This is a genomic window from Nocardia sp. NBC_00416, from assembly GCF_036032445.1.
Lineage (GTDB): Bacteria > Actinomycetota > Actinomycetes > Mycobacteriales > Mycobacteriaceae > Nocardia.
Genome location: NZ_CP107932.1, coordinates 4665586 through 4778733, shown reverse-complemented (window position 1 = coordinate 4778733; position 113148 = coordinate 4665586). Strand labels below are relative to the sequence as shown.

At 68.0% G+C, this 113148-nt stretch carries 109 protein-coding genes, 4 tRNA genes and 1 pseudogene (2 of these 114 cut by a window edge); 77 read left to right on the top strand and 37 right to left on the bottom strand.

Annotated elements, in window-relative coordinates; all coding sequences use genetic code 11:
* The 3 genes from OG804_RS20440 to OG804_RS20430 form a co-directional block, all read right to left on the bottom strand.
* A protein-coding gene (locus OG804_RS20440) for a class I SAM-dependent methyltransferase (protein WP_328388853.1) crosses the window boundary here: on the bottom strand, window positions 1-560 show its 5' portion. Its footprint begins 259 nt before the window's first position; 560 of the gene's 819 nt are visible here — the first part of the coding sequence; its start codon is at window positions 558-560; its stop codon lies beyond the left edge, outside the window.
* Complete coding sequence (locus OG804_RS20435; protein ID WP_328388851.1) at window positions 530-1045, bottom strand: DUF2505 domain-containing protein; 516 nt, start codon at window positions 1043-1045, stop codon at window positions 530-532. The genes OG804_RS20440 and OG804_RS20435 overlap by 31 nt, the downstream gene beginning before the upstream one ends.
* An 89-nt stretch (window positions 1046-1134) precedes the next feature.
* Window positions 1135-1623 (bottom strand): DUF2505 domain-containing protein, encoded by a 489-nt coding sequence (locus tag OG804_RS20430; RefSeq protein ID WP_328388849.1) that lies wholly within the window; start codon window positions 1621-1623, stop codon window positions 1135-1137.
* A 57-nt stretch (window positions 1624-1680) separates the two neighbouring features.
* On the opposite strand from OG804_RS20430, the gene OG804_RS20425 reads away from it, so the two are divergent.
* Window positions 1681-2754: a UDP-N-acetylmuramate dehydrogenase gene (locus OG804_RS20425; RefSeq protein WP_442941893.1), complete on the top strand. Its 1074-nt coding sequence runs from the start codon at window positions 1681-1683 to the stop codon at window positions 2752-2754.
* A gap of 106 nt (window positions 2755-2860) precedes the next feature.
* Here the strand turns inward: OG804_RS20425 and OG804_RS20420 are convergent, their stop codons facing one another.
* Window positions 2861-3595 (bottom strand): SDR family NAD(P)-dependent oxidoreductase, encoded by a 735-nt coding sequence (locus OG804_RS20420; RefSeq protein WP_328388847.1) that lies wholly within the window; start codon window positions 3593-3595, stop codon window positions 2861-2863.
* Between the two features lie 23 nt (window positions 3596-3618).
* Here OG804_RS20420 and OG804_RS20415 point away from each other — a divergent pair, with 23 nt between their 5' ends.
* The 3 genes from OG804_RS20415 to OG804_RS20405 all read left to right on the top strand — a co-directional run bounded on the left by OG804_RS20415 (window position 3619) and on the right by OG804_RS20405 (window position 6436).
* Complete coding sequence (locus OG804_RS20415) at window positions 3619-4452, top strand: alpha/beta fold hydrolase (protein ID WP_328388845.1); 834 nt, start codon at window positions 3619-3621, stop codon at window positions 4450-4452.
* Window positions 4453-4595: 143 nt separating this feature from the next.
* Window positions 4596-5936, top strand: coding sequence for a D-inositol-3-phosphate glycosyltransferase (gene mshA / locus OG804_RS20410; RefSeq protein ID WP_328388843.1), 1341 nt, complete (start codon window positions 4596-4598; stop codon window positions 5934-5936).
* Window positions 5933-6436: a YbjN domain-containing protein gene (locus OG804_RS20405; RefSeq protein ID WP_328388842.1), complete on the top strand. Its 504-nt coding sequence runs from the start codon at window positions 5933-5935 to the stop codon at window positions 6434-6436. Before mshA ends, OG804_RS20405 begins: the two co-directional genes overlap by 4 nt.
* Window positions 6437-6454: 18 nt before the next feature.
* Here OG804_RS20405 and OG804_RS20400 read toward each other — a convergent pair whose 3' ends face one another.
* Window positions 6455-6814, bottom strand: a complete 360-nt coding sequence (locus tag OG804_RS20400; protein WP_328388841.1) for a MerR family transcriptional regulator — start codon at window positions 6812-6814, stop codon at window positions 6455-6457.
* A gap of 126 nt (window positions 6815-6940) precedes the next feature.
* Between OG804_RS20400 and OG804_RS20395 the strand changes: the two genes are divergently transcribed.
* From OG804_RS20395 to OG804_RS20370, 6 genes are all read left to right on the top strand, one after another.
* Window positions 6941-7822, top strand: coding sequence for an aldo/keto reductase (locus OG804_RS20395; RefSeq protein ID WP_328388839.1), 882 nt, complete (start codon window positions 6941-6943; stop codon window positions 7820-7822).
* Window positions 7823-7919: 97 nt separating this feature from the next.
* Window positions 7920-8816 carry an ROK family protein gene (locus tag OG804_RS20390; protein ID WP_328388836.1) on the top strand — a complete coding sequence of 299 codons (897 nt, stop codon included), beginning with the start codon at window positions 7920-7922 and terminating at the stop codon, window positions 8814-8816.
* 90 nt (window positions 8817-8906) lie between these two features.
* On the top strand, window positions 8907-9644 hold the full coding sequence (locus OG804_RS20385) for a phosphoglyceromutase (protein WP_328388834.1): 738 nt from the start codon (window positions 8907-8909) through the stop codon (window positions 9642-9644).
* 260 nt (window positions 9645-9904) lie between these two features.
* Window positions 9905-11956 (top strand): CocE/NonD family hydrolase, encoded by a 2052-nt coding sequence (locus OG804_RS20380; RefSeq protein ID WP_328388832.1) that lies wholly within the window; start codon window positions 9905-9907, stop codon window positions 11954-11956.
* A gap of 224 nt (window positions 11957-12180) precedes the next feature.
* A complete protein-coding gene (locus OG804_RS20375) occupies window positions 12181-13416 on the top strand; it encodes a sensor histidine kinase (RefSeq protein WP_328388829.1) in 1236 nt (411 codons plus the stop codon).
* A complete protein-coding gene (locus tag OG804_RS20370) occupies window positions 13413-14102 on the top strand; it encodes a response regulator transcription factor (protein ID WP_039826973.1) in 690 nt (229 codons plus the stop codon). Before OG804_RS20375 ends, OG804_RS20370 begins: the two co-directional genes overlap by 4 nt.
* Before the next feature lie 9 nt (window positions 14103-14111).
* On the opposite strand, the gene OG804_RS20365 is transcribed toward OG804_RS20370, so the two are convergent.
* Window positions 14112-14462: a hypothetical protein gene (locus OG804_RS20365; protein ID WP_328388825.1), complete on the bottom strand. Its 351-nt coding sequence runs from the start codon at window positions 14460-14462 to the stop codon at window positions 14112-14114.
* Between the two features lie 13 nt (window positions 14463-14475).
* Entirely contained in the window at window positions 14476-15333 is an 858-nt protein-coding gene (locus OG804_RS20360; RefSeq protein WP_328388823.1) for a hypothetical protein, read from the bottom strand.
* A 128-nt stretch (window positions 15334-15461) separates the two neighbouring features.
* On the opposite strand from OG804_RS20360, the gene OG804_RS20355 reads away from it, so the two are divergent.
* From OG804_RS20355 to OG804_RS20315, 9 genes are all read left to right on the top strand, one after another.
* Entirely contained in the window at window positions 15462-16490 is a 1029-nt protein-coding gene (locus OG804_RS20355; protein ID WP_328388821.1) for a Ppx/GppA phosphatase family protein, read from the top strand.
* Window positions 16487-18214 carry a hypothetical protein gene (locus OG804_RS20350; protein WP_328388819.1) on the top strand — a complete coding sequence of 576 codons (1728 nt, stop codon included), beginning with the start codon at window positions 16487-16489 and terminating at the stop codon, window positions 18212-18214. The genes OG804_RS20355 and OG804_RS20350 overlap by 4 nt, the downstream gene beginning before the upstream one ends.
* Window positions 18215-18225: 11 nt before the next feature.
* Entirely contained in the window at window positions 18226-19152 is a 927-nt protein-coding gene (locus OG804_RS20345; protein ID WP_328388817.1) for a sugar phosphate isomerase/epimerase family protein, read from the top strand.
* A 346-nt stretch (window positions 19153-19498) separates the two neighbouring features.
* Window positions 19499-20401 (top strand): thioesterase family protein, encoded by a 903-nt coding sequence (locus tag OG804_RS20340; protein WP_328388815.1) that lies wholly within the window; start codon window positions 19499-19501, stop codon window positions 20399-20401.
* A gap of 51 nt (window positions 20402-20452) precedes the next feature.
* Entirely contained in the window at window positions 20453-21271 is an 819-nt protein-coding gene (gene proC / locus OG804_RS20335) for a pyrroline-5-carboxylate reductase (RefSeq protein ID WP_328388813.1), read from the top strand.
* Window positions 21272-21416: 145 nt separating this feature from the next.
* Window positions 21417-21665: a helix-turn-helix domain-containing protein gene (locus tag OG804_RS20330; RefSeq protein WP_396965653.1), complete on the top strand. Its 249-nt coding sequence runs from the start codon at window positions 21417-21419 to the stop codon at window positions 21663-21665.
* Between the two features lie 202 nt (window positions 21666-21867).
* Window positions 21868-21969: a 30S ribosomal protein bS22 gene (locus tag OG804_RS20325; RefSeq protein WP_003402602.1), complete on the top strand. Its 102-nt coding sequence runs from the start codon at window positions 21868-21870 to the stop codon at window positions 21967-21969.
* Window positions 21970-22156: 187 nt separating this feature from the next.
* On the top strand, window positions 22157-23230 hold the full coding sequence (locus tag OG804_RS20320; protein ID WP_328388809.1) for an NAD-dependent epimerase/dehydratase family protein: 1074 nt from the start codon (window positions 22157-22159) through the stop codon (window positions 23228-23230).
* Window positions 23227-24240 (top strand): lysophospholipid acyltransferase family protein, encoded by a 1014-nt coding sequence (locus tag OG804_RS20315; protein WP_328388807.1) that lies wholly within the window; start codon window positions 23227-23229, stop codon window positions 24238-24240. Before OG804_RS20320 ends, OG804_RS20315 begins: the two co-directional genes overlap by 4 nt.
* A gap of 67 nt (window positions 24241-24307) precedes the next feature.
* On the opposite strand, the gene OG804_RS20310 is transcribed toward OG804_RS20315, so the two are convergent.
* Window positions 24308-25336, bottom strand: coding sequence for an HAD family hydrolase (locus OG804_RS20310; RefSeq protein WP_442941586.1), 1029 nt, complete (start codon window positions 25334-25336; stop codon window positions 24308-24310).
* 175 nt (window positions 25337-25511) lie between these two features.
* Here OG804_RS20310 and OG804_RS20305 point away from each other — a divergent pair, with 175 nt between their 5' ends.
* The 9 genes from OG804_RS20305 to OG804_RS20265 all read left to right on the top strand — a co-directional run bounded on the left by OG804_RS20305 (window position 25512) and on the right by OG804_RS20265 (window position 33915).
* Window positions 25512-25775, top strand: a complete 264-nt coding sequence (locus OG804_RS20305) for a glutaredoxin family protein (protein ID WP_328388805.1) — start codon at window positions 25512-25514, stop codon at window positions 25773-25775.
* Window positions 25776-26025: 250 nt separating this feature from the next.
* On the top strand, window positions 26026-27009 hold the full coding sequence (locus OG804_RS20300) for a redox-sensing transcriptional repressor Rex (RefSeq protein WP_328388804.1): 984 nt from the start codon (window positions 26026-26028) through the stop codon (window positions 27007-27009).
* Window positions 27006-28433, top strand: coding sequence for a glutamyl-tRNA reductase (locus OG804_RS20295; protein ID WP_328388802.1), 1428 nt, complete (start codon window positions 27006-27008; stop codon window positions 28431-28433). The genes OG804_RS20300 and OG804_RS20295 overlap by 4 nt, the downstream gene beginning before the upstream one ends.
* Window positions 28430-29575 (top strand): hydroxymethylbilane synthase, encoded by a 1146-nt coding sequence (gene hemC / locus OG804_RS20290; protein ID WP_328388800.1) that lies wholly within the window; start codon window positions 28430-28432, stop codon window positions 29573-29575. The genes OG804_RS20295 and hemC overlap by 4 nt, the downstream gene beginning before the upstream one ends.
* Window positions 29572-31134, top strand: coding sequence for a bifunctional uroporphyrinogen-III C-methyltransferase/uroporphyrinogen-III synthase (locus OG804_RS20285; RefSeq protein WP_328388797.1), 1563 nt, complete (start codon window positions 29572-29574; stop codon window positions 31132-31134). The genes hemC and OG804_RS20285 overlap by 4 nt, the downstream gene beginning before the upstream one ends.
* Before the next feature lie 161 nt (window positions 31135-31295).
* A complete protein-coding gene (gene hemB / locus OG804_RS20280) occupies window positions 31296-32273 on the top strand; it encodes a porphobilinogen synthase (protein ID WP_328388795.1) in 978 nt (325 codons plus the stop codon).
* Window positions 32274-32332: 59 nt separating this feature from the next.
* Window positions 32333-32767, top strand: a complete 435-nt coding sequence (locus OG804_RS20275) for a hypothetical protein (RefSeq protein ID WP_328388793.1) — start codon at window positions 32333-32335, stop codon at window positions 32765-32767.
* A 325-nt stretch (window positions 32768-33092) separates the two neighbouring features.
* Entirely contained in the window at window positions 33093-33602 is a 510-nt protein-coding gene (locus OG804_RS20270) for a hypothetical protein (protein ID WP_328388791.1), read from the top strand.
* Between the two features lie 64 nt (window positions 33603-33666).
* A complete protein-coding gene (locus OG804_RS20265; RefSeq protein WP_328388789.1) occupies window positions 33667-33915 on the top strand; it encodes a hypothetical protein in 249 nt (82 codons plus the stop codon).
* A gap of 15 nt (window positions 33916-33930) precedes the next feature.
* Here OG804_RS20265 and OG804_RS20260 read toward each other — a convergent pair whose 3' ends face one another.
* Window positions 33931-34305: a hypothetical protein gene (locus tag OG804_RS20260; protein WP_328388787.1), complete on the bottom strand. Its 375-nt coding sequence runs from the start codon at window positions 34303-34305 to the stop codon at window positions 33931-33933.
* A gap of 184 nt (window positions 34306-34489) precedes the next feature.
* On the opposite strand from OG804_RS20260, the gene hemL reads away from it, so the two are divergent.
* The 8 genes from hemL (at window position 34490) to OG804_RS20220 (ending at window position 41419) form a co-directional block, all read left to right on the top strand.
* A complete protein-coding gene (hemL, locus tag OG804_RS20255; protein WP_442941585.1) occupies window positions 34490-35824 on the top strand; it encodes a glutamate-1-semialdehyde 2,1-aminomutase in 1335 nt (444 codons plus the stop codon).
* 113 nt (window positions 35825-35937) lie between these two features.
* Window positions 35938-36591, top strand: a complete 654-nt coding sequence (locus OG804_RS20250; RefSeq protein ID WP_328398555.1) for a histidine phosphatase family protein — start codon at window positions 35938-35940, stop codon at window positions 36589-36591.
* Window positions 36588-37211 (top strand): TlpA disulfide reductase family protein, encoded by a 624-nt coding sequence (locus OG804_RS20245; RefSeq protein WP_328388785.1) that lies wholly within the window; start codon window positions 36588-36590, stop codon window positions 37209-37211. Before OG804_RS20250 ends, OG804_RS20245 begins: the two co-directional genes overlap by 4 nt.
* Complete coding sequence (locus tag OG804_RS20240; RefSeq protein ID WP_328388783.1) at window positions 37208-37462, top strand: hypothetical protein; 255 nt, start codon at window positions 37208-37210, stop codon at window positions 37460-37462. Before OG804_RS20245 ends, OG804_RS20240 begins: the two co-directional genes overlap by 4 nt.
* Window positions 37459-38340: a cytochrome c biogenesis CcdA family protein gene (locus tag OG804_RS20235; RefSeq protein WP_328388781.1), complete on the top strand. Its 882-nt coding sequence runs from the start codon at window positions 37459-37461 to the stop codon at window positions 38338-38340. Before OG804_RS20240 ends, OG804_RS20235 begins: the two co-directional genes overlap by 4 nt.
* On the top strand, window positions 38337-39956 hold the full coding sequence (gene resB, locus OG804_RS20230; RefSeq protein ID WP_328388779.1) for a cytochrome c biogenesis protein ResB: 1620 nt from the start codon (window positions 38337-38339) through the stop codon (window positions 39954-39956). Before OG804_RS20235 ends, resB begins: the two co-directional genes overlap by 4 nt.
* An 84-nt stretch (window positions 39957-40040) precedes the next feature.
* Window positions 40041-41009, top strand: coding sequence for a c-type cytochrome biogenesis protein CcsB (ccsB, locus tag OG804_RS20225; protein ID WP_328388777.1), 969 nt, complete (start codon window positions 40041-40043; stop codon window positions 41007-41009).
* 185 nt (window positions 41010-41194) lie between these two features.
* Window positions 41195-41419: a hypothetical protein gene (locus tag OG804_RS20220; protein WP_328388775.1), complete on the top strand. Its 225-nt coding sequence runs from the start codon at window positions 41195-41197 to the stop codon at window positions 41417-41419.
* 56 nt (window positions 41420-41475) lie between these two features.
* Here the strand turns inward: OG804_RS20220 and OG804_RS20215 are convergent, their stop codons facing one another.
* Together OG804_RS20215 and OG804_RS20210 are read right to left on the bottom strand one after the other, a co-directional pair.
* A complete protein-coding gene (locus tag OG804_RS20215; RefSeq protein ID WP_328398553.1) occupies window positions 41476-41676 on the bottom strand; it encodes a hypothetical protein in 201 nt (66 codons plus the stop codon).
* Between the two features lie 159 nt (window positions 41677-41835).
* Window positions 41836-42051 (bottom strand): BldC family transcriptional regulator, encoded by a 216-nt coding sequence (locus OG804_RS20210; protein WP_328388773.1) that lies wholly within the window; start codon window positions 42049-42051, stop codon window positions 41836-41838.
* Between the two features lie 225 nt (window positions 42052-42276).
* Between OG804_RS20210 and OG804_RS20205 the strand changes: the two genes are divergently transcribed.
* Genes OG804_RS20205 through OG804_RS20195 form a run of 3 tightly spaced genes read left to right on the top strand, consistent with a single transcriptional unit; the run spans window position 42277 to window position 47180 of the window.
* Window positions 42277-42627 carry a DUF4229 domain-containing protein gene (locus tag OG804_RS20205; RefSeq protein ID WP_442941892.1) on the top strand — a complete coding sequence of 117 codons (351 nt, stop codon included), beginning with the start codon at window positions 42277-42279 and terminating at the stop codon, window positions 42625-42627.
* The gene (locus OG804_RS20200) at window positions 42624-43709 is read left to right on the top strand and encodes a PLP-dependent cysteine synthase family protein (protein ID WP_328388769.1); all 1086 of its coding nucleotides are present in this window, start codon (window positions 42624-42626) and stop codon (window positions 43707-43709) included. Before OG804_RS20205 ends, OG804_RS20200 begins: the two co-directional genes overlap by 4 nt.
* Before the next feature lie 60 nt (window positions 43710-43769).
* The gene (locus OG804_RS20195; RefSeq protein ID WP_328388767.1) at window positions 43770-47180 is read left to right on the top strand and encodes a BTAD domain-containing putative transcriptional regulator; all 3411 of its coding nucleotides are present in this window, start codon (window positions 43770-43772) and stop codon (window positions 47178-47180) included.
* Between the two features lie 39 nt (window positions 47181-47219).
* Here OG804_RS20195 and OG804_RS20190 read toward each other — a convergent pair whose 3' ends face one another.
* On the bottom strand, window positions 47220-48044 hold the full coding sequence (locus OG804_RS20190; RefSeq protein ID WP_328388765.1) for an ABC transporter permease: 825 nt from the start codon (window positions 48042-48044) through the stop codon (window positions 47220-47222).
* Window positions 48041-49036 carry an ATP-binding cassette domain-containing protein gene (locus tag OG804_RS20185; RefSeq protein WP_328388763.1) on the bottom strand — a complete coding sequence of 332 codons (996 nt, stop codon included), beginning with the start codon at window positions 49034-49036 and terminating at the stop codon, window positions 48041-48043. The genes OG804_RS20190 and OG804_RS20185 overlap by 4 nt, the downstream gene beginning before the upstream one ends.
* A gap of 108 nt (window positions 49037-49144) precedes the next feature.
* Here OG804_RS20185 and OG804_RS20180 point away from each other — a divergent pair, with 108 nt between their 5' ends.
* The 3 genes from OG804_RS20180 to OG804_RS20170 all read left to right on the top strand — a co-directional run bounded on the left by OG804_RS20180 (window position 49145) and on the right by OG804_RS20170 (window position 50462).
* Window positions 49145-49366, top strand: a complete 222-nt coding sequence (locus OG804_RS20180; RefSeq protein ID WP_328388761.1) for a helix-turn-helix domain-containing protein — start codon at window positions 49145-49147, stop codon at window positions 49364-49366.
* A gap of 30 nt (window positions 49367-49396) precedes the next feature.
* On the top strand, window positions 49397-49951 hold the full coding sequence (locus OG804_RS20175; RefSeq protein ID WP_328388759.1) for a Clp protease N-terminal domain-containing protein: 555 nt from the start codon (window positions 49397-49399) through the stop codon (window positions 49949-49951).
* Between the two features lie 127 nt (window positions 49952-50078).
* Entirely contained in the window at window positions 50079-50462 is a 384-nt protein-coding gene (locus tag OG804_RS20170) for a phage holin family protein (RefSeq protein WP_328388757.1), read from the top strand.
* A gap of 13 nt (window positions 50463-50475) precedes the next feature.
* Here OG804_RS20170 and OG804_RS20165 read toward each other — a convergent pair whose 3' ends face one another.
* The gene (locus OG804_RS20165) at window positions 50476-51348 is read right to left on the bottom strand and encodes a 1,4-dihydroxy-2-naphthoate polyprenyltransferase (protein ID WP_328388755.1); all 873 of its coding nucleotides are present in this window, start codon (window positions 51346-51348) and stop codon (window positions 50476-50478) included.
* A gap of 253 nt (window positions 51349-51601) precedes the next feature.
* Between OG804_RS20165 and OG804_RS20160 the strand changes: the two genes are divergently transcribed.
* Entirely contained in the window at window positions 51602-51889 is a 288-nt protein-coding gene (locus OG804_RS20160) for a hypothetical protein (protein WP_328388753.1), read from the top strand.
* Window positions 51890-51946: 57 nt separating this feature from the next.
* Here the strand turns inward: OG804_RS20160 and menE are convergent, their stop codons facing one another.
* From menE to OG804_RS20145, 3 genes are all read right to left on the bottom strand, one after another.
* A complete protein-coding gene (menE, locus tag OG804_RS20155; protein ID WP_328388751.1) occupies window positions 51947-53113 on the bottom strand; it encodes an o-succinylbenzoate--CoA ligase in 1167 nt (388 codons plus the stop codon).
* Between the two features lie 288 nt (window positions 53114-53401).
* On the bottom strand, window positions 53402-53785 hold the full coding sequence (locus OG804_RS20150; RefSeq protein ID WP_328388749.1) for a VOC family protein: 384 nt from the start codon (window positions 53783-53785) through the stop codon (window positions 53402-53404).
* A gap of 76 nt (window positions 53786-53861) precedes the next feature.
* On the bottom strand, window positions 53862-54755 hold the full coding sequence (locus OG804_RS20145; RefSeq protein ID WP_328388747.1) for a 1,4-dihydroxy-2-naphthoyl-CoA synthase: 894 nt from the start codon (window positions 54753-54755) through the stop codon (window positions 53862-53864).
* Between the two features lie 106 nt (window positions 54756-54861).
* Between OG804_RS20145 and OG804_RS20140 the strand changes: the two genes are divergently transcribed.
* The 4 genes from OG804_RS20140 (at window position 54862) to OG804_RS20125 (ending at window position 58831) form a co-directional block, all read left to right on the top strand.
* Window positions 54862-55518: a PaaI family thioesterase gene (locus OG804_RS20140; protein WP_328388745.1), complete on the top strand. Its 657-nt coding sequence runs from the start codon at window positions 54862-54864 to the stop codon at window positions 55516-55518.
* 261 nt (window positions 55519-55779) lie between these two features.
* The gene (locus OG804_RS20135; protein ID WP_328388743.1) at window positions 55780-56226 is read left to right on the top strand and encodes a DUF6918 family protein; all 447 of its coding nucleotides are present in this window, start codon (window positions 55780-55782) and stop codon (window positions 56224-56226) included.
* A gap of 223 nt (window positions 56227-56449) precedes the next feature.
* The gene (gene menD / locus OG804_RS20130; protein ID WP_328388741.1) at window positions 56450-58081 is read left to right on the top strand and encodes a 2-succinyl-5-enolpyruvyl-6-hydroxy-3-cyclohexene-1-carboxylic-acid synthase; all 1632 of its coding nucleotides are present in this window, start codon (window positions 56450-56452) and stop codon (window positions 58079-58081) included.
* A 165-nt stretch (window positions 58082-58246) separates the two neighbouring features.
* Entirely contained in the window at window positions 58247-58831 is a 585-nt protein-coding gene (locus tag OG804_RS20125) for a TIGR03086 family metal-binding protein (RefSeq protein ID WP_328388739.1), read from the top strand.
* Window positions 58832-58849: 18 nt separating this feature from the next.
* Here the strand turns inward: OG804_RS20125 and OG804_RS20120 are convergent, their stop codons facing one another.
* Complete coding sequence (locus OG804_RS20120; protein ID WP_328388737.1) at window positions 58850-59479, bottom strand: TetR/AcrR family transcriptional regulator; 630 nt, start codon at window positions 59477-59479, stop codon at window positions 58850-58852.
* An 82-nt stretch (window positions 59480-59561) separates the two neighbouring features.
* Here OG804_RS20120 and OG804_RS20115 point away from each other — a divergent pair, with 82 nt between their 5' ends.
* Window positions 59562-60596: an aldo/keto reductase gene (locus OG804_RS20115; RefSeq protein WP_328388735.1), complete on the top strand. Its 1035-nt coding sequence runs from the start codon at window positions 59562-59564 to the stop codon at window positions 60594-60596.
* A gap of 9 nt (window positions 60597-60605) precedes the next feature.
* Here OG804_RS20115 and OG804_RS20110 read toward each other — a convergent pair whose 3' ends face one another.
* The 4 genes from OG804_RS20110 to OG804_RS20095 all read right to left on the bottom strand — a co-directional run bounded on the left by OG804_RS20110 (window position 60606) and on the right by OG804_RS20095 (window position 67406).
* On the bottom strand, window positions 60606-64829 hold the full coding sequence (locus OG804_RS20110; RefSeq protein WP_328388733.1) for a bifunctional nitrate reductase/sulfite reductase flavoprotein subunit alpha: 4224 nt from the start codon (window positions 64827-64829) through the stop codon (window positions 60606-60608).
* Between the two features lie 124 nt (window positions 64830-64953).
* Window positions 64954-65661, bottom strand: coding sequence for a demethylmenaquinone methyltransferase (locus OG804_RS20105; protein ID WP_442941583.1), 708 nt, complete (start codon window positions 65659-65661; stop codon window positions 64954-64956).
* A gap of 94 nt (window positions 65662-65755) precedes the next feature.
* The gene (locus OG804_RS20100) at window positions 65756-66898 is read right to left on the bottom strand and encodes a glycosyltransferase family 4 protein (RefSeq protein WP_328388731.1); all 1143 of its coding nucleotides are present in this window, start codon (window positions 66896-66898) and stop codon (window positions 65756-65758) included.
* A gap of 16 nt (window positions 66899-66914) precedes the next feature.
* Window positions 66915-67406 (bottom strand): DUF3592 domain-containing protein, encoded by a 492-nt coding sequence (locus OG804_RS20095; protein WP_328398549.1) that lies wholly within the window; start codon window positions 67404-67406, stop codon window positions 66915-66917.
* Between the two features lie 235 nt (window positions 67407-67641).
* Between OG804_RS20095 and OG804_RS20090 the strand changes: the two genes are divergently transcribed.
* On the top strand, window positions 67642-68148 hold the full coding sequence (locus tag OG804_RS20090; RefSeq protein WP_328388729.1) for a DUF2505 domain-containing protein: 507 nt from the start codon (window positions 67642-67644) through the stop codon (window positions 68146-68148).
* 148 nt (window positions 68149-68296) lie between these two features.
* Here the strand turns inward: OG804_RS20090 and OG804_RS20085 are convergent, their stop codons facing one another.
* On the bottom strand, window positions 68297-69568 hold the full coding sequence (locus OG804_RS20085; RefSeq protein ID WP_328388727.1) for a geranylgeranyl reductase family protein: 1272 nt from the start codon (window positions 69566-69568) through the stop codon (window positions 68297-68299).
* A gap of 133 nt (window positions 69569-69701) precedes the next feature.
* Here OG804_RS20085 and OG804_RS20080 point away from each other — a divergent pair, with 133 nt between their 5' ends.
* The gene (locus OG804_RS20080) at window positions 69702-70724 is read left to right on the top strand and encodes a polyprenyl synthetase family protein (protein WP_328388725.1); all 1023 of its coding nucleotides are present in this window, start codon (window positions 69702-69704) and stop codon (window positions 70722-70724) included.
* 105 nt (window positions 70725-70829) lie between these two features.
* On the opposite strand, the pseudogene OG804_RS20075 reads toward OG804_RS20080, so the two are convergent.
* Window positions 70830-71141: pseudogene (locus OG804_RS20075) on the bottom strand (integrase core domain-containing protein); the annotation flags it as partial.
* 510 nt (window positions 71142-71651) lie between these two features.
* Here OG804_RS20075 and htpX point away from each other — a divergent pair.
* Complete coding sequence (htpX, locus tag OG804_RS20070) at window positions 71652-72521, top strand: zinc metalloprotease HtpX (protein WP_328388723.1); 870 nt, start codon at window positions 71652-71654, stop codon at window positions 72519-72521.
* A 40-nt stretch (window positions 72522-72561) separates the two neighbouring features.
* Here the strand turns inward: htpX and OG804_RS20065 are convergent, their stop codons facing one another.
* Entirely contained in the window at window positions 72562-73053 is a 492-nt protein-coding gene (locus tag OG804_RS20065) for a YajQ family cyclic di-GMP-binding protein (RefSeq protein WP_328388721.1), read from the bottom strand.
* Between the two features lie 195 nt (window positions 73054-73248).
* Between OG804_RS20065 and OG804_RS20060 the strand changes: the two genes are divergently transcribed.
* The 19 genes from OG804_RS20060 (at window position 73249) to cynS (ending at window position 94335) form a co-directional block, all read left to right on the top strand.
* Window positions 73249-73334 (top strand) — tRNA-Tyr (locus tag OG804_RS20060).
* Between the two features lie 186 nt (window positions 73335-73520).
* Window positions 73521-73593: transfer RNA gene (locus OG804_RS20055), tRNA-Thr, on the top strand.
* A 70-nt stretch (window positions 73594-73663) separates the two neighbouring features.
* Window positions 73664-73736, top strand: a tRNA-Met gene (locus OG804_RS20050).
* A 44-nt stretch (window positions 73737-73780) separates the two neighbouring features.
* Window positions 73781-73951, top strand: coding sequence for a 50S ribosomal protein L33 (gene rpmG / locus OG804_RS20045; RefSeq protein ID WP_011211653.1), 171 nt, complete (start codon window positions 73781-73783; stop codon window positions 73949-73951).
* Window positions 73952-74274: 323 nt separating this feature from the next.
* The gene (locus OG804_RS20040; protein WP_328398547.1) at window positions 74275-75327 is read left to right on the top strand and encodes a fused (3R)-hydroxyacyl-ACP dehydratase subunits HadA/HadB; all 1053 of its coding nucleotides are present in this window, start codon (window positions 74275-74277) and stop codon (window positions 75325-75327) included.
* Between the two features lie 281 nt (window positions 75328-75608).
* A tRNA-Trp gene (locus tag OG804_RS20035) sits at window positions 75609-75681 on the top strand.
* 31 nt (window positions 75682-75712) lie between these two features.
* Entirely contained in the window at window positions 75713-76117 is a 405-nt protein-coding gene (secE, locus tag OG804_RS20030; RefSeq protein WP_328388719.1) for a preprotein translocase subunit SecE, read from the top strand.
* Between the two features lie 117 nt (window positions 76118-76234).
* The gene (gene nusG, locus OG804_RS20025; protein WP_328388717.1) at window positions 76235-77029 is read left to right on the top strand and encodes a transcription termination/antitermination protein NusG; all 795 of its coding nucleotides are present in this window, start codon (window positions 76235-76237) and stop codon (window positions 77027-77029) included.
* 84 nt (window positions 77030-77113) lie between these two features.
* Window positions 77114-77548: a 50S ribosomal protein L11 gene (gene rplK, locus OG804_RS20020; RefSeq protein ID WP_328388715.1), complete on the top strand. Its 435-nt coding sequence runs from the start codon at window positions 77114-77116 to the stop codon at window positions 77546-77548.
* 196 nt (window positions 77549-77744) lie between these two features.
* Window positions 77745-78458 (top strand): 50S ribosomal protein L1, encoded by a 714-nt coding sequence (gene rplA / locus OG804_RS20015; RefSeq protein ID WP_328388713.1) that lies wholly within the window; start codon window positions 77745-77747, stop codon window positions 78456-78458.
* 359 nt (window positions 78459-78817) lie between these two features.
* Entirely contained in the window at window positions 78818-79360 is a 543-nt protein-coding gene (locus tag OG804_RS20010) for an NADPH-dependent FMN reductase (RefSeq protein WP_328388711.1), read from the top strand.
* A gap of 316 nt (window positions 79361-79676) precedes the next feature.
* Complete coding sequence (gene rplJ, locus OG804_RS20005; RefSeq protein WP_328388709.1) at window positions 79677-80216, top strand: 50S ribosomal protein L10; 540 nt, start codon at window positions 79677-79679, stop codon at window positions 80214-80216.
* 75 nt (window positions 80217-80291) lie between these two features.
* On the top strand, window positions 80292-80672 hold the full coding sequence (rplL, locus tag OG804_RS20000) for a 50S ribosomal protein L7/L12 (protein ID WP_058855021.1): 381 nt from the start codon (window positions 80292-80294) through the stop codon (window positions 80670-80672).
* 241 nt (window positions 80673-80913) lie between these two features.
* Window positions 80914-82002, top strand: a complete 1089-nt coding sequence (locus OG804_RS19995; RefSeq protein ID WP_328388707.1) for an ABC transporter ATP-binding protein — start codon at window positions 80914-80916, stop codon at window positions 82000-82002.
* 571 nt (window positions 82003-82573) lie between these two features.
* Window positions 82574-86098 carry a DNA-directed RNA polymerase subunit beta gene (gene rpoB / locus OG804_RS19990; protein ID WP_442941582.1) on the top strand — a complete coding sequence of 1175 codons (3525 nt, stop codon included), beginning with the start codon at window positions 82574-82576 and terminating at the stop codon, window positions 86096-86098.
* Between the two features lie 111 nt (window positions 86099-86209).
* On the top strand, window positions 86210-90163 hold the full coding sequence (locus tag OG804_RS19985; RefSeq protein WP_328388705.1) for a DNA-directed RNA polymerase subunit beta': 3954 nt from the start codon (window positions 86210-86212) through the stop codon (window positions 90161-90163).
* 54 nt (window positions 90164-90217) lie between these two features.
* A complete protein-coding gene (locus OG804_RS19980) occupies window positions 90218-91087 on the top strand; it encodes a hypothetical protein (RefSeq protein WP_328388703.1) in 870 nt (289 codons plus the stop codon).
* Window positions 91088-91578: 491 nt separating this feature from the next.
* Window positions 91579-93687 carry a hypothetical protein gene (locus tag OG804_RS19975; RefSeq protein WP_328388701.1) on the top strand — a complete coding sequence of 703 codons (2109 nt, stop codon included), beginning with the start codon at window positions 91579-91581 and terminating at the stop codon, window positions 93685-93687.
* 198 nt (window positions 93688-93885) lie between these two features.
* Window positions 93886-94335: a cyanase gene (gene cynS, locus OG804_RS19970; protein ID WP_328388699.1), complete on the top strand. Its 450-nt coding sequence runs from the start codon at window positions 93886-93888 to the stop codon at window positions 94333-94335.
* A gap of 55 nt (window positions 94336-94390) precedes the next feature.
* Here the strand turns inward: cynS and OG804_RS19965 are convergent, their stop codons facing one another.
* A complete protein-coding gene (locus OG804_RS19965) occupies window positions 94391-94852 on the bottom strand; it encodes a MarR family winged helix-turn-helix transcriptional regulator (protein WP_328388697.1) in 462 nt (153 codons plus the stop codon).
* Between the two features lie 83 nt (window positions 94853-94935).
* Here OG804_RS19965 and OG804_RS19960 point away from each other — a divergent pair, with 83 nt between their 5' ends.
* The 3 genes from OG804_RS19960 to OG804_RS19950 are packed head-to-tail and all read left to right on the top strand — an operon-like array spanning window position 94936 to window position 96181.
* Window positions 94936-95346: a VOC family protein gene (locus OG804_RS19960; protein WP_328388695.1), complete on the top strand. Its 411-nt coding sequence runs from the start codon at window positions 94936-94938 to the stop codon at window positions 95344-95346.
* A 32-nt stretch (window positions 95347-95378) separates the two neighbouring features.
* The gene (locus tag OG804_RS19955; RefSeq protein ID WP_328388693.1) at window positions 95379-95711 is read left to right on the top strand and encodes an ArsR/SmtB family transcription factor; all 333 of its coding nucleotides are present in this window, start codon (window positions 95379-95381) and stop codon (window positions 95709-95711) included.
* A complete protein-coding gene (locus OG804_RS19950) occupies window positions 95708-96181 on the top strand; it encodes an SRPBCC family protein (RefSeq protein ID WP_328388692.1) in 474 nt (157 codons plus the stop codon). Before OG804_RS19955 ends, OG804_RS19950 begins: the two co-directional genes overlap by 4 nt.
* Before the next feature lie 175 nt (window positions 96182-96356).
* Here the strand turns inward: OG804_RS19950 and OG804_RS19945 are convergent, their stop codons facing one another.
* Window positions 96357-97238 (bottom strand): alpha/beta fold hydrolase, encoded by an 882-nt coding sequence (locus OG804_RS19945; protein ID WP_328388690.1) that lies wholly within the window; start codon window positions 97236-97238, stop codon window positions 96357-96359.
* A gap of 107 nt (window positions 97239-97345) precedes the next feature.
* Here OG804_RS19945 and OG804_RS19940 point away from each other — a divergent pair, with 107 nt between their 5' ends.
* Window positions 97346-97978 (top strand): TetR/AcrR family transcriptional regulator, encoded by a 633-nt coding sequence (locus OG804_RS19940; RefSeq protein ID WP_328388689.1) that lies wholly within the window; start codon window positions 97346-97348, stop codon window positions 97976-97978.
* 218 nt (window positions 97979-98196) lie between these two features.
* Here OG804_RS19940 and OG804_RS19935 read toward each other — a convergent pair whose 3' ends face one another.
* The gene (locus tag OG804_RS19935) at window positions 98197-99207 is read right to left on the bottom strand and encodes an aldo/keto reductase (protein WP_328388688.1); all 1011 of its coding nucleotides are present in this window, start codon (window positions 99205-99207) and stop codon (window positions 98197-98199) included.
* Between the two features lie 101 nt (window positions 99208-99308).
* On the opposite strand from OG804_RS19935, the gene OG804_RS19930 reads away from it, so the two are divergent.
* Window positions 99309-100199 carry a helix-turn-helix transcriptional regulator gene (locus tag OG804_RS19930; protein ID WP_328388687.1) on the top strand — a complete coding sequence of 297 codons (891 nt, stop codon included), beginning with the start codon at window positions 99309-99311 and terminating at the stop codon, window positions 100197-100199.
* On the opposite strand, the gene OG804_RS19925 is transcribed toward OG804_RS19930, so the two are convergent.
* From OG804_RS19925 to OG804_RS19910, 4 genes are all read right to left on the bottom strand, one after another.
* Window positions 100160-101176 (bottom strand): aldo/keto reductase, encoded by a 1017-nt coding sequence (locus OG804_RS19925; protein ID WP_328388685.1) that lies wholly within the window; start codon window positions 101174-101176, stop codon window positions 100160-100162. The two genes, OG804_RS19930 and OG804_RS19925, sit on opposite strands and share 40 nt — an antisense overlap.
* Window positions 101177-101192: 16 nt before the next feature.
* Window positions 101193-101639, bottom strand: a complete 447-nt coding sequence (locus tag OG804_RS19920) for a MerR family transcriptional regulator (protein WP_328388683.1) — start codon at window positions 101637-101639, stop codon at window positions 101193-101195.
* Between the two features lie 130 nt (window positions 101640-101769).
* A complete protein-coding gene (locus OG804_RS19915) occupies window positions 101770-102750 on the bottom strand; it encodes a pirin family protein (RefSeq protein WP_328388681.1) in 981 nt (326 codons plus the stop codon).
* Entirely contained in the window at window positions 102743-103048 is a 306-nt protein-coding gene (locus tag OG804_RS19910; RefSeq protein ID WP_328388678.1) for a GNAT family N-acetyltransferase, read from the bottom strand. Before OG804_RS19910 ends, OG804_RS19915 begins: the two co-directional genes overlap by 8 nt.
* A gap of 186 nt (window positions 103049-103234) precedes the next feature.
* Here OG804_RS19910 and OG804_RS19905 point away from each other — a divergent pair, with 186 nt between their 5' ends.
* Window positions 103235-103435 carry a hypothetical protein gene (locus OG804_RS19905; RefSeq protein WP_328388676.1) on the top strand — a complete coding sequence of 67 codons (201 nt, stop codon included), beginning with the start codon at window positions 103235-103237 and terminating at the stop codon, window positions 103433-103435.
* Window positions 103436-103449: 14 nt separating this feature from the next.
* Here the strand turns inward: OG804_RS19905 and OG804_RS19900 are convergent, their stop codons facing one another.
* On the bottom strand, window positions 103450-103941 hold the full coding sequence (locus tag OG804_RS19900; RefSeq protein WP_328388674.1) for a SixA phosphatase family protein: 492 nt from the start codon (window positions 103939-103941) through the stop codon (window positions 103450-103452).
* Between the two features lie 176 nt (window positions 103942-104117).
* Here OG804_RS19900 and OG804_RS19895 point away from each other — a divergent pair, with 176 nt between their 5' ends.
* The gene (locus tag OG804_RS19895) at window positions 104118-105794 is read left to right on the top strand and encodes a 4Fe-4S binding protein (RefSeq protein WP_328388672.1); all 1677 of its coding nucleotides are present in this window, start codon (window positions 104118-104120) and stop codon (window positions 105792-105794) included.
* 102 nt (window positions 105795-105896) lie between these two features.
* On the opposite strand, the gene OG804_RS19890 is transcribed toward OG804_RS19895, so the two are convergent.
* From OG804_RS19890 to OG804_RS19875, 4 genes are all read right to left on the bottom strand, one after another.
* Window positions 105897-110603 (bottom strand): HEAT repeat domain-containing protein, encoded by a 4707-nt coding sequence (locus OG804_RS19890; protein ID WP_328388670.1) that lies wholly within the window; start codon window positions 110601-110603, stop codon window positions 105897-105899.
* Between the two features lie 246 nt (window positions 110604-110849).
* Window positions 110850-111620 carry an acyl-[acyl-carrier-protein] thioesterase gene (locus OG804_RS19885; protein WP_328388668.1) on the bottom strand — a complete coding sequence of 257 codons (771 nt, stop codon included), beginning with the start codon at window positions 111618-111620 and terminating at the stop codon, window positions 110850-110852.
* Between the two features lie 128 nt (window positions 111621-111748).
* Window positions 111749-112882 (bottom strand): transglycosylase SLT domain-containing protein, encoded by a 1134-nt coding sequence (locus OG804_RS19880; protein ID WP_328388666.1) that lies wholly within the window; start codon window positions 112880-112882, stop codon window positions 111749-111751.
* On the bottom strand, window positions 112879-113148 hold the 3' portion of the coding sequence (locus tag OG804_RS19875; RefSeq protein ID WP_328388664.1) for an ESX-1 secretion-associated protein. It continues 54 nt past the right edge of the window; only the last 270 of its 324 coding nucleotides appear in the window; its start codon lies beyond the right edge, outside the window — the gene reads right to left on this strand; the stop codon is at window positions 112879-112881. The genes OG804_RS19880 and OG804_RS19875 overlap by 4 nt, the downstream gene beginning before the upstream one ends.

Sequence of the window (113148 nt, the reverse complement as noted above, 5' to 3'; positions counted from 1 at the left end):
TCCGCGAGGTCCGAGGGACGCTCGACGGTGAACGGATCCCACGCCAGGGTCAGCGTGCGCGGGCCGGCGCGATTCAGCACTACCCAGGCGCACCGCCGGCCCAGCTCGTCGCAGGTGCCCTCGACCAGCAGGCCGCCCGGCGCCAGCCCGGCCAGGACGGTCGCCCACGCGTCGGCGACCGCCGGCTCCGGATACTGGCGCAGAACATTGAACGCGCGAACCAGGATCGGCCGCAGCCCCGCCAATTCGAAACCGCCACGGGCGAAATGGACGCCGTCGCGGGCCGGGACGAGCCGGGTGGGATCGATCTCCAGTCCGACCACCCGGACGTCCGGACGGATCGTGCGCAAGCGGGCGGCCAGCTCCAATGTCGTCCAGGGTTGCGCGCCGTAACCGAGATCCACGACCAGCGGGTCGGCGGCCCGGCGCAGCACCTCGGAGATCCGCGGATCTCCGATCAGCTGGCGATCACTACGACGCAGTCGATTCTTGCCGGTGGTGCCCCGGGTGACGGTTCCGAGCGGAACGGTCAGCTGGTGGTTTTTTGCTCGTCCAGCCACTGCTGGGTCACTTCGGCCTCGGCGCGGAAAAGATCCACCAGATTCACCAGCATGAGCTGCTCGAGCCGCGGACCGGCCATCGGGATGAACACCTTGGCCTCCGAGGACATCCGCATCGTGCAACCGGTCTCGGTGGGGAAAAGCCGCGTGGTGCCGTTGAGGCTGCCGGGTCCGGCGGGGATGGACGCCGAATACTTGCCCTCGACCTCCGGGCCGAACGGCCCGTAGCTCTCCTTGCGGGTGATGACCATATCCTTGCGCATCACCGCCTGGGCCACCTCCGGCAGCATCTCGCGCGGCAAGATGTGGTGCAGGACCACCTCGATGCCGTCCTCGCTCGTCTCGAGGCTGATCACCTCGTTGGGCGAATACTTCCGCATCTCGACCATCCGGGCCTCCCAGTAATCCCGGTTGGTCAGCGCCGCGTACAGCTCTTTGGTGGTGTGCAGCGGGTAGCGGGCGGAGTAGTCCAGTCGGCGAGCCATGCGCGGTAGGTTACCGCCCGAGGGGGTGGGAGCCGTCCGGAGGCCGAACGGCCGCGCCGCCCCGGACCCGCTGGTCCGGAGTCGCGTGCTTACTGCTGTTCGGCGATCCAGCTGTTGGTGAACTCGGTCTCCTCGGCCAGCAGTTCGGTGAGGCGCTCGCCGATGGCTTCCTCGATCTTGCGGCCGAACAGCGGCACCTTCACCTCGATCGTGCCGGAGATCTCGGCCACGGCGCCGTCCGGTTCGTCGGTGACGGTGATCGTGCCCCTGACCTCGGCGGGCGCGCCTTCGACGCGCGCTTCGAAACTGCCGGCGATTCCCGTCCACACCTCGGTACGCGGAATGATCAGGTCACCCGGGCGCACGGCCGTGATGGCCGGCGGTAGCAGATCCGCGGGGATGGACTGCACGACCTCGATGCGTACCTGTTCGCCGTCCACATCCAGCGAGACGAATTGGGCGCTCGGCCCGCCCACGGCGGCGATACGGTCCTTCCAGTACTGCTCGGTACAGAACGCTGCGCGCACCTCGGCGACCGGATGAGAGTAATGAGCCGTATACGCCAGCGCTGTAGCCATGACCGAACACGCTACCGTCTGGTCGTGCGAACTTCTCGGGCTGTCCCCGCGGACGAACTGCGGCAGATACTGGCCGGAACGGGCGCGGTTGTGCGGTCCGCTGTCCCCCTGGCCGAGCTGACCACCTTGCGGGTCGGCGGCCGGGCGACCGTCGCGGATTGCGGTACCACCGAGGCCCTGGTGGCGACCGTGCGCGCGCTGGACGCCGCCGCCGTACCGGTGCTGCTGCTCGCCGGTGGCTCCAATCTGCTGGTATCCGACGACGATGTGCCCGCTGTGGTGGTCCGGGTCGGCACTTCGGGGATCGAATTCGGCACCGATACCGTCATCGCGGAGGCGGGCGCGAACTGGGACGGGGTGGTCGCCGAAACCGTGCGGTCCGGGTTCGGTGGGCTGGAATGCCTGTCCGGGATTCCCGGGTCGGCGGGGGCCACTCCCGTACAGAATGTGGGCGCCTATGGAGTGGAGGTAGCCGAACTGCTGCGCCGGGTGCGGCTGCTGGATCGGGCCACCGGGGAGATCCACTGGGTGTCCCCGGACGATCTGGTGTTCGGCTATCGCACCAGCCGGCTCAAACATCGCGACGACGCGGTGGTGCTGGCGGTGGAGTTCGCGCTGAACCCCGACGGCGCGAGTGCGCCGCTGCGCTACAAGGAACTAGCGCAACGTCTCGACGCCGCGGAGGGTGAGACCCGCCCGGCCGCCGCCGTCCGCGATATGGTGCTCGGCCTGCGGGCGGGCAAGGCGATGGTGCTCGACCCCGCCGATCACGACACCTGGAGCGCCGGTTCGTTCTTCACCAACCCGGTCGTTGCCTCGGATCAGGTGGACAGGGTCCGCGCCGCCATCCGCGAGCGGCTCGGCGACGGGCCGATTCCCACCTACCCGGCGGTCGACGGGGTGAAATTCTCGGCGGGCTGGTTGATCGAACGCGCCGGCTTCGGCAAGGGGTTTCCGGGCCCGGACGCGGCCGCGCGGCTGTCCACCAAACACACCCTGGCCCTCACCAACCGAGGCGCCGCGACGGCCGCCGATATCGTCGCGCTGGCGCGCACGGTGCGTGACGGTGTCGCGGAACGGTTCGGGATCCAGCTGGTGCCGGAACCCGTCACGGTGGGGGTGGAGTTGTAGCGCCGGAGATCGACCGGCCGGGTGGTCAGGCGAACAGATCGTCCGCCGACTCGGCGACGACCGCCCGATCGAGCCGGCGCTGGAGTGTCGGCCAGCGCTCGAGTCGTCAGGTGCGGCGGGCGAAGCGGCCCGGGCCGGCCTGGTCGCGGGGTTTGACGATGATCTGGTCCAGGTTGACGTGTGCAGGCCGACTCGCGGCGAAGGCGACGATTTCGGCGATGTCCTGGGCGACGAGCGGGTCGATCCCCCGGTAGACCGCGTCGGCGCGGTCGGCGTCGCCGTCGAATCGGACCAGGGAGAATTCGGTCTCCACCGCGCCGGGCGCGATCTCGGTGAGCCGGACCGGCTGCCCCAGGAGTTCGCCGCGCAGCGTGCGGTGCAGGATCGCCTGGGCGTGTTTGGCCGAGGTGTAGCCGGAGCCGTTGTCGTAGGCGTGGAACGCGGCGACCGAGGTGATGGTGACGATCAGGCCGTCGCCGGAGGCGATCAATTTCGGGAGCAGCGCCTTGGTCATCCGCAGCGTGCCCAGGACGTTGGTCTCCCACATCCAGCGCCAGTCGTCGAGGTCGGCCTCGGCGACCGTGGCCAAGCCCTTGGCGCCGCCGGCATTGTTGACCAGGATGTTCGCGCTCTCGATCGCGTCGGCGAACGACTCGACCGACTCGTCGGAGGTGACATCGAGCTCGAGCGCGGTGCCGCCGATCTCGGCGGCCAGCGTGCGCAGCCGGTCCATCCGGCGGGCGCCCACGTACACGTGGTACCCCTGTTTCGCGAGTTCCCGGGCGGTGGCTTCGCCGATACCCGAGCTGGCCCCGGTGACAACAGCGGTGCGTGTGCTCATGGGACCGATCCTATGATGCGGCCATGGCTATACGGGAAGCGCACAGTGCGGATGGGACCGGCATCGTCTACCGGACGGGCGGACCGGCCGATGGGCGGCCTTTGGTGCTGGTGCACGGATGGTCCGCGGATCTGCGCTGCTGGGGGCGGGTGTTCGACGATCTCGCCGCCGACTTCCGGGTGGTGGCCCTGGACCTGCGCGGGCACGGCTATTCGGACGCGCCGGATTCCGGTTACGACGATTCGAAGAAGTGGGCCGCCGATATCGCCGCCGTGCTGGCGGCCGAGTCGATCGACGCCGATGCGCTGTTGCTGGGGTGGTCCTATGGCGGGATCGTGATCAGTGATTACCTCGCCGAGTACGGGACCGGTTCGGTCGCCGGTGTCGTCTATACCGGGGCGATGGCCAATATCGGCCGCGGTGTGCCGGGGGCAGCGGTGGGCGAGTCGATGCAGCAGGCGATCCCCGGGGTGTTCGACGAGAGCGCCGGGCGGGCGGTGCGCGGTTTCTCCGCGTTCGGTAACGCCAACACCGGGCCGGGCCGGGACAAGGGCCCGGATGCGCAACGTTTGTTCGGCGCGAGCCTGGCCACGCCGCCGTTCGTGCGGAAGGCGCTGTTCTACCGGTCGGTGGACAACACCGAGACCCTGCGCGGGCTCGATGTCCCGGTGCTCGTCCTGCACGGTTCGGCGGATCCGGTGGTGCCGGTCGCCGACGGGCGGTACATCGCCGAGACCGCGCCGCTGGGCCGGGCGTCCATCTGGGAAGGGGCGCAGCACGGTCTGTTCATCGAAGATCCGGCGCGCTTCGTGGGTGAGGTCCGGGACTTCGCGGCGGAGTGCGGCGAGAAGTCCTGATTGTCCGTGACGAGCGCTTTTCCCGGTCTGTCCGGCTCTGCCGCCCGCACGCCGGTGAGAAAAATTCACGCAGAATCGAATAGGTGTGATGACTTTCACCCCGAGGGAAGGAGGGACCGGGCCCCTGCGTTGCACCGTGCAATATGGACATCGTGAGTCAACGCCCGGACCGACGGCCCGACCGAATCGCCGTACTGACGGTGCACACCTCACCACTGGCACAGCCCGGTACGGGGGATGCGGGTGGGATGAACGTCTATGTCCTGCAAACGGCCGTTCAGCTGGCCCAACGGGGGACCGAGGTCGAGATCTTCACCCGGGCCACGTCGTCGAACCTGCCGCCGGTGCAGGAAGCCGCGCCCGGGGTGCTGGTGCGCAATGTGGTGGCGGGACCGTTCGAGGGCCTGGACAAATACGATCTGCCCACCCAGCTGTGCCCGTTCACCGCGGAGGTGCTGCGACAGGAAGCCCGGCAGCTGCCCGGGTACTACGACCTGGTGCATTCGCATTACTGGCTGTCCGGTCAGGTGGGCTGGCTGGCGCGTGACCGCTGGCGAGTGCCGCTGGTGCACACCGCGCACACATTGGCCGCGGTGAAGAACGCCGCGCTGGCGGAGGGGGATTCCCCCGAACCGGTGACCCGCGAGATCGGCGAGAAACAGGTGATCGCCGAAGCGGACCGGCTCACCGCCAACACCGCGCAGGAAGCCAGGCAACTGGAGGAGCTGTACGGCGCGGTGCCCGACCGGATAGATATCGTGCCGCCGGGCGCGGATCTGACCCGCTACCGCCCGGGCGATCGGGCGGCGGCCCGCACCGAACTGGGATTGTCGCCCGATGAGGAGGTCGTGGCCTTCGTCGGCCGGATCCAGCCGCTCAAGGCGCCCGATGTGCTGGTGCGCGCGGTCGCCGAGGCGCTGCGCCGCCGGCCCGGCCGCAAACTGCGCGCGCTGATCGTCGGCGGACCGTCGGGTACGGGCCTGGAGCGCCCGGACGCGCTGATCGAACTGGCCGCCGAACTCGGGATCGCGGACCAGGTGACCTTCCTGCCGCCGCAACCGCCCGACCGGTTGGTGCTGGTGTACCGGTCGGCTGATCTGGTGGCGGTGCCCAGCTACAACGAATCGTTCGGGCTGGTCGCGCTGGAAGCGCAGGCCAGCGGTACGCCGGTGCTGGCGGCCGCGGTGGGCGGACTGGGCACCGCGGTCCGGCACGGACACAGCGGGCTGCTGGTGGCCGGTCATCGCGCCCCCGATTGGGCGGGTGCTCTCGAGTATCTGCTCGACGATCCGCAACGGCTGCGCCTGATGGGCGACCAGGCCGTGGCGCACGCGGCGGATTTCTCCTGGGCGCACACCGCCGAGAAACTGATGGCCAGCTACACCGCCGCGCTGGGTGGTTTCGGTCGCGTTCCCACTATCCTCGGCGACAGCCAGGCCAGATCGCGGGCGCTGTGGCGGCGCCGGACGGGAGTGCGCACATGAGCGAGGCATCGGCCACCGCGCGGGTCGTCGAGGACACGCTGCGCGATCGTGAGATCGAATACACCCACCCCAGCGATGACGTGTTCGTCGCGGTGCTGCCCGGTGAGCGGAAACTGAAGACCACTGTGATGCTCACGCTGGGCGCGCACGGAGTGCGGTTCGAATCGTTCGTCTGCCGCAAGCCCGACGAGAATTTCGAAGGCGTCTACAAGTACCTGCTGCGCCGCAACCGCCGTCTCTACGGCGTCGCCTACACCCTGGACAAGTTGGGTGACATCTATCTGGTCGGCCGGGCCGCCACGCATTCGGTGACCGTCGAGGAACTGGACCGGATCTTCGGCCAGATCCTCGAGGCGGTGGACGGAGATTTCAACACCCTGCTCGAACTCGGGTTCGCCGAGTCCATTCGTAAGGAATGGAAGTGGCGGGTGTCGCGCGGAGAATCGCTGCAGAACCTGCGCGCGTTCGAGCATCTGGTGGAATCCGCCGATTCGAACTGAGGGCGTGTCCGCGACGGCTCAGCGGCGCGGACTCGGCTCCGCGACGCGTTCGATGAGGTCGAGCAATTCGGCGCGACGGTGGCCGAGGTCGTCGAGCTTGCTGTCCAGCGAGGTCAATTCGGCGCGAAGGCGGGGTTCCATGCACGGCTCCACCTCGTCGGTCCCGCCGCAGGCGCAATCGAGCACCTCGGTGATCACCCGCAGCGGTAGTCCGGCGGCGAGCAGGCGGCGGATACGGATGACATCGCGGACCGCTGTCTCGGGGTAGCGGCGGTATCCGTTGGTGGTTCGCTCGGGGGTCAGCAGCCCGCGCTCTTCGTAGTAGCGCAACAGGCGCTGACTGATACCGGTTGCCGTCGCCAACTCGCCGATGCGCATGGTGGTTCCCTTCGTCGTGTGAAGAAAGCACCGACCGGTCTGGAAAATTCCCGCGCCCGGCCCGCACCTGATGTGAAATTCCCCGCACTTGACCCTCACGCGGTGTGAATGTGGATGGTGGAACTCATGCGAACTGACTTTGTTTTCGACGACGGCCAGCGGGTCCAGCGGATCGGCCTGGGCACCATGCGGATGGCCGATCGGCCCGACCAGCGCAGTGGCCCTACTGCCCCGATCTGGAATCCGCCTACCGACCGGGACGAGCTGATCGGTTTTCTGCGCGGGGCCGCCGAAGCCGGGGTGAACATGTTCGACACCGCGGACGCCTACGCGCTCGGCGCCGGTGAGGAACTGCTGGCCGAGGCACTCGCCCCGATCCGGTCGGAGGTGGTGATCGCGACGAAGATCGGCAACACCCGTCCGACACCGGAGGAGTGGGTGCCGCTGGGGCGGCCGGAGTACCTGCGTCAGCAACTCGAGCTGAGTCTGCGCCGGCTGCGCACCGACCGGATAGATCTGCTCTACCTGCACCGGATCGATCCGTCGGTACCGCTCGCCGACCAGCTCGGGGTGCTCGAGGAGGCGCGGCAGCAGGGCAAGATCCGGACGATCGGGATCTCCGGGGTCGACGCCGCCCAACTCGCGCAGGCACGTGAGGTGGCCCCGATCGGTGCGGTGCAGAACAACTACAGCATCGGCGACCGGACCCACGACGATATCGTCGAGATCACCGGCGCGGCAGGTATCGCCTTCGTCGCCTTCTTCCCGTTGACACTCGGCACGGCCGCAGACGATCCACGATTCGCCGAAATCGCCGCCGCTCACGGTGTCGCACCCACGCGCCTCGCGCTGTCCTGGTTGCTGCACCGCGGCGACCACATCCTCGCCATCCCCGGCACCACCAACCCCACCCACCTGCGGAACAACCTCGCGGCCGCCGATCTCCTGCTCACCCCGGACGAACTGTCGGCGCTCGACGCCGCCGTGATCGAGAAGAGCACCCGCTGACCGTTCACCCCGCGCACCGCGGCGGTCGTGCCGGACGAATCGCCACCGCGGCGCGGGCACGCCGATAATCACGACATCGGATCATCGGGAGGTACGGGTGGCGGTTCTCGCATTGGATATCGGGGCGACGAAATTCGCCGCGGGTCGGGTCGGCGCCGACGGCCGGGTGAGCGCGGTGCGCCGGGCGCCGGTACCGGCCGACGGTGTGTGGGAGGCGTGTCGGGCGCTGCTGCTCGAGGTCGCGGACGGCGCTCCGGTGGCAGCGGTCGGAATCGGATCGGCGGGGCCGGTGGATGTTCCGGCCGGGGTCACCGGCCCGCTCAATATTCCGCAGTGGCGTGCCGGGTTCCCGATCGTCGCCGCGGTCGATGAGCTGTTCCCCGACGCCGCGGTGCGGTTCGCGATCGACGGCGCGTGCCTGGCGCTGGCGGAACAGTATTCGGGTGCGTTGCGGGGGCTGCGGAACGGTCTGGCGATGACCGTGTCGTCGGGGATCGGGGGCGGCATCCTCGTCGACGGCCGAGTCGTGCTGGGGCGCAGCGGGAACGCCGGCCATATCGGCCATATCGTGGTGCCGGAGTGGGATGTGCCCTGCGCGTGCGGAGGTGTGGGTTGCGTCGAGGCGGTGGCGAGCGGAATATCGTCGGCGCGCTGGGCACGAGAACAAGGGTGGCGGGGTGGGACCGGGGCCGAGCTCGCCCGCGACGCCCGCGCCGGTGATCAGATCGCGCTGGCCGCACTGGAGCGCGCCGGTACCGCGCTCGGCCGGGCGATCAGTTCCGCCGCCGCGCTGCTCGATGTGGATACGGTCGTCGTCGGCGGTGGTTTCGCGGATTCGGGTGAACCGTTGTGGGCTCCGATGCGGGCGGCGCTGGCCCGGCACGCGGGGCTGAACTTCCTGCGCGGACTGCGGGTGGAACAGTCGCGGCTCGCGGAGGGAGCGACCCTGCGCGGCGCGGCGATACTCGCGGCCGGTCTGCCCCTCCCCGAGTAGCAGGCCCGGGGCGGACGGGTGCGTGCGGCCCGGTCACGCGGCCCCGAGGGGTACGCACAGCCGGGATCGGGTCATGGCAGGATGGCCCGCATGACGAACACCCTCGTTTTGCTGCGCCACGGCGAGAGCGAATGGAACGCCCTGAACCTGTTCACCGGCTGGGTGGACGTACATCTCACCGACAAGGGCGTCGCCGAGGGCAAACGGGCCGGCGAATTGCTGGCCGAGCACGGCATTCTGCCCGATATCGTCTACACCTCGCTGCTGCGTCGCGCGATCATGACGGCGAATATCGCACTGGACGCCGCCGATCGGCACTGGATCCCCGTCGTGCGGGATCGGCGTCTCAACGAACGGCACTACGGAGCGCTGCAGGGGAAGAACAAGGCGCAGATCCGTGACGAGTACGGCGAGGACCAGTTCATGCTGTGGCGGCGCAGTTACGACACCCCGCCGCCTCCGATCGATCGAGCCGACGAATACAGCCAGGACGGCGACCCGCGATACGCGGGAATCGAGGTTCCGGCTACGGAATGCCTGCTCGATGTGGTGAACCGGATGGTCCCCTACTGGGAATCGACGATCTCCCAGGAACTGCGCGGCGGAAAGACGGTGCTGGTGGCCGCGCACGGGAATTCGCTGCGGGCGCTGGTCAAACACCTGGATCGGATATCCGACGACGATATCGCCGGATTGAATATCCCCACCGGCATTCCGCTGCGCTACGAACTGGACGACGATCTGCGTCCGGTTCGTCCCCGCGAGTATCTGGATCCGGAAGCCGCGGCGGCCGGTGCGGCCGCGGTGGCGAGTCAGGGCGGCCGGTAGGTTCCGCCGGGAGCGCCGCGATCCGGAACGGGTTGCGGCGCTTTTTCATCCGGGCGACAGGCGCGCGAGCGGGCGCGGATGTGCACGCCGCGACTTTGTGAAATGCCACCCGGAAAAGCGATTCCATTTGTGGGATGAGACGAAAACTCGTCACCGGAATCGGATATGCGCGGATTCCGCGCGACAAATTCTCGTTACCCGCCGGTAACGCTGTGTAAGCTCTCGAACGTCCGACCAGTCCGAGAGATGGATCACGACCGATGAAGTTTGTGATGCGAGCCACCGTAGCAATGGCCGCTACGGTTCTGCTGGCGCCGCTGCTGGGGGGCAGCGCCGGCGCGGCACCGGTGGCCGCCGGCCCCGACGGGGGGCCGGCCGGGGCGCAGTGGGCCGCCACCCATGACGGGCCGCAGCAGTATCCCGATATCAACATCACCTGGGACGTGCCGATCACCATGAGCGACGGCACGGTGCTGAAGGCGAATGTATACCGGCCCGCCGACGCCGCCTCGCGGCCGATCGACACCCGCACGCCGGTGCTGGTCAATATGACGCCCTATACGAAGCTGGCGTCCAACCTCGTGGACCATATGGGCTCGGTTCCCGGCCTCTCCGACACCGTCTCGCAGCTCGCCCGGGACATCGATATGACGGGTACCCCGCTGTCCGGGCTCACCGATCTCACCAAGGCGCTCGGCGGTGGCGCGCTGCGGAACTTCGCGGTCGACCGGCAGCTGGTGAAGAGCGGCTACGTCCAGGTGGTGGTGGATGTCCGCGGAACCGGTTTCTCGCAGGGCGTCTGGGATATGTTGCGCCGGCGCGAACAACTCGACACGGTCGAGGTGATCGACTGGGCGGCACGGCAGTCCTGGTCCGACGGTCAGGTCGGGATGACCGGGATGTCGTATTCGGGGATCAATCAACTGCAGGCCGCCGAACAGCATCCGCCCGCGCTGAAGGCCCTATTCCCGGTGGTGCCCGGTAGCGATCTGGCCCAGGACGTGCTCATGCCCGGCGGTGGTTTCGGCTTCAACTTCATACCGCTGTGGATGTCGCTGATCAACGCGACCAAATGGATGCCGGACGTGCAATCGATGGTGACCGGCACCTTCGACCAGCGGTGGCTGCACGATCGATTGTCCTCGCCGTTCACCTACCTGGACGTGTTCCTGAACGCGTACACCACCCCGCGCATCGAGGATCTGGATCCGCGATTGCAGGAGATGATCCGCGGGGACAGCCCGGATCGGCAGGCCTGGCTCGGCGACCCCGCGAAAGTCGACGTGCCGACCTTCGTGACCGGCGGCTGGCACGATCTGTTCACCTACTCCGAGTCCCAGATCTACAACGAGATGCCGCTGCCGCCCGGGCAGAAACAGCTGCTGATGGGCGATACATATCACATCAACTCCGGCAGCGAATCGGGCAAACCGGGACTGCCGCCGCGGTTGGACGTGCTGCAGCGCGCCTGGTTCGACAAATGGCTCAAGGGCATCGACAACGGCATCGACCAGTACGGCCCGGTGACGCTGCGACAGCAGGGTGGGGGCTGGGTCACCCGGGACGGCTTCGGTGCGAGCGCGCCGCCCGGCCAGCAGGCCGATTATCGGCGGATGTACCTGTCGGCGGCGCCCAGCGGAACGGGCGGCCACAGTGTGCACGACGGTTCGCTCGGAAGCCTTGCCGACAGTTCCGCGCGGCTGACCGTCGCTCCGGGACTCACCGGGTTGTGCTCCAATGACGCCGGCCAGGCGACTGCGGGGGTGTTCGCGGTCATCAACGCGTGCGGCGCGGATTCCCGAATCCAGGAATCGAACGGGCTGACCTTCACCAGCGCCCCGGCCGCCGAGGCCGTCGAGATCTCCGGTCCGATGGCCGTACACCTGCGGACCGTGCAGGACGCGGCGGACGGTTATTGGTCGGTGACGGTCAACGATGTGGCGCCCGACGGGCAGTCCCGGGTGTTGTCGTCGGGACAGCTGACGGCCTCACTGCGCCAGATCGACGACTCCCTGAGCAGTCGATCGGCCAACGGCGACTACACCGATCCGCGTCCGTTCACCACGATCGAGAATCGGCAGCCGACGGTGCCCGGCGAGGTCACCACACTCGATATCGCGGTTCCCGCGATCGAGGCGAGGCTGGAGCCGGGGCACCGGTTGCGTGTGGACGTCTACGCCGGTAATCCCCCGAAGGGTGTGCCGCCGCTGCCGATGCTTCTCGATACCGGATTCAAGCCGCAGCATGTGCAGCTCGACCCGAATCAGCCGAGCTTCGCGAACATCCCGGTACGCGGCAACCCCGGTTGGTGAAGCCGCCCTCGGCAGTGCGCGCCGACGCGAACCCCGTTGTGTCCCAGACACAATGGGGTTCGTCGGCGTTTCGGCCCGGGGAACACGCCCGGAGCGATCGAAACCCGTTCGCTGCCGAACAATGCGTAAACGCCCGGCGAACGCCGTCGTAATCGCCCGTGACCTGCACGAAACTTCGCCGACCCCGGGTTTGTTCACCGGTCGTCGACCGTACGATTCTTGATGTGAGCGTTCCCCAGGCCGTACTGCTGGCAGTCCTGGCGGCTGTTGTCGGACTGGCCGTCGGTGGACTGGTCATCCCCTATGTGAATGCCCGGCAGGCGCAGCGCCGACAAGCCGACTCGGGTCTGACCATGTCACAGGTGCTCGACCTGATCGTGCTGGCCTCGGAGAGCGGTATCGCCGTGGTGGACGAATACCGCGATGTCGTGCTGGTCAACCCGCGTGCCGAGGAACTCGGCCTGGTCCGCAACCGCCTGCTCGAGGAACGCGCGTGGGCGGCCGTGGAGAAGGTCCTGGCGACCGGCGAATCGGCGGAGTTCGACCTCACCGCCGATAAGCCGACCCCCGGCCGGGGCCGGATCGCGGTCCGCGGCCTGGCCCGGCCTCTCTCCCCGGAGGAGACGAGCTTCACCGTCCTGTTCGCCGACGACGATTCCGAGCAGGCCCGGATGGAGGCGACCCGCCGCGATTTCGTCGCCAATGTGAGCCATGAGCTGAAGACCCCGGTGGGGGCGATGAGCCTGCTGGCCGAAGCACTGCTGGAGACGGCGGACGACCCTGAGGCGGTCCGACATTTCGGTAAGCGCGTCCTGGCCGAATCCAGCCGCCTCGGGAAGATGGTCACCGAACTGATCGCGTTGTCCCGGTTGCAGGGCGCGGAGAAACTGCCCGAACTCGAGGTGGTGGATGTGGACACCGTGGTCAATCACGCCGTGGACCGGTCCAGGACTGCGGCGGAGGCGGCCGGGATCACGGTCAGCACCGACCGTCCGAGCGGGCTGGAGGTGCTCGGTGACGAAACCCTGCTGATCACCGCGCTGTCGAATCTGGTCGAGAACGCCATCGCCTACTCGCCGCGCGGCTCCCATGTCTCGGTGAGCCGGTCGGTCCGCGGCTCCTATGTGGCGATGGCCGTCACCGATCGGGGAATCGGCATCGCCAAGGACGACCAGGAACGAGTCTTCGAACGTTTCTTCCGCTCCGACAAGGCGCGCTCCCGTGCCACGGGCGGTACCGGTCTCGGACTGGCTATCGTCAAACACGTGGCCGCCAACCACAACGGTGAGATCACCCTGTGGAGCAAGCTCGGCACCGGTTCGACATTCACCCTGCGCATACCCGCGCACCAGGAGACCGACGGCACCGTCGCCGCAGGTCCGCCCGTGCTGACCAAAAGAGAAACCAGTCCGCGCCCCTCGGGCCCGGGCCGAACGAATGGTGTGGAGGCACGCAGATGACGAGTGTGTTGATCGTCGAGGATGAGGAATCGCTGGCCGACCCGCTCGCTTTCCTGCTGCGAAAGGAAGGTTTCGAGGTCACCGTCGTGGGCGACGGCCCGTCGGCGCTCGCCGAGTTCGACCGGTCCGGCGCCGATATCGTCCTGCTCGACCTCATGCTGCCCGGAATGAGCGGCACCGACGTCTGCAAGCAGCTGCGCACCCGTAGCGGCGTACCGGTCATCATGGTGACCGCGCGGGACAGCGAGATCGACAAAGTGGTGGGGTTGGAACTCGGCGCCGACGATTACGTCACCAAACCGTATTCGGCGCGCGAGCTCATCGCCCGGATCCGGGCCGTGCTGCGCCGCGGCGCCGGCGACGAGCTGGACTCCGGCAGCGAGAACGGTGTGCTGGAGGCAGGCCCGGTGCGGATGGACGTGGATCGGCACACGGTACTGGTGAACGGGAAACCGGTGACGCTGCCGCTGAAAGAGTTCGATCTGCTCGAATACCTGCTCCGCAACTCCGGGCGGGTGCTCACCCGCGGTCAGCTGATCGACCGCGTGTGGGGCGCGGACTATGTCGGCGACACCAAAACCCTCGATGTGCATGTGAAGCGGCTGCGGTCGAAGATCGAGGCCGACCCGGCGCGGCCCGAACATCTGGTGACCGTGCGCGGCCTCGGGTACAAGCTCGAGGCCTGATCGGGCGGGTCAGGGAAAGTAGATCCAGACGTCACCCATCGGCGTGTCGGTGCGGTGCAGGGGGGCCCAGCCGAGCCCGTCCTCCTGGGCGCAGTCGTAGGGCGCCGTCCGGGTATCTCCACGGCAGACGATGCTGCGCCCGGTCCCGTGTGGGCTGAGCACCAGATGTTTCCCGGCATCGCGGGCCGCCAGGGCGTCCGGATGGCCGAGCGGGACGAACTCGGCGGTCCGGTCGGAGAACTGGTTCGGGTCGGCCGCGGGCTCGGCGCTCACCGCGCCCGCCGTTACGGCGCCCGAGAGGCCGATACCGATCAGTGCCGCCGAAACGGCCGGTCGTTGCCTCCAGGGGCCCCGCGTCATGCTCCGCTCCCGTTTATCGCAGGTCGAGTCCGATGATCTTGGCGGGCCGCTCCGGCCGCCCGTTCTCCTTTGCCCGAGCTTTGCGTAGCGCCCGGGTGGTGGCGGGGTGCTCCGCGCCGACCCCGTTACCTGCTCGGCTCTGCAACTGCCGTTCGAGCTCTTTGTAGGCGGGTTCACCCAGCAGTTCGATCAGTTCGGCGCGGTAGGACTGCCAGACGGGCCGCTCCCCGATATGTGCGTCGGGTGACCCGGAGCAGTACCAGTCCAGGTCGATACCGCCCGGACCCCAGCCGCGCCGATCGTATTCGGTGATCACGGTCCGCAGGATCCGAACGCCGTCGGGGCGGTCTATCCACTCCTGGGTGCGGCGGATCGGTAGCTGCCAGCATACGTCGGGTTTGACCGTGAGCGGTTCGACCCCCCGGTGCACGGCCATGATGTGCAGCGCGCAGCCCGCGCCGCCCGGAAAATCCGGCCGGTTCAGGAATATGCACGCACCGTCGACCCGCCGGGTGCGTTCCGCGGGTTCGCTGTCGAGCTCGTCGGTCTCCAGGTAGGTCTTGCGGGTGATATTGCCCTTCTTGTCGCGCGCCCGGTCCATCAACTGCCATTCCTGGGGGGTGAGCAACTTCACTGCCTTGCGCAGGCGTTTGCGATCGTCGTCATCGGAGAGGAACGCGCCGTGTGTGCAGCACCCGGCATCCGGTTCGTCGGCCAGGATGCCCTGGCAGGCGGGAGTGCCGAAAACACAGGTCCAATGGGAGGTCAGCCAGGTCAGATCCGCGGCGATCAGATGTTCGTCATCGGCCGGGTCCACGAACTCCAGCCACTCTCGAGGGAAGTCGAGCGGCACCTCCCGACTCGGCCGCATCTTCGGCATCGGAAGGTCGGTCGGAGCGGGGACGGAGTCGTTCGCGGCTGCGCCAGACGTCACAACCCTCAACGCTAACACCACAACCGGGTCGCCTGGTGTTCAGGTTCACCAAGTAACGTGTCCGTGTGCGTCTAGGTGTCCTCGATGTCGGCAGTAACACCGTTCACCTGCTGGTGGTGGACGCACATCGCGGTGGCCACCCCATGCCGATGAGCTCCACGAAGGAATCGTTGCGGCTGTCGGAGAACCTGGACGACGCCGGTCGGATCACCGCGGTAGGGGAGCGCAAACTCCTGGATACGGTCGCCGACCTCGCGAGCCTGGCGACCACCTCGGGATGCTCGGAGCTGATGGCCTTCGCGACCTCGGCCGTGCGCGAGGCGACCAACTCCGACGAGGTGCTGGGCCGGGTGCGCGCCGAGACCGGCGTAGATCTGCGGGTGCTGTCCGGGGCGGATGAGGCGCGGCTGACTTTCTTGGCGGTGCGCCGCTGGTACGGCTGGAGTGCGGGCCGGATCGTCAATCTCGATATCGGCGGGGGCTCCCTGGAGGTGAGCAGCGGCGTCGACGAGGAACCCGAGGTCGCGCTGTCGCTGCAATTGGGGGCGGGCCGCTTGACCCGTAAATGGTTACCGGAGGACCCGCCGAGCAAGCGGCGGGTCGGAATCCTGCGGGACTGGCTCACCGCCGAATTGGTCGACCCGGCCAAACAGCTGGCCGAAGCCGGTAAACCGGACCTGGCGGTGGGCACGTCCAAGACCTTCCGGTCGCTGGCCCGCTTGACCGGCGCGGCGCCGTCGGGAGCGGGGCCCCGCGTCCGCCGGACCCTGACGATTTCGGGACTTCGTCAGCTGATCGCGTTCATCTCCCGGATGACCGCCGCGGATCGAGCCGAACTGGAGGGCGTCAGCGCCGACCGATCCCAGCAATTGGTCGCGGGAGCGTTGGTGGCCGAGGCGGCGATGCGCGCGTTTTCCCTGGATACGTTGGAAATTTGTCCATGGGCGCTGCGCGAAGGGCTGATCCTGCGCAAACTGGATACCGATATGGATGGTGGACCACTGACAACGAACGCACCGAACGCGGCGACCGGTAACGGTTCGACGCCCGGCGGCCGTACGTCGGCGGGCCCGATCGAAACGGTGCCTTCATGAGCAGGAACTCCAATCAGCTGTCGGTGGCCGAACTTCTGGCCCGCAACGGACAGCAACCGGCCTCGGGCAGCGGCGGGCGTCGGCGGCGCGGGGGCCGCGGGCTCTCGGTCGACGACCTGTCCGGTGACCTGCCGGCAGTCGAATCCGGCGGCTCCGCCCACGCGGCGCCCGACGCCGAGGACACGGAGTACCCGGCCGATGCGCCGCCGGAGTATTCCGCTGGAGCGGACGGCGGAGGCGAAACCGGATACGCGGCGGAAGGGTATCCGGGCGGGCCGGTTTCGTATGCCGCACCGGATCCGAACAACTCGCCGATGTCCGGTCCGATCACCGTCTACAACCCGCTCGAGCCGTATCGAACCGACTCGGCTGTAGACGGCGCACCCGCCCGCTTGGGCGATCCGGCGGCCTTCGGATCCGGTCAGGACCAGTTCCCGCCCGCGGAGGACGCGCCGCGCGCGGGTCGCCGCCGACGGGCGGATGCGGACGACGAATTCGCGGGCGACGGCTACTTCGCGAACGATCCGGGCCCCGCGGCCCCGGCGAATCAACCCAGCGACAGCGGCCCGCCGACTCCGGGCGGGGGCCGCGCCGCCCGCCGCCGCGCGGCGGAAGCGGCCGCCGCGGTGGAGTTCGCGCCCGCCGCCCCGGAGCCGGAGCCTTCCCCGCACTACGGCTGGCCGCCGGAACCGGGGGATTTCGGGGGTCCGCCGGCATCGACCGCACGGCCGGAATTCGGCGGACCGGATGCGGGCCCGTCGTGGCCGACTGCGGGATTCGACGGCGGGCCGCCGCGACTGGGTCCGCCCGGCGCCGCCCCGCCGACGGAGGCGTGGCAGGCGCCCAGCGATGCGCCGCCCGATGATTCGCGGCCGAAACTGGAGCGCCGCCGCCGTGGTGCGCGCCCCCTGCCCGAACCGGAGTCCTGGCCGGAACCGCCGAACACGCCCGATCCGGCGATCCCGAACGGTGATCAGACCACCGTCGTCTGGTCACCGGGCGATCAGGGCATGCGGCTACGTGCCGGGCTCCAGGGTCTGGAGACGCCGCCGCACGACGGCCCGGGCCGGGGCGAGTTCCGCGGCCCGGGCCCGCGGAACGGCCGGGCAGCGGGTCCCGGTCCCGTACCGCCGGATCTCGGCGCGCCGGCTCCGGGTTTCGGTCCGGACCCGGACTTCGGCCGCAACGACATCTACGCCACCGATATTCACGGACCCATGCGGCCGCTCCCGGACCCCGGGCTGCGCGACGAGTCGTTCGAGACCGGGGACTTCGAGCCGGAATACGATCCGGACTACGACGATTACGACGATCCGGACGACGCGGACCGTCCCGAAACCCGGGCCGATCGTGCGCGCGCGGCGCTGACCGGGAAACTCGGTGCGGCCGGAGGCAAGTTCGCCGCGACCAGATCCAAGTTCGCGGCCGGTGCGCGCCGGCCCGACACCGAGACGATCGACGATCCGCGCAAGCAGTGGATGATCCTCGGCGCGCAGAGTGTCGGTGCGGCGATCGCGGGCATGCTCGCCTTCAAGGGCTTCGAACTGTTGTGGGAGGCACAGCCCTTGGCCGCCCTCGCGCTGGCTGTGGTGGTGATCCTCGGGCTCGTCGCGCTGGTGCGGATCCTGCGGCGCGGCGACGATATGTTCAGTACCGTGATCGCAGTGGTCGTCGGTGTGTTCGTCACACTGGGACCGTTGGCATTTCTACTCAGTACGGGCTGAGCGAGGCAGCGATGGCAGGCATACCTCCCGCGGCCGAACCGCGGGACGAGGGACGGCGCCGCCGGGTCAAGGTGGGGTTGTCGACTGCCTCGGTCTATCCGCAGAACACCGAGGCGGCCTTCCGATACGCCGCCGAACTCGGTTACGACGGTGTCGAATTGATGGTCTGGGCCGAGCCGGCCAGCCAGAGCGTCACCACCGTGCGCGGTTATGTGCGCAAATACGCGGTGCCGGTGCTCGCGGTGCACGCGCCGTGCCTGCTCATCTCGCAGCGGGTGTGGGGCGCCGATCCGGTGGCGAAACTCGAACGCAGTGTGCGGACCGCGGAAGCGCTGGGCGCCGATACGGTGGTCGTGCATCCGCCGTTCCGCTGGCAGCGCCGCTACGCGGAGGGTTTCGCCGAACAGGTCGCGGATCTCGAACAGAGCAGCTCCGTGGCCGTCGCGGTGGAGAACATGTTCCCGATGCGCGCCGACAAATTGTTCGCCCGCCGGGCCCGCGATATCCAGCGGCTGGAACGCCGTGGCGGACCGGGTCTTTCGCTGACCGCTTTCAGTCCCACCTACGATCCCACCGATACCGGTTTCCGGCACTACACCCTCGACCTGTCGCATACCGCCACCGCGGGTACCGATCCGCTCGCGCTGGCCGCGCGGATGGGCGCCGGGCTGGTGCATCTGCATCTGGCCGACGGCCGCGGCGCGGCGCACGACGAGCATCTGGTCCCCGGTGAGGGCACCCAACCGTGCGCGCAGGTGTGTGCCGCGCTGGTCGGCAATGATTTCGCCGGCCACGCGGTGGCCGAGATCAACACCCAGGACGCGCGCAACACCGCGGCCCGGGCGCAGATGCTGGACCGGACGCTCACGTTCGCCCGGACCCATCTGAATCCGGCGGTCACTTCGCGACCCGACCCCAGCCCGATCGAATCCCGTTGAGAGGTGTCGACGGGGTGTCGGCGCGCCCGGGGCTGCGGCTCCCGGGCGTCACCGCCGCGCCCTCGGGGCTCGCTCTGACGACGTTTTCGTTCAGAGGGCTGAACGGCGACGCGGCTCCAACCCTTCGGGTGCCTCACAGGACTCGGCAGTACGGTGGGGCGGTCGCATGTGCCGCTGCGCTACCCGCGGATGCCCAGCATCTGTGGACCGGGGCCCGAACCCGCGCGCCAGCGCGCGATCAGCACAGCTACCAGGTCCGCCCGCACCCGCGCGGCACCGCTGTACCAAAATTGACCGGCAGCGTGCACCCGCGGTACGGATACCGGGCCGAGGAAAAGGAGTATCGATGACGACGGAGACGGAACTGGGCGCCGATATCGACCTGGCGTCCACGAACGCGCCGTTCAGTCGAGTATGCGCCCTGACCGAACTCGCCGCCGACGAGCCGGGTGCCGGCCGCTATCGCGGCGTCATCGACGATATCTGGACGGTCGGGCCGAAGCTGCACGGCGGCACCATGGTGGCCGGTTCGGCGGCGGCCGCGAGCCGCTGGCTGCGCACGGTGGAACCGGACCGCGCGAGCATGGCGCCGCTCTCGGGCAGCACCGACTTCCTCGGCGCTCCGGAACCCGGCGAGGTGCTCTACGAGGTGACCATCCGCAAGGTGGGCAGGCAGATCTGCCTGGTGGACGTGACGCTGGTGCAGCGCGGCCGGCCGCTGGTGCGCACCGCCTTCACCTTCGGCCACCTCGACGGCCCGGACCGGCCCCCGCTGTACTCCCCTGTCCATACCGATCTCCCGGTCGAACCGGCCGCGGACGCCATCGGGTACGAGCCGGGCTCGTCGATGGGCCGGATCGTGCACGTGGCCCGCGGCATGGAGGCCTTCCTGGACCGCGAGTGGGCTCCTTTCATCGACAATGCCCACGGCGAGCCCCGGCTGCGGATGTGGCTGCGCCCGCGACCGGGCGACCAGGCAGACCCCGAGATCGCGACCTATATCGCCATGATGGCCGCCGATATGTGCCCGCCGGTACCGACCAACCTCGGCTATTTCGGCTGGTCCCCGACCATCCAGATGACGACCTACCTGCGTCGCCGGCCCGCACCGGGCTGGTTGCGCATCATCGCCACCACGCATGAGGTGGGCGGCGGAATGTTCGATTCGGACCAGATCGTGGTCGACTCCACGGGGGCCCTGGTGGCCCAGAGCCGCCAGCTCGCCTTGCTTCCGTCCCCGAAGCGCTGAACACGCACCCCGAACCCCGCCTGCGTCGGCCCGCCAAGAACAATGGCGCTCATGACACGAATTGCGGTGATCGGCGGCGGCCGGATCGGTGAGGCTCTCATTGCCGGCCTGCTGGAGGCCGGACGGGCCGTCAAGGACTTGGTGGTGGTGGAGACGCATACCGACCGGGCCGAGTTGCTCGCGGACCGGTTCGGGGTGCGGGTGACCGATGCGGTCGATGATGCCGCGGTCGGCGCCGATCTGCTGGTGGTCGCGGTGAAACCGGCCGATGTCGACGCCGTGCTCACCGAACTGGGCAAGGCCGATCTGGGTGGTGATCGGGACCAGATCCTCGTCTCGCTGGCGGCCGGAGTGCCGACTGCCCGGCTGGAGGGCAAACTTCCCGCGGGGTTCCCCGTGGTGCGGGTCATGCCGAATACTCCGATGCTGGTCGGCGAGGGAATGAGCGTGCTGGCCGCGGGCCGCTATGCCAAACCCGAGCAGCTGGAACTGGTCACCGAGCTGCTGCGCTCGGTCGGCCAGGTGTGCGTGGTCGCCGAGTCCCAGATGGATGCGGTGACCGCGGTATCGGGGTCCGGTCCGGCGTACTTCTTCCTGGTCGTCGAGGCGATGGTCGAGGCCGGTGTGGGGCTGGGACTGACTCGCGACGTCGCCGCGCAGCTGGTCACCCAGACGATGCTCGGTTCGGCGGCCATGCTCGCGGAGTCGGGGCAGAGCGCGGTCGATCTGCGGGCGGCGGTCACCTCTCCGGCCGGTACGACCGCCGCGGCCCTGCGCGAACTCGAGCGGGCGGGTCTGCGGTCGGCGTTCCTGGAGGCGCTGCACGCGGCCAAACAGCGTTCGGCCGAACAGGGCGCGACCACGGAATGACCGGCTGACTCCCAGCGTATGAACCTGATTTCTCACTCCCGTCGCAGTAATCCCACTGGTCCCGCTAAGCTTCAAGGAGCACGTGCGTGTCTGTTCCGCCGGTGGGGAAGCCGGTGGCGCGGACGTGCCGGAGGTCAGTGGTGCGATGATGTCTTCGAACAAGATGTCCGCTAGTAGCGGCGGTGGTTCGTCGCCAGGACAATCCATACTCGGTGGTGGTACGCAATTTCTTACCGTCGCCGAGGTAGCGAATTTGATGAGAGTTTCCAAGATGACCGTGTACCGGCTGGTGCACTCGGGAGAGCTGCCGGCGGTACGCGTCGGGAGATCTTTCCGAGTGCACGCGAAGGCCGTGCACGATTACTTGGAAACGTCCTACTTCGACGCCGGGTGAAGGCGGTTACCGGTACCGCGGAGCGGGCCGGTAACATCAACGCTCGCTGTGTTGGATCGGCGGCGCGCTGCCTGCCTTTTGTGGCCGCGCGGGGCCGCCGCCTCCAGGGCTGAGGTTCAGCCGCGAGCAACCGGGCGTACGACCGGACAGTTGACGTAAGCGAGCGCGTGACGCGCCGAGGAGAGAACGCGAGGACAACCCTATGGGTTCTGTGATCAAGAAGCGCCGCAAGCGCATGTCGAAGAAGAAGCACCGCAAGCTGCTTCGTCGTACCCGCGTGCAGCGGCGCAAACTCGGCAAGTAAGCGCAACCGCGCATCGTCACCAGCGCAACCCGCTACCATTCGGTGGCGGGTTTCGTTGCGTTTCGGTCGGCTGAAGTTGGGGTTAGGTCCCCGTTAAGGATGCCGGGGGTTACAGGTTCGGCCGTTAGGCTGGTACTCGGAACTATTGAGCGGGGGTCGATGCTCGAGGTGGGACGGTCCGGTGCAGATGGACGCTGATGCGAACGGCCGATACAGGCCCAAGGTGGTGCTGGTTACCGGCGCCAGCCGATACTTCGGCGGCAATGTCGTCTGCCGGTTGGCGGCCGATCCCGATATCGAGCGTGTTGTCGCAGTCGATGTACTCACCCCCGCCCCACCGTTGCGCCGCCGAATGGGACGGGCCGAATTCGTCCGGGCAGATATCCGGAACCCTTTGATCCGCAAAGTAATCGAGCGTTACCAGGTCGACACGGTGGTGCACACCGCGGTGTTGTCACAACCGCCATCGGGCGGCGGACGGGCCGCGATGAAGGATATGAACGTCCTCGGCGCGATGCAGCTGTTCGCCGTCTGCCAGAAATCGCCGACCGTCCATCGCGTTGTGTCACGATCGAGTTCCGGGGTATACGGCGGAAGTGCCAAGGATCCCGCGAAATTCACCGAAGAAATGAGCGCCCGCAGGCCACCGGGCGGATGGTTCGCCCGAGACATGATCGAAATCGAGGGCTTCGCGCGCGGGCTCGCCCGCCGCCGCCCCGATATCACTGTCGTAACGCTGCGCCTGGCGCCGATAGTCGGACCCGGCCTGGGCGGCCGGGCCGCGCAACTGCTGCGTTCGCCGGTCACCCCGACCGTGCTCGGCCGGGATGCGCGGATGCAGTTCCTGCATGAGGAGGACGCCGTCGCCGCCCTGGTCCATGCCGTCGGATCGGGCCCGGGCGGTACCTACAATGTGGCCGGTGACGGCGCGCTCGCACTTTCCCAAGCCGTTCGTCGTTCCGGCCGGGTCGCGATGCCGGTACCCTGGTCTGTGTTCCGCACCGTCGGCCGGACTCTCATGGGCCCGGTCATGCGTGACTTCAGTTCCGAACAGCTCGACTATTTCCTTTTCGGTTGTGGTCTGGACACGACGCGTATGCGCGCCGAGCTCGGGTTCGAGCCGCGCTGGACGACGGTACAGGCGTTCGACGACTTCACCGGGGGCGCAGCGTTGCGGCCCGTAGTCGATCCAGCGTGGATCGACGCCGCAGAAAACAAACTGCTCGGCCTTCTCGGGGCCGGTACGGGAGCACATACATGAACGACGTCGCCAAAGTCATCAGACTTCAGGACCTCGCCACCGTGCCGCGGCCACGGCCCGCGACACGGAACTGGACCGGTCCCGCGGACCGGTCGGTGACCTCGCTGACCGACCGTCTCACCCCGCCCATGCCGTCGGAACCGCGCTCGGTCACCGACCTCGTCCGCGATGCTCTCGGCAGACAGATCGGACGAACCGCGGAATTCGCCCGTCGCCGTCTCACCGGCGACTACCAGGTCGACGAATTCGGCTTCGACGAACATCTGCTCGAATCGGTGCTGCTGCCCGCCCTGCGGCCGCTCGCGGACAACTGGTTCCGGGTCCAGACCACCGGTATGGAGAACGTCCCCGAAGTCGGCGGCGCGCTCATCGTGGCCAACCACGCCGGCACCGTCCCGCTCGACGGGCTCATGCTCCAACTGGCGGTGCACGACCACCATGCCAAGCAGCGCGCGCTGCGGCTGCTGGCGGCCGATCTGGTCTTCGAAATGCCGATGCTCGGCACGCTCGCCCGCAAAGCGGGGCATACGCTGGCCTGCCGACCCGACGCCGAACGCCTGCTCAGTTCCGGTGAACTCACCGGTGTCTTCCCGGAAGGCTTCAAAGGTGTCGGCAAGAAATACGCCGACCGGTACAAACTCCAGCGGTTCGGGCGTGGCGGGTTCGTCGCCGCGGCGGTTCGCGCGGGGGTGCCGATCATTCCCTGCTCCATCGTCGGATCCGAGGAGATCTACCCGAAGCTCGCCGATATCAAGCCGCTGGCTCGGCTGCTCGGCCTGCCCTACTTCCCGGTGACCCCCACGTTCCCGCACCTGGGTCCGTTGGGCGCGGTACCGCTGCCGTCGAAGTGGTACATCGAGTTCGGCACCCCGATCAGCACCGCGGACTACCAGGCCGAAGACGCGGACGACCCGATGCTGATGTTCGAGGTCACCGACCAGGTCAGGGAAACGATCCAGCAGACGCTCTACAAGCTGCTGATCAAACGCCGCAACACCTTCATGGGCTGAGATCGAATCGACAAGCCCCGGCCCGGTAGGGCCGGGGCTTGTCCTCGATGGGGCCCCGGTCTTGCTCTCAGTGGGCGCTGCGGCGGCGGGTGACCGCGGCCGCCACTGCTCCGCCCGCCGCACCCAGGGCCAATGCGGTGGGGACGCCGATCTTCGCCGCTTTGCGTCCGGTGCGGAAGTCCCGGATCTCCCAGCCGCGGGCCTTGGCGACTTCGCGGAGGTCGGAGTCGGGGTTGATCGCGACAGCGGTACCGGTGAGCGACAGCATCGGTACGTCGTTGTGGCTGTCGGAGTAGGCGGTGCAGCGTTTGAGGTTGAGACCTTCGCGGATGGCCAGGGCGCGGACCGCATGGGCCTTTCCGAGGCCGTGCAGGATATCGCCGACCAGGCGGCCGGTGAACTGTCCGTCGACGCTTTCGGCGACAGTGCCCAGCGCGCCGGTCAGACCGAGTCGTTTGGCGATCACCTGAGCCAATTCGACCGGGGTCGCGGTCACGAGCCAGACCTGCTGACCGGCGTCGAGATGCATCTGCGCCAGCGCGCGGGTACCCGGCCAGATCTTGTCGGCGATGATCTCGTCGTAGATTTCCTCACCCAATGCGGCGAGTTCGGCGGTGGACCGTCCGGCGATGAATTCCAGCGCTTTCTCTTTGCCGGTCGCCATATCGGTGCTGCTCTCTTTGCCGGTGATCCGGAACTTCACCTGCTTCCATGCGATATCGACCAGATCGGCGCTACGGAAGTATTTGCGCGCGGCCAGTCCCCGGGCGAAATGCACGATCGATGCGCCCTGCACCATCGTGTTGTCCACGTCGAAGAAAGCCGCCGCCGTGAGATCTCGCGGCGCCTCTGGTCGCAGTGCACCTACGCCGCCGGCGCGCTCCGCGTCCTGCAGGGCCAGCGCGGCATCGGCGCTGGCCTCACCGGCGACATTGGCGCGGACCTCTTCCTCGCTGGGTCCGAACGGGCTGCGCGAAATACGCGCCAGCTGCTCGGACAGGCCCTGCCCGAGCGGGCCCAGATTCCATCGGACCGGAAGTTCCCCGAACCGGCCCGCGATGAACCCGGATTTCCCCACCTTCGATCGTTCCGGCACCAGTACCTCCGCCTGTTCGCGCGAATCACGTCCACACTAATGGGTACTACGGGGCGGAGCCCATCGACTGCCCGCGCACGGCCGGAGCGAATGCGGAGATACGCCTGAGCGGATGCGAGCCCGGGACGCACTGCGGCCGCCGCCTCCGGACCGGCGGACGGGTTGAATAGCGGTCATGAGCAATCCCACGACACATGAGGTGACCCTGCTGACCCGCGCCGGTTGCGGTATGTGTGAGCGGGCACTGGAGCAGTTGCGGGCGATCTGCGCGGAATTCGGTATCGAGGTCGGCAGTATCGACGTGGACGCGGTGGCGGGGACCGATCCCGGTCTGCGCGCGGAATACGGTGACCGGCTCCCGGTGGTGCTGCTCGACGGCCGTGAACACAGCTATTTCGATGTCGACGAGACACGACTGCGGGCCGACCTGAATCGTTGACGGTGTCCGAATTCCGGCCGGGGATCGTACAAGGTGAGGTCGCGACACAAAATGAGGCGAATTTCACCGACTTTGTGCATGGGTTCACAAGCAGTTACGGTGGTGGCACGCGAACCGCAGGCCGGGGCGAGTATCCGGCCGCCGGTAGCAGGTGAATCAACCCGATATCCGACCCCGCCATCGACGCATGGACCGCGGCGGAGGTCGCCGAGCAGCCGGGCCGTATCGGCCCGTACGAGGAGCCGAGGACGTGACAGAGCACCATGAGACGCGCGACGTCTCCGGCGATGCTCCCAACGTCACCACTCGCACACTGCAGAAGGACATTCCCCAGGCTACGGTGGCGCGACTCGCCACCTATCTCCGGGTGCTCGCCCTGCTGACCGATGACGGTGTGGCCATCGTATCCAGTGAGGAACTCGCTGTCGCGGCGGGTGTCAATTCGGCCAAACTGCGCAAGGACCTATCTTTCCTGGGCCCGAACGGAGTTCGCGGCGTGGGCTACGACGTGGCCCGGCTGCGGGCCCGGATCGAAGACGTACTCGGGCTGTCCGGCGGGCATCGGGTGGTACTGGTCGGCGCCGGGAATCTGGGGCGCGCGCTGGTCGGGTATCGCGGGTTCCGCAGGCGGGGCTTCGCGGTGGTCGGCGTGTTCGACACCGACCCCGAGGTGATCGGCCGGGACGTCGAGGGTCTACTGGTCGGCGATGCCGCCGGGCTCACCGACGGGATCGCGCTGCTGCGTCCGACCATCGCGGTGATCGCGGTGCCCGACGACGCCGCCCAACGGGTGTGTGACGAACTGGTCGCGGCCGGAGTGCAGTCGATACTCAGTTTCGCGCTGTGCCCGCTGACCGCGCCGCCGGGTGTCGAACTGCGGCGAGTGGACCTCGCGGTGGAAATGCAGATGCTCTCGTTCGAACGGGTCCGCAACGCCGACCCGGATGAGGCCGCCGCCGGGGCAGCCGATAGCTCCGGCGACGCCGTGAACACCGAAAATGTGGCGGAGAACGCCACCGAACCGGCGAATGATTCCCCCACGGGCGGCGTTGGAAGCAGTAGTGCCGTGCCCTCCGCCCGTTCGCTGAACGGCTCCGGCCGGATCGCCCGCCGGAGCCCCGCGCATCCGACGCCGAGCACCGCCGGACTTTCGCACTGCGCGGCGCAGGCCACGCAGCAGACCTCGCATACGGCAACGGAGCCAACCAGCAAGGGATCGGTGGTCACACCATGAGCGTTCTTCTCGTCGGGATCTCGCATCGCAGCGCGCCGGTTGCGATGTTGGAGAAAGTGGCGATCACCGATACCGATCGGCCCAAGCTGATCGACCGCATGCTGGCCTCGAGCCATATCTCCGAAGCGATGATCGTCTCCACCTGCAATCGGGTCGAGATCTACGCGGTGGTCGACGCGTTCCACGGCGGGCTGGCCGATGTCGGCCAGCTGCTGACCGAGCATTCCGGTCTGCCGATGCCCGAACTGACCCGGCACGCCTATGTCCGGTACAGCGAGGCCGCCGCCGAGCATCTTTTCGCGGTGGCCAGTGGCCTGGATTCGATGGTGGTCGGCGAGCAGCAGGTGCTCAGCCAGATCCGCAGCGCCTACACCACCGCCGACGCCCAGCAGGCTGTCGGCCGGACCCTGCACGAGCTGTCCCAGCAGGCGTTGCGCGTCGGCAAGCGGGTGCATACGGAAACCGGGATCGACCGGGCCGGGGCCTCCGTGGTGTCGGTGGCGCTGGACCGGGCGACCACGATTCTGGGGCCGCTGGCCGGCCGGACCGCCGCGGTCATCGGAGCCGGTGCGATGGGCGGGCTGTCGGTCGCGCATCTGGCCCGCGCCGGAATAGGGCGGATCCTGGTGGTCAACCGCACCATCGAGCGTGCCGAACGCTTGGCCGCGACGGCCGAAACGCACGGGGTCGCCGCGCAGGCCTACGAACTCTCCCGGCTCACCGAGGCCCTGTCCGCCGCCGATGTGGTGATCACCTGTACCGGCGCGGTCGGTTCGGTGGTCACCCTGGCCGACGCGCACAACGCGCTGTCGGACCGGGAACGCCGCGCGGGGCAGCCGATGGTGTTCTGCGATCTGGGCCTACCCCGCGACGTCGACCACGCGGTGGCGGGGCTGCCCGGTGTCACCGTGATCGACATCGAGACCCTCCAGCGCGACCCGGCCGCCGGTGCGGCCGCCGGCGATACCGCCGCCGCGCGCACCATCGTCGCCGACGAACTGGCCAAATATCTGGCCGGGCAGCGGATGGCCGAGGTCACTCCGACGGTCGCCGCGCTCCGTCAGCGCGCCGCGGAAGTGGTGGAGGCCGAACTGTTGCGGCTGGATTCCCGGCTGCCCCGGCTGGCCGACCCCGAACGCGACGAGGTGGCGCGCACGGTGCGGCGGGTCGTGGACAAACTGCTGCACGCGCCGACAGTGCGGGTCAAACAGCTGGCCACCACACCGGGTGGGGACAGCTATGCCGAGGCGCTGCGCGAGTTGTTCGAACTGAAACCCGGATCGGCCCAGGCGGTCGCGGCGCCCATGGAGATCAGCCGCGCCGAGCACAACGGCGCGGGCTGGATGGGCCTGGACGGCGAGGTCGCGCTGGCCGACGACTTCACTCCCGGTGGCCACGACGACGAACAGGAGCAGTCGACATGACAATCCTGCAGGGCTCGGACGCGGCTGCGGTCGCGGGCGCCGCGGGCCCCGGGGCCGCCGGCCGACGGGCATGGCGGATAGGTACCCGCGGCAGTCTGCTGGCGCGAACTCAGGCCGGTGATGTGCGTGACGCGCTCATCGCGGCCGGACAGCCGGCCGAACTGGTGGTGATCGAAACGCCGGGAGATCTGTCGGCCGAACCGGTCGAGGATATCGGCGTAGGAGTCTTCACCAGCGCGTTGCGCGCCGAACTCGCCGCCTCCACGATCGATATCGCGGTTCATTCGTACAAAGATCTCCCCACCGCCGGTGACGACCGATTCGTGCTCGCCGCGGTACCCCTGCGTCAGGATCCACGGGACGCGCTGGTCGCCCGCGACGGACTGGTGCTCGGTGAACTTCCCCCGGGCGCCGTGGTCGGCACCTCTGCCCCGCGCCGGGTCGCGCAACTGCGCGCGCTGGGGCTCGGTCTGGAGATCCAGCCGTTGCGCGGCAATCTCGACACCCGACTGCGTCAGGTCGCCGAAGGGAAACTCGACGCCGTCGTGGTCGCCCGCGCCGGTCTGGCCCGGATCGGCCGGTTGGACGCCGTGACCGAGGCGCTGGAACCGGTGCAGATGCTGCCCGCGCCCGCGCAGGGCGCGCTCGCCGTCGAATGCCGCTCCGACGAGACAGACTTGATCGAGTTGCTCGCCGTCCTCGACGACGCCGCCACCAGAACGGCTGTCACCGCGGAACGGGCGCTGCTCGCCGAACTCGAGGCGGGCTGCACCGCGCCCGTCGGAGCGATCGCCGAAATCGTCGAGTCATTGGACGACGACGGACGCATCGTCGAGGAACTCTCGTTGCGCGGCTGTGCCGCCGCGCTCGACGGTTCCGATGTGATACGGGCCTCGTCGGTGGGTGCACCGGCCGAGGCCGCCGAACTCGGCCGCGCACTGGCCCGCGAACTGCTGGAGTTGGGTGCGCGCGAGCTGATCGCCGCCGAACCCGGCCCCGCGGAACCGGATCTCGCGAGAGCCGGGAACAACACCACCCCGGTGGGAACGAGCACCGTCGCAGCGGATTCGAGCGCCGCTGCCACGGGAACGAGCACCGCCACGGACTTCACCGAACCCAGTCCCATGGAGAACAACCGATGAGTCGAGCCAGCAAGAAGCATCCGGGGCGGATCCTGTTCGTCGGGTCGGGCCCGGGGGACCCGGCGTTGCTGACCACCCGATCCCGCGAAGTGCTGTGCCGGGCAACCCTCGCGTTCACCGATCCCGATGTGGACGCCGGAGTGCTCGCCCTGATCGGCGCCGATGTGGAACCGGAGCCGGACGGAGAGCGTCCGGTGGACGTCCGGCCCGCACTCGGCGACCCCGCCGAGGTCGCCAAAACCCTGATCGCCGAGGCCAAAGCAGGCCAGGACGTGGTCCGGGTGGTCTCCGGTGATCCACTCACCTCCGACGCGGTGATCGCGGAGGTCACCGCGGTCACTCGCTCCCATATCGTCTTCGAGGTGCTGCCCGGACTGCCCGCGGGCTCCGCGGTGCCCAGCTACGCCGGTATCGCACTCGGCTCCGGACACACCGAAGCCGATGTGCGTGGTGAGGTGGACTGGCCGGCGCTGGCCGCCGCGCCCGGGCCGCTGGTACTGCACGCGACCTCCGGCCACCTGGCCGAAACCGCGAGTGCGCTGGTCGAACACGGAATGGCGCCGCAGACACCGGTCGCGGTGACCGTTCGCGGCACCACCCGTCAGCAGCGCACCATCGAAGCCACCCTGGCCACCTTGAACAGCGCGGCGTCCGAACTGGTCGGCCCGCTCGTGGTGACCATCGGCAAAGCGGTCGCGCAGCGGTCCAAGATGTCGTGGTGGGAGTCGCGCGCGCTGTACGGCTGGACGGTGCTGGTGCCGCGCACCAAGGACCAGGCCGGTGAGATGAGCGAACGCCTGGTCACCCACGGCGCCATCCCGAAGGAAGTCCCCACCATCGCGGTCGAGCCGCCGCGCAGCCCCGCGCAGATGGAGCGCGCGGTCAAAGGCCTGGTGGACGGCCGTTACCAGTGGGTGGTGTTCACCTCGACCAACGCGGTCCGCGCGGTCTGGGAGAAGTTCGCCGAATTCGGCCTGGACGCGCGTGCGTTCTCCGGTGTGAAGATCGCCTGCGTCGGCGAGGCCACCGCCGAGCGGGTGCGGTCCTTCGGCATCAACCCGGAACTGCTGCCCAGCGGGGAACAGTCCTCCCTCGGGCTGCTCGCCGACTTCCCGCCCTACGACGACGTTTTCGACCCGGTGAACCGGGTCCTGTTGCCGCGCGCCGATATCGCCACCGAAACGCTGGCCGAAGGCTTGCGTGAACGCGGCTGGGAAATCGACGATGTCACCGCCTACCGCACGGTGCGCGCCTCGCCGCCGCCCGCCGAAACCCGCGAAATGATCAAGACCGGCGGCTTCGACGCGGTCCTGTTCACGTCGAGCTCCACCGTCCGCAACCTGGTCGGTATCGCGGGTAAGCCGCACGCCCGCACGATCGTCGCCTGCATCGGCCCGAAGACGGCGGAAACCGCGGTCGAGTTCGGACTGCGGGTCGATGTCCAGCCGGAGACCGCTCAGGTGGGCCCGCTGGTGGAGGCCTTGGCCGAGCACGCGGCCCGGTTGCGGGCGGAAGGCCTGCTGCCGCCGCCGCGGAAGAAGAGCCGCCGGAGTCGCTGAGCCCGCGAGGGCAGTAGCCGAGGTCCTGACGACAGAGGTCGTCAGGACCTCGGCTACTGGTGCGACACGGTAACCCCGTGCCCGAGCAGTCGCCCTCCGCGAACCGGCCCCACCGAACCCGCGCCCGTCGCCCGCCGTGTTCACGACCTAGACTGCACCCCATGAGCGGTATCGAGCGTCCGCGGCGATTGCGGCGTACGCCGGCGTTGCGGCGGCTGGTGGCGGAGACCAGCCTGGAGCCCCGGCATCTGGTGTTGCCGATGTTCGTCGCGGACGGGTTGTCCGAGCCCCGGGAGATCAGTTCGATGCCGGGGGTGTTCCAGCATTCGCTGGATTCACTGCGTAAGGCCGCGGTGGAGGCTGTGGCGGCCGGTGCCGGCGGGTTGATGTTGTTCGGGGTGCCCAGGCCGGAGGACAAGGATCCGGTGGGCAGTGGCGCCACCGATCCGGCGGGCATCCTCAATCGTGGATTGCGGGCCCTGGCCGAGGAGGTCGGGGATTCGACCGTGGTGATGGCCGATACCTGTTTGGACGAGTTCACCGATCACGGCCATTGCGGCGTGCTGGATCCCGCGGGTGCGGTGGACAACGACGCGACGCTGGTCCGCTATGTCGAGATGGCCTTGGCGCAGGCCGAAGCGGGCGCCGATCTGCTCGGCACGAGCGGGATGATGGACGGCCAGGTGGGGGCGATCCGGGACGCGCTGGACGAGGCGGGCCGGACCGATACCGCGATTCTGGCGTACGCGGCCAAATACGCCTCGGCGTTCTACGGCCCGTTCCGTGAGGCGGTGGCCTCGTCGTTGCAGGGCGACCGGCGCACCTATCAGCAGGACGCGGCCAATCGCCGCGAGTCCATCCGGGAATTGGAGCTGGATCTGGAGCAGGGCGCCGATATCGTCATGGTCAAACCGGCCATGTCGTATCTGGATATTCTGCGCGACGTAGCGGATCGATCGCCGGTTCCTGTTGCGGCTTACCAGATCTCGGGGGAGTACTCGATGATCACCGCGGCGGCCGAGCGTGGTTGGATCGATCGTCGCGGCGCCGTACTCGAATCACTGACCGGCATCCGCCGCGCGGGCGCGGACATCGTGCTCACCTATTGGGCGACGGAGGCAGCGCGCTGGCTAGCATGAGTCCGCCGGCCGATATTGTCACTGCACGGCAATTATGGTGGGGCGTAATAGGTTTGGGTGTGGGCCGGTTGGTCGTGTCGCTGGTCGACACGCTCGCCGACCGGGAGCGGTTCAGCGCCGAGTTCCGGGATCGCATGATGTCCGCGGATACGCAGCTGACGCCGGCGACCATCGACCTATTGGTGACGATGGGCGCGGTGCTGGGATTGGTGTTGGGCCTGGCCGTCGCCGCGCTGGGGGTGTTGGTCGTGCATCAGCTCGGCAAGGGAAAGCTGTGGGCGCGGACCCTGCTGACCTTCGTCGGTGTCTGGCTGGTGATCACCGGGGTCGCCGCGCTGTTCTCCATCGGAGTGGTGGAGGGAGTCGGGCCGTTGATCTCCGGGGCGGGGTCGATCGTTCAGGCGGTGCTGGCGGCCGGTGCGATCTTCCTGTGCCAGCGGCCGGAGTCGGTGAAGTGGTTCCTGCCGCGCGGTCGCGGCCCCGGAAAGTCGTGAAAGCGTGAACCCGGCTTCCTGACCTGGGGATTGACAACGTAACGAACGCGGAGTTTGTTCCCGGTATTCCGCCATGTATGGTGAGGGCTGTCACAGAGGACATGCCAACGGGCAGCCTCGGGTACCCGGCCAGTAGGGCGGAATCCGAATCGCCCGGGGATCGGAGGCAACGATGCGAGTGGTGATCCAGCAGCCACAGAGTATTCGGCGGGATATGCTCGTACTCACTCTTATGGTCCTGTTCGGTGTTCTCACCGTTGCGGTTCTGCTGATCCCCGGCGTCATCGGCTGATCCGAGTGGTTCTCGTCACCGGTCCGGCCGTCCATGCCTGACCGCGTCGATACCACTGCGGAAGCCGGAGAGCTTCTGTTCGCCGAGCCCGGTGCACGCTGGCGAGCGGTCGCGTACGGCCCCCTGATCTGTGTACTGCTCCTGGTCCTGGAAATCGTCGCGGGTGCTACCCCGCATTGGTTCGCGCTGCTCTTCTGCGGTGCGTTGATCAGTGCGTTCGCGGTCGTGCAGGTGCACGCGGCACGTACCCATGTCAGTGTCGAACTCACCCGGGGTTTCCTGCGCAACGGTGCGGAGACGACCCCTGTACGGTCACTCGCCGCCGTGTTGCCGGTGGATTCCGACGAGCCCTGGCAGGACGGCCGGGCGCTCGGAGAATTGAGTGGGGTGCCCCGGCGGCGTACCGCGATCGGGCTGCGCCGTACCGACGGCGAACTGATCCGCACCTGGGCGAAGGATCACCGGGCGCTGCGTTCGGCGTTGAACGACGCGGTTGCTCCGCCGGTCGCTGATCTCGCGCCGGACACCGGTCGCGACGATTGATTATCCGGTCCCGCGCGGGCAGCATCAGGTGATCGCATCGCCTGCCGTCGACCAGAGGAGACCTGTGAACCGTCCGCTCGTGGTGCCTGCTGCCGATATCGCGCTGGCCGTGCTCGGGATCGCGCTGGCCGCGCTCTGCTGGAACCTGGGGGTGCAGAACACCGATTTCCCGGCGACCGGTGATGTTCCGGCGTACACCGGGACCCGCTATGTGGGGCCATGGCTGTTCTTGGCCGCTCTGCTGGTGGCCGGCGCCGGTACGGCTGTTATCGACGCCGTGACGCGGATCGTCCGTCCGTCCCGGCAGGCCTGATCGCCGCCGCGCGGCCTACCACTGCTGATAGATGTCGAACACTCGGGGCGCGCCCGGTACGTGGAAGAAAACGATGACCGAACCGCCGTTATCGGCGGCCTCCAGGATCACCTGACGCAGCGACGCGTGGACTGCCCCGTTCTCGTCGCGGTAGAGGCGGGTGTCGCTCTGCAGTCCCGCGCCGATCCGCGAGGGCGGTACGACATGGTCGACCAGGGCCGGGACCGGGCCCTCGGCCAGCGCCGCCGTTTCCGGGTTGTTCAACCGAACTCCGGCGCGGGCGTTGTCGGGGTCGACGACGGGCTCGGCCGCGGCGGCCGCGCCCCCACCCAGGCCGGTCGCCAGGACTCCGAAGGCGACCGACACCAGAGACAGAGCCGCACCACTCATGGCAATACGCAAAACGACCTCCCCGGCCGGTGATTCACACTGTTGATCCGATGCAGACAGACACTACGCACTCGGGTCGGGACCCCGCCGTATTTGGGTTCGCCAGTGTCGTCGTCGCGGCGCACATCACTTATGTCGCACCCTGTCGTCGACGCCGCCGGGGCAGGCTGCCAAACTGGAGGCCGTGAGTTCTCTGCGCGTGGCCGGTACGGCGGTGCCGGCCTCCAGTCAGCTTTTCCAGCGAGCCGAAGCGGTTGTTCCCGGAGGGGTCAATTCCCCGGTGCGGGCCTTCGGTTCGGTGGGCGGCACGCCGAGGTTCATCGCCTCCGCTCGGGGCTGTCATCTCACCGACGCCGACGGTAACGATTATGTGGACCTGGTGTGCTCGTGGGGGCCGATGATTCTCGGTCACGCCCATCCGGCGGCGGTCGAGGCGGTCCGGGAGGCCGCGTCGGCGGGGTTGTCCTTCGGTGCGCCGACGGCGGCCGAGGTGGAACTGGCCGAACTCATCGTCGAGCGGGTCGCTCCGGTGCAGAAGGTGCGGCTGGTGAATTCCGGTACCGAGGCGACGATGAGCGCCGTCCGGCTGGCCCGCGGTTACACCGGGCGCGCCAAGATCATCAAATTCGCCGGCTGTTATCACGGTCATGTCGACGCCTTGCTCGCCGAAGCCGGTTCGGGGGTCGCGACCTTCGGGCTGCCGACCTCCCCCGGGGTCACCGGCGCGCAGGCCGCCGACACCATCGTGGTGCCCTACAACGACCTGGACGCCGTGCGCGCGGCGTTCGAGGCGCATCCGGGTGAGATCGCCGCGGTGATCACCGAGGCCGCCGCCGGGAACATGGGCGCCGTCGCGCCGCTGCCCGATTTCAACGCCGGGCTGCGCCGGATCACCTCCGACCACGGCGCGCTGTTCATCATGGACGAGGTGATGACCGGTTTCCGGGTGAGCAGTGCGGGCTGGTACGGCCTGGATCCGGTGGCCGCCGACCTCTACACCTACGGGAAGGTGATGAGCGGCGGGCTGCCCGCGGCCGCGTTCGGCGGCCGTGCCGAGGTGATGGACCGGCTCGCTCCACTCGGTCCGGTATATCAAGCGGGCACGCTGTCCGGTAATCCGGTGGCCGTCGCCGCCGGGCTCGCCACGTTGCGCGCCGCGGACGCGTCGGTGTACGCCGCGCTGGACCGGCACAGTGAACAACTCGGGATTCTGCTCACCGAGGCCCTCACCGGCGCGGGGGTACCGCACCGGGTGCAGTTCGCGGGCAATATGGTGAGCGTGTTCTTCGCCGATGATCCGGTACTCGATTACGCTGCCGCCAAGGCGAGCCAGACGTGGCGTTATCCGGCCTTCTTCCACGCGCTGCTCGACGGCGGGGTCTACGCGCCGCCCAGCGCGTTCGAGAGCTGGTTCGTCTCGGCGGCGCTCGACGACGCCGCATTCGACCGTATCGCCGCAGCCCTGCCCGCCGCCGCAGCAGCGGCCGCGAGCGCCACACCCGAAGGAACTCGCGCGTGAGCAAGACCGATCCCGAGCGCGTCTCCGCCGACCCGGTCGGCCGGGTCGATCCCGCCGCGCCCCCGCAGACGGCCGCCCTCGAGCCCACGGGTGCGGTCGCCTCGTCACCGCCGGTGCCGGGCGCGGACGGTGACGAATCGGTCGAAACCATCGTGCACGTGCTGCGGCACGGTGAGGTGCACAACCCGCGCGGCATCCTGTACGGCCGGCTGCCGGGATTCGGGCTGTCGGTGGCGGGCCGGGCCCAGGCCGGCGCGGTCGCGCGGTCGTTGGCCGATCACGATATCGCTCTGGTCATCGCGTCGCCGCTACAGCGCGCGCAGGAGACCGCCGAACCGATCGCGGGCCGGCACGGTTTGAGCGTGCGCACCGACGAGAACCTCATCGAAGCCGGTAACACGTTCGAGGGTTTGCGGGTTTCGGTCGGCGACGGCGCATTGCGCAAACCCCGGCACTGGTGGAAGCTGCGTGATCCGTTCACCCCGTCCTGGGGTGAGCCGTACCTGCAGATCGCACACCGTATGCTGGCCGCGGTGAACAAGGCGCGGGTGGAATCGGCCGGCCGCGAAGTGGTGCTGGTCTCCCATCAGCTCCCGGTGTGGACGTTGCGCCGGTTCCTGCAGGGGCAGCGCCTCTGGCATGATCCGCGCAGCCGGCAATGTGGTCTGGCCTCGCTCACCTCACTGGTGTACCGGGGCGATACGCTCGTCGATATCGTCTACTCCGAGCCCGCGGGCGGTTCGGACCCGACGGTGCACGGCGCATGAGACGAAGTGCCGCGGTGTTCGGGCTCCGGCTGGTGCCGGCGCTCGCCGCACTGCTCTGCTTGACCGGGGTGCCCGCCTGCTCGACCGGTACCGACGCGGTGGCCACGGGTGGCACCTTCGAATTCGTCTCGCCGGGCGGGCAGACCGATATCTTCTACAACCCGCCGTCCGCGCGGGGAACCATCGGCGAACTCTCGGGTCCGGATTTGAAGTCCGACGACGGCAGAACCGTCTCGGTGGACGATTTTCCGGGCCAGGTGGTAGTCGTCAATTTATGGGGGCAGTGGTGCGGACCCTGCCGCGGCGAAGCCCCCGCGCTCGAACAGGTCTACGAACAGACCAAGGATCTCGGGGTCGCTTTCCTCGGGATCAATGTCCGCGATTTCCAGCAGGACAAAGCACGCGATTTCGTTATCGATAACAACGTGGGTTATCCGTCGATCTACGACCCGTCGATGCGCACGCTGCTCGCGCTCGGTGGAAATTTCCCGACCAGCGTCATTCCGACCACTCTGGTGCTGGATCGGGACCACCGGGTCGCCGCGGTTTTCCTGCGCGCCCTACTCGCTGAAGATCTTTTACCGGTGGTGCGGAGCATCGCCGCGGAGGGAGCAAAATGAGAAGCCTTCGATCACGAGGCGTACGCCGCTACGGGGCTACCCGCCCACCGCGCGGGGTACGTGCCGAGGTCCTGGTGAAATCCTCGCTCGGTTCCTGGGAGCTACAGCCCGCGACCCAGCAGCCCGGCGGCAGCGATCGGCGGGTGTCGAGTTCGCGTCCGTCGGGCGGCCGGGGATCGACCGCGCCGGGCAGCCGCGGTGACGAACGGCGGGCGAGCACCGAAACCGAATCGGAGCGTAATTCGCGTTGACGGTGCTGGCAGGAGTGGGGGAGTCATTTCAGCAGACAGCGGCCTCGGGGCCGCTGTTGCTGGCCCTCGGCGCCTGCCTGCTGGCCGGTCTGGTGTCGTTCGCTTCGCCGTGCGTGGTGCCGCTGGTGCCGGGGTATCTGTCCTACCTGGCCGGTCTGGTGGGTGCGCAGGCGCCGCCGGCGACGGTGGACCAGGCCCGGCGCGACCGGGCCGCGGCGGCGGCCGGTGGTTCGGCGACGGCGGTACTCACCGAGACCGCCGATGCCGGACCGGTTCGTCCGCCCGATTCCGGACGCCTGCGAGTCGCGGGTGCGGCCGGGCTGTTCGTCACGGGGTTCACGGTGGTGTTCGTGCTGGCCACCGCGACTGTTTTCGGAATCGTGCAGACCCTCAACGTCAACCGGGAGTTGCTGCAGCGGCTGGGCGGCGTGGTCACCATCGTGATGGGTCTGGCTTTCCTGGGGCTGATCCCGGCCCTGCAGCGTGATACCCGGATGGAGCCCCGGCGACTCGCCGGAATCGCGGGAGCCCCGCTGCTCGGAGCGGTGTTCGCACTCGGTTGGACGCCGTGTCTGGGCCCGACGCTGTCCGGTGTGATGGCGGTGGCCGCCGGTACCGAGGGCACCACGGCGGTGCGCGGTGTGGCGTTGATCGTCGCCTACTGCCTCGGGCTCGGGCTGCCCTTCGTGATCCTGGCCTTCGGGTCGGCGAGCGCGTTGCGGGGCGTCGGATGGTTGCGGCGTAACTCCCGCAATATCCAGGTGATCGGCGGCATTCTGCTGGTCGCGGTGGGCGTGGCCCTGGTGACCGGCGGCTGGGATCAGTTCGTCGGCTGGGTGCGCGACGGTTTCGTCTCCGGGGTGACGCTGCCGATATGACCGTGACAGACCACCCCGAGGCGCCCCCGGTTCATCCGCCCCGGCAGACCCTGCTGGGCCGTGCCCGGGCGCTGCTGCGCAACGGCTGGCGCGGGCTCACCAATATGCGCACCGCGCTCGTACTGCTGTTCCTGCTGGCGCTGGCCGCCATCCCCGGCGCCCTGCTGCCGCAGCGCAGCCTGAACGAACAGAAGGTCGCGACCTATATCGCCGACCGTCCGGTGCTCGGTGCGTGGATGGACCGGTTCGAGCTGTTCGACGTGTTCTCCAGTTTCTGGTTCACGGCGATCTATGTGCTGCTGTTCATCTCGCTGGTGGGCTGCATTCTGCCGCGCACGGTGGATCACTACCGTGCCCTGCGCACCCCGCCGGTGCGGGTGCCCCGCAATCTGACCCGGTTGCCGCACCACCATCGGGTGGTGCTGGACGGCGCCCCGGACGAGATCGTCGATCGGGCGCGTACCCGGTTGCGGGGCTGGCGGACCGAAGTCCGGCCGGGGGAGCGCGACGGTGAGGTCACGCTGTCGGCGGAGAAGGGGTACACCCGCGAGCTGGGCAATCTGGTGTTCCATCTGGCACTGGTCGGGTTGCTGGTGGCGATCGCGGTCGGAAAGTTGTTCGGCTACGAGGGCAATGTGATCGTCATCGCGAACAACGGGCCCGGATTCTGTACCACTTCGCCGGCGGTGTTCGACTCGTTCCGCGCCGGGAATGTGAACGACGGCACCGGGATGACCCCGATGTGCGTGAAGGTGAAGAATTTCCGGGCCGATTATCTCGACAACGGCCAGGCCGAGATGTTCACCTCCGATATCGCCTACCAGCAGGGCGCGGATCTGGCGACGGGCACCTGGCGGGATACGACCATCAAGGTGAATCATCCGCTGCGGGTGGCCGGGGATCGCGTCTATCTGCAGGGGCACGGCTACGCGCCGAAGTTCACCGTGACCTTCCCGAACGGCGAGACACGGACCGAAACGGTGCAGTGGCAGCCGAACGATATGCAGACCTTCCTCTCCAGCGGGGTGTTGCGCATCGATCCGCCGGGCGGCATGTACTCCACCGAGGCCGAGCGCCGGCAGAACCAGATCGCGATCGAGGGTCTGTTCGCGCCGACCGCGAGTTTCCACGGTTCGCTGCTCACTTCGGTGTATCCGGAACTCACCGATCCGGCGGTGGCGGTGGACGTGTATCGCGGCGACACCGGTCTGGACACCGGCCGGCCGCAGTCGATTTTCGCGCTGGACCAGGAGATGGTGCGGCAGGGCCGGCTCAGCAAGGAGGCCCGGGTCAATCTGCGACCGGGCGAGTCGACGACGTTGCCCAACGGCACCGAGGTGCGATTCGACGGCGCGGAGGAGTTCGTGAACCTGCAGGTTTCGCACGATCCCGCACAGCAGTGGGTGCTGGTGACCGCGCTGGTGATGATGGGCGGGCTGTTGGTCTCGCTGCTGGTTTCGCGGAGGCGGGTCTGGTTGCGGGTGACCCCGGAGGGTACCGTGGACCAACGACGCGTCGTAGTAGAGATGGGCGGGCTGGCCCGCACCGACCAGGCCGGCTGGGGCGGGGAGTTCGATCGCTTGCGGCAACGCCTGCTGGACGCGTCCGGCGACTGAGCGCCCGCTCCCGGAATACGGCGTGGGTCACCACGCAAGGGCAGTGCGACTGCCCATCGAGCACGCGGTACGAGGAGATGAACAATGCCGATCGACGACACTCTCGCCGGCTACAGCGATCTCGCCTTCAAAACGGCGATCGTCGTGTACGCGCTGGTGTTGGTGCTACTGATCGTGCAGTACGCCTCGGCGCGCGTCCGGCAGGTGACCGATCGGGAATTGGTGTCGGCCGGTGGTGTCGCCGCGGGCGGCGATATCCCGGGAAAGATCAGCGAAACGCCCACCGTGCCGCTGTCGGAACGCCTCGGCAATATCGCGTTCTCGGTGCTGTTCGTGGCGGTGGCGCTGCATATCGGTTCCATCGTGCTACGTGGTTTCTCGACCGGCCGCTTCCCGCTCGGGAACATGTACGAGTTCGTGACCATGGCGACCGCGGCCGCCGCGGTGGTCGGCCTGGTGTTCATGCGCGACGCACGCTTCCGCGGCATGTGGGTGTTCCTACTGGTGCCCATGCTGATCCTGATGTTCCTCGGGGGCACCGTGCTCTACACCGACGCGGCTCCGGTGGTGCCGGCGCTGCGTTCGTACTGGCTGCCGCTGCACGTCACGATCGTGAGCCTGGGCAGCGGGGTTTTCCTGGTGTCGGGTGTGGCGAGTCTGTTGTTCCTGTACCGGCTGCGTCAGCCGGAGGGCTCGGAATCGGCGAATATCCTGGGCGTGATCGCCCGCCGGCTCCCCGACGCCCGAACGCTGGACCGGCTCGCCTACCGCACCACGATCATCGGGTTCCCGCTCTTCGGTGCGGGCGTCATCCTCGGCGCGATCTGGGCCGAGGCCGCGTGGGGGCGGTTCTGGGGCTGGGACCCGAAGGAGACCTGTTCGTTCATCGCCTGGGTGCTCTACGCGGCATATCTGCACGCGCGCGCGACTTCGGGCTGGCGTGACACGAAAGCCGCGTGGATCAATGTGGCGGGATTCGTGGCCATGCTGTTCAACCTGTTCATCATCAATATGGTCGTTTCGGGGCTGCACAGCTACTCCGGTCTGAGCTGATCCGGCGCGTATTTCTCGCGCCGTAATGATCGTTACTCCGCCGCAATGCTCAGTTGCTATTGTTCGGTCGAGTTATTTGCTGAACTGTATGCGTCCCGATGGTTCCTGTGATTTTTATCGGGTGTGAACGGTCATTTCCCCTCCATAGCGCGGTAACGCCGCGGCGAGCAGTGAGGAGAGCGGCAGTGGATTCGGAGAATTTCAGTTCGGATAACGGCGGCGATACCGATTACCGTGCGTCGGTGGCCGCGAACAACGCGCTCATCTGTGGCCTGGAGCCCGACTCTCTGCTCAGATTGGTGCGCACCTCGGTGGGACTGCCGCCCGAGGCGTTGGAACGGCTGGCTGTGGTCGCGGATAAATTACGGGCCGTGGAGGGCCTGCCGCAGCTGGACAGCACTGCTGATTAGGCATGCCGCCGCGCGCCGCGGGAAAACCCGCGGCCGGGCGTTATCAGCCGAGGCGATCAGTGCTCGGCTGAGCCCGGATCGCCGTCCCGATGTTTCTGCTGACGCGAGATGCGCCAGAGGAATTCGGGATCGTCATCCGGGCCGAGAACACGTTTACGGGTCGGTCCCGGAGCGGACGGGGGATGCCCGGGGCCGAATGCCTTCCAGCACAGCACCGCGATCGTCACGATCGCAATGAGTGCCAACAGGTACATCACGTGGCTCACCTCCTTCAACGAGGTTAGCTCTCGGAGCGGCCGGTGGGTATGTGCGGCCGATATGCCATCGCTGTGGTGATCGGCGCCGATCCCGTTCCGGCCCGGGCCGAGCTCAGCCGTTCGGCCGAGCTGCCCTGTGCCGAGGTCGGTGGTCCGGCCTCAGCTGCCGCGTACGGTCGCCTCGGTGGTGAGCGATTCGAGCAACCGCAGCACCTCGGATTCGCGGAACCGGCGATGACCACCCGGAGTGCGCAGGGAACCGAGCCGTCCCGCATGCGCCCAGCGGGTGACGGTCTTGGGGTCTACGTGGAACAGGGCGGCAACCTGGCCCGGGGTCAACAGGTTCTCCTGTGCCCCGACGGCGATCGCGGTCATGGCAAACCTTTCTGTTTCGTCACGTTTTCTCATCGGATTCCGACATAGTGGCACCGAGACCCCCGGGTGTTCGAACCACCTACTGTTGGTAAAGCGGAGGTAATGGACAAAACGGATACGGCGCGCGAGGGCACTCGGCGGTTCGCTTACGCTGGTCAGGTGAGTGACGCGAACCTATCCGAGGAACCGACCGCCCCCCGGCCCGGTACGTCGCCGGGCCGCCGGCTGGCGCGCAATCTGGGGCTCTACACCCTGGCCCGGCTGGTGCTGGTCGCGGTGCTCACGGTGGTGATCATGGTCGGCGCGGCGGTGGTCACGGTGGAAATACCGCTGGTCGTGGCCATCCTCTTCGCGATCGTTATCGCTTTGCCGCTCTCGCTCGCGCTGTTCAAGGGCCTGCGCGGCCGGGTGAACGCCGATATCGCGGCCGTCGACGAACGCCGGCGCCGGGACAAGGCCCAACTGCGGGCGCGGCTGCGCGGTGAGCCCGGGTCCGCCGAATCCGAGGCGGCCCCGAGCGCGCCGGAGCGGGATGAGGACCGGGGTGAATCGGGCAGCTCCGGCGGCTCGGCGTGAAATCGTGCGCGCGCGGCAATCCGCGGGGCTGGGCCGATGAAGCGGTACGGCTCATCGACGCCGACGCGCAGCGCAGCGCCGATACCCATCTGCTGCGTTATCCGCTGCCCGCGGATTGGAACGTGCAGCTCTACCTCAAAGACGAATCCACCCATATCACCGGCAGTCTGAAACACCGGCTCGCGCGGTCGCTGTTCCTCTACGGGCTGTGCAACGGGTGGATCACCGAGGGAACCACGATCGTGGAGGCGTCCTCGGGATCGACCGCGGTGAGCGAGGCGTATTTCGCGCAACTGCTCGGCTTGGATTTCGTAGCGGTGGTTCCGGCCCGGACCTCGCCGCAGAAGATCGCCCTGATCGAGGCGCAGGGCGGGCGGTGCCACTACGTCCAGCGCGCACCCGATATGTACGCCGAGGCGGCCCGGCTGGCCGCCGAATGCGGTGGGCACTATCTGGACCAGTTCACCAATGCCGAACGCGCTACGGACTGGCGCGGGAACAACAATATCGCCGAATCCATCTTCGACCAGTTGACGCTGGAGACCCATCCGGTACCGGACTGGATCGTCGTCGGCGCCGGTACCGGCGGCACCAGCGCGACCATCGGACGGTATCTGCGCTATCGGCGGCATCCGACCCGGCTGGCGGTGGTGGACCCGGACAATTCCGCGTTCTTCGGCGCCTACGAGACCGGAAAGCGCGACTATACGACCGGGATGCCGTCACGGATCGAGGGAATCGGCCGCCCGCGGATGGAACCTTCGTTCGTACCGGAGGTGGTGGATCGGATGATCCACGTCCCCGACCCCGCCTCGATCGCCGCGGCGCGGTTCGCGAGCCGGGGGCTGGGCCGCCGAGTGGGCGGGTCCACCGGCACCAACTTCTGGGGCGCGTGCGGGCTCATCGCGCAGATGCTGGCGGCCGGGCGCAGCGGAAGTGTGGTCACCCTGCTCTGCGACGGCGGCGAACGCTACGCCGGAACCTATTACAGCGACGAGTGGATCGCGGAGCAGGCCTGGGATCTGATCTCGCCCACGACGGTCCTGGAGGAATTCGTGGCCACGGGCCGCTGGACCGCGTGAGCGCCACTCGGAGTCGACGACGCGCTCGCCGGTCGGCGCAGCGCATACGATGACTTCGGTATGGTTCTCGATCCGGGCCGCTCCCACGGCCGCCTTCCCGTGATATCGACGTCAGCGGACGAGTCGCTCATAGTGACCCTGCTGGGTCGTATCGCGCTGCGCCGTGACGCCGAACTGGTGGTGCTGCCGGGTACCCGGGCCCGCCTGCTGCTGGTGGCGCTGGCGCTGCGCCCGGGGCGCAGCCGGGGCGCGGCCGCGCTGATCGAAGAGGTCTGGGGCGACGACCCGCCGCGTTCGCCGACGAACGCCCTGCACACGCAGATCTCCCGGTTGCGCGGTGCATTGCCCGACGGTGTGCTGGAGGCAGGTCCGGCCGGTTATCGGCTCGCGCTGCGCCCGGAACAGGTGGATCTGACGGCGGCGCAACAGTTGGCGCAGCAGGCCGCGGCGGCACTGGCGGCCGGTGATCCGGCGAACGCGCTGGCCACCGTGGACCGGGCGCGTGCGTTGTGGAGCGGGGAACCAGGAGCGGATCTGCCGGCGAGCGGCCTGGCCGGTGAACTCGCCGCCGTGGCCGCGCTGCACGCCGCGACGTTGGACGATATCGAACTGGCGGGCAGGGAGGCGACCGGCGATCTCGACGGCGCCGTCGCCGTCGCCCGGGCGCAACTGCGGAACCGGCCCGGGGACGAGGCATCGGCCCGCACCCTGATGCGGTTGCTCGCGACCGCGGGTCGCGATAACGAGGCGCTCGACGTATTCGCCGCCCTGCGTACGAGACTGGCCACCGAACTCGGCACGGACCCGGGTGCGGCGATCACCGAAATGAACACCGCGATCCTGCGCGGCCGGTTCGTGCCACGGGCGGAACCGGTACCGGCCGAACCGGAACCTCCTACTCTGCGGGCGGTCGGAGTTCGGGCCGCGCCCAACGCGCTGCTCGGGCGCGCGGACGACCTCGCCGCGTTGACCCGGCTGCTCCAGATCTCGCGGGTCACCACTGTGCTCGGCCCGGGCGGCGCCGGAAAGACCCGGGTGGCCAACGAACTCGCCGCGCGGTACGCCGGTACCCAGCCGGTGTTGCTGGTGGAGTTGGCGTCGGTGCGGCCGGACGGTTCGAGCAGCGACGCGGCGGTGGATATCGAGACGGCGATCGCCGCGGCGGTGGGGCTCGGCGAGATCCGTCGGGAACGGGGGTTGCCGCAGGTCCTGCCTGCGACTGATGCCCGGAGCCGGTTACGGGACGCGCTCTCGGCCCGGCCGATGCTGTTGGTGCTGGACAATTGTGAACACCTGATCGAGGGCGCGGCTCTGCTGGTAGCCGATCTGGTGGGCAGCTGTCCGCAGCTGACCGTGCTCACCACCAGCCGGTCGCCGCTGGCGATCACCGCCGAAACCGTGTATCCGCTGGCGCCGTTGGCGATCGATCCCGGCGGGTCACCGGCGACCGAGCTGTTCGCCGCCCGGGCCCGGGCGGTGCGACCCTCGGTGCGGCTGGATATGGCGGTCGTGGCCCGGCTCTGCCACACCCTGGACGGGTTGCCGCTGGCCATCGAACTTGCTGCCGCCCGGGTGCGGACCATGAGCGTGGAGGACATCGAGCGCCGCCTCGATCAGCGTTTCGCGTTGTTGCGCAGCGGCGACCGCACCTCGCCGGAACGCCATCGCACCTTGCACGCGGTGATCGCCTGGAGTTGGAATCTGCTGGAAACGTCCCAGCAGATCGCCTTGCGCCGGATGTGCCGGTTCCCCGCGGGATTCACCCTGGCCGCGGCGGAGGCGGTGGCCGGGGGACCCGAGGTCGGCGATATCGCGGCGGCGGTGGACGGGCTGGTCGGGCAATCGCTGCTGACCGTGGTGGAAGACGAAGGCGACGCCGCCGATACCGCGCTGGGTGTGCGCTACCGGATGCTGGAGACGGTCCGCGAATTCGGCGACCAGCAGCTGGCCGTGGCCGGTGACGGGAACCGATCCGAGATCGAGCTGGTCGAGACCCGGATGGCCGACTGGGCGCGGGAATTCGTGGTGGCGGTCGCGCACCGGTACCTCGGCGGCGATCAGCTGGGACCCGCTCTGCTCATGGTGGCGGAGCTGGACAACCTGGTGGCCGTATTGCGGTGGGCCGAGGCGTGCGGAGACCGGGATACCGCCAACATGGTGTTCCCGGCCATCGGCATGCGCTGGGTGGCGCAGGGCGCGCATCTGGAACTCATGGGCTGGATTCCGCGGATGCTGGCGCTGCCGCCCCCCGCGGGCGCTTCCGGGGTCCAGGCGGAACTGCATATGCTCGGTCACGCATTGGCTGCCCTGCACATCGCTTTCATGAGCCAGGGCGGCCGGGAACTGGCCGTGGTGCGGATCCGGGTTCGGGCGCTGCTGCGCACGGCCACCGGAATGGGCGAGACCTTCCGCTTCCTCGGACAGCTGCTGATCTGTCCGCCCGATGCCATGCGGCTGGCCCGGTTGCTGGCGTACGGGGCTCGCTCGGCCGACCGGCAGACGCGCGTGGTGGCATTGGTGGCCAGGGCGAACGTCTGGGAGAACATGGGCCGGATCCACGGTTCCACCCGGGACGCACTGGCCTCGCAGGCTCTGCTCACCGACGCGGAGGTGTGGAACCGGGCGATGGTCGTGCAGCATCTGGCCGCGTTGGCCGGTCAGACTGCGCGGTACGGCGAATCGGTCGGTCATTACGCGGAAGCGGCCGAATTGCTGCTCCGGATCCGCGCTTACGACGAGAGTCTGGAAGTGCGCTCGTTCCTGGCGGTCTCGCTGGCGGGTATCGGCGATACCGAGCGGGCGCGGCGGGAACTCGCCGCCGCACTGGGAATTTCCAGTTCCGGTTCGGGTGGCCTCGAACTGGTCGACGACCCGAGTATCCACCGCAACCACCGATTGTCGACGATCGCCGCGGGCCTTGCCGAGATCGAGCTCGCCGAAGGAGACACCGAGGCCGGCCTGCGACATTTCCGCCGGGCGCTGGATCTGCTGGGCTGGCCGGGAGGCGAGTTCACCCCGGGACCCGGTGCGTTGCTGATGTGTTCGACGACGGTGGCCGCGCATGTGCTCGCCGGCCGCATCTCGTTGGTCGGGCCGCTGGTGGCCGAACTCGCCGAAATCGCGCACGAAAGGTTGGGGTCCGTCCCGGATCTGCCGCAGATCGGTGCGGTGGCGTGTGCGCTCGGGTCGGCGCTGCTGGCGCTGGACCAGCACGTCGAGGCGGGGATCGAGCTGCTGGCGCTGGCCCCGATGGCGTCGGCACGGCAGGACTATCCGGCCATGCGGTTGGCGCGGCATCACGAGCTGTGGCGGGAACGGCTCGGCCCGGGTGGACCGGCCACGGCGGACCGGGTCGTCCGCAGAGTGGGCAGAGTGGCCGCCGCCGCGCGGATCCTGGAGGTCATGCGTACGGTCTGCGAGGGTCCGGGCATACGAATACCGGGCCCGCTCGACCGACCTGTGGTCGATTGAGCGGACCCGGTGCGGATCGTCTCAGGCCCGGCGCGTATCTCAGGCCCGGCGCATATAGGCCCGGACGGTCAGCGGCGCGAAGACCGCGATGATCGCCGCGGCGCCCACCAGGGACCAGAGCACATGGATTCCGACGTGTCCGGTGTTCATCAGGTCGCGGCAGGCCCACACCAGATGGGAGACCGGGTTGACGTCGATGAACGCCTGCAACCAGCCCGGCATCGTCTCTTTGGGGACGAACGCCGGGGAGGCGAAGGTCAGCGGGAACATGACCAGCATCGAATAGCCCTGTACCGCGGAGGCTTTGTTGGCGATGACGCCGAAGAAAGCCCAGATCCAGCTGGTGGCGAACGAGCAGACGACGACCAGCACAACCGCGAGCAGCACCCCGGCCGCCTCCGGTCGATAGCCCATGATCAGGCCCATCACCACGGTGAGCACCGAGGCGATGCCGTAGCGGACCATATCGGCGGTGAGCGCGCCCGACAGTGCCGAGATACGGGCTATGGGCAGGGATTTGAAGCGGTCGAAGACGCCCTTCTCCATATCCTCTTTGAGCTGCACCCCGGTGACCACCGAGGTCATCACGACGGTCTGCACCAGGATGCCCGGAATGATGACCGGCAGATAGCTCTTCACGTCACCGGAGATGGCGCCGCCGAAGATGTAGGTGAACATCAGGGTGAAGATCACCGGCTGGATCACCACATCGAAGAGCTGCTCGGGATTGTGCTTGATCTTGAGCAGGCCGCGATAGGCCATGGTCATGGTGTTGTCGAAGGTTTTCCGAAGGCCGATGCGGGCGGTCGGTTCGGGTACCCGCGGCACCGCGACGGGTGCGGGTTTCGCCAGGGTTGTCGTCATGCTGCGGTCCGTTCGGTATCGGTATCGGTATCGGATTCGGCCGGGCGGCCGGTGAGCGTGAGGAAGACCTCGTCGAGGCTGGGCTTGGTCACGCTGATCTCGTCCACCGCGATATCGCATTCGCGCAGCCGGATCAGGAGATCGGTGGTGCCGTTCGGATCGGGCAGCGCGGCGGTGAGCCGGCCGACCTCCGGGGTGGTCTGTGCCTCGGTGCGCAGCACCTCGCCGATGACCCGGCGGGCCGCCTCGAGCTGGGAGCGGTCGGCCAGGGTCAGATGCAGCGAGGAACCGCCTACCGACGCTTTGAGTTCGTCGGCGGTGCCGTCGGCGATCACCCGGCCGTGGTCGATCACCGCGATCCGGTCGGCCAGCTGATCGGCCTCGTCCAGATATTGAGTGGTGAGGAGCACGGTGGCGCCGTTGCGCACCAGTTTGCGGATGGTCTCCCACATCTGTGCCCGGGTCCGTGGATCGAGGCCGGTGGTCGGCTCGTCGAGGAACAGCAGGGGCGGTGTGGCGATGAGCCCGGCAGCCAGGTCCAGTCGGCGGCGCATACCGCCGGAGAAGTTCTTCAGTGCCTTGTCCGCGGCGTCGGAGAGTTCGAACTCCTCGAGTAGTTCCGCGGTGCGGTGTCTGGCCGCGGACCGGCTCAGGCCGAGCAGGCGGGAGAAGACCATCAGATTCTCGGTGGCGGTCAGATCCTCGTCGACCGAGGCGTACTGGCCCGTGACTCCGATGAGGGATCGCACCGCGCCCGGTTCCGCGACCACATCGCGTCCGAAGACGCGGGCGCTGCCCGAATCGGGCCGGAGCAGGGTGGCCAGCATGCGGATGGTGGTGGTCTTTCCGGCCCCGTTCGGTCCGAGCACGCCGTACACCGACCCCTGCGGCACGGTCAGGCTCACCCCGTCGACGGCACGCTGGGTGCCGAAGACTTTGACCAGATCGTTCGCCTCGATGGCGAGCGTGGCCGCTGATGCGTGATTCGTCATATCGCCTACAGTCCTCTGTCCGTCTTGCACGACTCTTGCGCCGCGATTGCGTCCGCCTTTCGTCAATTTTTATTGACATCGAGCGGGAATGTCAATAAAAATTGACGTATGACAGAAGCAACCACGCTGGCCGCGGCCGCGGGCAGCCCGGACCCCGCCGTGGGTCTACGGGCGGTGCTGGCGCTGCGCAGACTCCTCGAACGGCTGGAGGCGATCCAGGTGAGCAATGCGCGAAACCAGGGCTGGTCCTGGCAGGCCATCGCCGACGCGCTCGAGGTCAGCAAACAAGCGGTCCATCAGAAGCACACGCGCAGAGACAGGGGACGATAGATGTTCGAGAGATTTGCCAGGAACGCCCGCATGGCGGTCGCCGCGGCGCACGAGCAGGCGCGCGAACTGCGGTCGCCGGAGATCCGGGTCGAGCATCTGCTGCTCGGATTGCTGGAACAGGGTGAGCCGCAGTTGCTGACCGTGTTGGAGAAGAACGGTGTCACCCGGGAGCGTGCGTTCGGCGCCCTCGCCACCGCGAGCGCGGACGAGCCGCTGGGCCCCGGCGACGCCGAGGCGCTGCGCTCGATCGGCATCGACCTGGACGCGGTACGGGAAAGCCTGGAGGCGAACTTCGGAGCCGACGCGCTGGACCGTGCGGCGCCCCCGGACGACTCCCGCGGCCCGCGCGGCCGCCGCCGCGGTGGCCGGTTCGGGCATATCCCGTTCACCGCCGATGCCAAGAAGGTGATCCAACTGTCGCTGCGCGAGGCACTGGCGCGCAAGGACCGGACCATCGAATCCGGGCATGTGCTGCTCGCCATCCTGCGGGCGCCGGGCCCGGTCGCCACCGAACTGCTCGGCGGCCCCGCGGGGCTGAACAGACTGCGTGGCGAGGTGCACACCTTCCTCGACAAGGCTGCCTGAGGCCGATTCCGGCTCGCCCGCATCCGTCTCGAACCGGCTACGCCCGGCGCTACGGAACGAATTCCACGGGCGAGCCGGAATCGGCTGTATCCGGCGTACGGCGCTCCGGTGTGCTTAGCATGGCGATATGCAGCTTGTGCTCCGGTTGATCGGTACCGCCTTCGCCATCTGGCTGGCCGCGCTTTGGGTCGGCAAAATCGAGATCATTTCCCCTCCCGATCAGGGCAACGGCGCGAAAATCGTGGTCCTGCTCGCGATAGCGGTGGTGTTCACGGTGGTGAACGCCTTCGTCAAACCGTTCGTGAAATTACTGTCGCTGCCGCTGGTCATCTTGACCCTCGGCCTGTTCCTGCTGGTGATCAACGCCTTGATGCTGTGGCTCACGGCCTGGATCACCGAGGCCACCGATTACGGTCTGCGGATCGACGGCTTCTGGGCGGCATTCCTGGGCGCCATCATCATCACGATCGTGAACTGGGCCATCGGGATTCTGGTACCGGATAACGACTGAATACCCGGCGCTGTCAGGCGCCCAGCCAGAGGGCTACCGCGGTGAGTGCCGACCAGGCCAGCATGGCGAGGCCCGTATCGCGCAGCGCGGGGATCAGTTCCAGTCCGCCCCGGTCCGCCCGGACCGGGGCGTTCGCGCGTACGGCCAGTGGTACGGCCAGCAATCCCGCCAGCGCCCAGGGGGTGCGAGCCAGTAGTACCAGCGTCATCACGAACGGGACGGCCAGCAGCACCAGGTGCAGCGTGCGAGTGCGGGTATCGCCCAGTTTCACGGCCAGTGTGGTCTTACCGGTCTCGGTATCGGTGGGGATATCGCGCAGATTGTTGGCGACCAGCACCGCGCTGGAGAACGCGCCCACCCCGATCGCCAGCGCCACCCCCACCCAGTCGATCCGCCGGGCCTGCACGAACTCCGTGCCCAGTACCGCCACCAGACCGAAGAACACGAAGACGGCGATCTCGCCGAAACCGCTGTAGCCGTAGGGTTTGCTACCGCCGGTGTAGAACCAGGCGCCGGCCAGGCACACCGCGCCGATCAGCACCAACCACCAGGCTGTCAGCACCGCCAGCACCAGACCGAGTACCGCGCCGACGGCCAGGCTCGCGATCGCCGCGCCACGCACCGCGGCGGGGGAGGCGAGTCCGGAACCGACCAGGCGCAGCGGACCGACTCGTTCGTCGTCGGTACCGCGGATCCCATCGGAATAGTCGTTGGCGTAGTTGACGCCGATGATGAGCGCCATCGAAACACCCAGCGCCAGGAGCGCTTTCCACCAGACCGCGCCGTCGACGGCCGCCGCCGCGCCGGTACCGGCCAGCACGGGGGCGATCGCGTTCGGCAGAGTTCTGGGCCGGGCGCCCTCGAGCCATTGTGCTGCGGTTGCCATTCCCGCAGCCTAACGGGCGAAGCCGGGAGCGGACCATCCGAAGACCGTGCACAGCCGAAGCCGAATACGGAGGTACGCGCGGCGGGCGCCGGACCCGGTCGGGTGTGGGTCGCGGTGACGCACCGTGCACTGCGACGTGGAAAACGTTACTTGCCTGATCGGTCCGCCGGGGGCATCCTCGACAGCGTTGGACTGATCTTCCACTCGGCGGGTAGTTCGCCCGGCGAGGCGTATCCGGAGGAGAGGAGCCACGATGGCCCAGCGCAATGAACCATCCCGGACGGTCGAACCCGGGGTCTTCGACGCGGTACCCGAAGCCGATCGCGCCGAACAGGCCGCACCCGCATATCCCGACGATGCCCCGTACACCGATATCGATCCCCGGTCGGTTCCCGACGATATGCCGGTGCCCGAGGAGCCTGCCCCGATTTCCGGTACCGGAGGCGAATGGCACGCCGATCCGGTCGATATCGCCGAACAGGCCATCCCGGTCCCGATGGGCGACGACTACGACGGCGCGGACGCGGACGAAGGGCCCTGACCCGCTGTGATCGTCGTCCGGCCCGGTCCACGGCACTCGCGGCCGCGGACCGCTCGGTCAGGAGGAGGTCGTCCCGGCGGGCAGCTGCCGGCGCAGCGCGCTGCGGTCCGGTTTGCCCGGGCCGAGCAGCGGGATCTCGTCGACGAGGGTGAGTTCGCGCGGCGCGGCGACCGCGTCGAGTTCGGCCAGCACATGATCGCGTAGTTCGTCGAGGGTGGGCGCGGTACCGGGTACGGGCACCACCGCGACCGCCACCCGCTGACCCAGCCGGTCGTCGGGCAGTCCGAGCACCACGCATTCCGATACGGCCGGATGCGTCGCGAGTACCGCTTCGACCACCTGCGGGATGACCAGGAGACCGCCGGTGCTGATCGCCTCGTCCAACCGGCCCAGGACACGCAGGACGCCGTCCCGGACGACACCCGCGTCATCGGTGCGGAACCAGCCGGGTTCGGCGAAGGCCGGATGGTCGGGCATATTGCGGTACCCCGCGGCCAGCATATCGCCGCCGAGCAGGATCCGATCGTTCTCTATCCGGACCTGTGCCCCGGTAAGCGGAGCGCCGTCGTAGACACAGCCCCCGCAGGTTTCGCTCATTCCGTAGGTGCGCACCACATTGATTCCGGCCTCCCGCGCCCGCTCGTACACGGGGAGCGGAATCGCGGCCCCGCCGATCAGCACCGCGTCCAGTTCGGCCAGTGCGGCCGCCGCGGCGGGAGCCTCCAGCACCTTGATCAACTGCGTCGGGACCAGCGAGGTGTACCGGCGTTCGCCGCGCATACTCGCGACGGCTCCGGCCAGGGCTTCGGGCAGGAATCCGCCCGAGACATCCACCACGGTCGGCTCGGTGCCCGCCAGCAGGGATCGCAACAGCACCTGGAGTCCGGCGATGTGATGGGTCGGCAGTGCGAGCAGCCAGCTGCCCGGACCGCCGAGCCGTTCGTGGGTGGCGTCGCCGCTGGCCCGCAGGGCTGCCGCGGTGAGCATGGCGCCCTTGGGGACCCCGGTCGTGCCGGATGTGGTGACCACCAGCGCGATATCGTCGGCGATCGGATCTCCCGGGGCCAGCGCGTCGCCCAGTCGACGGGCTTCGCGCCGATCGCTGGTCGGTACCGGCAGCCATGCGGCCGAACCGCTGCCGTCCAGCACCTGCCGCAGATGCGGCAGCACATCACTGACTCCGCTGCCGGTGGGAATGGGCAGAGTACGCAAGGTTTTGGTCACGGCCACGCCTTGTCTCCGGCAAACCGGAAGGCCGTGGTTCGCTCGCTCACGGCAGCGATGGTGTCATGTCCGCCCGCGAACGGACAGCAGGGGTCAGCGCTGCCGGGACAAGGCACCGGCGCCGGCTGATCGGATTGGGCTGGGCCAGGCATGGGACTGCGATTCACTCGTCGGACGGTACGAAAGCGGTCGCACCGGGCGTCGGTGATCGGGCGGCCATCCGATCGTATCGTCGCCCGGGGGACCCGGGGTTGGCAACCCGGCAGAAAACGCGGACCCGCACCGGGCTCAGCGGGTATCCCGCCGGATCGGGTGATCATCCGGTACCTCGACCAGCACGATCGGCACCCCGTCGGGATCTTTCAACCACATCTCCACCAGCCCCCACGGCTCGGTGACCGGTGCCCGGTCGATCGCCACACCGTTGAGCGTCAGTTCCACCGCCGCCGACGAGGCATCGCGCACCTGTAACCAGATCGCCCCCGCGAATCCGCGCGGACTCGATTCGGACCCGCCGTGCCCGGCCACCTCGATCAGCGACTGCCCGGCGAAGAACACGGTTCCGCCGGGGTACTCCCGGTAGACGGCCAGGCCGAGGGAGTCCCGATAGAAAGCGAGGGTGGTCGCGTAGTCCCGGGGTCGCAGGATGATGCGGCTGCTGAGGATGTCCATCGCCGGAAAGTCTAGGGGTCGGTCCGGGCTCGTGGTGGCGAGTTCGCGGGTCGCGACTCCGCGGGGGCGGCGCGCCTCAGAAGTACCAGGGATACGGCGTCCAGTCCGGCGCCCGCTTTTCCAGGAAGGAGTCGCGCCCCTCGACCGCCTCGTCCGTCATATAGGCCATCCGCGTCGCCTCTCCCGCGAACAGCTGCTGCCCGACGAGTCCGTCGTCGGCCAGGTTGAACGCGTATTTGAGCATCCGCTGGGCCTGCGGGGATTTGCCGTTGATCGCTTCGGCCCATTCCAGCGCGACGTTCTCCAGTTCCGCGTGGTCGACCACCTCGTTCACCGCGCCCATGGCGTGCATGTCCGCGGCGGTGTAGGTGCGGCCCAGGAAGAAGATCTCCCGGGCGAACTTCTGTCCGACCAGTTTGGCCAGGTAGGCGCTGCCGTAGCCGCCGTCGAAGCTGCCCACGTCGGCGTCGGTTTGTTTGAAGCGCGCGTGTTCGCGGCTGGCGAGGGTGAGGTCGCACACCACGTGCAGGCTGTGCCCGCCGCCCGCCGCCCAGCCGTTGACCAAGGCGATCACCACTTTCGGCATGAACCGGATGAGTCGCTGGACCTCGAGGATGTGCAATCGGCCCGCGCGGGCCTTGTCGACGGTATCGGCGGTATCGCCGCTCGCGTACTGGTATCCGCTGCGGCCGCGGATGCGCTGGTCGCCGCCGGAGCAGAACGCCCAGCCGCCGTCCTTGGCGCTGGGTCCGTTGCCGGTGAGCAGGACGACGCCGACGTCCGCCGTCATCCGTGCGTGGTCGAGGACGGTGAACAACTCGTCTACCGTGTGCGGCCGGAAGGCGTTGCGCACTTCGGGGCGGTCGAACGCGATGCGGACGGTGCCCTGTTCGATATGGCGGTGGTAGGTGATATCGGTCAGGTTCTCGAACCCGGCCACTTCGCGCCACAGCGTCGGATTGAACGTCATAGGGGTGATTACATCAGGCCCGGCGGAGCCGTCGGCGGGCCGTTGAGTTCACCACATCTCGGCCCAAATGTTTGGACGGCGTATAACCCGGAGCTACGGTGCATATATGAGCGAGCAGACCCAACCGACGATCGATGACAGTGCTGTCGACGAGGATCGGTACGAACGGCACGGGGGCTTTCCGAAGATAACCCCGGCCCGGGTCGGCCCGGAATTCGGGGAATTCGTCGCGGCCATGCGCACGCTCCAGGATCTCGCCGTCTCGGCGGACGCCCCCGACGAGGTCTATCGCGCCGCCCGCGATCAGGTGAACGATCTGATCGATCTGCTCGAGCCCTATCGAGCCCCGGAACAGCAGGGTCCCGCCGGCCGGGCCGTCGAACTCCCCGGGCGCGGCAGTCTGCTCCTGCTGCCCTGGCACACGGTGTCGGCCGGACCCGACGGCATCGTGATGGAAGGCGTCTTCCGCCGCTTCCATCTGGGGGGTAACTCCGCCGCGCACGGCGGGGTGCTGCCGCTGCTGTTCGACGACCTTTTCGGGATGACCGTCCACTACGCCGGGCGCCCCATCAGCCGGACCGCGTTCCTGCATGTGAACTACCGCAAGGTGACCCCGCTCGATACGCCGCTGACGGTGCGCGGCCGGGTCGAGCGGATCGAGGGTCGCAAAACCTTCATCAGCGCCGAACTCGTGGACGCGGAGGGCACGGTGCTGGCCGACAGCGAGGGACTGATGGTGCAGCTCCTGCCCTGGCAGCCGTGACAGACCCCGTGCGGACGCGTCGCGGCATCGGCGCCGGGACTGTCGCTCACGGTTCCTGAACCGGGTCGCGCGACGGCGGCGCCGGTATTCCCCGCTCAACGCGGTCCGGGCTCGAATCGTGCGGTCGCGTAACGCTTCCGTGGTTGCGGAGGCGCCTTCTCCGCCTGCTGCTTACCCATGCGGGGCGGAGAGTACTCGTCCGGGTGGTGCGTATAGTTGCGTTGCCCGTCCATACGAGTACTGATCCGGAGGATCCTTAAATTGGTTGCAGCACTGTCTGAATCACTGCTTGACGAGGCTACGCGCCCGGCCTTTCTCGCCGACGCCGTCCAGGTCCTGGACGCCGAGGTCTCTGATAAGGGTGGTGCGTCGGGTCTGGCCGTGAAGGGTGGGTACGCCGCGGTTAAGAAGATCAGCCCGTCCATCGTGCCCGACGCCCTGGATTCGCTGGCGCCCAGGCTGCTCGAGCAGCTCGAGTCGTACTGGCGTGAATTCCAGGCCGGTGGCACCGGCACCTTCGGTGAGCTGCTCAGCTCCAAGGGTGACGAGGTCGCCGAGTCCCTGCTGACCGTCACCGACGCGCGTGCCGCGGCCTCGAGCCGTCCGGCGCTGCAGAAGGTGTACAACTCGATGCGTTCCTCGGCCAAGAAGAACGTCATCGAGGCGCTGCCCCGGGTCGGCGACCTGGTGCAGAAGCACGCCGGATAGTCGACTGACCGTCACGGTGTGATTCGGCCGCGCGTGCGCGCGGCACGTGGGGGGCCTCGACGACGAGGTCCCCAACGGGGGGGAAGTACTGCTTCCGGTGGCCGGCCCGTCCAGGGCGGGGCCGCCGGACTTTTTTTCGGGGCGATCTCGACGCCTCGCGACGACTCATGGGTGTGAGCAGGCCGACGCAGACGTGACGGCCGCGGTCTGACAGGCTGGAGTCGTGAATCCGTCAACAGCGCAGGCACGGGTGGTCGTCGACGAACTCGCCCGCGGTGGGGTGCGGGAGGTCGTGCTGTGTCCCGGGTCGCGTAACGCGCCGTTGGCATTCGCCCTGCAGGCCGCCGACGCGGCCGGCCGGCTCCGGCTGCATATGCGCGTCGACGAGCGAACCGCCGGATTTCTCGCCGTCGGCCTGGCCATCGCTTCGGGCGCCCCGGTTCCTGTGGTGATGACCTCGGGTACCGCGGTGGCCAATCTCGGCCCGGCGGTACTGGAGGCGAATTACGCCCGGATCCCGCTGATCGTGCTCAGCGCCAACCGCCCGTACGAAATGCTCGGCACCGGTGCGAACCAGACGGTGGAGCAGCTCGGCCTGTTCGGCAGTCAGGTCCGCGCCACCATCAGTCTCGGACTCGCCGAGACCGAGGCCGCGGCCGACTATCCCCGGCAGAACAGTGTGTGGCGGTCTTCGGTGTGCCGGGTGCTGGCCGCCGCGCGTGGTACCCGTTCCGGGAACGCCGGACCCGTGCAGTTCGATATTCCGCTGCGCGAACCGCTGGTGCCGGACTTGCGCGAGGACGAGACCATTCCGGCCGGGCGGGGCGCCGAATCGCCCTGGACAGCAACCCAGTACGCCACCCTGGACGTTCCGCTCGATATCGATCTCACCCCCGATACCGTGGTGATCTCCGGGCACGGCGCCGGCCTGCGCGCCGAACTGGCCGCGCTGCCCACGGTCGCCGAACCCACCGCCCCCGTGCACGGTCCGGCCCTGCATCCGCTGGCGCTGCCGCTGCTGCGACCCCGGCAGGCGATCATCACCGGGCGGCCCACCCTGCACCGGCAGGTGTCGCGGGTGCTGGCCGACCCCGAGGTCACCGTGTACGCGCTGACCACCGGCCCGCGCTGGCCGGACGTCTCGGGAAACGTGGTCGGCACCGGAACCCGCGCGGTGACCAGTGGGGCGCCCAGCGCGGAGTGGCTGGCCCGCTGCCGTGACCTCGATCTGCGTGCCCGCGCCGTGGTGCGCGAGGAACTGGCCCGGCATCCCAAACCCACGGGTCTGCATGTGGCCGCCGTCGTGATGGACGCCCTGAACGACGGTGACCAGTTGCTGCTCGGCGCTTCGAACCCGGTACGCGATGCCGCGCTGGTGGCCGCACCGCGACCCGGTGTGCGGGTCCTGTCCAACCGGGGTGTCGCGGGGATCGACGGTACGGTGTCGTCCGCCGTCGGCGCGGCGCTGCATCATCGGGGCCGCACCGTCGCGCTCATCGGTGATCTCACTTTCCTGCACGACGCGTCGGGGCTGCTGATCGGACGCGGTGAACCCCGGCCCGACGAGCTGACCATCGTGGTCGCCAATGACGACGGCGGCGGGATCTTCGAACTCCTCGAACAAGGCGATCCCCAGTACGCCGGCGTTTTCGAGCGGGTGTTCGGCACGCCGCACGGAATGGATCTGTCGGCGTTGTGCGCGGCGTACCGCATTCCGCACCGGCAGGTCGGGCTGGACGAGCTGGCGACCGAGCTCGGCGGGTCCGCGCGCGGGTTCCGGGTGCTGGAAGTGGTCACCGACCGGGCCGGATTGCGGGATCTGCACGGCGCGCTCAAAGCGAACGTCGGGGCCTGACGGGAGGCGGCTGGGGCGATATTCGTCCACACACCGCGTACGGCCGGAGCGAAGGCCGAGATACGGGTAGCGGACAGCTGTTCGTCGCATCTGCGCGGTGGCCGGTGAATTCCACCGGCCGGGGTCGTCGGTACTGGTGGATCCACCCGAACCAGAGGAGCCCCGATGCACCCGGAATTCGACTTGTCGGCGGCCGCCGACGCGCTGGCCGATATCGTCACCGCGATCGGTGACGATCGACTCGACGCCGCGACCCCCGCCGGTCTGCCCGTCCGCGCGATTCTCGACCACGTCTCCGGTTTGGCCGAGGCGTTCCGCGCCGCCGCCGCCAAGGAGTCGGCGGGGGAGTCCGCCGCGCCCGAATTCGATTCCGGCGCAGTTCTCTCCGCCGACTGGCGAACCGGCATTCCCACCCGGTTGCGCGCCCTCGCCGCGGCGTGGCGGGCGCCCGCGGCCTGGGACGGTGTCACCGAGGCGGGTGGTGTGACCATGCCCGCGGCGGTTACGGCACGGGTCGCGCTCGACGAACTGGTCGTTCACGCCTGGGATCTGGCGCGCGCCACCGGGCAGGAGATGAAGGTGAGCGAATCGGACCTGGATGTCCTGCTGGAGTTCCTGAAGGACACTCCGCCGGAGGGCACGCCCGGACTCTTCGGTCCGATAGTTCCGATCGGGCCGGGTGCCCCCGCCCTGCACCGGGTTCTGGGATTCACCGGCCGCGACCCTTTCTGGATTCCGAAGGCCGGCTGAGCCGACGGCCGGATCGGGTCACGTCTGCGTCGTCTCGGCGCGCAGGAAGACCCCGGCCGCGGCCGCGCTCGCGGCGGCCTCGGCCGTGGTCCGGACGGCGTCGTCGTCGATCGGATCGCCGCTGGCCAGCAGCCGGTAGTACAGGGGTCCGGATACGGCGGTGAGCACCGCGCGCGGGTCGGTACCGGGTGGGACCTCACCCCGGGCGACGGCGTCGGCGACGCAGGGCGACCATTCGGTCAGCCGGACGTCGTAGAACCGGCGCAGCGCCGAGGCTGTCGATTCGTCGCATGTCGCGGCGGCGATGACGGCGCGGAACAGCCGCCCCTGCCGTGGATCGGTGAGGGTTTTCGCGACCAGGCGGGCATTGGCCGTCAGATCGCCGAGCAGCGAACCGGTGTCGGCGCGGGGCAGCGACTGTTCGGCCATCTCGACCAGGAGGTCGGCTATCAGGCCGGTGGGCGTCCGCCAGCGCCGGTAGACGGTGGTCTTGCCGACTTCGGCCCGGGCGGCGACTTCGGCGAGATCGAGCTGTGCGAAGCCGTGTTCGGCGAGCAGATCGCCGGCCACCTGTAGTACCGCGGTGCGCACGCGTGCGGTGCGGCCGCCGGGCCGCACGGATCCGGGAACGGACGACTCAGAGGTCATAACGGGACTCCAGTTTCATTTATCCGCGAATGGGTGTATGTTCGAGCTTGTTAACGAAACTGTAGACCCTTTAGGAGTCGAAATGGAATACCGGCGGTTGGGTGCCTCGGGTCTGGTCGTTCCCGCACTGAGTTTCGGCGCAGGCACCTTCGGTGGACGGGGGGAACTGTTCGGCGCCTGGGGTGACACCGACGTGGACCAGGCCCGCAAGCTCGTCGACATCAGCCTGGACGCGGGGGTGACGATGTTCGATACCGCCGATGTATATTCCGACGGCGCGTCGGAGGAAGTGCTCGGCGCGGCGATCCGCGGCAGGCGCGATCGGCTGCTCATCTCCACCAAAGCCGGTCTCCCCACCGGACCGGGGCACGCTGACGCGGGTTCGGGCCGATCCCGCCTCATCGGGGCGGTGGAGGCATCGCTGCGCCGGCTCGGCATCGAGCATATCGACCTCTTCCAACTGCACGCCTTCGATGCGAACACGCCGATCGAGGAAACGCTGCGAGCTCTCGACGACCTGGTCCGCGCCGGCAAGATCCGGTACCTGGGCGCCTCCAACTTCGCCGGCTGGCAGCTGATGAAATCGTTGGCCGCCGCCGACCGCCACGGCCTGACCCGGTATGTCGCCCACCAGGTCTACTACTCCCTCGTCGGCCGCGACTACGAATGGGAGCTGATGCCGCTGGGCCGGGCGGAAGGAGTCGGCGCGGTGGTCTGGAGTCCCCTCGGCTGGGGCCGGCTGACCGGAAAGATCCGGCGCGGACAGCCGTTGCCCGCGGGCAGCCGGTTGCACCAGACCGCCGAGGCCGGACCGCCGGTCGATCAGGAACATCTCTACGACGTGGTCGACGCCCTGGACGAAATCGCCGCCGAAACCGGTCGATCGGTTCCGCAGATCGCCCTGAACTGGCTGCTCTCCCGACCCACTGTCAGCACGGTCATCGTCGGAGCCCGCAACGAGGAACAGTTGCGCCACAACCTCGGGGCCGTCGGTTGGCAACTCACCGCCGACCAGGTCGCCAGGCTCGACAAGGCGAGTGCGCTCACTGCGCCCTATCCCTATTACCCGTACTACCGGCTGCCCGACTTCACCCGGGTCAACCCGCCCGCGGTCTGAGGAACGCGATCAGTAGACGTCGCGGACGTAGCGCTTCTCGGCGGTGAGCCGCTTCTTGAAGGCCAGTGCCCCGTCCTCGTCGAGTTTGCCGTGGATTCGGGCGATCCGGAGCAGGGCGTCGTCCACATCCTTGGCCATCCGCGCGGCGTCGCCGCAGACATAGAAGTGGGCGCCCTCGCGCAGCCACGCCCACAGTTCGGCGCCGTGTTCGATCATGCGGTGCTGCACATAGATCCGCTCCCGCTGGTCCCGGGAGAAGGCCAGATCCAACCGGGACAGGTGCCCGGTGCGGAACATGTCCTCGAGTTCGGCGCGGTAGTAGAAGTTCTGCGCCGCGTGCTGGTCGCCGAAGAACAGCCAGTTGCCGCCGGTGGCGCCCAGCGCGCGGCGTTCGTGCAGGAATCCGCGAAACGGGGCGATCCCGGTGCCCGGCCCGACCATGATCATGGGCACGCTCGGATCCACCGGCGGCCGGAAATGGGGTGCGCGCTGCAGGAAGATCGGTACGTCGCCGGATCCGGCGCGATCGGCCAGGAAGGTCGAGCAGACGCCGCCGCGCCGGGCCGCCGACCCCGCGGCCGCGGGGTCGCCGTAACGCACGATACCGACCGTCAGCTCCACCTGATTCGGGCTGACCAGCGGACTCGACGATATCGAATACTGGCGCGGCTGGAGCTTCTTCAGTACGTCCAGCCATTCCACCAGGTCGGCGCGCACCGGGAAATCACGCAGTACATCCGCCAGTTGGCGGTCCCACAGATATCCGGCCAGTTCGTTGCGGTTGTCGCGGCGCAGCAGTTTGGCCAGCCGATTGTCCGGATTGTGCGCGGCGACGAACTCCAGCAGATCCCGGGAGATCTTGGTGATGTCGTAGTGAGTACTCAGCGCCCGGACCAAGGTCGTCTCGGCGCCGTCCACCTCGACGGTGCGGCGGCCGTCCAGGCCGGTCGCCGCCAGCCATTCCCCGACCAGGGACGGACCGTTCGACGGCCGGATACCGAGCGAATCGCCCACTTCGTAGTGGGCGTCCGAGCCGGCCAGATCGAAGCTGATCCGCCGGACCTCCTTCGCGGCGTCTGGCGCGGTGAGGACCTCGTTGTGCAGCAGGGGCGCGGAAACCGGTGCGGCGCGGGTGAACGCGGCGGGCGCCGGGCGACCGGTCTGTCGTGGCGCGGGGGCGCTCCGTTCCAGAACGCGGGTCACGGTGGCGGTGGCGGGGGTCGCGTCGGATTCGCGGGGACCTCGGCCGCCCGCGCCGCCGACCGGACCGCTGTCGCCGGAAACGCCGGAACGGGAATCGCTCCCGTCGCCGCCGGAGAGTGCGGCGATCACCGAATCCAGCCAGACCGCCCCCGGCTCTTCGAAATCGGGCTCGCAGTCCTGGCGCGGCAGCAGCCGGGTGGCGCCGCGGTCGGCGAACACCGTGTCCAGTTTGCGGCCGTGCCCGCAGAAGTCGTCATACGAGGAATCGCCGAGCGCGAAGACCGCGTAGCGCATTCCGGTGAGCCGGACCGTGCTCTCGTCGAGCCTTGTCCAGAAATCGGTCCCGTTGTCCGGTGGACCGCCGTCGCCGAAAGTGCTGCTGACCACCAGGACGTCACCGGCCAGCGTCGCGAGTTCGCTGGAATCCATATCGAGCAGCCGCGGCCGGAAACCGGATTCGGTGAGCCGGTGGGCCACGGCGGCGGCGAATTCCTCGGCATTGCCGGTCTGCGAGGCCCACAGCACCGTCACGATCCGCTCCGCAGACTTCGAGGTCGCAGCACCGGCCGCGGGGTCCGGGTCGCGTGAGTACATCCCGGCCAACATCCCGTCCACCCACAGCCGACTCTGCTCCGACAGCGGCGCGGACACGGGCAGGACCGGCTGCCCGGACACCGGCAGCGACTGCAGGGCGGCGAGATATCCACCGAGATAGATCCGTTCGGTCTCACTGAGAGTCGGCGTGGCCGCCGTGTCCAGGCCGAGGACCGTGGCCAGCGGATGGGTGCCGGTTTCGGCGAGTTCCGAGGTGCTGCCCGGAGTTTCCGGCGTCCGCGCCCGCGTCATCGCCGCGACCCGGCGCAACGCCACCGCGCACGCCTTGAATTCCGGTTGCAGGGAATCGGGGTCGACCGCGTCGTTGGTCACGGCGTTGATGGTGAGGTACTCGCCCTGCTCGTCGTTCCAGTGGAAGGGCGCGAAACAGTCTCCCGGCCGCACCCGGTCACTGATCCGCACCGGCAGCACGGCGCGACCGCGTCGCGAGGCGATCTCGAGTTCGTCGCCGGGGGCCAGGCCGAGAGCGCGGGCGTCGTCGGGATGGATCTCCACGAAGGGTTCGCCGTTGAGCTTGTCGAGTTTGTCGATCCGGCCGGTCTTGGTCATCGAATGCCACTGGTGCTGCAGTCGGCCGGTATCGAGCAGGAACGGATAGTCGTCGTCGGGCATCTCCGCCGGCAGCATGTGCGGGCGCGGCCAGAAAACCGCCCGGCGACTCGGGGTGGGGAAGGCCAGCCGGGGACTGCGCCCGGCGTCGTCGGTGAACCGCGGCTGACTCACACCGTCGTTCACATAGCGGATCGGGTTGCGCCGCCGCGCGGGGTCGGGGCACGGCCACTGCATCGGCCCCTCGCGCAGCTGTTCGTAGCTCATCCCGCTCAGGTCGTAACCGGTGGCCGGATTCGCGAAACGGCGCAGTTCGTCGAATACCTCGGCGCTGGAGCCGAAGTCGAAACCGGGGAACCCCATGGCGGTCGCCACCTGCGCGATGAGCTGCCAGTCCGGCCGGGCCTCGCCCGCCGGTTCGATCGAGCCGCGCAGCAGGGTCACGGTGCGTTCGGAGTTCACCATCGCCGCGTCGGACTCCGCCCACAGGGCGGCCGGGAGCAGGATATCGGCGTAGGTGTTGGTGGCTGTTTCGGTGTAGGCGTCCTGTGCGATCACCAGGTCGGCGGCTTCCAGGCCGGCGATCACCGTTTTCCGGTTGGCGACGGTGGCCACCGGGTTGGTGCAGATGATCCACGCGGCCTTGATGGCGCCCGCCGACAGTTCCCGGAACATCTCGATGGTGCCGGGCCCCGATTCGGTGCGCAGGGTGCCCGGCGGCAGCTCCCACGCGGTTTCCACGAACGTGCGATCGGCGGGGGACAGGACGCTTCGCTGGCCGGGCAGACCGGGACCCATGTACCCCATCTCCCGTCCGCCCATCGCGTTCGGCTGGCCCGTCAGCGAGAACGGTCCGCTGCCCGGACGGCAGATGGCGCCCGTCGCGAGGTGCAGATTGCACAGCGCATTGGTGTTCCAGGTGCCGTGGGTGGATTGGTTCAGCCCCATCGTCCACAGGCTCATCCACTCGCCGGCGGCCCCGATCCAGCGGGCGGCCGTGCGGATATCCGCTTCGGCCAGACCGGTCAGCACGGCCACTCGGTCCGGGGTGTAGTCGGCCAGGAATTCCGGCATCGCCGCCCAGCCCTCGGTGTGCTCGGCGATGAACTCGCTGTCGATGTCACCGGCCTCGACCAGTAGATGCAGCAGTCCGTTGAGCAGGGCCAGATCGGTGCCGGGCGCTATCTGCAGGAACAAGTCGGCGCGGGCGGCGGTATCGGTGCGGCGCGGATCCACCACGATCAGCTTGGCGCCCGCCTTCAGCCGGTCGGCCATGCGCAGGAAGAGGATGGGATGGCAGTCGGCCATATTCGCGCCGATGACGAAGAACAGGTCGGCGTGCTCGAAATCGTCGTAGGAACCCGGTGGGCCGTCCGCACCCAGCGACTGTTTGTACCCGGTGCCCGCGCTTGCCATGCACAGCCTGGAATTGGCTTCCATGTGCACGGTCCGCAAGTAGCCCTTGGCGAGTTTGGTCGCCAGGTACTGCGCTTCCAGCGACATCTGGCCGGACACGTACAACGCGATCGCGTCGGGACCGTGTTCGTCCAAGATCCCGCGCAACCGGGTGGCGGCCTCGCGTACCGCCTCGTCGACCCCGACCGGCTGCGGCTCGACCCCGCGTTCGGGCCGGTGGTAGGCGGTGGTCATCCGGCCGGGCGACTGCATCAACTCCAGGTGGGTGGCGCCCTTGGTGCACAGCCGACCGGAATTGGCCGGGTGCAGTCTGTCCCCGCTGACCTTGGCGATCACCGGGGCGCCGGTGGCATCCGGGGTGGTCGTGACCTCGATTCCGCAGCCGACGCCGCAATACGAGCACGCCGTCCTGGTCGTGCCCGGCTGCCGGTCTCCGCATACGTCGGACATGTCTCCGATCGTCCCCGCGACCGGTTTCCTCGGGTTTGCCCGATGTTATCGCCGGATCACATTCCACTTCACCGGCGCGGATCACCGCGGTGAGGTTGTCGAAACGAGGTGATCGGAACGGGGGTCAGCTGCCGAGTTTGTAGCCGCGGTGCAGGGCGACGACGCCGCCGGTCAGGTTCCGCCATTTCACCCCGGACCAGCCGGCCTCGGCGACCCGACGCCCGAGCTGCCGCTGATTCGGCCAGGCCCGGATGGATTCGGCCAGGTACACGTAGGCGTCGGGATTGCTGCTCACCGCCCGGGCGACCTTCGGGAGTGCCTTCATCAGGTACTCCATGTACAGCGTTGTGAAACCGGGCACGATCGGGGTGGAGAACTCGCAGATCACCAACCGTCCGCCCGGCTTGGTCACCCGCAGCATCTCGCGCAGCGCGAGATCGGTGTCGGCGACATTGCGCAGGCCGAACGAGATCGTCACCGCGTCGAAGGAGTTGTCGGCGAACGGCAATGCCATGGCGTCCCCGGCGACCATCGGCACCTTCCGGAACCGGCCCGCGGCCAACATGCCCTGGGAGAAATCTGCGGCCACACACCAAGCGCCCGACCGGCCCAGCTCCACCGTGGACACCCCGGTTCCGGCGGCCAGATCGAGCACCCGCTCGCCGGGTCGCGGGCCGATGGCCTTGCGGGTCGTCCAGCGCCAGTAGCGGTCCTGTCCGGCCGAGATCACGGTGTTGGTCAGGTCGTATCGTCGCGCCACCCCGTCGAACATCGACGCGACCTCGTGCGGTTGTTTGTCCAGCGAGGCGCGGACCGATTGTGTTTTCACCACAGCCCGACCCTAACGGGCGCGGCTGGGCGGAGCCCATCCACAGCCCGCGCGCGGCCACCGCGTCGAGGGCGGCACGCAGACCCGCCGCGGCCGGTCACGCCGAGCGCGGCAACCGGTATTCGGAGCCGATCACCTCGGCGTAATGGCCCAGGAGCTGGTTGCAGAGGGCGGGCCAGGTGCGGTGCAGTACCGATTTCCGGGCCGCCGCGGCGAACCGGGCGCGCAGCTGCGGGTCACGCAGCGGGGCGAGCGTGCCGGGCAGCAGTTCGGTGAAATCGGGGACCGGCAGCAGATAGCCGTTGCGGCAGTGCGCGATCAGGTCGCGGGGACCGCCGGCGTCGGGTCCGATCACCGGCACCCCGGAGGCCAGTGCTTCCTGGACGCCCTGACAGAACGTCTCGTGCTCACCCGGATGCACCATCACATCCAAGCTCGCGTAGGCCTGCGCGAGTTGGTCGCCGCCGAGTTCGCCGGTGAAGATCGCGTCCGGCAGCAGGGCGGCGAGGCGGCGGCGTTCCGGCCCGTCGCCGACGACCACCAGTCGAATCGACGGGTCATCGGCCAGCACCGCGAGCCGCTCCACGTGTTTCTCCGGTGCCAGGCGGCCGACGAACCCGACCAGCAGTCGATCGGTTCCGCCGAGCCACTGCTCGCGTAATGCCGGCTGCCGCGCGGCCGGGGTGAACCGGACCGTATCGACCCCGCGGCCCCACCGGTGCACGCGCGGGATACCGTGCCGGGCCAGATCCTCGACCGCCGCGCTCGACGGCGCCAGGGTGCGGACCGCCCGCTCGTGGATCCGCCGCGTCCAACCCCACGCGGCGCGGGTCGCCAGACCCAGCCCGTAACTCTTGGCGAATCCGGCCACATCGGTCTGATACACGGCCACCGCGGGCAGGTCGAGCCGCAGGGCCGCGGCCAGCCCGCCCGCGCCCAGCAGGAAAGGGGAGGCCAGATGCACCACGTCGGCATCGAAATCGTCCAGGACGCCGACCATGCCCGGCTGCGGCAGCCCCACCGGCAGCGAACTGATCTTGGGCACCATCACCGCCGGTACCCGGTGCACCGGGAATCTGCCGTGCTGCCGGGGTGCGGGCGGCTGCCCGCGCAGGGAATCGGGCGCGAGGACGAGAGCTTCGTGTCCGTGCTGATCCAGATGGTCCAGCACCCGGAGCACCGAGTTCACGACGCCGTTCATATTCGGGAGAAAGGACTCCGCCACGATGGCTACGCGCACCCGCTCAGTGTGCGGGTCAGGAGTCTCCCGGGACGCGTCGGCGATATGACGCCGGATCGAAGATCGGGCGAACACTCATCGAACCGGATACCGCGCGCATCAGCAGCCACAAGGTGGGCAGCGCGAGCGCCCAGGTGACGGCCAGCACCGATAGCGCGGGCAGGATCGCTACCCGCACATCACGCCCGGCGACCCGGACCAGATCGGGGTCGGCCCGGCTGTACTCGACGTTGATCCGTTCACCCACGGTCAGGTTGGTCGGATACAGGACCCCGACCTTCGGATTATGGGTCACACCGTCGGGTGTCACGTACATCACGGCCGAGCGCAGGCGTCCGGCGGAGAGCACCTCACCGGTGGTCTCGCCCTTATCCGATTCGATCAGGTAGTCATTGCGCCAAGCCGCCAGGAACAGCAGCACCACCAGGACGCTCACCGAGACGGCGGCGACCACGACCCCCACGCATACCCGGCGCAGGCGTTCCGCGCGCGCGGACGGCGCCGCCACCGGCCCGCCCGCCGGTGCCGTGTCCGTGCCCGGTTCCGGCGGCGCGGCGAGCGGTTCGGCTACTGCTGCCTGGTCGGGCACGCCACCTCCTGCGGGTTCGGTTTCGGCCGGGACGGGCTCGCCGTCCCGCGCGCCGTCACGCAAGAGATCGTCCGCGTGACCGGTACCGCGCTGTCGGCGGCGGCTGGTTTCCGGCACCGCAACAGGCTAGCCGGGTCGGCTAATGTGGGCGCCCATGGCCCGAAAATTCGGCTTCACGCTGTCCTATCCGATCCCGGTGGCCGATCTGCACGCCGCGCTCACCGGAGAAGAACTATGGCGCGACCGGTTCGCCGGCGCCCCGACAGCCACCCTCGACCTGACCCATCCCGACGGCCCGGACACCATCCGGGTCGCCATGAGCGAGACGATCCGGCAGGACAAGATCCCCGCCCTCGTGCGCAAAGTGCTCAAGAGCGAGCTGGTCGTCACGCGCGTGGACAACTGGCAGCCCCTCACCGGCACCACCGCCGCGGGCACCTTCGAGGGCACCTCGTCGGCGATCTCCTCGCAGATGACCGGCACCTATGAGCTGCGCCCCACCGCCGACGGTTCGGAAGTGGTGATCGCCGGTTCGGTCAAGGTGAAGGTTCCGCTGGTCGGCGGCGCGATCGAACCCCTCGCCGAGCAATTGCAGCGGCGGGTCGCCGAGGGCGAGCGCAAGTTCATCGTCAATTGGTTCCAGGAACGGGCGAACGCCTGACGTGTCCACCGGGGCCGCGGCAGGGCCCGGCCCCGGACTACCTCCACCTTCCGGTGAAGCGGCGCAACCGGATCCCGGGCGGCGATCCGATCAGAGTCGCAGCTGCGGGAGCAGATCCTCGGGTACCGGCCGGACCGTCATCGACCCGCTAACAAAAGGGTGCGAGCTCGTCGAACCGCATCGAGGCCCGGCCGGCGGTGCGCCAGGCCCGAGCGGTGAGATCCACGTCCTCATCGGTGACCAGATTTCCCATCACGCGGACCGCGGTGCGCTGCAAGAACTTCGACCGCATCACCGGCGGCCCGCCGATCGGGACCATCCGCGGGTGGGTGGCCAGGCCCGCGATACGCCGCGCCACCGAATAGGTGCGGCCGTACTTGGCGCGCAACAGGTTCGGCCAGACGCGGGTGAGGTCGGCTTCGTCCAGTAGTTCGGAGAGCATATGGCCACCCTCCAGCCCGTAGTCGATGCCCTCGCCGTTCAACGGGTTCACACAGCCGGCGGCATCGCCGACCAGCGCCCAGTTGCCTCCCGCGATACCGGACACCGCGCCGCCCATCGGCAAGAGCGCCGAGGACACCGCGCGCACCGAGCCGCTCAGCTCCCATTCCTCGCGCCGCTGCTCCGTGTAGTACTCCAGCAGGGGTTTCAACGCGATATGCGAGGGCCGCTGCTCGGTGGCCAGCGACCCGACCCCGATGTTCACCTCGCCGTTGGCGAGCGGGAAAACCCAGCCGTACCCGGGCACCAGCTCATCTTCGGCGTTGCGCAGTTCCAGATGCGAGGTGATCCACTGGTCGTCGCTGCGGCCGGAAGAGATGTAGGCCCGCGCCGCCACACCGTAGGCGTACCGGCGATGCCAGGTACGTCCCAGCATTTTGCCGACCGGGGAGCGCACCCCGTCGGCCACGATCAGGGTCCGGCAGCCGATTTCGTGGGTGGCGCCGCCCGTCCGCACGGTCACCCCGGCGACCCGGTCACCGTCGCGCGAGACGTCCACGACCTTGACGCCGTCGAGCATCCGCGCCCCGGATTTCACCGCGGTATCGCGCAGTTTGTCGTCCAGTTCGGTGCGCGGTATCGCGCTGCCGTAGGTCGGGAACGAACCGCCCGGCCAGGGCAGCAACGCTTCCCTGCCGAACCCGGTCATCCGCAAACCGTGGTTGACGGTGTGCGCCCGGACCCACTCGCCCAGACCCAGATGCTCGAGTTCCGCGGTGGCCCGCGGAGTGAGGCCGTCACCACATGTCTTGTCCCGCGGGAAGACCGCGGAGTCCAGGAGCAGCACATCGCGACCCGCACGAGCGGCCCAGGCCGCGGCCGCCGAACCAGCCGGTCCCGCACCCACGACCAGCACCTGTACGTGCGCGGGCAGCGCGTTGTGGTCCGTAACGGATGGTGTGGCTTCGGGTGCACCCATGCGGTCAATAGTTACAGGCCGTCGACAGTGATGTCGATGGCGGTACGGTGCAGGGTGACGGTGTTCATGGGCGTTCCGACATGAACACGCTAGGTTCATCACCGTGGGGTCGGACGCGTCCTTGGGAGAAGGTATGAGCACATCTGCTGTGAGCGAAGCCGGCACGGTGGTGGCGGGGGTAGACCTTGGAGACCCCGCCCTCGCCGATACCGTGCGCAACGGCCTCGATGAAGTAGAGAAACTGCTGGTCGAGGAACTGTCCGACGGTGCGTCCTTCCTCCAGGAAGCCGCACTGCACCTGGCCAAGGCAGGCGGCAAGCGATTCCGGCCGCTGTTCACCATCCTCACCGGGCAGTTGGGCCCCCGCCCGGGCGACCCGGACCTGATCACCGCCGGCACCGTCGTCGAACTCGTGCACCTGGCCACCCTCTATCACGACGACGTCATGGACGAAGCCACCATGCGCCGGGGTGCGACCAGCGTGAACTCCCGCTGGGGCAACAGTGTGGCGATCCTGGCCGGCGACTATCTCTTCGCGCACGCTTCCCGCCTCACCTCGACGCTGGGCCCGGATGCCGTGCGCATCATCGCCGAGACCTTCGCCGAACTGGTCACCGGTCAGATGCGCGAAACGATGGGCGCCCGCGAATCCAACGATCCGGTCGCGCACTATCTGCGCGTGGTCTGGGAGAAGACCGGTTCACTGATCGCGGCCTCCGGCCGTTTCGGCGGCACCTTCTCCGGCGCCGCCGACGACCACGTGGAACGCCTGGCCCGCCTCGGCGACGCGGTGGGCACCGCCTTCCAGATCTCCGACGACATCATCGATATCTCCTCGGTATCGGCCCAATCCGGTAAAACCCCCGGCACCGACCTGCGCGAAGGCGTTCACACCCTCCCGGTCCTCTACGCCCTCCGCGACGAAGGCCCCGACGGCGACCGCCTGCGCACCCTCCTGGCCCACCCGCTCGAATCCGACGCCGAAGTAGCCGAAGCCCTGGAACTGCTCGGCCGCTCCCCGGGCATGACCCAGGCCAAGGAAAAGTTGCGCGAGTACGCCGATATCGCTCAGACGGAACTGAAGGCCCTGCCCTCGGGCCCCGCCAACGACGCCCTGGTCCGGCTGGTCCAGTACACGATCGAACGGGTCGGATAGGCAGCATCCAGCCTGTATAAGCGGGTGCGGGGCTCGTACCTGGAAGTGCAGGGGCTTGATCGGCTTCGACGGACACGGTGGGTGCGGTGGTCGGGCTGCTGGCTCGGTCTCGTATTCGGCGGGACTGCGGTAGCCCAGGCTGCTGCGTAGTCGGTGCAGGTTGTACCAGCTTTCGATGAAGTCGAAGATCGCGGTGCGGGCGGCGGCCCGGCTGGGCCAGGTGGTGATGTCGAGGAGTTCGCGCTTCATGGTGGCGATGAACGATTCGGCGAGCGCATTGTCTGGGCTTGCTCGCGAGGGTGAGGGGTGGGGTTGCTCGCGAGGGTCTGTGTTTATTTGCGCCGCCTGCGGCGTCGCGGGGGTTGAGGCCCCCTTGGTCCCGGCGTTCAGCCCTCGAGACTCGAGGCTTCGCCTCATGCGCTTTCGAGGGCTGAACGCCGGGACGGGCCTCAACCCTCCAAGTGCCTCGCTGGACTCGGCGCCGAGCGGTTACGTCGCATACGGACCTTCCGGACCATCGCGCACCTGGTCCGCACAGGCAGACCTTGTCGCCGGTCCTGTTGTCCGGGGCCACACGTCGCACGGCTCTCAGCACCCTGGTCCACACGGGCACACCCTCGAATGGTTCCCCTCCGCCGAACCGGCGCACCCTCCCTGCGCCGAGTCCAGCGAGGCCCACACAGGTTGCGGCCCGGCCCGCGTTTCAGCGCCCGAAGCGCATGCGCCGCAGGCGCGAGTCTCGGGCGCTGAAACGCGGGCCCTCTGGGGCCGCAACCCGCGACGCCGTAGGCGGCGCCGATGACACAGCAACCCGCGACGCCGCGGCGCAAATAAACACGGAACTCCGGGACGGACGTGATCGTTGTCGTGCAGTAGCGTTCTTACCGAAATCCGCGCGTCTGGGCGCGCCACGTATACAGGAGTGCTATGCACGGGCACGGGTTTGCGAATGGAATGAAAACGTTCGGGCTCATGGTCGGCCTTTCCGCTCTGATCGTGCTGGTGGGAGCGGCGTTCCGGAACACGACCATTCTGATCGTCGCGGTGGTTCTCGCGGTGGCGATGAATGGTTACGCGTATTTCAACAGCGATAAGCTCGCGCTCAAGGCGATGCGGGCGCAGCCGGTGAGCGAGATCGAGGCGCCTGCGATCTACGGGATAGTGCGTGAGCTGGCCACTATCGCTCGTCAGCCGATGCCGCGATTGTATATAAGTCCGACCAACGCACCGAACGCGTTCGCGACCGGACGTAATCCGCGGCATGCGGCGGTGTGCTGTACCAGCGGTATTCTGCAGATCCTGGACGAGCGGGAATTGCGTGCGGTGCTCGGGCACGAACTGTCCCATGTATACAACCGGGATATTCTGATCTCGTCGGTGGCGGGCGCTATGGCGGCGGTGATTTCCGGGCTGGCGAATTTCGCATATTTCACAGCCGTTTTCGGCGGCAATCGGGGTGGTTCCGGGCCGAATATGGTCGGGATGCTCTTGGTTTCCCTGCTGGGTCCCATTGCCGCTGGTTTGATCAAGCTCGCGGTGTCCCGGTCCCGCGAGTATCAGGCCGACGAGTCGGGTGCCGAGCTCACCGGTGACCCGCTCGCGCTGGCATCGGCACTGCGCAAATTGGAGCGCGGCGTGCAGGCGGCGCCGTTGCCGCCCGAACCCCGGCTGACCGCGCAGTCGCATCTGATGATCGCCAATCCGTTCCGCGCCGGCGATCGGATGGCCCGGATGTTCTCGACGCATCCGCCGATGGCGGAACGGATCGCGCGGCTGGAACAGATGGCGGGCCGGTGAGCGTGTCCGGACCTGACCCGCACACGCCGGCCGGGGCTGTCTACCGGTAGTTCACGAACTGCAGAGCGATCCCGAAGTCCTCGCCTTTGATCAAGGTGATCACGGCTTGCAGATCATCGCGTTTCTTACTGCTGACTCGCAGTTCCTCGCCTTGGATCTGCGCTTTGACGCCCTTGGGGCCTTCGTCACGGATCTTCTTGGAGATCTTCTTGGCGTGTTCGGAGTCGATGCCCTGTACCAGCGTCCCGGTGACCTTGTAAGTCTTGCCCGAGGAAACCGGTTCGCCCGCGTCGAATGCCTTGAGGGAGATGTCGCGGCGGATCAATTTTTCCTTGAACACTTCGAGCGCGGCCTTCACTCGTTCCTCGGATTCCGCGGTGAGCACTATTTTGTCCTCGCCGGACCATTCGATCTCCGCGCCCGTGCCCCGGAAGTCGTAGCGGGTGTTCAGTTCTTTCTCGGCCTGGTGCAGGGCGTTGTCGACCTCCTGCCGCTCGACCTTGCTGACGATGTCGAATGATGAATCGGCCACACTGCGCTCCTGTTCGCTGTTGAGTCACCTGGGTGCTTACGCAAGCTACCTGGTCGGTGGCCCAGCGCCGCGCCGCCGTGGTGATCGGCGGGAGTTCGGGGGATCTGGCCAGCGGGTTTGCATTACAGGTGCGGGTTCGTTGTATCCTGCTGAGCGCACTGAGAAAGCGATCGCGAGATCAAGAGTGCGGGATAAGGCAGGTTGCCCGAGCGGCCAATGGGAGCAGACTGTAAATCTGTCGGTGAAAGCCTACGTAGGTTCGAATCCTACACCTGCCACCACGAGCCCCCGCCGGTTGAGACCGGCGGGGGCTCTGTTGTTTCCACCGGTTCGCGGCGGCGGGTCTCGGGTGTGGAAAATGTGCTCTGACCACTCGGTTTGGAGCTCTTGGCGGTGAGTGTGTACTCTCGTTCAAGTCTTCGGGGCAACGAGTACTAGTCCATCGGTACCCGCTGCTCAGAGGTCGTGCCCCCTTAGCTCAGTCGGTAGAGCGTTTCCATGGTAAGGAAAAGGTCAACGGTTCGATTCCGTTAGGGGGCTCGCCGGATTGCCGGTGATGTCCCGACTCGGCATTCCAAGCCGCGGCGTCGCCGTCGCAGATGGCGCGTAAGGCGGTGTAGCTCAGGCGGTAGAGCAAACGACTCATAATCGTTGTGTCGCCGGTTCGAGTCCGGCCATCGCTACCCATACTGATTGACCCTCTGGTTGACCGGAAAGAAGGCATATCGTGGCCGCGAAGTCCACCGATGTCCGGCCAAAGATCACCTTGGCCTGCGAGCAGTGCAAGCATCGCAACTACATCACCAAGAAGAACCGGCGTAACGACCCGGATCGGCTGGAACTGAAAAAGTTCTGCCCGAACTGCGGCACGCACCGGGCGCATCGCGAATCCCGCTGATTCTCGCGTGACGTCGCCGCGGTAGCGGTCGGCGAGCATCCGGACGGGTCGCGACTCGCCGGACGCTCACAGCGCGACGGTCCGGAGCTGTTTCGGCTCGGTCACCGGTCGCGCTGTGGTTTTCGCCCCGTCCGATGGCGGCGTCATGTTTCCGCGGTGGTTGCGCGAACCACCGGTTCCGCGGCCGGTCCTCGGCCGCTGTAATGATCAGGCGGCAGCACGGCCCTTTTTCGGTCACGCCGACTACTATCTTCAGGCCCGACGCCAAGCCGCCATGCGGACTCCGTGCTCCGGGGTCAGATAGGTACAGTCCTCCCGTGACAATGAACACCGGAACAGACGAAGTGGTCGCGACGGATACGGAGTTCGACGCCGCCGCTCATGCGGCCGCGATGGTCGGTCACCACTACCGCGTGGACGACTACTACGAGGTCGGCCGTGAGAAGGTGCGGGAATACGCGCGTGCTGTTCAGGACAGCCACCCGGCGCACTGGGATGAAGACGTCGCCCTGGAATTCGGCTATGACGGTCTGGTAGCCCCGCTGACCTTCATCTCCCTCGTCGGGATCCTGGCGCAGCGCAAACTCTTCGAAACGGTCGTCACCGGCTATGACCTGAGCCAGATCATGCAGACCGATCAGATCCTGGAGTTCCATCGTCCGATCCTGGTCGGCGACCAGTTGACCTGCGATGTGCATCTGCATTCTTTCCGGCAGGCCTTCGGCGGCGACATCATCGTCACCAAGAACATCGTCACCGATCAGCGCGATGAGTTGGTCCTCACCACGTATACGACACTTGTAGGCCGCAGTGGTGGCGATATCGACCCGAACCTGAACGATGCGGTCCGCAAGGTCCTCATGCACGGGATGGACGCGGCGGTTCCCGATCACACGCCACGGACCGAGCACGTAGTACCGGCCCCGGCCGTGGGAAATGCGGTCCCGACACGGTTCGCCCGGGCATTCGACGATGTCTCCGTGGGCGACGAGCTGCCACCCCGGATCGTCCACCTCACTCGCGGCGATCTGGTGAACTACGCCGGTGTCTCCGGTGACGCGAACCCGATCCACTGGAGCGACGAGGTCGTCAAGCTGGTCGACCTGGACACCTGCGTCGGGCACGGCATGCTCTCCATGGGCCTGGGCGGGGGATTCGTGACCTCCTGGCTGGGCGACCCGGGTGCGGTGAAGGAGTACAACGTCCGGTTCACCAGTCCGGTCTTCGTGAGCGCCACCGAGCCGGCCGAAGTCGAGTTCACCGGCAAGGTGAAGTCCGTCGATCCGGAAACCGAGACCGCCGTGATCGCGATCGTGGCGAAGTCGGGTGGTCGCAAGATTTTCGGCCGGGCCACGGCAACCGTCCAGTTGTCCTGACCTGGTCGAGCGCCCCTGATTGGCTTCCGCCGCCGACCGTGCCGTACACTCGGGTTTCTGGGGTCACCAGCTGATGCGCGCTGTTCTGCAAGGCTGGTTCCAGGCGGGGTTCGTACACTTCGGCTACATCGGCTGAGTAGGCTCGAGCCGGTACCGGGTCGACCGGCCCCGCCGACGGGGCCGGCACCTGCTGGAGCGGCGCGCGTGTTGTGTGGCACCAGCGCTGATAACTGAATATCGCAGTGTGGCTGCATCTCGCGACAGTGTCGGAGTTCAGCCGAAGGGGCGTAGCTCAATTGGTAGAGCACCGGTCTCCAAAACCGAAGGTTGCAGGTTCAAGTCCTGTCGCCCCTGCCCTGGATGTCAGCGATGAGAGAGGATCGACGTGACCGACGAGCGGGACACCCGCCGCGGCGGATACGGCGCCGACGACGGCGATAACGCCGCCGCTGCTGCGCAGCGTCCGAGCGGAAAGCGCTCCGCTCGCCGGGGCCGGTCCACTTCATCGGGCGCGTCCGATACCGGTTCGATCGCGACCATCGATCGGCCCGCGCGCAAGGCCGAGACGAAGTCCGGCCGAGCCGAACGCGAGCGGTCCCGGAATCCGTTCAAGCGTTTGTTCAAGTTCCTGCGTGAGGTGATCGCGGAACTGCGGAAGGTTATCTGGCCCAACCGGAAGCAGATGATCACCTATACGACCGTTGTTCTGGTGTTCGTGGTCTTCATGGTCGCGTTCATCAGCGGGTTGGATCTGGCGTTCATCAAGGGTGTCGACTGGTTGTTCGGTTAGCCAGGCGACATCGGAGCCGGTAACCGATCCGCGCCGCGGGCCCGACGGTGCCCAACCGCCGCGCCCGCACCCCGGCACGCAGAGGATGCATGTGACGACACAGGAAGCGAGTGCCCAGTGAGCACCCCGGAGAACGACACCACCGACGAGTTCCCGGTCGACGATCAAGCGGCCGAGGAAGCCGCCGTATCCGTCGAGGAGCCGGCGTCCGACGCCGAGCCCGTGGCTGCCGACGAGGCCGCACCCGCCGACGAAGCCGCACCGGTGTCCGCCGACGCGGAGGAAGAACCGGACCCGGTAGAGCAGATGAAGGCCGTGCTGCGGCGTGCTCCCGGCGACTGGTACGTGATCCACTCCTATGCCGGGTACGAGAACAAGGTGAAGACCAATCTCGAGACCCGTGTGCAGAACCTGGACCTGGAGGATTACATCTTCCAGGTGGAGGTGCCCACCGAAGAGGTCACCGAGATCAAGAACGGTCAGCGCAAGAGCGTCAACCGTAAGGTGCTGCCGGGCTACATCCTGGTCCGGATGGATCTGAACGACGAATCCTGGGGTGCGGTCCGCAATACCCCGGGTGTCACCGGGTTCGTGGGCGCGACGTCGCGTCCCTCGCCGCTGACCATCAACGAAGTGGTGAAATTCCTCGTCCCGGCTTCGCAGCAGAAGAAGGCCGCGCCGGCCGCCGCATCCGCCGGTGGGGAAAGCGCCGGCGAGACCAAGGCCAAGCCCACCATCGAGGTCGATTTCGAGATCGGCGAGTCGGTGACCGTGATGGACGGCCCGTTCGCGACGCTGCCCGCCACCATCTCCGAGGTCAACGCCGAACAGCAGAAGCTCAAGGTGCTCGTCTCGATCTTCGGACGCGAGACCCCGGTCGAGCTGGAATTCACCAAGGTCGCCAAGATCTAGTCGGCGGCGCCTGTGTTTCCCGGGGCGGTGACCCCGGGCCGGAACTTGCAAAGAGCAAGGAACACCACACCCTAGGAAAGAAAGATGCCCCCCAAGAAGAAGAAGCTCGCCGGGATCATCAAGCTTCAGATCCAGGCCGGCGCGGCGAATCCGGCTCCGCCGGTGGGCCCGGCGCTCGGTCAGCACGGCGTCAACATCATGGAGTTCTGCAAGGCGTACAACGCCGCGACCGAATCGCAGCGCGGCAATGTCGTCCCGGTCGAGATCTCGGTGTACGAGGATCGGTCCTTCGACTTCAAGCTGAAGACCCCGCCCGCTGCCCGGCTCCTGCTGAAGGCCGCCGGTGTGCAGAAGGGTTCGCCCGAGCCGCATCGCAACAAGGTCGCCACGGTGACCATGGATCAGGTGCGCGAGATCGCCAAGACCAAGCAGGAAGATCTGAACGCCAACGATATCGATCAGGCGGCCAAGATCATCGCTGGGACCGCGCGCTCGATGGGTATCACCGTCGAAGGCTGAGGTGCGATACCTCCGCCTTCGCTACGGCCTCCGCCGTTCGGATGTGATGCGATCCCTTTGCCTTCGCCGAGGGCTCCGCGTCCGTATGCGACAGGTCGTTCGGACCCAGCGGAGCATCTTCGCGATCCCGCTTTCGGTGGGAGGGCCGGCCAGGCCCGATAACCACAGCTGAACCAAAGACTAAGGACAGAAAAACATGGCAAAACGAAGCAAGGCGTACCTCGCCGCCGCCGAGAAGATCGACCGCGACAAGCTGTACTCGCCGTTGGCCGCGGCACGGTTGGCCAAGGACACCGCCACCACCAAGACGGACGCGACCGTCGAGGTCGCCGTCCGGCTCGGCGTCGACCCCCGCAAGGCCGACCAGATGGTGCGCGGCACGGTGAACCTGCCGCACGGCACCGGCAAGACCGCCCGCGTCATCGTGTTCGCGGCCGGTGAGAAGGCTGCCGAGGCCGAGGCCGCGGGCGCCGACGCGGTGGGCGCCGAGGACCTGATCGAGCGGATCCAGGGCGGCTGGCTGGATTTCGACGCCGCGATCGCCACCCCGGACCAGATGGCCAAGGTCGGCCGGATCGCCCGCGTGCTGGGCCCGCGCGGTCTGATGCCGAACCCGAAGACCGGCACGGTCACCACCGATGTGACCAAGGCGGTCAACGACATCAAGGGTGGCAAGATCAACTTCCGGGTCGACAAGCAGGCCAACCTGCACTTCGTGATCGGTAAGGCCTCCTTCGACGACAGCAAGCTGGTCGAGAACTACGGTGCCGCGCTGGACGAGATCCTGCGGGCCAAGCCCTCGACCGCCAAGGGGCGTTACGTCAAGAAGGTGACGGTCTCGACGAACACCGGACCGGGCATCCCGGTGGACCCGAACCGCACCCGCAACCTCCTGGAGGAGGACGCGTAAGCGCCACCCGGAATACAGAAGTACCGCAACGGCGGGAGCGTCTCGGACGCTCCCGCCGTTGTTTGTCGGTGCCGACCCTGTCGCGCTGCGTCCGACGCGATATCCCGCGGCTCGGGCGGACGGTCTCACGAAATGAATGGGTCGGCACCTCGGCCGGCCGGGCTCGGCGATCCGCGGGTGCCCGGGATTTCCGGTTCGGCCCGGTGATCGATTACGGCCGCGTCGCGCAGGGGAATCTCCCTCTCGAAGCGCGGATTCCGAGTGTTCGCGTTCGTCTCGGTCGGCGGGGGAGCCCGCGGGCCGGAACGCGACTTCGAGTCGCCGGACTAATTTCTCCCGGCCGATCGTTACTCGGTGGTGTGACGGTGGTTCTACTGATTTCCGGGAGTACACGGGTGGGGTCGACCAACACGGCCGCGCTGCGGACTGTGGCGGCTGTCGCCCCGGACGGCGTCGGTGTGCGGTGGTACGGCGGATTGGCGGAGTTACCCGCGTTCGTTCCCGGTGCGGAGGGGCCTGTCCACCCCGCGGTACAGGAACTGCGGGAACAGTTGGGGGCCGCTGACGCGGTGTTGTTCTGCACCCCCGAATACGCGGGCACGCTGCCGGGAAGCCTGAAGAACCTGCTGGACTGGACCGTCGGTGCGGGCGATCTGTATCAGAAGCCGGCCGCCTGGCTCACCGTGGCGGCGCCCGGGCGTGGTGCGGGGGCCGCGGCGACGCTGGCGAGTGTGCTCGGGTATGTCGGCGCCGACGTCGACGAGACGATCAGTGCGCGACTACCCGTATCGCGGGACGATATCGGGCCCGACGGACTCGTCGGCGGCGCCGGATTCCGGGCCGGCGCGGTCGAGGTATTGCGCCGGTTGGCCGGCCGCGTCGTCGCTGTCGCGTCCGATTGACGCGGTCGCCGGAACTGTTTTGCCAGATGAGGCAGTGTCCGGGTATGCTCGACCAGGTTGTCGACCAGTTCGGCACCACCCAATCCGTTCTACCGAAGACCGTTGGTCGCTGATTCCGCATGGGATCGGTCGAAGGTCCGGCGAAAGTGCCGGCGGCCCGCGCAGGGAGAGCCGAGGCTGGAAGCGAGCACAGGTGAGCCTGTGATCGAAATCTTCTTTCGCGCCCCGGAACGCTCTGCGTTCGGGGCGCTTGTTCTTTCGCCGGCCCCTGATTCGGTAGGGCATACCCGATCCGACATCAGAGAGGAGGCGAAGTATGGCGAAACCCGAAAAGGTTGCCGCGGTCGCGGAGATCGCCGAGCAGTTCAAGGGCTCGACGGCCGCATTGGTCACGGAATACCGTGGCCTGTCCGTCGGCGCGCTCACCGAACTGCGTCGCGCGCTCGGTGCCGACGCCACGTACTCCGTCGCCAAGAACACCCTGGTGAAGCGCGCTGCGGCCGAGGCCGGCGTGGAAGGTCTGGACGAGCTGTTCGTCGGACCCACCGCGATCGCGTTCATCTCCGGTGAACCGGTCGACGCCGCCAAGGCGCTGAAGACCTTTGCGAAGGACAACAAGGCGCTCGTCATCAAGGGCGGCTACATGGACGGCGCTGCGCTGTCCGTGTCCGAGGTCGAACGTATCGCCGACCTGGAGTCCCGTGAGGTTCTGCTGGCCAAGCTGGCCGGCGCGATGAAGGGCAACCTGGCCAAGGCTGCCGGGCTGTTCAACGCTCCCGCTTCGCAGGTGGCCCGGCTGGCCGCCGCGCTGCAGGACAAGAAGCAGGCCGAAGGTGGCGAAGCCGCCGCGGAGTAAGACCCGCGTCACCATTCGCGGAACGGTCGACTCCGGCTCGCCCGCACAGACATTCATTATCGAAAGGAAACAACAATGGCCAACGTTGACGAGCTGCTCGAAACCTTCGGCAACATGACCCTGCTCGAGCTGTCGGACTTCGTCAAGAAGTTCGAGGAGAAGTTCGAGGTCACCGCCGCCGCTCCGGTCGCCGTCGCCGCCGCGGGTGCCGCCCCGGCCGCCGCCGAGGCCGCCGAGGAGCAGGACGAGTTCGACGTCATCCTCGAGGGTGCCGGCGATAAGAAGATCCAGGTCATCAAGGTGGTCCGTGAGATCGTCTCCGGCCTGGGCCTGAAAGAAGCCAAGGACCTCGTCGAGGGCGCGCCGAAGCCGATCCTGGAGAAGGTGGCCAAAGACGCCGCCGAGGCCGCCAAGGAGAAGCTGGAAGGCGCCGGCGCCAAGGTTTCGGTCAAGTAATTACGACCGGCTGAGCCGCGAACGGGCGGTCCCCTTTTTTGGGGGACCGCCCGTTTTCTCGTTTGCAGGTTAACGGCGATTCCGCGCTGCGGGGACCGCAGACGATGGTTACTCTTCGGTCAGGTCGGGTGTGCTATGGGTGTGCCATGAGATACAGTGGCCCAACCTACTGTGACGTGACGCACCGCTTCCGGGTCTGCGGTGCCGAGTGGGTGGCTCGCTGAGAAATGTGGAGGTTGGCGTGGGCGTCGAGGTCAGGACCGAGAGTGTAACCAAGTCGTTCGGTTCACAACGGATTTGGCAGGACGTTTCTATTACCCTGCCTGCCGGTGAGGTCAGCGCGCTGCTGGGCCCGTCGGGCACCGGTAAGTCCGTATTCCTGAAGTCGCTGATCGGCCTGCTCCGGCCCGAGCGCGGCTCCATTTTCATCGGTGGTACCGATATCACCACCTGCTCCAACAAGGAGCTCTACGAGATCCGGAAACTCTTCGGGGTGCTGTTCCAGGACGGCGCGCTGTTCGGTTCTATGAACCTCTTCGACAATGTCGCCTTCCCGCTGCGCGAGCACACGAAGAAGTCCGAGTCCGAGATCCGCAAGATCGTGATGGAGAAGCTGGAGCTCACCGGTCTGCTCGGCGCCGAGGGCAAGCTGCCCGGCGAGATCTCCGGCGGTATGCGCAAACGAGCCGGTCTGGCCCGCGCGCTCGTCCTCGATCCGCAGATCATCCTGGTCGACGAGCCCGACTCCGGTCTGGACCCGGTGCGCACCTCGTACCTGAGCCAGTTGCTCATCGATATCAACGCGCAGATCGACGCCACGATCCTCATCGTGACGCACAACATCAACCTGGCCCGTACCGTGCCGGACAACATCGGCATGCTGTTCCGCCGCCAGTTGGTCATGTTCGGTCCGCGTGAGGTGCTGCTCACCAGCGAGGAGCCGGTGGTCAAGCAGTTCCTCAACGGCCGCATGATCGGCCCGATCGGTATGTCCGAGGAAAAGGACGAAGCCCAGATGGCCCGCGAGCAGGCCATGGTGGACGCCGGTCACCACCACGGTGGCGCCGAAGAGGTGGACGGCATCATCCCGCAGATGAAGGCCCAGCCGGGGATGCCGGTGCGGCAGGCCGTGGAACGGCGCAAGAACCGGGTGCGCGAGACCATGCACACCCTGCCGCACGCCGCGCAGGTAGCCATCCGGGAGTCGCTCGATCAGAACGACGAGACGATGGTCATGTCGTACAACTCGAGTGGACAGCGTCGCGGTGGTGACGCGGGCAACGATTTCCCGGGGTCGGATTTCGACACGATGCAGTACCCCAAGCTGTAGAAGCGAGCTTGCTCCGAAAGCAGCGCGTCGGGTGTATACCCGGCGCGCTGTTCTGTGTTTCCACACTCGCCGAGCGGGGCCGGCCGGCCGCGTGTTTTCCCGGGCGTCTCGGCCCGATCAGGCGCGATACCGCCGGTCGTAGGTGATCTTGTAGTGCACCAGGCGATTCGAAGGACGCCAGGTCGGCACGGGCACTTGACGAGTTTCGCCCGACCAGTCACGCTATTGGAGGCGGCTTCGGTCGCCGTGGTAGTGGACGACCGCCAGCGCCGAATTCGCTGTCGCCAGGCACCGCCCGTGGTCCGGAACGCAGCCAGCGGAACCGACCCGGCGCGTCAGCCGCGCAACGCTTCGTCGGGGTGGTACTTTGACACCTCCGTGTAGGTAGGTGTAGGTTTGGACGTTGCGCTGGCTGCCTCCTGTCCATTCCTTGATCGCACTACGAAAGTCCCACCCTTCCGGTGTTGCTTCCGTTGTTTGCTGTTCGAGTCTCGTTCGGGTTGTGACCAGCGAGAATCCAAAAATGTAGCAGACAAGCGACGGTCGCGGACCACCACGCGACGCGCGTGAGGTGCTGGAAGGACGCATCTTGGCAGTCTCCACCCAGACAAGCGCCAATACGAAGCTGGGAGTCACCGGGGGTACCCCTGGGGCTCCATTGCGGGTGTCTTTCGCGAAGATCCGGGAGCCACTGGAGGTGCCCGGACTTCTCGATCTACAAACGGAATCTTTCGCCTGGTTGGTCGGCACGCCGGATTGGCGTGAGCGGGCCGCCGCTCGCGGTGACGGCGGGTTGGTCGGCGGGCTCGAGGAGGTTCTCGAGGAACTCTCCCCGATCGAGGATTTCTCCGGCTCGATGTCCCTGTCCTTCTCCGATCCACGCTTCGAAGAGGTCAAGGCCTCGATCGATGAGTGCAAAGACAAGGACATGACCTACGCGGCGCCGTTGTTCGTCACCGCGGAGTTCATCAACAACAACACCGGTGAGATCAAGAGCCAGACGGTCTTCATGGGGGATTTCCCGATGATGACCGATAAGGGCACCTTCATCATCAACGGCACCGAGCGTGTCGTGGTCTCGCAGCTGGTGCGTTCGCCGGGCGTGTATTTCGACCATTCCGTCGACAAGAGCACCGAGAAGGATCTGCACAGTGTTCGGGTCATCCCGAGCCGCGGGGCCTGGCTGGAGTTCGATGTCGACAAGCGCGACACCGTCGGTGTCCGTATCGACCGCAAGCGTCGTCAGCCGGTGACCGTGCTGCTCAAGGCCCTGGGCTGGAGCACCGAAGAGATCACCGAGCGGTTCGGGTTCTCCGAGATCATGATGTCCACCCTGGAGAAGGACAACACGGCCGGCCAGGACGAGGCGCTGCTCGATATCTACCGGAAGCTGCGTCCGGGCGAACCGCCCACCAAGGAGTCCGCGCAGACCCTGTTGGAGAACCTGTTCTTCAAGGAGAAGCGCTACGACCTCGCGCGCGTCGGTCGCTACAAGATCAATAAGAAGCTCGGTCTGCATCCGGGCGAGGCCATCGACGGGTCCGTGCTGACCCGCGAGGACATCGTCTCGACGATCGAATACCTGGTGCGGCTGCACGCCGGCGACCGGACGATGACCGCCCCCGGCGGCGTCGAGGTACCGGTCGGCGTGGACGATATCGACCACTTCGGCAACCGTCGGCTGCGTACCGTGGGCGAGCTCATCCAGAACCAGATCCGGGTCGGCCTGTCCCGGATGGAGCGTGTGGTCCGCGAGCGGATGACCACCCAGGACGTCGAGGCCATCACGCCGCAGACCCTGATCAACATCCGCCCGGTCGTGGCCGCGATCAAGGAGTTCTTCGGAACCTCGCAGCTCTCGCAGTTCATGGACCAGAACAACCCGCTGTCGGGCCTGACCCACAAGCGGCGCCTCTCGGCGCTGGGCCCGGGTGGTCTGTCCCGTGAGCGCGCCGGCCTCGAGGTGCGCGACGTGCACCCCTCGCACTACGGCCGCATGTGCCCGATCGAGACCCCGGAAGGCCCGAACATCGGCCTGATCGGCTCGTTGTCGGTGTACGCGCGGGTCAACCCGTTCGGTTTCATCGAAACGCCGTACCGCAAGGTGGAGAACGGCCGGGTCACCGATGAGGTCAAGTACCTGACCGCGGACGAGGAGGACCGGCACGTCCGGGCCCAGGCCAACTCCGCGGTAGACGCCGACGGCAATTTCGTCGAGGACCGGGTGCTGTGCCGCCGCGGCAACGAGGAAATGGAATTCGTCGACGCCATCGAGGTCGACTACATGGACGTCTCGCCGCGCCAGATGGTGTCGGTCGCGACGGCGATGATTCCGTTCCTCGAGCACGACGACGCCAACCGTGCCCTCATGGGTGCGAACATGCAGCGTCAGGCCGTGCCGTTGATCCGTTCCGAGGCTCCTGTGGTGGGCACGGGTATGGAGCTGCGGGCGGCGGTCGATGCCGGTGATGTGGTGGTGAACGAGAAGTCCGGTGTGGTCGAGGAGGTTTCCGCCGACTATGTGACGGTGATGGCCGATGACGGCAGTCGTAAGTCGTATCGGATGCGGAAGTTCGCGCGGTCGAATCAGGGTACGTGTGCCAATCAGCGTCCGATCGTGGACGAGGGTCAGCGGGTCGAGCGTGGTCAGGTGCTGGCCGATGGGCCGTGCACCGAGAACGGTGAGATGGCGCTGGGTAAGAACCTGCTCGTGGCGATCATGCCGTGGGAGGGTCACAACTACGAAGACGCGATCATCCTGTCCCAGCGTCTGGTGGAGGACGACGTTCTCACCTCGATTCATATCGAGGAGCACGAGATCGACGCCCGCGACACCAAGCTGGGTGCCGAGGAGATCACCCGCGATATCCCGAATGTGTCCGATGAGGTCCTCGCTGATCTCGACGAGCGCGGCATCGTGCGCATCGGTGCCGAGGTCCGTGACGGGGACATCCTGGTCGGCAAGGTCACGCCGAAGGGTGAGACCGAGCTGACCCCGGAGGAGCGGTTGCTGCGGGCGATCTTCGGTGAGAAGGCGCGCGAAGTCCGTGACACCTCCTTGAAGGTGCCCCACGGTGAGTCGGGCAAGGTCATCGGGATCCGGGTGTTCTCCCGCGACGACGATGACGATCTGCCTCCCGGTGTCAACGAGTTGGTTCGTGTTTATGTTGCGCAGAAGCGCAAGATCCAGGACGGTGACAAGCTCGCCGGACGCCACGGCAACAAGGGTGTGATCGGCAAGATCTTGGCGACCGAGGATATGCCGTTCATGCCCGACGGCACCCCGGTCGACATCATCTTGAACACCCACGGTGTGCCGCGTCGTATGAATATCGGTCAGATCCTGGAAACCCATCTGGGGTGGATCGGTAAAGCCGGTTGGGAGGTCGATGTCGCTTCCGACGGCACCCGTCCCGAGTGGGCGAAGGCGCTGCCGGAGGAGATGCTGGGCGCCCCGGCGGACTCCAATATCGCGACTCCGGTGTTCGACGGTGCGCGTGAGGAGGAGCTGACCGGGCTGCTGGCCTCGACGCGGCCCAACCGCGACGGTGACCGCATGGTCGACGACGACGGTAAGGCGACGTTGTTCGACGGTCGTTCCGGTGAGCCGTTCCCGTACCCGGTGGCGGTCGGCTACATGTACATCCTGAAGCTGCACCACCTGGTCGACGACAAGATCCATGCCCGCTCGACCGGTCCGTACTCGATGATCACCCAGCAGCCGCTGGGTGGTAAGGCGCAGTTCGGTGGTCAGCGTTTCGGTGAGATGGAGTGCTGGGCCATGCAGGCCTACGGCGCCGCCTACACCCTGCAGGAACTGCTGACCATCAAGTCCGACGACGTGGTGGGCCGGGTCAAGGTCTACGAGGCGATCGTCAAGGGCGAGAACATTCCGGAACCCGGCATCCCGGAATCGTTCAAGGTTCTACTCAAGGAACTCCAGTCGCTGTGCCTCAACGTCGAGGTGCTGTCGTCCGACGGCGCCGCGATCGAGATGCGCGACGGCGACGACGAGGATCTGGAGCGCGCGGCGGCCAATCTGGGCATCAACCTGTCCCGGAACGAAGCGGCCACCGTCGACGATCTGGCGAACTAGGGCGATAACCGGGTGCCGTAGACGGATTGCGGCTCGGCACCCGGTTACCGCGTTCGACCCCATTAGAGAACTTTTGCTCGTATTCGACCCGCACAGGGGAAAGGAAGTTACGTGCTAGACGTCAACTTCTTCGATGAACTCCGGATCGGCCTGGCCACCGCCGAAGACATCCGCAATTGGTCCTTCGGTGAGGTGAAGAAGCCGGAGACGATCAACTACCGCACGCTCAAGCCCGAGAAGGACGGCCTGTTCTGCGAGAAGATCTTCGGTCCCACCCGGGACTGGGAGTGCTACTGCGGTAAGTACAAGCGCGTCCGCTTCAAGGGCATCATCTGTGAGCGCTGCGGCGTCGAGGTCACCCGCGCCAAGGTGCGCCGCGAGCGGATGGGTCATATCGAGCTGGCCGCGCCGGTCACCCACATCTGGTACTTCAAGGGCGTGCCGAGCCGGCTCGGCTATCTGCTCGACCTGGCGCCGAAGGATCTGGAAAAGATCATCTACTTCGCCGCCTACGTCATCACCGCCGTCGACGACGAGATGCGGCACAACGAGCTGTCCACGCTCGAGGCGGAGATGGAGGTCGAGAAGAAGACCGTCGCCGATCAGCGTGACGCCGATCTCGAGGCCCGGGCGCAGAAGCTCGAGGCCGACGTGGCCGAGCTCGAGGCCGAAGGTGCCAAGTCCGACGTCCGCCGCAAGGTCAAGGACGGCGGTGAGCGGGAGATGAAGCAGCTCCGCGACCGCGCCCAGCGCGAACTGGACCGGCTCGACGAGATCTGGACCACCTTCACCAAGCTGGCTCCCAAGCAGCTGATCGTGGACGAGGTGCTCTACCGCGAGATCACCGACCGCTACGGCGAGTACTTCACCGGCGCGATGGGTGCGGAATCCATCCAGAAGCTGATGGAGAACTTCGATATCGCGGCCGAGGCCGAGAACCTGCGGGAGACCATCCGCAGCGGTAAGGGCCAGAAGAAGCTGCGCGCGCTCAAGCGGCTCAAGGTCGTCGCGGCCTTCCAGACCAACGGCAACTCGCCGATGGGCATGGTGCTCGACGCTGTTCCGGTGATCCCGCCGGAACTGCGGCCGATGGTCCAGCTCGACGGTGGCCGGTTCGCCACCTCCGACCTGAACGATCTCTACCGCCGTGTCATCAACCGCAACAACCGCCTCAAGCGACTGATCGACCTCGGCGCCCCCGAGATCATCGTCAACAACGAGAAGCGGATGCTGCAGGAGTCCGTGGACGCGCTGTTCGACAACGGCCGCCGCGGCCGGCCGGTCACCGGCCCGGGCAACCGCCCGCTGAAGTCCCTGAGCGATCTGCTCAAGGGCAAGCAGGGTCGTTTCCGGCAGAACCTGCTCGGTAAGCGTGTCGACTACTCCGGCCGTTCGGTCATCGTCGTCGGCCCGCAGCTCAAACTGCACCAGTGCGGTCTGCCCAAGCTGATGGCGCTCGAGCTGTTCAAGCCGTTCGTGATGAAGCGACTGGTCGACCTGAACCACGCGCAGAACATCAAATCCGCCAAGCGGATGGTGGAGCGGCAGCGGCCGCAGGTGTGGGATGTCCTCGAAGAGGTCATCGCCGAGCATCCGGTGCTGCTGAACCGTGCGCCGACCCTGCACCGCCTCGGTATCCAGGCCTTCGAGCCGCAGCTGGTCGAAGGTAAGGCCATCCAGCTGCACCCGCTGGTCTGTGAGGCGTTCAACGCCGACTTCGACGGTGACCAGATGGCCGTGCACCTGCCGCTGTCGGCGGAGGCGCAGGCCGAGGCCCGCATCCTGATGCTGTCCTCGAACAACATCCTGTCCCCGGCGTCGGGTCGCCCGCTGGCCATGCCGCGTCTGGACATGGTGACGGGCCTGTTCTATCTGACCCGGCACGAGGACAACGCCAAGGGCGCGTACCAGCCCTCGACCGGCGACGGTCCGGAGCAGGGCGTGTACTCCTCGCCGGCCGAAGCGCAGATGGCGGTCGACCGCGGTGAGCTGACCGTGCGTTCGAATATCAAGGTGCGGCTGACCGATCAGCGTCCGCCCAAGGAGGTCGAGGCCGAGCTGTTCCCGGACGGCTGGCGGCGTGGCGACGCGTGGACCACCCAGACCACGCTGGGCCGGGTGCTGTTCAACGAGTTGCTGCCCGCGGACTACGCGTTCATCAACGAGCCGATGCCCAAGAAGCGGCAGGCGACGATCATCAACGATCTCGCCGAGCGCTACCCGATGATCGTGGTCGCGCAGACCGTCGACAAGCTCAAGGACGCCGGCTTCTACTGGGCCACGCGTTCGGGTGTCACCGTCTCCATGTCGGACGTGCTCGTTCCGCCGGAGAAGGCCGAGATCATGGAGCGCTACGAGGCGCAGTCCGATCAGATCGAGAAGAAGTACCAGCGTGGTGCTCTCGATCACCAGGAGCGCAACAACGCCCTGGTCAAGATCTGGCAGGAGGCCACCGAAGAGGTCGGCCGCGCGCTGCGGGCGCACTACCCGCCCGATAACCCGATCATCACGATCGTCGATTCGGGCGCCACGGGTAACTTCACCCAGACCCGTACCCTCGCCGGTATGAAGGGCCTGGTGACGAACCCGAAGGGTGAGTTCATCCCGCGGCCGATCAAGTCCTCCTTCCGTGAGGGCCTGACGGTTCTGGAGTACTTCATCAACACCCACGGTGCTCGTAAGGGTCTGGCCGATACCGCGCTGCGTACCGCCGACTCGGGTTACCTGACCCGTCGTCTGGTGGACGTCTCCCAGGACGTCATCGTGCGCGAGCACGATTGCGCCACCGAACGCGGTATCACCGTGCACATCGCCGAGAAGCAGGCCGACGGCACGCTGATCCGCGACGCGCACGTCGAGACCTCGGCCTACGCCCGCACGCTGGCCTCCGACGCGCTCGACCAGAGCGGCAACGTCGTCGTCGGCAAGGGTGCGGACCTGGGCGATCCCGCGATCGAGGCGCTGCTGGACGCCGGTATCACCGAGGTGAAGGTCCGCTCGGTGCTGACCTGCACCACCGGTACCGGGGTCTGCGCGACCTGCTACGGCCGCTCCATGGCGACCGGCAAGCTGGTCGATATCGGCGAGGCCGTCGGTATCGTCGCCGCGCAGTCCATCGGTGAACCCGGTACCCAGCTCACCATGCGTACCTTCCACCAGGGTGGTGTCGCGGGTGACGACATCACCGGTGGTCTGCCCCGTGTGCAGGAGCTCTTCGAGGCTCGTGTGCCCAAGGGCAAGGCGCCGATCGCCGAGGTGTCGGGCCGGGTGCGGATGGAAGACGACGACCGCTTCTACAAGATCACCATCATTCCCGACGACGGCGGGGACGATGTGGTCTACGACAAGCTGTCCAAGCGTCAGCGGCTGCGCGTGTTCAAGCACGACGACGGCAGCGAGCGTCTGCTGTCCGACGGTGATCACGTCGAGGTCGGCCAGCAGCTGCTGGAAGGCGCGGCGGATCCGCACGAGGTGCTGCGCGTGATGGGCCCCCGGCAGGTTCAGATCCACCTGGTCCACGAGGTCCAGGAGGTCTACCGGAGCCAGGGTGTGTCGATCCACGACAAGCACATCGAGGTCATCGTCCGCCAGATGCTGCGCCGGGTGACGATCATCGACTCGGGCGCCACCGAGTTCCTGCCCGGTTCGCTCACCGAGCGTTCCGAGTTCGAGGCGTCCAACCGTCGCGTCGTCGCCGAGGGCAACGAGCCCGCGGCGGGTCGCCCGGTGCTGATGGGTATCACCAAGGCGTCGCTGGCCACCGATTCGTGGCTGTCGGCGGCGTCCTTCCAGGAGACCACTCGAGTCCTCACGGACGCGGCGATCAACTGCCGCTCCGACAGGCTCATCGGCCTCAAGGAGAACGTGATCATCGGTAAGCTGATCCCGGCCGGTACCGGCATCAACCGGTACCGCAACATCCAGGTTCAGCCGACCGAGGAGGCCCGTGCCGCGGCGTACGCGGTGCCGTCCTACGACGACACCTACTACAGCCCGGAGGGCTTCGGCGCCTCCACCGGCGCCGCCGTTCCGCTGGACGATTACGGATTCAGCGACTACCGGTAATCGGTAGGTAGCAACAGCATTCGGCCCCCGCATCGCCAACGATGCGGGGGCCGAATGCATATGTTTCGAACTGGTGGGGTATCTCGAGTTGTACTCGGGCGGAGCCCCTGGAGACTTACGGATTGTGTCGAGCAGAGGCAAGGCATGGGATTTCTGCCGCACGGCCGCTTTGCCCGCACCATGGACGCTATGGTCGAGCGCCTCGTCAAAGACATCGATGAGTTCGCCCAGGGCGACAGCGCTCTGATCCGCAACCTGACCAGCCGCCCTATCGGCGATTTCCTGCGCCTGTCAGGTGACGTCGACGCCAGGGGCGCTCATGGCCTGTCCGAAGTCGATGCGTCGCCACTGTCCGCCGCACGTGTTTCAGCACCGAGTGCGTTCGCCCGTCTTCCCGAGCCGGAGCATGTCCGGATACACACCGACAACTGGCGCCAGTACAGCGCACACGGGAGGAGGGATAGAGAAGACGCCGAGATGAGCCACGACACGGCCGTGTCGAACTTGCGCGCCAGGCTTCGGCAGTTCGGTCTTTCCGATGATCTTGCCCATCCGGCGCTGCCCGGTACACCCGAGTTCGACCGGATGCTCGATTCAGCGGACTCCGACTTGTTCATCTATGTGGTCCGGTCCGAGAACTATCCGGTGATTGTCCCGGAGCGGATAGACACTCGGCGATTCAATCATGCCGGTCTGATACTGCGCGCCGACGATACCGTGACCGCCGCGGGCGAAGTCCGGATCAGCGGTCGCACCGGTGATTACGTGGTCCCCGATCTCAACAACAGGTCGGGCGCGTTCACTCCGCCGCCGGGAACGCTGTCGGCCTCTGCGCTGCCGGCCATGGAGCGGTACGGACTCTTCCCGCAACAGATCACGGCACTGACGAATGAGGACCGGATCGGCGTCGTATATCCGCGATGACGTGCTGAGCTCGAAGGACTCGGCCCGCTCCCTGCCAGAGCGTGCCGAACTCCTGTTCGGCACGCGGGATCGGTTCACCCGGGGATCCTGGGAACCCGGCGCCGTGCGGTACGCCGCCGGCAGCCTCGCGCACAGAGATGAACCGAGTATTTCGATCACGTTGCGCGGATATGGCGTTAGGTCGAATTGCGTCGAATAGCGTTACAGCGCACTGTCTGCCGATGTCGTCGAACAGTTCCGGATCCGACGACCGCCGGAGGGTCATGTCAAGCCGAACGCCCCTGTTCTCGCACCGTATTCGCGCTCGCCGCGCTCGGCGAGGCAGCAACGATGAACTCCCACCGACCTCGCGGAAGCGACAGTGGATCCGTCGGCTGGTAGTCCTCGCGGCCGCCCTGTTCGTCCTTCCCGCCGTGCTCGGGGCCACTGCATTAGCGGCGTCGGGCGACTCCGAATCGGTCGCGAATGCGGGCTTTCCCGCACTGAACTGGATGAACATCCGGGATTCCCGGGGTGTCGAGCTCACGCACTATCGGTTCGTCACCTCGCACGGCAGTGTGTTCGAGCCGTTGGAGACCGCCATCGCCATGGTGCTCGGTCTGGAATTCGCCGGCTATGTCGTCATCGTGACCGGCGCGATCTGGGTGATCGGCTACACGATGAGCTTCCACTGGCTCGATCCGTTCGGCCGGGCGCTGGCCGGGATAGCCAGAGGCCTGGACGCGCAGATAGGTATCCCGATGGTGCTCATCGTCGCCACCTCCATCGGTGCGTTCATCGTCGCCTGGTTCGTACTGCGCGGTTTCCACGCGCGGGCGACGACCCAGGTGGTCACGATGATCGGAGTCGCCGTGATAGGCCCCATCTTCATGGCCGCGCCGCTCGAAGATGTGCTCTCCTCGCACGGGCTGATGTCACAGGGGCGCGATCTCGGAATCTCCATCGCGGCCGGTCTGACCGGGCACACCTACGCGGACCCGGAGGGACTGGTGGCCACGATGCAGGAGAACCTGGCCGATAATTTCGCCCGGCAGCCACTGCAGGTGTGGAATTTCGGGCATGTCATCGACGATCGGCCGGCCTGTGCGGCCAGTTGGACGGCGGGCCTGCAATCGGGTTCGGAGTCCGCGCTGATATCCGGACTGCGTGGGTGCGGTGACCTGGCGGCGTACCACGCGGCGCTGAATCCGAGTATGGGCCAAATCGGTTCGGGCTTGGTGATGCTGCTCTGCGCCGGAATCCTGCTCGCGTTCGGCGCCTACCTTTCGGTGAAGATCATCTGGTCCGCCCTCGATTCCGTCTTCCACGGTTTCGCGGCGATCTTCGGTTTCGCGGCGGGCGGTTTCGTCTACGGTCCGACACAGACCTTCCTGGTGCGCAATCTCGTGGACAGTTTCTACGGTGCCGTGGTGATGGCGGTCTACATCATCTATCTCGGGGTGTACGTCCTGTTCCTCGACAACCTCTTCGATCAGGCGGGCGGTCAGGCGACAGTGGTGCTGATCCTCGGCGCCGTGGTGGAGATCGTCGGGCTGCTGCAGTTCCGGCGTTTGGCCGCCGCCCTGCACCAGGGCAACGAGTGGATCGTCAATCGGTTCGCCGTCGCCCTGCAACAGGCGCCGGGTGGCGGCGGCGCGGGTGGCGGCGGCGGGTCGACGGCGCTCGGCATGGGGTCCAGCGGTCTCGGTAATACCGGGGTTCCGGGACTCGGCCTGATCGCTGGTGCCGCCGCGCTCGGAACCTTGAACAACAGCCCGGCCTCGGCCTGGCTGTTCAACCGGTTATCACCACTGGAACCGCATTCGATGAAACGACACAGTGCGATGCTCGACCAGTGGGGCGTATGGAACGCCCGATGGAACGGTGAGAAGGCAGGTGGACCCGATGGGCTGGCCACCCACGCTTATCTCGATCGACTACATCTCTCGCACGCCGCCCGCGATGCGACGGTCGTCGCCCGTGACGCAGGTCGCGGTGGGGTGAACACGGCACGCGGTGCGGCGGCCGCGGTCGACGGAGTGCTGGTCGGCGGCGGCGCGTTTCTCGGCCAGGTGGCGGCCTCGCTGCGCGGTGCGGGGTTCACCGACGAAGATATGATCCAGCGCGCAGTGGAAGCACGGGGATACATATACAAGCACGCGGATGATATGTCACTGACCGATAAGAATCTTGCCGAAGTCGTCGCGGCCTCCAACTACGCCACGGCGATGAACACCCCGGCAGCCGACGCGGAACTGGAACGGGCAGCCCTCACCTATGCGTTCGGCCGGGGAGGAGTCGAGCTACAAGGTTCGGCGCGCCGGGCGGGCGAGGAGTATCTGGCCGCGCCGAGCCGGGCGGGCTTGAACCGGATCCAGAGAGTCGCGACCGGTGCGGAGACGGCGGAGTACTCCGCCGGTGACGCGGCCCAGATGCTGCGCTGGATCGGCGACGAACACGCCGCCCGGGTCTCCGAGGCCGTGACCGATTTCGTCGTCGATCCGTCGAACCCGGAGAATCGCCGCCGCTACTTCGCCGCACAGAATGCGGCCATCGACACCGACTACTGGGCAGCCGAGGCGACCCGGTCGCCCGCTTCGGCCTTGGCACCCGCCCGCTGAGCGGCGCGCGCGGGCTCGGTGTTACCGGGCCCTCACCGGGTGCTGTCGAGCCGGTCTCCTCGAAATCACATCGCACTCGCGATGCGCCGGAGCGTAAGTATCGCGGACGTAAATACTGCGATACCGCTTCGGTTCGCTGTGGCCGACGGTGGCAGGCTTTCGGTGTTTGCCGATATTTCCCGATGCCAGGAGTTTCGTATGGAACCGATCATGAGCAAGCGCGCGGCCGCCGATCTCGTCGTGGCGGCACGTATTCGACGGGGCCTGTCCTGGGCCGATATCGCCGATTCGCTCGGTGCTCCGTTGGTCTGGACGACGGCCGCGCTGCTGGGGCAGCATCCGATGACAGCGGAGCAGGCCCGGAAGGCGTGCGACTTGCTCGGGTTGGACGATACGGTCGCGGAGAGCCTGGCGCTGCAGCCCGCACGCGGCGCCGATCCGGCTTTACTGAGCGACCCCACGATCTACCGGTTCGTCGAGGCGATCTCGGTGTACGGTCCGGCGCTGAAGGAGCTGATCCACGAGGAGTTCGGCGACGGGATCATGAGCGCGATCAACTTCAAGGTCGATTTCGCCCGGCGGCCCGATCCGGACGGCGACCGAGTGGTCATCACGTTCGACGGGAAGTTTCTCGACTATCGGTGGTGAGGAGCGGGCGGTGGCCGGTGGTCCGGCCGGTCGCGTATTCGGTCGTGCCCAGCAGTTAGAGGTTGCGCGGTAGCTCATCGGCCAGGCGCTGCAGGTAGGTGGCGAAACGGCGGCGGTCCGCGGGCGGCCAGTCCTCGGTCAGCTGGTCGAAGACCCGGCGCTGCCACAGGTGCGCGTCGGTGAGCAGGTTTTCACCGGCTGGGGTGAGGTGCAGCGCGGTGCGGCGTCGGTCGAGTGTGGATTCGTGGCGCGAGAGGTAACCGGCGGCGGTGGCGTCGCGGACCATGCGGCTGGCGCCGGAATGGTCGAGGCCGAGTTGATGGGCGACAGCGGTGATGGTGGCCTCGCCCGGTGCGTGGGCGGCGCCGGCGACCGCTTCGACGGCCTGGACGTGCTGTGCGTGCCGCATATCCGGTGAACGGTCGTCCGCGCCGCGCTGTATCCAGCGCCGGGACCAGAACCGAACCAGCCGGAATAGGGCGGGCCCGCCGTCCGAGGGGGAAGGGCTGCGGCTCATGCACTCAATTTAGCGTCTCCTTGCGGTTACATGCAACTCGCACGTATATTGTATGTGAATCACATGTAGTAGAGGAGTTGGCCATGCGGAATGACGGCGTGGATTCACGGTGGCGCGGGCGTCCGCGTGTCGTGCTGAACCACACGATCGTTCCCGTCCTGGATCGCTGGGTGGGGGCGCGGTTCTTCGCGGAGATGCTGGGACTCGAGGTCGGCGCGCCGGCGGGTCCGTTCGTGCCGGTGCACGTCAATGCCGAGCTGACCTTCGATTTCGACGAGCGCGGCCGGGTCGAGCCCGGGCACTACGGTTTCCTGGTCGACGACGCGACCTTCGACGATCTGATGCGCCGGCTGGCGGTCCGGCCCGGTGCGCCGTTCGGGTCCGGTCCCGAGAACGGCTGGGATCGGGGGATCAATCATCTGGGCGGCGGTCGTGGTGTGTACGTCCGCTCGCCCGAGGGGCACAGCTACGAATTCTTCACCGTGGCGTGTTGACACCCGCGGGCACCGGATCAATACTGAACTAGATGGTTCAGTATGAGTTCTTGGACGCCTCCTTCGGGGCGCTCGCGGACCCCAACCGACGGGGAATCCTCGAACGGCTCGGCCGTGGCCCCGCCACCGTCAGCGAACTCGCGGACGAATTCTCGATGACCCGCACCGGCATCAGGAAACACATCCAGCTGCTCGAGGATGCGGACATGGTGGTCACGGAGAAACGAGGCCGGGTTCGGTACTGCCGGATCGGCCCCGATGTGTTCCAACGGGAGGTGGCCTGGCTGCAGGGCTACCGGCAGATGCTGGAAGCGCGAATGGACCGTCTCGGCGAATTCCTGCAACGAACGGAGCGCGAGAAATGAGTACTGCCACCGAAGAAGCCGCTGTCACTGCTACCGCGGATCGCGAGATCCGGATCGAGCGTGTTTTCAATGCTCCCCGCCAGCGGGTCTGGGACGCCTACACCCGGCTCGAACAGCTCATCCAGTGGTGGGGTCGCGGTAATCGCGTCGATGTCGAGCGCTGGGAGTTCCGGGTCGGCGGGCACTGGCGTTTCGTCGAGACCGCCGACGGCGGGACTCACGGATTCGAGGGACGGATCCGGGAGATAGTGCCGCAGGAGCGGATCGTGCAGTCCTTCGAATGGGACGGCATGCCCGCCCATGTCGCGATCGACGCGGCGACTTTCGAGGATCTCGGCGACGGGCGGACCCGGGTGGTCACGGTCAGCCAGTTCCATACACCCGACGAGCGGGACGGCATGCTGGCGTCCGGTATGGCCGAAGGGCTCAATGCCAGCTACCGGGCACTGGACGCGCTGCTCGCGAAGTAGTTCACAGCGGTGTGCTGCCCCGACCCGGTCTCCGGGCCGGGGCAGTCTGTGCTCGAGATCGGCAGCCGCGGTGCTGTCCGCAACGTCGACGTGCCTGCGCGCGGCGGGCTTTCGGTCCCGCGTCGAGCGTGCCGGGCCGGGCTCCGGCATCGGCGGGTGGCCTACCGTGCGTGGTTCATCCTCGGACTCGATCATGGTCGGCGACGAAGGCGAGAAAGCGTGGGATCATCTGTTCCGGATTCGCCCACAGCAGATCGTGTCCCACACCCGGCCAGATCTCGGCTTCGGCCGCCGGGATACGAGCGCGGGCGCGAGCCGCTCCGAGTTCGGGATCGCTGACGACCGTTTCGGCGCCGAACAGCACCAGCGCCGGTGCGGTGATGGCAGCCAGCTGGTCGTCGGTGAACGGGCGGTCCCACGGCATCGCCGTCCGGAACTTCGGGATCGCCGTGGCGAGTGCGTACTCCTCGTCGGTCATCTCGAAGCCGGGCATCAGCCATGCGTTGAGCTTGCGCATCCGCTCGGGAGTCGGCCGTGCGCCCGCCGCAATGAACTTGAACAGCAGACTCGGGCGCGGCTTGGCGAAGGTCGCGGCGCTCGGCTCGAACATGGTCATACTGGCCAGCCGGTCGGAGCGGTGCACCGCGATCGCGCCGGCCAGCCAAGCTCCCAGGGAGTTTCCGGCCAGGTGAACACGCTCCGCCCCGAGCCCGTCGAGTGCTTCGGCCATCCATTTCGCGATATCGCTCGTATCGCGCAGGGGTGCGGTCTGCACGCAGCGTCCCGCCCAGCCGATGATGTCCGGCGTGTACACGACGCGATCGCGTGCCAGCTCCTCGATGAATCGGTACCACACCTGACCGTTGCCGCCGATGCCCGGTAACAGCACGAGGGGTGCGCCGGGGCCGTCGCCGGATCGGCGCACGCGGGTGGTTCCGAACGACGTTTCGACGTCGATATTCGTCGACGGCACCGGCCACTTCGCGGCCACGGCTTCGTAGGCACGCAGGAAGGTGGCTTTCGCTTCCTCGCTGGTGAATCGCCCGATTTTCGGCATGGTCTCCCCTCTCCGCACTTTTGCGGTATGAACATACCACATAAATGATATGGGTATACCATCTAACTGCTGGGTGCCCTGGATCCGGAAGGAAGGCGATAGAACTCGTGCCACGATTGGTCGATCACGAAGTGCGTCGGCGTGAGATCACCGATGCGGTGCGCCGCGTGATCGTGGCCGGTGGGCTGGCCGCGGTGACTTTCCAGACGGTCGCCGCCGAAGCCGGGATGTCGGTGCGGTTGGTGCAGTACTACTTCGGCACCAAGCGGGAATTCCTGCTGGCGACCCACCGGTCGGTGATGCACGATGCCGGCGCCCGCTTCGCCGAGCGAATGGCGGCGCACTCCGGTGACGCCTCACCCCGCGAGGCCATCCGCGCGGTGCTGGTCGAACTGCTCCCGCTCGACGAGCGGCGCCGGGCGGAGGCCATCGTCCTGGGCGCCTTCAACACCGCGGCGATCGCCGGACAGGGCATCACCGCCGACGAAACACTGGCCGCACCCCGGGCATTGGTCGCGATCGTCGCCGACCAGCTCGACAGGGCCGGTCGCGCCGACGTGTCCGCCGCCCGCGCCGCGCTGGACGCCGAACTCATCCTGGCGGCCATCGGAGGAATCGCCCAGGGAATGCTGCCCGGCCACTACACCGCGCGGACCGCGGTCGAACTCGTGGACCATCTCCTCGATGTGACCCTGACAACGGCATCGGACACCGAACCCGAAGGGCCACGGGGACACTGAGGGGACGGGTTTCACACTGTTCGGGTGCGGGCAGCGGCGAGCCGGCGCCCCATCGAGGGCATCGCCCCTCGCCGCAGGACCGGCTCGTGGGCGGCTCCACTGCGAGGGTTCGCGCCACCCTCTCGTTGCCGGGGTCCGTTCCGGAGTTTCGCGCAGCTCGGCCGGCGTGAGACCGGTGGGCGGTCCAGCTCACTCCGCCCGGTCGGCGACGAGCGCGCTCAGCGTTCGCTGTCGAGCGCGTTCATCTGGGCTTCGGCGTACCGGCTACCCGCGACACCGCCGACCGGAACCGCGGCCTCGATGGCGGCGATATCGGCAGCGGTGAGCGAGACGTCGAGCGCGCCGAGGGCTTCCGCCCAGCGGCTACGCGTGCGGGCGCCGATTACCGGGACGATGTCCTCGCCGCGACTGAGCACCCAGCCGATGGCCAGTTGCGCGGTGGAAACGCCTTTCTGCTCGGCCAGACTCGCCAATGTTCCGACCAGCTCCAGGTTGGCGGTGAGATTCGCACCCTGGAAGCGCGGCGTGTGCGCCCGATAGTCCGATCCGTGGAAATCGGTGCGGCCGCGCATCGTATCGCTGAGCAGACCCCGGGAGAGCACGCCGTAGGCGGTGATCCCGATGCCGAGTTCGCGGCACACGGGCAGGATCTCGGCTTCGATCCCCCGCGAGAACAGCGAGTATTCGATCTGCAGATCGGCGATCGGGTGTACAGCGGCGGCCCGGCGCAAGGTCTCGGCGCCTACTTCGGACAGGCCGATATGCCGGACGTAACCCGCGTCGACCAGTTCCGCGATGGCGCCTACGGTGTCCTCGATCGGAACCGCCGGGTCCAGTCGCGCCGGACGATAGATATCGACATGATCCACCCCGAGCCGGCGCAGGCTGTAGCTCAGGAAGTTGCGTAGCGCCGCCGGCCGGCTGTCGAACCCCTGCCAGCTGCCGTCGGGGCCGATCATGCCGCCGAATTTGACGCTGAGGATCGTTTCCTCCCGCGGCCGGTCGGCGATGGCCCGGCCGACCAGCAGTTCGTTGTGGCCCATACCGTAGAAGTCGCCGGTGTCGACGAGACGTGCGCCCGAGTCGAGCGCGGCATGGATCGTGGCCGCCGATTCGGTCTCGTCGGCGGGACCGTAGGAACCCGACATGCCCATCGCGCCGAGCGCGATCCGTCCGACGGCCGGACCGGTGCTGCCGAGCCGCGAAGTCTCGATCTGTGTATTCGTCATGCGGTCCACTCTGGCCGTCGGACTGCGCCGGTGGCAGAGACGCTTTATCGGGGGAGCGGCGGTCCCTGGCTGACCGCGCCGCCGTGCGTCACAGTGGAGGTATGGATCGAAGCGAGCTCGCCGATTTCCTCCGGCGGCGCCGGGAGCAGCTGACCACCGAGGTGGTGGGGCTGCCGCCCGGTACCCGCCGCCGGACACCCGGCCTGCGCCGCGACGAGGTGGCGCAACTGGCCGGGATATCCACCGATTACTACACCCGCCTGGAGCAGGCTCGCGGTCCGCGGCCGTCCACCCAGGTGCTCGCGGCGCTGACTCGGGCACTCCGGTTCACCAGCGACGAACGCGATCACGTCTATCTACTGTGTGATCAGGCGCCGCCGGGCGGCGGCCGGACGGACAAGCATGTCGGGCCCGGGCTGATGCACGTGCTGGCGAAGCTGGACGATATCCCGGCAGCGGTCATCACCGATCTCGGCGAATCGCTGGTGCAGAACCGGATGCACATCCTGCTGTTCGGCGATCAGGCCGAGCGTCCGGGATGGGAACGGTTCCATGCCTGGCGCTGGTTCACCGATCCCACGTCCCGCGAGATCGCCCCGGCGCCGGACGTCGACCGGTTGTCCCGCCGGCAGGTGGCCGATCTGCGCGCCACCGCGGCACGCCGGCCGAAGGACCCCGATGTGATCGAATACGTCGCGGCGCTACGGGCGGCCAGCACCGAATTCGACCGGTTGTGGACCGAGCACGAAGTCGCGGTCCGGCTCTCCGACAACAAGACTGCCGTGCATCCCGAGGTCGGCGTGATCGATATCTTCTGCGAAACGCTGCTCACCCCGAACGCCTCCCAGCGCCTGCTGATCTATTGGCCCCGGCCGGGTACCGACGCTGCGGAGAAGATGGAGCTGCTGCGCGTCATCGGCACCCAGCGACTGGGCGGATCGGGGCCGTCGTCCTACTCGCGGCCCGCCGAGGTGAAGGACATATCGGCATAGCGCGGACCGGCCACCTGACCGGCGATCGGCTCCAGCCGGTCCAGCTCGGCGGCAGTGAGCGTCACCGTCGCCGCGGCGGCGTTCTCGGCGAGCCGGGCCGGGCGCCGGGTGCCCGGGATCGGCACCACCGGCAGCCCGTGGACCTGTGCCCGGGACTGGACCCACGCCAGCGCGACCTGGGCGGGCGTCAGTTCACGCGCTTCGGCGATGGCGTGCAGCGGTGCCAGCAGCGCCGTGTTGTGCGCGGCGTTGTCGCCGGTGAACCGGGGCATATGGCGCCGGAAATCGTCCGTGCTCAGCTCATCGGTCCGGGGCAGCGATCCGGTCAGGAAACCACGGCCGAGCGGCGAGTAGGGGACGAAGGCGACGCCGAGTTCGGCCGCGGCGGGTACCGCGGTGCGTTCCACGTCACGGGAGAACAGCGACCACTCCGACTGCACCGCGGCGATCGGGTGGACCGCGTGCGCCGCGCGCAGTTCGTCCCCGGTGACCTCGGACAGGCCCAGGGCTCGTACCTTGCCCTGCGCGACGAGTTCGGCCATGACACCCACGGTGTCCTCGATCGGAACCCGCGGGTCACGCCGGTGCATGTAGTACAGGTCGATGGTGTCGATGCCCAGCCGCCGCAGGCTGCCGTCCACGGCGGCGCGGATGTAGGCGGGTGAGTTGTCGATACCGCGGTAGTGCGGGTCGTCGGCCTTGCGGACGATGGCGAACTTCGTGGCCAGCACGAGCCGGTCCCGGTTGGCGAGCACGAATTCGCGCAGGAACTCCTCGTTGTCGCCGGCGCCGTAGATGTCGGCGGTGTCGAACAGGGTGATGCCGAGTTCGAGCGCGCGATCCAGGGTCGCGCGGGATTCCGCGCGATCGGTGGGACCGTAGAACTCGCTCATTCCCATGCAGCCCAGCCCCTGGATCCCGACCTGGATCCCGGAGGCGCCGAGGGCGGTGGTCGGCAGTGTTGCGGAGGCGGTCATAGTCTCGGGTGTCCCTTCACGATGCTGCGTTGTCGGGTGACCGGGCGGCGTCACTCGGAGTGTGCTGTTCGTAGATCGAGATCTTGCGATCCAGCACCGCCACGGTCTGCTGTAGTTCGGCGATACGTTCGAGGACGCCGGCGCGGGTCGTGCGGAACATCGCGAGCCGTTCGGGAACGGTGCTCGCACCGGCGCGGACCAGTTCGGCATAGCGGATCATGTCCGCCACCGACATCCCGGTGGTGCGCAACCGGGTGATCAGGGTCAGCCATGCCAGGTCCCGGTCGCTGAACCGGCGTTTGCCGGTGTGGTCACGCCCGATATGGGCGAGCAGGCCGATGCGCTCGTACCAGCGCAGGGTGTCCTGGCTCAGCCCGCAGTGCGCGGCCGCGGCCCCGATCGAATGGCGGGGGAGTTCCCGGGTGGTGTCGGCATCGTCCCGAATCGGGTCGGTAATGCTCACGAATCCACCATCCTTATCGAATCCTGTTGTGCCACAGCATCATTTGATGTCGCGCACCAGGCCCTCTCGTCGAACACGGACAACGTTATCCACCTGGAGTGGACTCCAAGCAAGTAGGAAATTCGGAGCTTCAGCCGTGCGGCAGCCGGGCCCGGGGTTTCAGCCGCCCACCGGGCAGCGGGGGCGCGGGAATGCGCTGGTCGGGCGTATGGCCCTCGATATCGCCGAAGCGGGATGTGTCGTGCGCCTCCCAGTCTGTGCGGGCCGCCAGGATCTCCGCGTGGTCGCGGGCGACGAAGTTCCACCACATCACCAGTTCCTCGGTCAGCGGCTCGCCCCCGATCAGCGCGAACCGGCCGCCGGAGTCGCTGGACAGTTCGAGGGAGTCGCGACCGGTCCCCAGGTACAGCAGCGGACCGGGTGCGAGTTCGGTTCCGGCCACGGTCACGGTGCCCTCGACCGCCAGGACCGCGTGCTCGAACTCCCGGTCCAGCGCGACCGTCGCCGTGGTGGCCGGATCGATTTCGATATCGGCCCCGACCAAGGGGGTGTAGACGATCGCCGGCGATGTCATCCCGGCCAGCGAACCCAGCAGTACGGTCGCGCGCAGGCCCGGGGCGGTGTAGACGGGCAGATCGCGATGCTGCTCGAAATGGGGTGCGATATCGCGCTGCCCGTCCGGGAGCGCGATCCACAGTTGCAGCCCGCGACCGGCCGGCGCGTCGGGAACCGTGTACTCCGAATGGGCGATGCCGTGACCCGACGTCATCAGGTTGAGCTGCCCCGGTCTGATCCGCACATCCGAGCGGACCGAATCCCGGTGCCGGATCATCCCCTCGAAAGGCCAGGTCACGGTCTGCAGGCCGATATGCGGATGCGGGTCGATATCCGGCGGCGCATCCGTGACGGTAACCGTGGGCGCGCCGAAATAGTCCAGGAAGCACCAGGCGCCGACGGTCGGCAGGTCCCGCTGCGGCAGAGTCCGTTCCACATAGGTGCCGCGGACCCCGCCCAGCGGCACTTCACGCGCCGGATACAGCCGCACTACCGGCCCGGGACCACCTCCCGGCTCGCACAGCGTCTCGGCCGGGTGCGGGTCGAGGTCACTCACCGCCGCTGACCACATGCGCGCTGTATTCAGGATGTTTCTCCAGGTAGCTCCGGATGAACGCGCATTCGGGCCGGATCTCACGTTCGCGTTCGACGGTGTCCTCGATCGCGAACTTCGCCAGCCGGCCGCCCAGCCCCTTACCGCCGAACGCCGGATCGATCTCGGTATGGGTGAAAACGGTCTCCTCACCGCGTTCGGTGTATTCGGCGAACCCGGCCAATTCGGCGCCGTACCACACCTCGTAGCGGTTCTCGCCGGCATTGCGCAGTACTTTGCTCTGCTCGGTCGCTTCGGTCATCTCCGCAGCTCCTCTCCGCGTCCGGATACTCCTGCTCGCGATACGGCCGCCGACCGTATCGCCCAGCGCCAGCGTACTCAGCCGGTGCGCCCGGGCTGCGGTGTCGCGGGTGTTCGTCCAGCCGGGCTGACAAGCCGGATATCGCGCGTCTCGGCGCATCCGGCGTCCGGCACGTAACCTGGGAATATGGCGAAGGAAATCGACCGGGTCCGGGCGCGTTCGGCCTGGGCCACGGTCAAGGACAGCCCGGTGATCACCGCGATCGCGGTGGCACCCGTCGTCGTTGTCTTCGGACTGGTCTGGTGGCTGATCGGCGGCTGGGCGGCGTTCCTGCTGCTCGTTCTGCTCGGCGCCGGTGCGGTATTCGGCGGGAAACTGCTGCGCTGAGCCGCGGTTCCGGGTCAACGTGGCACGTGGAAGGCAACCAGTTCGCCGGTCCCGGGGCCGATCCGGTCCCATGCCCCGGAGAACCGCAGCACGGCCAGGGCCGAGGTGGGGAATTTGCGGCTGAGCCGCAGCGCGTCTTCGGTGTCGTGCGCGGCGGCCAGATCCCACGCCGTCCACGGCATTCCCGGTGCGTGCCCGATCACCAGGAGGGTGGAGATCGCCGGGTCGGTCAGTCCGACCAGTTCGATCAGATACTCGGCGGTGGCCTCGTAGATTCCCGCGTCGAATACGACCGGGGCGTCGATTCCGGTGGCGCCGAGTGTTTCGCGGGTGCGGGTCGCGGTGGAGCAGCGCACCGCGTCGACCGGGGCGCGGGTGGCGCGCAACCAGTCGCCTGCCAGGGCGGCTTCCCGCCGCCCGCGCGGGGCCAGCGGTCGTTCGTGATCGGCGGTACCGGCCGGATAGGCCGATTTGCCGTGCCGCATCAAGATCAGAGTCCGGACCATGGCACCACCGTAAGCACCCTCCGTGCGGAGATCCATCCCACACTCGAGGCAAACTGAAAGCGGCGTCACAATGGAGGGAGGCCCGGTGATCCCGGTCCACGCTCAGTCGTCACGCCCTGCCAACCGCGACCCGGACGGCACCAGTCCGCACATAAGTCTCGAGGATCTGCACAAATATGGCCTACGTAATCACGCAGCGTTGTTGTAACGATGCCAGCTGCGTTTCCGAGTGCCCGGTCGACTGCATCCGCCCCACTCCGGACCAGCCGGAATTCGCCACGACCGAGATGCTCTACATCGACCCCGACACCTGTATCGACTGTGGCGCCTGTGTCGACGCGTGCCCGGTGGAGGCCATCTTCTCCGAGGACGATCTGTCCGCGTCGCTGGCCCGGTTCCGGGATATCAACGCGGCCTGGTTCGAGCGGCATCCGCTGGAGTCGAATCTGGACCCCATCTCGACCCCCGTGCGGCCGCCCAAGGAGTTGGGCACCCTGCGGGTCGCGATCGTCGGCGCCGGGCCGGCCGCCGCCTACGCGGCCGACGAGCTACTGCGCCGCTGCGACGTCCAAGTGGAGATGTTCGACCGGCTACCCACGCCGTGGGGGCTGGTCCGTGCGGGCGTGGCGCCCGACCATCCCGGCACCAAGACCGTCGCGGGCATGTTCGAATCGGCGTTCCGTCGCGACACCCTGCAGTACTACCTGAACGTCGAGGTCGGTACGCACATCACCCATGAGGAGCTGCTGGCGCATCACCACGCGGTCCTCTACGCGGTGGGTGCGTCCTCGGACCGGCGCATGGGCGTCCCGGGTGAGGACCTGCCGGGCAGCCATTCCGCGACCGAGTTCGTGGCCTGGTACAACGGGCACCCCGACTACGCGGACCGCGCCTTCGACCTGTCCGGCGACCGGGCGGTCATCGTCGGCAACGGCAATGTCGCCCTCGATGTGGCCCGGGTGCTGACCGTGGATCCGGACGAACTGGCCAAAACCGATATCGCCGATCACGCGCTCGCCGCGCTGCGCGGCAGCACTATCCGTGAAGTCGTGGTGCTGGGCCGGCGCGGTCCGCTGCAGGCGGCCTACACCTCACCGGAGTTCCTGGCGCTGGCCCACCTGTCCGGGGTCGATATCGTGATCGACCCGGCCGAGCTGGAACTCGACCCGGCCTCCCAGGCGCTGCTCGACTCGCCGGAGGTCGAACCGTCGCTGAAGCTGAAGTACGCACTGGCCGAGGAATTCGCCGCGAAACCGCCGACCGAGGGCAACAAGCGGATCGTGTTCAAATACCTGGCCGCACCGACCGCGGTCACCGGCACCGACAAGGCCGAAGGACTCGAGTACGCCCGCAACGAGCTGGTAGAGGAAGACGGCGTCCTCAACGCCCGTCCCACCAGTGACACCGGAACTCTCCCGGCGACACTGGTCCTGCGCTCGATCGGCTACCGCGGAAAGCCGATTCCGGACCTCCCGTTCGACGACAAGCGCGCGGTGGTGCCCAATGAACACGGCCGGGTCACCGGCCCCGACGGCACCCCGCTGACCGGCGTCTACGTCAGCGGCTGGATCAAACGCGGCCCCCGCGGCGTCATCGGGTCCAACCGGGTCGACTCGGAGGAGACCGTCGAAGGACTGATCGCCGACTTCATCTCGGGCAGACTGGTCGCCCCCACGGCCGACCGCGATGCGCTGCGCGCCCTGGTACAGGAACGCCAGCCCGATCTGGTGGACCGGGTCGGCTGGAAGGCCATCGATCAGGCGGAACGCGGCGCGGGCAAAGAGGCGGGTCGGCCGCGGGTCAAGTTCACCTCCCTCGCCGACCTGCTGCAGGCAGCCAAGGGCGGTGCCTGAGCCCGGATGAGCCGTCCGGGCACCGGGCCTGTTCGCGAAGGTGTTCCTCGCCGGGGCGAGGAACACCTTCGCGGAATCGGCGTTCCCGAGTGTCGGACCCGATCAGTACAGGTGGCAGGCGCAGCGGGTGCGCGGCGGTTGGCCCAGCGCGGCCAGGGTCTCCTCGGCCAGTGCCCGCACCTCGGAGTCCGGGTCGTGGTGTGCCCGGTCGGCCAGCAGATCCGCCGTGTCGGGATCGTCTCGGGCCAGGTCGGCCAGTTCCTCCAGCAGGTGTGCTCGGATTCCGGCATCGGGATCGTCCACGGCGCCCTGGCGCAGCAGCGCACTCGTGCCCGGCGGCTTCCGGACGATGAGGGCAGAAAGGGCCGCCCACCGGACCTCCGAGTGGGGGGCGGCGAGGGCGAGTTCACGCACCAGGGTCAGCGTGTCCGGATCCAAGGACCATTCGTGGGTCAGTGCCGCGACCGCCTCGCGGCGGATTCTCGAATCGGAATCGGAGCAGGCGAGCCGGCTCAGCAGCGCCCTGGTGTCGGCATCGCCGGCCGTGCCCAAGGCGCTGATCGCCGCTGACCGGAGGTAGCCCTCGGTTTCTCGGCGGCCGGCGGCGACCTCGTGCAACAGGGCCCGGGTGCCGGGGTCGTCGGGCCAGCGTTTCGCCAATGTCGTGATCGCCAGGGACCGGATGTAGTCGTCGGGGTCGGCGGCGGCGTGCTCGCGCAGCCAAACGAGCACCTCGGGCCGGTCCGGCCAGTGATCCTCGTCCAGTGCGCGCACCGCCCGCCACCGGACCGAATCGTCGTCCGTGGTCGCCAGCGCGAACAGCAACTCGGCGACATCCGGGTCGTCGGCGTGCCGCCCCAGCGCATGGACGGCGACCTCGCGCACCGACGCCACGGGGTCGGTGGCCCGGTCGCGCAGTACGGCACGGATGTCCGGGCTCTCCCATCCACCCCGTACGAGTTCCTCCAGCGCCTCCTTGCGCACGAGTTCGTGCGCGTCCGAGGCCAGGCCGAGCAGAATCACGGGGGTGTCGGGGTGCTCGGGCCACGTGGCACGGAGCGGTTGCACGATCGCGAGGCGGGGCCCGGGCTGGTCGGCGGCGGCGCACTCGCGTATCCAGGCCAGGGTGCCGGAGTTCGACAGCGCGGCAAGCCTGTCCACGGCCCGCAGCCGGAAGAGATGGTTCGGTTCGGTGACCGTGCAGTACCGCAGGAGGTCGACGGTGTCGGAACGGGTACGCCACCGGGACAGTACGGCGTCTACGATCGACCACCGCGTCTCCCAATCCGGCTCGGTACGAGCGGACTCGTGCAACAGCGCCCGGGTACGGGAATCGTCCGGCCGGCATTCCACCAGCACCTGTGCCGCCATGCTGCGAACCTCGGCGGCCGGATCGGCCGAGAGCCGGTCACGAAGCAGTGGCGCCGTGCCGGCATCGTCGGGCCAGCCGGCGGCCAGCGATTCCAGCGCGCGCCTGCGGACGCTGCCGACGTCGTCGTGGACCACCCGATCGCGGACCGCAGTCAGGCTGCCTGGCTCGCCGCGCGCGTGCGCGGCCAGCGCCGCGACCGCCGCCGCCCGGACGACCGGCTCGCTGTCGTGGACCACTCGGTCGAGCACCAGCCGGTGGGTCGCGGCACCGCGTAGCGCACCGACGGCGGCGGCCCGGACCTCGGGGTTCGGATCGGCGACGGCCTGCCTGCCGAAGAAGGCGACGACATCCGGATGGTCCGGCCACCGGTCCCGCAGCGACTGCGCGGCGCGACTGCGCATTTCCTCGTCCGCGGCGGTGCCGGCGACGTCCAGCAGCCACGCCACGGTGGCCGGGTCGCCGGGCCAGGATTCGATGGCGGTGCCCAGCAGCTGCCGCCGCAGCAGGCCGTCCGGTTCGACTGCGGTCCGCCGGCGCAGCCAGTCGGCCGTCTCCGGGTCCTCCGGCCGGGCCGACACCAGCGCGTACGCGGCCGCCCGCCGGACGATCATCTCCGGATCGGTCTCGGCGCGCTCCCGCAACAATTCTGCCGTGCCCGGATCGCCGGCCCAGCCGCCTGCCAGTTCCGCCAGCGCGGCCTCCCGGACCGTCCGGTCGCGGTCGGCCGATGTCCGCTTGCGCAGCACCGCGGCGACATCCGGGTGGCCCGGCCAGCGCGCACCCACCACCCGCACCGCGAGCGCCCGTACTTCCGGCTCTGTCTCCACACCGGCGCGCACGAGCAGCGCCGCCAGCGTGTCGGGATGATCGGGCCAGCGATTCGCGAGTTCCGGCACGGCGGCCGCCCGAGCCGGCTCGTCCTCATGGGTCAGCAGGCCGTACCACCAGGACCGCGCGTCCGCCGCGTGCTCGGGGTCGGCGGCCAGTGCCGCCAGCGCCGCCAGCCGGGTGTGGTGGAAGCCGTTCTCGGCGACGCGGCGCAAGGCGGCGACCGTGGCAGGGTCGCGTGGCCACCCGGACGCCAGCGCCGCGACCGCCAGGTGAGCGTGCTCGTCCGGGCCGTCGGCGACGTACTCCCGCAGCAGCGCACGGCTTTCCGCCGGTCCGTATTCGGCGAGCGCCAGCGTCGCGGCCCGGCGTACCGCCCAGTCGTCGTCGACGGCCCACCCGATCAGCCGTTCCGCGGTCTCCGGGTCGTCCACCCGACCCGCCAGCGCGGATACCGCGGCCTGCCGTACGGTGGCGCTGTCGTCCTCCGTCGCACATCCGACCAGCAGTTCCACCGTGCCGGGGTCATGCCGCCAGTAGGCTCCCGCCGCGCGTGCGGCGGCGTTACGCACCGTCCACGCCGGATCGCTGAGCAGCTCGCGCAGCCGCGGCAGCAGATCCGGCGCGTCGGCCACTGCGCGTACCGCTGCCCCGCGTACCTCGGGTTGCTCGTCGTCGAGGAGACGCCACAGCAGCCGAGTCGTGCCGGGATCGTGGTGCCGGTCGGCGCGGAGCAGGTCGATCGTCGCCACCCGGACCTCGGGGTCCTCGTCAGCGGTCGCGCGGTCGGCGAGCAGCGCGCGGGTGGCCGGGTCGGTGGGGGCGAGCTGCACGACGGCCCGGGTCGCCGCCAGTCTCACGTCCGCGTCCGTGTCGTCGGCGGCGATCCGCCCGAGCAGTGACAGATCGCGGATCCCCGGTACCGCGGCCCGCCGGACCAGGACGCTGTCATCGTCGAGCGCGTGCTCGGCGAGCAACGCGGCGGTGCCGGGGATGCCGGTGAGCACCGACACCGCCGCCGCGCCCAACCCGCCGTCGCGGCGGGGGAACAGCTCTGCACGAATGCCGTCGAGGACATCGCGGTGGGCGATCAGTCCGGTGAGCCACGGCACGCTGTCCGGGTCGTCCGAACCCACCAGACTCTGCACCAGCGCTACCCGCGCGTTTCGAGACAGGTCTTCGTTGGCGACCCGATAGCGAACCCACCGCAGGAATTCGGAGTCGGGCCCGAGCAACAGCAGGCCGATACGGGTGGCCAGCGCCGAGCGCGAACCCGTTGTGTACCAGACCCGGTAGCGTTCACCGAGCCGAGCGTGCCGGGTGAGCGCCGGCCGCACGGCGCATACGAACTCGGGCACCAGCGGCGATTCCTCGTCGATCATCTCCACCGCGGTGGTCAGCGCCTCGACCATGGCCGCGGCCCCCGCGCCGGGGTCGCCCATCTCGGCCAGGCAGCGCGCGGCGAGCATCACGTGCCGCGGCAGCCCCTCGGGTCGCAGGCGCCACAGCGGGTCGACGGTCACCAGCCGCCGTAACACTTCTCCCGCCGCCGCCGTGTCGAGCATCCCGGCCAGCCGCGGCAGTACGGCCTGCCAGGACGGCTCCCGCCAGTACCGCACGAACGCGTCGCCGATCTCGTCCCCGGTGAGCCGGCCCGCCATATCGGCGGCGACCGCGTGCTCCAGCACAGCCCGCTCCGCGAATCGCCACGCGCCGTCCCCGGCCGCGCGCCACAACCCCTCGCCGTCCCCCGATACGGCCGCGGCGATCTCCGCGGCCGACTCCGGATCCGAGACGCGGTTGATCAACTCGCCGTCGCACCCCTGCCAGAGCGACCGGGCGACCCGTACCGGCAGCCCGGCCGGGGGCAGCCCGGTCGGCGCCGCGATCCGGCCGGCCTCCTCGATCTCGTAATGGTGGAATCCGGCCCGATCCAGTGGGAACCGGTCGTACCCGTCGACGCGGGAGGTGATCACGACCCGGGCCTGTGGGTATCGCCGCGCCCACCGCGCGATGGTCCCGAGCAGCGATGCCCGCCCCGCGACGCCCGCAACCTCGTCCACCCCGTCGACGATCAGCACGGCTCGCCCGCCCCGCCGCAGGAAGCCGTCCACCACCGGTACCGGTGGTCCGCACACCACTTCGTGCAGCAGCCCGGCCGGATCGGGGCTCGGGTGCCGCCCCTCGTCGTCTCGGTGCCGAGGCTCGACGAGCAGGGGCAGGAACCCCGCCAGGCCGGTACCATCGCCGTCCGGGCTGGTCAGCGCGAACGCCAGGCTCCGGGCGAGTGTCGACTTACCGGTCCCGGCCGCCCCGAGCAGCGCGATCCGCGGCCGGTCGGCGGCCGTCAGCGTCGCGAGCGCCGGGCGCGGCGCATGATCCCGGTGCGCCCGCTGGTAGGCGTCGAGCGTGACAGGATCGACGTCGTCGAGCGCCTCCCCGGCCTCCCACCACCGCCGCCCCACCATCTGCCGGTACCACGTCTCCGGGGGTTGTCCACCCGCGAGTGGTACCGACCGCACCGACCGCGGCTCGATCCGGACAGGGCGGCACGACGACCGTAACCGTTCGAGATACTGCTCCAGCTCCACGCCGTCTTCTCCAGCCACGGCGCGCAGCCTAGACGCCACCACTGACACCGGACGGCCTGCGATGTACCGCCCGCGACCTCGTGCTCGGGCCGGATTCCGCTGTCCGGACTCGGCGCACGGGTTGCGCGGCGATTCGCGGAGTTCGCCGCCGGGAGTTCTGCTCGGGCACCGTCCGCGGTTCCGCGCCGAGGCCGGGATCCGGCCGGACGAAGCCCGGGGAGGAGGGCCGCGCAACGGATGGGTCCCGCCCCGGCGCCTCCGGAATTACAGGGGCGCGACCTTGACGATCGTCGTGGTGATCCCGTCCACCACGAACCACAGTCGCAGTGTGGGTTGTCCGTGAGTGCGGTCGCCCGGTTCGTATCTGCTGCGCACGCTGATGTGCTGGCGGGCCAGGACGGGGGCGATGTATTCGATCACCGCGCGGTGCGGGCCGCTGACCAGCTTCGGGTAGTCGACCAGATATTGCTCCACCGCCTGCCAATAGCAGGCGTTGTTCACGTGGTTGTACTGGTCGATATCGGTGGCCCGGACCGGGAACGGGAGATCGGTGTCGGATTCCGGCGGGGTGGGATCGGTGAGCCAGGGCCGCCAGCGGAGTCGTTGTTCGGCGGTGGTCTGGGCGAGGTAGGCCAGACCGGCGTCGCTGATCCGGGCCGGCATGTTGTTCGACTCGTTGATGTTGATCCAGAAACCCTCGGTCTCGATCAGGCCGCCGCGGTCGCTGGTGATCCGCACCCGCATATTCGCCCAACGGGTGGACATGCTCGAACACCAGCGTCGTAGCTGGACGTGGTCGGGCCACAGGACCGGGCGGACCACATCGATCACCGTGCGCCGGATGATCCAACTGGGGTCGGTTTGTTCCAGCACGGATTGCTGGAGGTGTTCCCAGGCGATGTCCTGGAGGTAGCGGGCGACCCCGTCGAGACGTAGGCGGTTGTACGGGTCGACGTCGCCGGCTCGCACCGGCCACGCCGAGACGAACCCCATGCCCTCCTGGGGAAGCGGGGCCAGCGGCTGATCGAGTGACACTTGTGCTCCTCGCGCGGCGGGCTGTGGCCGCGGTACTTCTACGTGTTTCCTGTGAGACGACTTTACGGGGCCTGTGTCACCGCGCCACGCCGAGCCGCCTGTTCGTGGTGTCCGGCGCGTTGCGGTGATCAGTATCCGACGTAGCCGGTCCCGTCCGATTCCCCGACCACACCGGGCACATTGTCGAGCGACCCGTACCGTTCGATGGCGTATCTGGTGCCGGCGATGATGTTGTCCACCGGGTTCCAGATATCGCCGTGGCCGGGTAGCGCGTGGGAGGTGAACGTCGGGTCGATGGTCTGCATCAATCCCTTGGACGGGATACCGGCCGCCGCGTTGCTGTCCCAGAGGTTGATCGCGTTCGGGTTGCCACCGGATTCGCGTTCGATGATCAGCGCGATCGCGGCGGCCTCGGAATCATCGATATCGTAGCCGTTCTCGCGCAGCACCCGGATCGCCTCCTGGATCCATTCCGCCTGGTCCCCGGTGGGCATTGTGGTGGGCGTACTCGCGTCCGTCGAGAGTGCCGGGCTGCCGCCGCCGATGTCGGTGCCGCCGCTCAGCAGCGAGCCGACCGGCGATCCACCGGCGGAATACCCGGTGCTGTTCTGCGGGCTCTCTCCGGTCGGCCGCGGGGTGGTGGCGGCCGGGATCGTCGGTGCGGCCGAGGGTGGCCGGCCGGGATCACCGAGCGCGGTGTAGGCGTTCTCGAGATCGGTCACCGCCTGCTGGACCTGGGCGGTGGCCCGCCCGGCTGTGTCCTCGGCCGATTTCAGGGCATTCACCAGATGCCACTGGTGGGAGGCAGCCACGAGTCGCTGACCCAGTTCGGTCCGCTGCATCTCGACGGAATCGGCCGCCTCACCCGCGGTGCGGCGCAGGTAGTCGATGCGGGCGGCGGCGGTGACGCTGCCGTCGCCGGCCACCTCGAACGCGGGCAGCGGCGGTTGGGCGGTATCGCGCGCGGTATCGCGCATCAGCAGGACTTTGTTCTTCGCCTCGATGAGGTTGACCACCTCCGCGCGCAGCGCGGTGTCGAATTTCAGCAACGCGGCGCTCACCGTTCCCGTGCGGGTGCGTTCGGTGTCCATTCGGGTGTTCGCGGCGGCGCCCGCGGGGCCGGACCAGTTCAGCGCCCGGGTGCCGGTGGCCGCGTCGCCGGTGAGCTGATCGAGCCGACCGGCGAGGGTGTGCACGTGGGTGGCGGCGGTGGTGAGGTGGTCGGCCTGCCACTGTTCGACGTCGCCGACGGTGAGGGTCATATCGCGGGATCCAGGCCGACGGTGGTGAGCGCTCGGTCGAACTCCGTTTCGGTCATCTCGTAGTCGCCCGCGCTGGTGCGCAGGGTGGCCGCGACCGTGGTGACGCGGTGCAGGCAGGAGGCGGTCAGATCGGCGGCGCGCTGCGCGACCGGGCCGAAGCCCGTGCCGGGTAGCGCGCCGGCCGCCGCCGCGAACACTCCCGCGACGTCCAGTGTGGTGACCGCACCCGCCTCGGTGTCGAGCCGGCCCGCGAACGCGCGCAGTAG

What these genes read in the sequence shown, in the direction of transcription:
- OG804_RS20350 (WP_328388819.1), top strand. Translation starts at nt 16,487, where the DNA reads ATGAGCAGGAACTCCAATCAGCTGTCGGTGGCCGAACTTCTGGCCCGC.
- rplK (WP_328388715.1), top strand. Translation starts at nt 77,114, where the DNA reads ATGCCCCCCAAGAAGAAGAAGCTCGCCGGGATCATCAAGCTTCAGATC.
- hemC (WP_328388800.1), top strand. Translation starts at nt 28,430, where the DNA reads ATGACAATCCTGCAGGGCTCGGACGCGGCTGCGGTCGCGGGCGCCGCG.
- OG804_RS20240 (WP_328388783.1), top strand. Translation starts at nt 37,208, where the DNA reads ATGAGAAGCCTTCGATCACGAGGCGTACGCCGCTACGGGGCTACCCGC.
- OG804_RS19960 (WP_328388695.1), top strand. Translation starts at nt 94,936, where the DNA reads ATGCGGAATGACGGCGTGGATTCACGGTGGCGCGGGCGTCCGCGTGTC.
- OG804_RS20415 (WP_328388845.1), top strand. Translation starts at nt 3,619, where the DNA reads ATGGCTATACGGGAAGCGCACAGTGCGGATGGGACCGGCATCGTCTAC.
- OG804_RS20170 (WP_328388757.1), top strand. Translation starts at nt 50,079, where the DNA reads ATGCAGCTTGTGCTCCGGTTGATCGGTACCGCCTTCGCCATCTGGCTG.
- OG804_RS20190 (WP_328388765.1), bottom strand. Translation starts at nt 48,044, where the DNA reads ATGACGACAACCCTGGCGAAACCCGCACCCGTCGCGGTGCCGCGGGTA.
- resB (WP_328388779.1), top strand. Translation starts at nt 38,337, where the DNA reads ATGACCGTGACAGACCACCCCGAGGCGCCCCCGGTTCATCCGCCCCGG.
- OG804_RS20420 (WP_328388847.1), bottom strand. Translation starts at nt 3,595, where the DNA reads ATGAGCACACGCACCGCTGTTGTCACCGGGGCCAGCTCGGGTATCGGC.
- rplA (WP_328388713.1), top strand. Translation starts at nt 77,745, where the DNA reads ATGGCAAAACGAAGCAAGGCGTACCTCGCCGCCGCCGAGAAGATCGAC.
- OG804_RS19905 (WP_328388676.1), top strand. Translation starts at nt 103,235, where the DNA reads ATGGCGAAGGAAATCGACCGGGTCCGGGCGCGTTCGGCCTGGGCCACG.
- OG804_RS20080 (WP_328388725.1), top strand. Translation starts at nt 69,702, where the DNA reads ATGAGCACATCTGCTGTGAGCGAAGCCGGCACGGTGGTGGCGGGGGTA.
- OG804_RS20165 (WP_328388755.1), bottom strand. Translation starts at nt 51,348, where the DNA reads ATGGCAACCGCAGCACAATGGCTCGAGGGCGCCCGGCCCAGAACTCTG.
- OG804_RS20040 (WP_328398547.1), top strand. Translation starts at nt 74,275, where the DNA reads ATGAACACCGGAACAGACGAAGTGGTCGCGACGGATACGGAGTTCGAC.
- OG804_RS20320 (WP_328388809.1), top strand. Translation starts at nt 22,157, where the DNA reads ATGGACGCTGATGCGAACGGCCGATACAGGCCCAAGGTGGTGCTGGTT.
- OG804_RS20285 (WP_328388797.1), top strand. Translation starts at nt 29,572, where the DNA reads ATGAGTCGAGCCAGCAAGAAGCATCCGGGGCGGATCCTGTTCGTCGGG.
- OG804_RS19925 (WP_328388685.1), bottom strand. Translation starts at nt 101,176, where the DNA reads ATGACCGCCTCCGCAACACTGCCGACCACCGCCCTCGGCGCCTCCGGG.
- OG804_RS20330 (WP_396965653.1), top strand. Translation starts at nt 21,417, where the DNA reads ATGATGTCTTCGAACAAGATGTCCGCTAGTAGCGGCGGTGGTTCGTCG.
- cynS (WP_328388699.1), top strand. Translation starts at nt 93,886, where the DNA reads ATGGAACCGATCATGAGCAAGCGCGCGGCCGCCGATCTCGTCGTGGCG.
- OG804_RS20110 (WP_328388733.1), bottom strand. Translation starts at nt 64,829, where the DNA reads ATGTCCGACGTATGCGGAGACCGGCAGCCGGGCACGACCAGGACGGCG.
- OG804_RS20085 (WP_328388727.1), bottom strand. Translation starts at nt 69,568, where the DNA reads ATGGGTGCACCCGAAGCCACACCATCCGTTACGGACCACAACGCGCTG.
- OG804_RS19930 (WP_328388687.1), top strand. Translation starts at nt 99,309, where the DNA reads ATGGATCGAAGCGAGCTCGCCGATTTCCTCCGGCGGCGCCGGGAGCAG.
- OG804_RS19935 (WP_328388688.1), bottom strand. Translation starts at nt 99,207, where the DNA reads ATGACGAATACACAGATCGAGACTTCGCGGCTCGGCAGCACCGGTCCG.
- OG804_RS20150 (WP_328388749.1), bottom strand. Translation starts at nt 53,785, where the DNA reads ATGGACATCCTCAGCAGCCGCATCATCCTGCGACCCCGGGACTACGCG.
- OG804_RS20385 (WP_328388834.1), top strand. Translation starts at nt 8,907, where the DNA reads ATGACGAACACCCTCGTTTTGCTGCGCCACGGCGAGAGCGAATGGAAC.
- OG804_RS19900 (WP_328388674.1), bottom strand. Translation starts at nt 103,941, where the DNA reads ATGGTCCGGACTCTGATCTTGATGCGGCACGGCAAATCGGCCTATCCG.
- OG804_RS20345 (WP_328388817.1), top strand. Translation starts at nt 18,226, where the DNA reads ATGGCAGGCATACCTCCCGCGGCCGAACCGCGGGACGAGGGACGGCGC.
- OG804_RS20405 (WP_328388842.1), top strand. Translation starts at nt 5,933, where the DNA reads ATGAGCGAGGCATCGGCCACCGCGCGGGTCGTCGAGGACACGCTGCGC.
- OG804_RS19910 (WP_328388678.1), bottom strand. Translation starts at nt 103,048, where the DNA reads ATGACCGAAGCGACCGAGCAGAGCAAAGTACTGCGCAATGCCGGCGAG.
- OG804_RS20260 (WP_328388787.1), bottom strand. Translation starts at nt 34,305, where the DNA reads ATGAGTGGTGCGGCTCTGTCTCTGGTGTCGGTCGCCTTCGGAGTCCTG.
- rplL (WP_058855021.1), top strand. Translation starts at nt 80,292, where the DNA reads ATGGCCAACGTTGACGAGCTGCTCGAAACCTTCGGCAACATGACCCTG.
- OG804_RS20160 (WP_328388753.1), top strand. Translation starts at nt 51,602, where the DNA reads ATGGCCCAGCGCAATGAACCATCCCGGACGGTCGAACCCGGGGTCTTC.
- OG804_RS20435 (WP_328388851.1), bottom strand. Translation starts at nt 1,045, where the DNA reads ATGGCTCGCCGACTGGACTACTCCGCCCGCTACCCGCTGCACACCACC.
- ccsB (WP_328388777.1), top strand. Translation starts at nt 40,041, where the DNA reads ATGCCGATCGACGACACTCTCGCCGGCTACAGCGATCTCGCCTTCAAA.
- OG804_RS20180 (WP_328388761.1), top strand. Translation starts at nt 49,145, where the DNA reads ATGACAGAAGCAACCACGCTGGCCGCGGCCGCGGGCAGCCCGGACCCC.
- OG804_RS20340 (WP_328388815.1), top strand. Translation starts at nt 19,499, where the DNA reads ATGACGACGGAGACGGAACTGGGCGCCGATATCGACCTGGCGTCCACG.
- OG804_RS19950 (WP_328388692.1), top strand. Translation starts at nt 95,708, where the DNA reads ATGAGTACTGCCACCGAAGAAGCCGCTGTCACTGCTACCGCGGATCGC.
- OG804_RS20295 (WP_328388802.1), top strand. Translation starts at nt 27,006, where the DNA reads ATGAGCGTTCTTCTCGTCGGGATCTCGCATCGCAGCGCGCCGGTTGCG.
- OG804_RS20120 (WP_328388737.1), bottom strand. Translation starts at nt 59,479, where the DNA reads ATGACCTCTGAGTCGTCCGTTCCCGGATCCGTGCGGCCCGGCGGCCGC.
- OG804_RS20325 (WP_003402602.1), top strand. Translation starts at nt 21,868, where the DNA reads ATGGGTTCTGTGATCAAGAAGCGCCGCAAGCGCATGTCGAAGAAGAAG.
- OG804_RS20195 (WP_328388767.1), top strand. Translation starts at nt 43,770, where the DNA reads ATGGTTCTCGATCCGGGCCGCTCCCACGGCCGCCTTCCCGTGATATCG.
- proC (WP_328388813.1), top strand. Translation starts at nt 20,453, where the DNA reads ATGACACGAATTGCGGTGATCGGCGGCGGCCGGATCGGTGAGGCTCTC.
- OG804_RS19975 (WP_328388701.1), top strand. Translation starts at nt 91,579, where the DNA reads ATGAACATCCGGGATTCCCGGGGTGTCGAGCTCACGCACTATCGGTTC.
- htpX (WP_328388723.1), top strand. Translation starts at nt 71,652, where the DNA reads ATGCACGGGCACGGGTTTGCGAATGGAATGAAAACGTTCGGGCTCATG.
- OG804_RS19880 (WP_328388666.1), bottom strand. Translation starts at nt 112,882, where the DNA reads ATGACCCTCACCGTCGGCGACGTCGAACAGTGGCAGGCCGACCACCTC.
- hemB (WP_328388795.1), top strand. Translation starts at nt 31,296, where the DNA reads ATGAGCGGTATCGAGCGTCCGCGGCGATTGCGGCGTACGCCGGCGTTG.
- OG804_RS19980 (WP_328388703.1), top strand. Translation starts at nt 90,218, where the DNA reads ATGCATATGTTTCGAACTGGTGGGGTATCTCGAGTTGTACTCGGGCGG.
- OG804_RS20400 (WP_328388841.1), bottom strand. Translation starts at nt 6,814, where the DNA reads ATGCGCATCGGCGAGTTGGCGACGGCAACCGGTATCAGTCAGCGCCTG.
- OG804_RS20430 (WP_328388849.1), bottom strand. Translation starts at nt 1,623, where the DNA reads ATGGCTACAGCGCTGGCGTATACGGCTCATTACTCTCATCCGGTCGCC.
- OG804_RS19945 (WP_328388690.1), bottom strand. Translation starts at nt 97,238, where the DNA reads ATGCCGAAAATCGGGCGATTCACCAGCGAGGAAGCGAAAGCCACCTTC.
- rplJ (WP_328388709.1), top strand. Translation starts at nt 79,677, where the DNA reads ATGGCGAAACCCGAAAAGGTTGCCGCGGTCGCGGAGATCGCCGAGCAG.
- OG804_RS19955 (WP_328388693.1), top strand. Translation starts at nt 95,379, where the DNA reads ATGGTTCAGTATGAGTTCTTGGACGCCTCCTTCGGGGCGCTCGCGGAC.
- OG804_RS20270 (WP_328388791.1), top strand. Translation starts at nt 33,093, where the DNA reads ATGCCTGACCGCGTCGATACCACTGCGGAAGCCGGAGAGCTTCTGTTC.
- OG804_RS19965 (WP_328388697.1), bottom strand. Translation starts at nt 94,852, where the DNA reads ATGAGCCGCAGCCCTTCCCCCTCGGACGGCGGGCCCGCCCTATTCCGG.
- OG804_RS20370 (WP_039826973.1), top strand. Translation starts at nt 13,413, where the DNA reads ATGACGAGTGTGTTGATCGTCGAGGATGAGGAATCGCTGGCCGACCCG.
- mshA (WP_328388843.1), top strand. Translation starts at nt 4,596, where the DNA reads ATGGACATCGTGAGTCAACGCCCGGACCGACGGCCCGACCGAATCGCC.
- OG804_RS20305 (WP_328388805.1), top strand. Translation starts at nt 25,512, where the DNA reads ATGAGCAATCCCACGACACATGAGGTGACCCTGCTGACCCGCGCCGGT.
- OG804_RS20175 (WP_328388759.1), top strand. Translation starts at nt 49,397, where the DNA reads ATGGCGGTCGCCGCGGCGCACGAGCAGGCGCGCGAACTGCGGTCGCCG.
- OG804_RS20245 (WP_328388785.1), top strand. Translation starts at nt 36,588, where the DNA reads ATGAGACGAAGTGCCGCGGTGTTCGGGCTCCGGCTGGTGCCGGCGCTC.
- OG804_RS20365 (WP_328388825.1), bottom strand. Translation starts at nt 14,462, where the DNA reads ATGACGCGGGGCCCCTGGAGGCAACGACCGGCCGTTTCGGCGGCACTG.
- OG804_RS20315 (WP_328388807.1), top strand. Translation starts at nt 23,227, where the DNA reads ATGAACGACGTCGCCAAAGTCATCAGACTTCAGGACCTCGCCACCGTG.
- OG804_RS20115 (WP_328388735.1), top strand. Translation starts at nt 59,562, where the DNA reads ATGGAATACCGGCGGTTGGGTGCCTCGGGTCTGGTCGTTCCCGCACTG.
- OG804_RS20125 (WP_328388739.1), top strand. Translation starts at nt 58,247, where the DNA reads ATGCACCCGGAATTCGACTTGTCGGCGGCCGCCGACGCGCTGGCCGAT.
- OG804_RS20185 (WP_328388763.1), bottom strand. Translation starts at nt 49,036, where the DNA reads ATGACGAATCACGCATCAGCGGCCACGCTCGCCATCGAGGCGAACGAT.
- OG804_RS20090 (WP_328388729.1), top strand. Translation starts at nt 67,642, where the DNA reads ATGGCCCGAAAATTCGGCTTCACGCTGTCCTATCCGATCCCGGTGGCC.
- OG804_RS19895 (WP_328388672.1), top strand. Translation starts at nt 104,118, where the DNA reads ATGGCCTACGTAATCACGCAGCGTTGTTGTAACGATGCCAGCTGCGTT.
- OG804_RS20360 (WP_328388823.1), bottom strand. Translation starts at nt 15,333, where the DNA reads ATGCGGCCGAGTCGGGAGGTGCCGCTCGACTTCCCTCGAGAGTGGCTG.
- OG804_RS20380 (WP_328388832.1), top strand. Translation starts at nt 9,905, where the DNA reads ATGAAGTTTGTGATGCGAGCCACCGTAGCAATGGCCGCTACGGTTCTG.
- OG804_RS20140 (WP_328388745.1), top strand. Translation starts at nt 54,862, where the DNA reads ATGAGCGAGCAGACCCAACCGACGATCGATGACAGTGCTGTCGACGAG.
- OG804_RS20145 (WP_328388747.1), bottom strand. Translation starts at nt 54,755, where the DNA reads ATGACGTTCAATCCGACGCTGTGGCGCGAAGTGGCCGGGTTCGAGAAC.
- OG804_RS20395 (WP_328388839.1), top strand. Translation starts at nt 6,941, where the DNA reads ATGCGAACTGACTTTGTTTTCGACGACGGCCAGCGGGTCCAGCGGATC.
- OG804_RS20210 (WP_328388773.1), bottom strand. Translation starts at nt 42,051, where the DNA reads ATGACCGCGATCGCCGTCGGGGCACAGGAGAACCTGTTGACCCCGGGC.